Source organism: Aliiroseovarius sp. S253 (assembly GCF_049800855.1).
GTDB lineage: Bacteria > Pseudomonadota > Alphaproteobacteria > Rhodobacterales > Rhodobacteraceae > Aliiroseovarius.
The window spans coordinates 1,479,291-1,592,573 of sequence record NZ_JBNAFW010000001.1; the positions used below are offsets into that span (position 1 = coordinate 1,479,291).

General features: G+C 58.6%; 110 protein-coding genes and 1 tRNA gene (1 of these 111 cut by a window edge). 46 read left to right on the forward strand and 65 right to left on the reverse strand.

What is annotated here, in order from left to right:
- On the forward strand, nt 1-282 hold the final stretch of the coding sequence (locus ACP15F_RS07205; RefSeq protein ID WP_424940137.1) for an FAD-binding oxidoreductase. 1,095 nt of this gene lie to the left of the window's left edge; only the last 282 of its 1,377 coding nucleotides appear in the window; its start codon lies off the left edge, out of view; its stop codon occupies nt 280-282.
- 2 nt (nt 283-284) lie between these two features.
- On the opposite strand, the gene recN is transcribed toward ACP15F_RS07205, so the two are convergent.
- From recN to ACP15F_RS07280, 15 genes are all read right to left on the reverse strand, one after another.
- The gene (gene recN / locus ACP15F_RS07210; RefSeq protein ID WP_424940138.1) at nt 285-1,937 is read right to left on the reverse strand and encodes a DNA repair protein RecN; all 1,653 of its coding nucleotides are present in this window, start codon (nt 1,935-1,937) and stop codon (nt 285-287) included.
- Nucleotides 1,938-1,997: 60 nt separating this feature from the next.
- Nucleotides 1,998-2,906 (reverse strand): outer membrane protein assembly factor BamD, encoded by a 909-nt coding sequence (locus ACP15F_RS07215; RefSeq protein ID WP_424940956.1) that lies wholly within the window; start codon nt 2,904-2,906, stop codon nt 1,998-2,000.
- Between the two features lie 209 nt (nt 2,907-3,115).
- Nucleotides 3,116-4,036, reverse strand: a complete 921-nt coding sequence (lpxC, locus tag ACP15F_RS07220; RefSeq protein ID WP_424940139.1) for a UDP-3-O-acyl-N-acetylglucosamine deacetylase — start codon at nt 4,034-4,036, stop codon at nt 3,116-3,118.
- Between the two features lie 572 nt (nt 4,037-4,608).
- Complete coding sequence (gene ftsZ / locus ACP15F_RS07225) at nt 4,609-6,261, reverse strand: cell division protein FtsZ (RefSeq protein ID WP_424940140.1); 1,653 nt, start codon at nt 6,259-6,261, stop codon at nt 4,609-4,611.
- 230 nt (nt 6,262-6,491) lie between these two features.
- Nucleotides 6,492-7,826: a cell division protein FtsA gene (gene ftsA / locus ACP15F_RS07230; protein WP_424940141.1), complete on the reverse strand. Its 1,335-nt coding sequence runs from the start codon at nt 7,824-7,826 to the stop codon at nt 6,492-6,494.
- Nucleotides 7,823-8,716, reverse strand: a complete 894-nt coding sequence (locus ACP15F_RS07235; RefSeq protein WP_424940957.1) for a cell division protein FtsQ/DivIB — start codon at nt 8,714-8,716, stop codon at nt 7,823-7,825. The genes ftsA and ACP15F_RS07235 overlap by 4 nt, the downstream gene beginning before the upstream one ends.
- Nucleotides 8,713-9,627 carry a D-alanine--D-alanine ligase gene (locus ACP15F_RS07240; RefSeq protein ID WP_424940142.1) on the reverse strand — a complete coding sequence of 305 codons (915 nt, stop codon included), beginning with the start codon at nt 9,625-9,627 and terminating at the stop codon, nt 8,713-8,715. Before ACP15F_RS07240 ends, ACP15F_RS07235 begins: the two co-directional genes overlap by 4 nt.
- Before the next feature lie 189 nt (nt 9,628-9,816).
- Nucleotides 9,817-10,773, reverse strand: a complete 957-nt coding sequence (gene murB, locus ACP15F_RS07245; RefSeq protein ID WP_424940143.1) for a UDP-N-acetylmuramate dehydrogenase — start codon at nt 10,771-10,773, stop codon at nt 9,817-9,819.
- A gap of 3 nt (nt 10,774-10,776) precedes the next feature.
- The gene (locus ACP15F_RS07250; protein ID WP_424940144.1) at nt 10,777-11,016 is read right to left on the reverse strand and encodes a DUF2484 family protein; all 240 of its coding nucleotides are present in this window, start codon (nt 11,014-11,016) and stop codon (nt 10,777-10,779) included.
- Nucleotides 11,013-11,252 (reverse strand): DUF2484 family protein, encoded by a 240-nt coding sequence (locus ACP15F_RS07255; RefSeq protein WP_424940145.1) that lies wholly within the window; start codon nt 11,250-11,252, stop codon nt 11,013-11,015. The genes ACP15F_RS07250 and ACP15F_RS07255 overlap by 4 nt, the downstream gene beginning before the upstream one ends.
- Complete coding sequence (locus ACP15F_RS07260) at nt 11,249-12,445, reverse strand: APC family permease (protein ID WP_424940146.1); 1,197 nt, start codon at nt 12,443-12,445, stop codon at nt 11,249-11,251. The genes ACP15F_RS07255 and ACP15F_RS07260 overlap by 4 nt, the downstream gene beginning before the upstream one ends.
- Nucleotides 12,446-12,548: 103 nt before the next feature.
- Nucleotides 12,549-13,946 (reverse strand): UDP-N-acetylmuramate--L-alanine ligase, encoded by a 1,398-nt coding sequence (gene murC, locus ACP15F_RS07265; RefSeq protein ID WP_424940147.1) that lies wholly within the window; start codon nt 13,944-13,946, stop codon nt 12,549-12,551.
- Nucleotides 13,947-13,970: 24 nt separating this feature from the next.
- The gene (gene murG, locus ACP15F_RS07270) at nt 13,971-15,068 is read right to left on the reverse strand and encodes an undecaprenyldiphospho-muramoylpentapeptide beta-N-acetylglucosaminyltransferase (RefSeq protein ID WP_424940148.1); all 1,098 of its coding nucleotides are present in this window, start codon (nt 15,066-15,068) and stop codon (nt 13,971-13,973) included.
- A complete protein-coding gene (gene ftsW, locus ACP15F_RS07275; protein ID WP_424940149.1) occupies nt 15,065-16,234 on the reverse strand; it encodes a putative lipid II flippase FtsW in 1,170 nt (389 codons plus the stop codon). The genes murG and ftsW overlap by 4 nt, the downstream gene beginning before the upstream one ends.
- Nucleotides 16,235-16,405: 171 nt before the next feature.
- Complete coding sequence (locus ACP15F_RS07280) at nt 16,406-17,323, reverse strand: DMT family transporter (RefSeq protein WP_424940150.1); 918 nt, start codon at nt 17,321-17,323, stop codon at nt 16,406-16,408.
- Nucleotides 17,324-17,435: 112 nt separating this feature from the next.
- On the opposite strand from ACP15F_RS07280, the gene ACP15F_RS07285 reads away from it, so the two are divergent.
- Nucleotides 17,436-17,693, forward strand: coding sequence for a metal-sensing transcriptional repressor (locus ACP15F_RS07285; RefSeq protein WP_424940151.1), 258 nt, complete (start codon nt 17,436-17,438; stop codon nt 17,691-17,693).
- A 7-nt stretch (nt 17,694-17,700) separates the two neighbouring features.
- Nucleotides 17,701-19,020, forward strand: a complete 1,320-nt coding sequence (locus ACP15F_RS07290) for an MFS transporter (protein WP_424940152.1) — start codon at nt 17,701-17,703, stop codon at nt 19,018-19,020.
- A gap of 95 nt (nt 19,021-19,115) precedes the next feature.
- Here ACP15F_RS07290 and ACP15F_RS07295 read toward each other — a convergent pair whose 3' ends face one another.
- From ACP15F_RS07295 to ACP15F_RS07325, 7 genes are all read right to left on the reverse strand, one after another.
- A complete protein-coding gene (locus ACP15F_RS07295) occupies nt 19,116-20,561 on the reverse strand; it encodes an NAD(P)(+) transhydrogenase (Re/Si-specific) subunit beta (protein WP_424940153.1) in 1,446 nt (481 codons plus the stop codon).
- A 13-nt stretch (nt 20,562-20,574) separates the two neighbouring features.
- A complete protein-coding gene (locus ACP15F_RS07300) occupies nt 20,575-22,146 on the reverse strand; it encodes a Re/Si-specific NAD(P)(+) transhydrogenase subunit alpha (RefSeq protein ID WP_424940154.1) in 1,572 nt (523 codons plus the stop codon).
- A 177-nt stretch (nt 22,147-22,323) separates the two neighbouring features.
- Entirely contained in the window at nt 22,324-22,782 is a 459-nt protein-coding gene (locus tag ACP15F_RS07305; RefSeq protein ID WP_424940155.1) for a methyltransferase family protein, read from the reverse strand.
- 89 nt (nt 22,783-22,871) lie between these two features.
- Nucleotides 22,872-23,783, reverse strand: a complete 912-nt coding sequence (locus ACP15F_RS07310) for a pirin family protein (protein WP_424940156.1) — start codon at nt 23,781-23,783, stop codon at nt 22,872-22,874.
- Nucleotides 23,784-23,936: 153 nt separating this feature from the next.
- Nucleotides 23,937-24,611 carry a TadE/TadG family type IV pilus assembly protein gene (locus tag ACP15F_RS07315; RefSeq protein ID WP_424940157.1) on the reverse strand — a complete coding sequence of 225 codons (675 nt, stop codon included), beginning with the start codon at nt 24,609-24,611 and terminating at the stop codon, nt 23,937-23,939.
- Entirely contained in the window at nt 24,611-25,159 is a 549-nt protein-coding gene (locus tag ACP15F_RS07320; RefSeq protein WP_424940158.1) for a TadE/TadG family type IV pilus assembly protein, read from the reverse strand. The genes ACP15F_RS07315 and ACP15F_RS07320 overlap by 1 nt, the downstream gene beginning before the upstream one ends.
- A 67-nt stretch (nt 25,160-25,226) precedes the next feature.
- A complete protein-coding gene (locus ACP15F_RS07325) occupies nt 25,227-27,137 on the reverse strand; it encodes a Tad domain-containing protein (RefSeq protein WP_424940159.1) in 1,911 nt (636 codons plus the stop codon).
- Nucleotides 27,138-27,501: 364 nt separating this feature from the next.
- On the opposite strand from ACP15F_RS07325, the gene ACP15F_RS07330 reads away from it, so the two are divergent.
- Nucleotides 27,502-28,932: a Glu/Leu/Phe/Val family dehydrogenase gene (locus ACP15F_RS07330; protein WP_424940160.1), complete on the forward strand. Its 1,431-nt coding sequence runs from the start codon at nt 27,502-27,504 to the stop codon at nt 28,930-28,932.
- A 72-nt stretch (nt 28,933-29,004) separates the two neighbouring features.
- Here the strand turns inward: ACP15F_RS07330 and ACP15F_RS07335 are convergent, their stop codons facing one another.
- Together ACP15F_RS07335 and ACP15F_RS07340 are read right to left on the reverse strand one after the other, a co-directional pair.
- Nucleotides 29,005-30,405 carry an N-acetylmuramoyl-L-alanine amidase gene (locus ACP15F_RS07335; protein ID WP_424940161.1) on the reverse strand — a complete coding sequence of 467 codons (1,401 nt, stop codon included), beginning with the start codon at nt 30,403-30,405 and terminating at the stop codon, nt 29,005-29,007.
- Between the two features lie 41 nt (nt 30,406-30,446).
- Nucleotides 30,447-31,220 carry a DsbA family protein gene (locus ACP15F_RS07340; protein WP_424940162.1) on the reverse strand — a complete coding sequence of 258 codons (774 nt, stop codon included), beginning with the start codon at nt 31,218-31,220 and terminating at the stop codon, nt 30,447-30,449.
- 256 nt (nt 31,221-31,476) lie between these two features.
- On the opposite strand from ACP15F_RS07340, the gene ACP15F_RS07345 reads away from it, so the two are divergent.
- Nucleotides 31,477-32,616 (forward strand): pyridoxal phosphate-dependent aminotransferase, encoded by a 1,140-nt coding sequence (locus ACP15F_RS07345; RefSeq protein WP_424940163.1) that lies wholly within the window; start codon nt 31,477-31,479, stop codon nt 32,614-32,616.
- A 324-nt stretch (nt 32,617-32,940) separates the two neighbouring features.
- Entirely contained in the window at nt 32,941-36,150 is a 3,210-nt protein-coding gene (locus ACP15F_RS07350) for a Hint domain-containing protein (RefSeq protein WP_424940164.1), read from the forward strand.
- Between the two features lie 52 nt (nt 36,151-36,202).
- Here ACP15F_RS07350 and ACP15F_RS07355 read toward each other — a convergent pair whose 3' ends face one another.
- The 4 genes from ACP15F_RS07355 to ACP15F_RS07370 all read right to left on the reverse strand — a co-directional run bounded on the left by ACP15F_RS07355 (nt 36,203) and on the right by ACP15F_RS07370 (nt 40,190).
- Entirely contained in the window at nt 36,203-36,655 is a 453-nt protein-coding gene (locus ACP15F_RS07355) for a c-type cytochrome (protein WP_424940165.1), read from the reverse strand.
- Nucleotides 36,656-36,762: 107 nt separating this feature from the next.
- A complete protein-coding gene (locus tag ACP15F_RS07360) occupies nt 36,763-37,518 on the reverse strand; it encodes a gamma-glutamyl-gamma-aminobutyrate hydrolase family protein (protein WP_424940166.1) in 756 nt (251 codons plus the stop codon).
- A gap of 132 nt (nt 37,519-37,650) precedes the next feature.
- Entirely contained in the window at nt 37,651-38,079 is a 429-nt protein-coding gene (locus ACP15F_RS07365) for a GlcG/HbpS family heme-binding protein (protein WP_424940167.1), read from the reverse strand.
- 8 nt (nt 38,080-38,087) lie between these two features.
- Nucleotides 38,088-40,190 carry a malate synthase G gene (locus tag ACP15F_RS07370; RefSeq protein WP_424940168.1) on the reverse strand — a complete coding sequence of 701 codons (2,103 nt, stop codon included), beginning with the start codon at nt 40,188-40,190 and terminating at the stop codon, nt 38,088-38,090.
- Between the two features lie 192 nt (nt 40,191-40,382).
- Between ACP15F_RS07370 and pepN the strand changes: the two genes are divergently transcribed.
- Entirely contained in the window at nt 40,383-42,935 is a 2,553-nt protein-coding gene (pepN, locus tag ACP15F_RS07375) for an aminopeptidase N (RefSeq protein WP_424940169.1), read from the forward strand.
- Nucleotides 42,936-43,022: 87 nt separating this feature from the next.
- Here the strand turns inward: pepN and ACP15F_RS07380 are convergent, their stop codons facing one another.
- Nucleotides 43,023-43,619 carry a transglycosylase SLT domain-containing protein gene (locus ACP15F_RS07380; RefSeq protein ID WP_424940170.1) on the reverse strand — a complete coding sequence of 199 codons (597 nt, stop codon included), beginning with the start codon at nt 43,617-43,619 and terminating at the stop codon, nt 43,023-43,025.
- A 324-nt stretch (nt 43,620-43,943) separates the two neighbouring features.
- Here ACP15F_RS07380 and gatB point away from each other — a divergent pair, with 324 nt between their 5' ends.
- The 5 genes from gatB to ACP15F_RS07405 all read left to right on the forward strand — a co-directional run bounded on the left by gatB (nt 43,944) and on the right by ACP15F_RS07405 (nt 48,890).
- Complete coding sequence (gene gatB / locus ACP15F_RS07385; RefSeq protein WP_424940171.1) at nt 43,944-45,458, forward strand: Asp-tRNA(Asn)/Glu-tRNA(Gln) amidotransferase subunit GatB; 1,515 nt, start codon at nt 43,944-43,946, stop codon at nt 45,456-45,458.
- A 140-nt stretch (nt 45,459-45,598) separates the two neighbouring features.
- Nucleotides 45,599-46,483 carry a zinc-binding dehydrogenase gene (locus ACP15F_RS07390; protein ID WP_424940172.1) on the forward strand — a complete coding sequence of 295 codons (885 nt, stop codon included), beginning with the start codon at nt 45,599-45,601 and terminating at the stop codon, nt 46,481-46,483.
- 24 nt (nt 46,484-46,507) lie between these two features.
- Nucleotides 46,508-46,639 carry a zinc-binding dehydrogenase gene (locus ACP15F_RS07395; protein ID WP_424940958.1) on the forward strand — a complete coding sequence of 44 codons (132 nt, stop codon included), beginning with the start codon at nt 46,508-46,510 and terminating at the stop codon, nt 46,637-46,639.
- A gap of 72 nt (nt 46,640-46,711) precedes the next feature.
- Nucleotides 46,712-48,379 carry a U32 family peptidase C-terminal domain-containing protein gene (locus ACP15F_RS07400; protein WP_424940173.1) on the forward strand — a complete coding sequence of 556 codons (1,668 nt, stop codon included), beginning with the start codon at nt 46,712-46,714 and terminating at the stop codon, nt 48,377-48,379.
- A 100-nt stretch (nt 48,380-48,479) separates the two neighbouring features.
- A complete protein-coding gene (locus ACP15F_RS07405; protein WP_424940174.1) occupies nt 48,480-48,890 on the forward strand; it encodes a DUF4177 domain-containing protein in 411 nt (136 codons plus the stop codon).
- A 10-nt stretch (nt 48,891-48,900) separates the two neighbouring features.
- On the opposite strand, the gene ACP15F_RS07410 is transcribed toward ACP15F_RS07405, so the two are convergent.
- The gene (locus tag ACP15F_RS07410) at nt 48,901-49,158 is read right to left on the reverse strand and encodes a BolA family protein (RefSeq protein WP_424940175.1); all 258 of its coding nucleotides are present in this window, start codon (nt 49,156-49,158) and stop codon (nt 48,901-48,903) included.
- 76 nt (nt 49,159-49,234) lie between these two features.
- Between ACP15F_RS07410 and ACP15F_RS07415 the strand changes: the two genes are divergently transcribed.
- From ACP15F_RS07415 to ACP15F_RS07440, 6 genes are all read left to right on the forward strand, one after another.
- Entirely contained in the window at nt 49,235-49,861 is a 627-nt protein-coding gene (locus tag ACP15F_RS07415) for a DnaJ domain-containing protein (RefSeq protein ID WP_424940176.1), read from the forward strand.
- A gap of 239 nt (nt 49,862-50,100) precedes the next feature.
- Complete coding sequence (gene cobS / locus ACP15F_RS07420) at nt 50,101-51,087, forward strand: cobaltochelatase subunit CobS (protein WP_424940177.1); 987 nt, start codon at nt 50,101-50,103, stop codon at nt 51,085-51,087.
- A gap of 4 nt (nt 51,088-51,091) precedes the next feature.
- Nucleotides 51,092-51,577 (forward strand): DUF1877 family protein, encoded by a 486-nt coding sequence (locus ACP15F_RS07425; RefSeq protein WP_424940178.1) that lies wholly within the window; start codon nt 51,092-51,094, stop codon nt 51,575-51,577.
- Nucleotides 51,578-51,579: 2 nt separating this feature from the next.
- Nucleotides 51,580-53,454, forward strand: coding sequence for a cobaltochelatase subunit CobT (cobT, locus tag ACP15F_RS07430; RefSeq protein ID WP_424940179.1), 1,875 nt, complete (start codon nt 51,580-51,582; stop codon nt 53,452-53,454).
- 100 nt (nt 53,455-53,554) lie between these two features.
- Nucleotides 53,555-55,351 (forward strand): aminopeptidase P family protein, encoded by a 1,797-nt coding sequence (locus tag ACP15F_RS07435; RefSeq protein WP_424940180.1) that lies wholly within the window; start codon nt 53,555-53,557, stop codon nt 55,349-55,351.
- Nucleotides 55,352-55,413: 62 nt separating this feature from the next.
- Nucleotides 55,414-55,755 (forward strand): DUF427 domain-containing protein, encoded by a 342-nt coding sequence (locus ACP15F_RS07440; protein ID WP_424940181.1) that lies wholly within the window; start codon nt 55,414-55,416, stop codon nt 55,753-55,755.
- Nucleotides 55,756-55,778: 23 nt separating this feature from the next.
- Here ACP15F_RS07440 and ACP15F_RS07445 read toward each other — a convergent pair whose 3' ends face one another.
- Together ACP15F_RS07445 and ACP15F_RS07450 are read right to left on the reverse strand one after the other, a co-directional pair.
- On the reverse strand, nt 55,779-56,819 hold the full coding sequence (locus tag ACP15F_RS07445; protein WP_424940182.1) for a Rieske 2Fe-2S domain-containing protein: 1,041 nt from the start codon (nt 56,817-56,819) through the stop codon (nt 55,779-55,781).
- Between the two features lie 80 nt (nt 56,820-56,899).
- On the reverse strand, nt 56,900-58,024 hold the full coding sequence (locus ACP15F_RS07450; protein ID WP_424940183.1) for an anhydro-N-acetylmuramic acid kinase: 1,125 nt from the start codon (nt 58,022-58,024) through the stop codon (nt 56,900-56,902).
- Nucleotides 58,025-58,100: 76 nt separating this feature from the next.
- On the opposite strand from ACP15F_RS07450, the gene tyrS reads away from it, so the two are divergent.
- The 5 genes from tyrS (at nt 58,101) to ACP15F_RS07475 (ending at nt 65,044) form a co-directional block, all read left to right on the forward strand.
- Nucleotides 58,101-59,357, forward strand: coding sequence for a tyrosine--tRNA ligase (tyrS, locus tag ACP15F_RS07455; protein ID WP_424940184.1), 1,257 nt, complete (start codon nt 58,101-58,103; stop codon nt 59,355-59,357).
- 184 nt (nt 59,358-59,541) lie between these two features.
- A complete protein-coding gene (locus tag ACP15F_RS07460; RefSeq protein WP_424940185.1) occupies nt 59,542-60,720 on the forward strand; it encodes an aminotransferase in 1,179 nt (392 codons plus the stop codon).
- An 80-nt stretch (nt 60,721-60,800) separates the two neighbouring features.
- Nucleotides 60,801-62,642, forward strand: coding sequence for a SurA N-terminal domain-containing protein (locus ACP15F_RS07465; RefSeq protein ID WP_424940186.1), 1,842 nt, complete (start codon nt 60,801-60,803; stop codon nt 62,640-62,642).
- A gap of 21 nt (nt 62,643-62,663) precedes the next feature.
- Nucleotides 62,664-64,175, forward strand: a complete 1,512-nt coding sequence (gene trpE, locus ACP15F_RS07470) for an anthranilate synthase component I (protein WP_424940187.1) — start codon at nt 62,664-62,666, stop codon at nt 64,173-64,175.
- 74 nt (nt 64,176-64,249) lie between these two features.
- Complete coding sequence (locus tag ACP15F_RS07475) at nt 64,250-65,044, forward strand: pyrroline-5-carboxylate reductase family protein (RefSeq protein ID WP_424940188.1); 795 nt, start codon at nt 64,250-64,252, stop codon at nt 65,042-65,044.
- Here ACP15F_RS07475 and ACP15F_RS07480 read toward each other — a convergent pair.
- The 3 genes from ACP15F_RS07480 to ACP15F_RS07490 all read right to left on the reverse strand — a co-directional run bounded on the left by ACP15F_RS07480 (nt 65,037) and on the right by ACP15F_RS07490 (nt 67,242).
- Nucleotides 65,037-66,014: a DUF3179 domain-containing protein gene (locus ACP15F_RS07480; RefSeq protein WP_424940189.1), complete on the reverse strand. Its 978-nt coding sequence runs from the start codon at nt 66,012-66,014 to the stop codon at nt 65,037-65,039. The genes ACP15F_RS07475 and ACP15F_RS07480 overlap by 8 nt on opposite strands.
- 93 nt (nt 66,015-66,107) lie before the next feature.
- Nucleotides 66,108-66,749 (reverse strand): peptidylprolyl isomerase, encoded by a 642-nt coding sequence (locus tag ACP15F_RS07485; protein WP_424940190.1) that lies wholly within the window; start codon nt 66,747-66,749, stop codon nt 66,108-66,110.
- Nucleotides 66,742-67,242 carry a peptidylprolyl isomerase gene (locus ACP15F_RS07490; RefSeq protein WP_424940191.1) on the reverse strand — a complete coding sequence of 167 codons (501 nt, stop codon included), beginning with the start codon at nt 67,240-67,242 and terminating at the stop codon, nt 66,742-66,744. Before ACP15F_RS07490 ends, ACP15F_RS07485 begins: the two co-directional genes overlap by 8 nt.
- Before the next feature lie 152 nt (nt 67,243-67,394).
- Here ACP15F_RS07490 and ACP15F_RS07495 point away from each other — a divergent pair, with 152 nt between their 5' ends.
- From ACP15F_RS07495 to ACP15F_RS07535, 9 genes are all read left to right on the forward strand, one after another.
- Nucleotides 67,395-68,582 carry a phosphoglycerate kinase gene (locus tag ACP15F_RS07495; RefSeq protein ID WP_424940192.1) on the forward strand — a complete coding sequence of 396 codons (1,188 nt, stop codon included), beginning with the start codon at nt 67,395-67,397 and terminating at the stop codon, nt 68,580-68,582.
- Between the two features lie 191 nt (nt 68,583-68,773).
- Nucleotides 68,774-68,899 carry a hypothetical protein gene (locus ACP15F_RS07500; protein ID WP_424940193.1) on the forward strand — a complete coding sequence of 42 codons (126 nt, stop codon included), beginning with the start codon at nt 68,774-68,776 and terminating at the stop codon, nt 68,897-68,899.
- Nucleotides 68,896-69,066, forward strand: a complete 171-nt coding sequence (gene hemP / locus ACP15F_RS07505) for a hemin uptake protein HemP (protein ID WP_424940194.1) — start codon at nt 68,896-68,898, stop codon at nt 69,064-69,066. The genes ACP15F_RS07500 and hemP overlap by 4 nt, the downstream gene beginning before the upstream one ends.
- Before the next feature lie 223 nt (nt 69,067-69,289).
- The gene (locus ACP15F_RS07510; protein WP_424940195.1) at nt 69,290-70,183 is read left to right on the forward strand and encodes a fructose bisphosphate aldolase; all 894 of its coding nucleotides are present in this window, start codon (nt 69,290-69,292) and stop codon (nt 70,181-70,183) included.
- Between the two features lie 183 nt (nt 70,184-70,366).
- Nucleotides 70,367-70,669 carry an FtsB family cell division protein gene (locus ACP15F_RS07515; RefSeq protein ID WP_424940196.1) on the forward strand — a complete coding sequence of 101 codons (303 nt, stop codon included), beginning with the start codon at nt 70,367-70,369 and terminating at the stop codon, nt 70,667-70,669.
- 176 nt (nt 70,670-70,845) lie between these two features.
- Complete coding sequence (gene pdhA, locus ACP15F_RS07520) at nt 70,846-71,847, forward strand: pyruvate dehydrogenase (acetyl-transferring) E1 component subunit alpha (protein WP_424940197.1); 1,002 nt, start codon at nt 70,846-70,848, stop codon at nt 71,845-71,847.
- Between the two features lie 21 nt (nt 71,848-71,868).
- Nucleotides 71,869-73,233 carry a pyruvate dehydrogenase complex E1 component subunit beta gene (locus ACP15F_RS07525; protein ID WP_424940198.1) on the forward strand — a complete coding sequence of 455 codons (1,365 nt, stop codon included), beginning with the start codon at nt 71,869-71,871 and terminating at the stop codon, nt 73,231-73,233.
- 12 nt (nt 73,234-73,245) lie between these two features.
- The gene (locus ACP15F_RS07530; RefSeq protein WP_424940199.1) at nt 73,246-74,547 is read left to right on the forward strand and encodes a pyruvate dehydrogenase complex dihydrolipoamide acetyltransferase; all 1,302 of its coding nucleotides are present in this window, start codon (nt 73,246-73,248) and stop codon (nt 74,545-74,547) included.
- Nucleotides 74,548-74,642: 95 nt separating this feature from the next.
- Nucleotides 74,643-74,978, forward strand: coding sequence for a carboxymuconolactone decarboxylase family protein (locus tag ACP15F_RS07535; protein ID WP_424940200.1), 336 nt, complete (start codon nt 74,643-74,645; stop codon nt 74,976-74,978).
- Between the two features lie 327 nt (nt 74,979-75,305).
- Here ACP15F_RS07535 and cysE read toward each other — a convergent pair whose 3' ends face one another.
- The gene (gene cysE / locus ACP15F_RS07540) at nt 75,306-76,109 is read right to left on the reverse strand and encodes a serine O-acetyltransferase (RefSeq protein ID WP_424940201.1); all 804 of its coding nucleotides are present in this window, start codon (nt 76,107-76,109) and stop codon (nt 75,306-75,308) included.
- Between the two features lie 84 nt (nt 76,110-76,193).
- On the opposite strand from cysE, the gene ACP15F_RS07545 reads away from it, so the two are divergent.
- Nucleotides 76,194-76,532, forward strand: coding sequence for a TraR/DksA family transcriptional regulator (locus ACP15F_RS07545; RefSeq protein ID WP_424940202.1), 339 nt, complete (start codon nt 76,194-76,196; stop codon nt 76,530-76,532).
- Here ACP15F_RS07545 and ACP15F_RS07550 read toward each other — a convergent pair.
- The 24 genes from ACP15F_RS07550 to ACP15F_RS07665 form a co-directional block, all read right to left on the reverse strand.
- Nucleotides 76,513-76,815 (reverse strand): hypothetical protein, encoded by a 303-nt coding sequence (locus tag ACP15F_RS07550; RefSeq protein ID WP_424940203.1) that lies wholly within the window; start codon nt 76,813-76,815, stop codon nt 76,513-76,515. The two genes, ACP15F_RS07545 and ACP15F_RS07550, sit on opposite strands and share 20 nt — an antisense overlap.
- Nucleotides 76,816-80,742: a baseplate multidomain protein megatron gene (locus ACP15F_RS07555; protein ID WP_424940204.1), complete on the reverse strand. Its 3,927-nt coding sequence runs from the start codon at nt 80,740-80,742 to the stop codon at nt 76,816-76,818.
- Nucleotides 80,742-81,188 (reverse strand): NlpC/P60 family protein, encoded by a 447-nt coding sequence (locus ACP15F_RS07560; RefSeq protein WP_424940205.1) that lies wholly within the window; start codon nt 81,186-81,188, stop codon nt 80,742-80,744. Before ACP15F_RS07560 ends, ACP15F_RS07555 begins: the two co-directional genes overlap by 1 nt.
- A gap of 1 nt (nt 81,189) precedes the next feature.
- Entirely contained in the window at nt 81,190-82,149 is a 960-nt protein-coding gene (locus tag ACP15F_RS07565; protein ID WP_424940206.1) for a DUF2163 domain-containing protein, read from the reverse strand.
- The gene (locus ACP15F_RS07570; protein ID WP_424940207.1) at nt 82,149-82,781 is read right to left on the reverse strand and encodes a phage distal tail protein, Rcc01695 family; all 633 of its coding nucleotides are present in this window, start codon (nt 82,779-82,781) and stop codon (nt 82,149-82,151) included. The genes ACP15F_RS07565 and ACP15F_RS07570 overlap by 1 nt, the downstream gene beginning before the upstream one ends.
- Nucleotides 82,782-82,814: 33 nt before the next feature.
- Nucleotides 82,815-83,477, reverse strand: coding sequence for a phage tail tape measure protein (locus ACP15F_RS07575; protein WP_424940208.1), 663 nt, complete (start codon nt 83,475-83,477; stop codon nt 82,815-82,817).
- On the reverse strand, nt 83,477-83,695 hold the full coding sequence (locus tag ACP15F_RS07580) for a rcc01693 family protein (protein WP_424940209.1): 219 nt from the start codon (nt 83,693-83,695) through the stop codon (nt 83,477-83,479). The genes ACP15F_RS07575 and ACP15F_RS07580 overlap by 1 nt, the downstream gene beginning before the upstream one ends.
- Nucleotides 83,688-84,020 carry a gene transfer agent family protein gene (locus tag ACP15F_RS07585; protein WP_424940210.1) on the reverse strand — a complete coding sequence of 111 codons (333 nt, stop codon included), beginning with the start codon at nt 84,018-84,020 and terminating at the stop codon, nt 83,688-83,690. The genes ACP15F_RS07580 and ACP15F_RS07585 overlap by 8 nt, the downstream gene beginning before the upstream one ends.
- Nucleotides 84,021-84,022: 2 nt before the next feature.
- Complete coding sequence (locus ACP15F_RS07590; RefSeq protein ID WP_424940211.1) at nt 84,023-84,436, reverse strand: phage major tail protein, TP901-1 family; 414 nt, start codon at nt 84,434-84,436, stop codon at nt 84,023-84,025.
- A gap of 24 nt (nt 84,437-84,460) precedes the next feature.
- Nucleotides 84,461-84,871, reverse strand: coding sequence for a DUF3168 domain-containing protein (locus tag ACP15F_RS07595; RefSeq protein ID WP_424940212.1), 411 nt, complete (start codon nt 84,869-84,871; stop codon nt 84,461-84,463).
- Nucleotides 84,868-85,206 carry a head-tail adaptor protein gene (locus ACP15F_RS07600; protein WP_424940213.1) on the reverse strand — a complete coding sequence of 113 codons (339 nt, stop codon included), beginning with the start codon at nt 85,204-85,206 and terminating at the stop codon, nt 84,868-84,870. The genes ACP15F_RS07595 and ACP15F_RS07600 overlap by 4 nt, the downstream gene beginning before the upstream one ends.
- Nucleotides 85,203-85,808, reverse strand: a complete 606-nt coding sequence (locus tag ACP15F_RS07605; RefSeq protein ID WP_424940214.1) for a head-tail connector protein — start codon at nt 85,806-85,808, stop codon at nt 85,203-85,205. The genes ACP15F_RS07600 and ACP15F_RS07605 overlap by 4 nt, the downstream gene beginning before the upstream one ends.
- A 165-nt stretch (nt 85,809-85,973) precedes the next feature.
- The gene (locus tag ACP15F_RS07610; protein ID WP_424940215.1) at nt 85,974-87,191 is read right to left on the reverse strand and encodes a phage major capsid protein; all 1,218 of its coding nucleotides are present in this window, start codon (nt 87,189-87,191) and stop codon (nt 85,974-85,976) included.
- Between the two features lie 34 nt (nt 87,192-87,225).
- A complete protein-coding gene (locus tag ACP15F_RS07615) occupies nt 87,226-87,798 on the reverse strand; it encodes an HK97 family phage prohead protease (protein WP_424940216.1) in 573 nt (190 codons plus the stop codon).
- Between the two features lie 15 nt (nt 87,799-87,813).
- Nucleotides 87,814-89,004 carry a phage portal protein gene (locus tag ACP15F_RS07620; RefSeq protein ID WP_424940217.1) on the reverse strand — a complete coding sequence of 397 codons (1,191 nt, stop codon included), beginning with the start codon at nt 89,002-89,004 and terminating at the stop codon, nt 87,814-87,816.
- 196 nt (nt 89,005-89,200) lie between these two features.
- Nucleotides 89,201-90,466, reverse strand: a complete 1,266-nt coding sequence (locus ACP15F_RS07625) for a DNA-packaging protein (RefSeq protein WP_424940218.1) — start codon at nt 90,464-90,466, stop codon at nt 89,201-89,203.
- 10 nt (nt 90,467-90,476) lie between these two features.
- Nucleotides 90,477-90,827 (reverse strand): hypothetical protein, encoded by a 351-nt coding sequence (locus ACP15F_RS07630; RefSeq protein WP_424940219.1) that lies wholly within the window; start codon nt 90,825-90,827, stop codon nt 90,477-90,479.
- A 176-nt stretch (nt 90,828-91,003) separates the two neighbouring features.
- Complete coding sequence (gene mltG, locus ACP15F_RS07635; RefSeq protein ID WP_424940220.1) at nt 91,004-92,164, reverse strand: endolytic transglycosylase MltG; 1,161 nt, start codon at nt 92,162-92,164, stop codon at nt 91,004-91,006.
- On the reverse strand, nt 92,164-93,426 hold the full coding sequence (fabF, locus tag ACP15F_RS07640) for a beta-ketoacyl-ACP synthase II (RefSeq protein ID WP_424940221.1): 1,263 nt from the start codon (nt 93,424-93,426) through the stop codon (nt 92,164-92,166). The genes mltG and fabF overlap by 1 nt, the downstream gene beginning before the upstream one ends.
- A gap of 194 nt (nt 93,427-93,620) precedes the next feature.
- Nucleotides 93,621-94,364, reverse strand: coding sequence for a HisA/HisF-related TIM barrel protein (locus ACP15F_RS07645; RefSeq protein ID WP_424940222.1), 744 nt, complete (start codon nt 94,362-94,364; stop codon nt 93,621-93,623).
- A gap of 171 nt (nt 94,365-94,535) precedes the next feature.
- Nucleotides 94,536-94,769 (reverse strand): acyl carrier protein, encoded by a 234-nt coding sequence (locus ACP15F_RS07650; RefSeq protein ID WP_108856591.1) that lies wholly within the window; start codon nt 94,767-94,769, stop codon nt 94,536-94,538.
- Nucleotides 94,770-94,988: 219 nt separating this feature from the next.
- Complete coding sequence (fabG, locus tag ACP15F_RS07655; protein ID WP_424940223.1) at nt 94,989-95,726, reverse strand: 3-oxoacyl-[acyl-carrier-protein] reductase; 738 nt, start codon at nt 95,724-95,726, stop codon at nt 94,989-94,991.
- Between the two features lie 69 nt (nt 95,727-95,795).
- A complete protein-coding gene (gene fabD / locus ACP15F_RS07660; RefSeq protein WP_424940224.1) occupies nt 95,796-96,737 on the reverse strand; it encodes an ACP S-malonyltransferase in 942 nt (313 codons plus the stop codon).
- A 91-nt stretch (nt 96,738-96,828) separates the two neighbouring features.
- A complete protein-coding gene (locus ACP15F_RS07665) occupies nt 96,829-97,503 on the reverse strand; it encodes a hypothetical protein (RefSeq protein ID WP_424940225.1) in 675 nt (224 codons plus the stop codon).
- A gap of 346 nt (nt 97,504-97,849) precedes the next feature.
- Between ACP15F_RS07665 and rpsF the strand changes: the two genes are divergently transcribed.
- The 4 genes from rpsF (at nt 97,850) to ACP15F_RS07685 (ending at nt 99,753) form a co-directional block, all read left to right on the forward strand.
- Nucleotides 97,850-98,206 carry a 30S ribosomal protein S6 gene (gene rpsF / locus ACP15F_RS07670; protein ID WP_424940226.1) on the forward strand — a complete coding sequence of 119 codons (357 nt, stop codon included), beginning with the start codon at nt 97,850-97,852 and terminating at the stop codon, nt 98,204-98,206.
- A gap of 15 nt (nt 98,207-98,221) precedes the next feature.
- Nucleotides 98,222-98,449 carry a 30S ribosomal protein S18 gene (gene rpsR / locus ACP15F_RS07675; protein WP_005982441.1) on the forward strand — a complete coding sequence of 76 codons (228 nt, stop codon included), beginning with the start codon at nt 98,222-98,224 and terminating at the stop codon, nt 98,447-98,449.
- Between the two features lie 13 nt (nt 98,450-98,462).
- Entirely contained in the window at nt 98,463-99,089 is a 627-nt protein-coding gene (rplI, locus tag ACP15F_RS07680; protein WP_424940227.1) for a 50S ribosomal protein L9, read from the forward strand.
- A 169-nt stretch (nt 99,090-99,258) separates the two neighbouring features.
- Nucleotides 99,259-99,753 carry a lipoprotein gene (locus tag ACP15F_RS07685; protein WP_424940228.1) on the forward strand — a complete coding sequence of 165 codons (495 nt, stop codon included), beginning with the start codon at nt 99,259-99,261 and terminating at the stop codon, nt 99,751-99,753.
- A 167-nt stretch (nt 99,754-99,920) separates the two neighbouring features.
- On the opposite strand, the gene tig is transcribed toward ACP15F_RS07685, so the two are convergent.
- The 3 genes from tig to ACP15F_RS07700 form a co-directional block, all read right to left on the reverse strand.
- Entirely contained in the window at nt 99,921-101,252 is a 1,332-nt protein-coding gene (tig, locus tag ACP15F_RS07690; RefSeq protein WP_424940229.1) for a trigger factor, read from the reverse strand.
- Nucleotides 101,253-101,274: 22 nt separating this feature from the next.
- A tRNA-Leu gene (locus tag ACP15F_RS07695) sits at nt 101,275-101,359 on the reverse strand.
- A gap of 169 nt (nt 101,360-101,528) precedes the next feature.
- Nucleotides 101,529-103,109 (reverse strand): NAD(P)H-hydrate dehydratase, encoded by a 1,581-nt coding sequence (locus ACP15F_RS07700; RefSeq protein WP_424940230.1) that lies wholly within the window; start codon nt 103,107-103,109, stop codon nt 101,529-101,531.
- A 167-nt stretch (nt 103,110-103,276) separates the two neighbouring features.
- On the opposite strand from ACP15F_RS07700, the gene ACP15F_RS07705 reads away from it, so the two are divergent.
- Both ACP15F_RS07705 and glnA read left to right on the forward strand, forming a co-directional pair.
- Entirely contained in the window at nt 103,277-103,615 is a 339-nt protein-coding gene (locus tag ACP15F_RS07705) for a P-II family nitrogen regulator (protein ID WP_108856600.1), read from the forward strand.
- 35 nt (nt 103,616-103,650) lie between these two features.
- Nucleotides 103,651-105,057 carry a type I glutamate--ammonia ligase gene (glnA, locus tag ACP15F_RS07710; protein ID WP_424940231.1) on the forward strand — a complete coding sequence of 469 codons (1,407 nt, stop codon included), beginning with the start codon at nt 103,651-103,653 and terminating at the stop codon, nt 105,055-105,057.
- A gap of 158 nt (nt 105,058-105,215) precedes the next feature.
- Here the strand turns inward: glnA and ACP15F_RS07715 are convergent, their stop codons facing one another.
- Together ACP15F_RS07715 and ACP15F_RS07720 are read right to left on the reverse strand one after the other, a co-directional pair.
- The gene (locus ACP15F_RS07715) at nt 105,216-105,491 is read right to left on the reverse strand and encodes a hypothetical protein (protein ID WP_424940232.1); all 276 of its coding nucleotides are present in this window, start codon (nt 105,489-105,491) and stop codon (nt 105,216-105,218) included.
- A 125-nt stretch (nt 105,492-105,616) separates the two neighbouring features.
- On the reverse strand, nt 105,617-106,393 hold the full coding sequence (locus tag ACP15F_RS07720) for a heme-dependent oxidative N-demethylase family protein (protein WP_424940233.1): 777 nt from the start codon (nt 106,391-106,393) through the stop codon (nt 105,617-105,619).
- A 245-nt stretch (nt 106,394-106,638) separates the two neighbouring features.
- Between ACP15F_RS07720 and ACP15F_RS07725 the strand changes: the two genes are divergently transcribed.
- The 7 genes from ACP15F_RS07725 (at nt 106,639) to ACP15F_RS07755 (ending at nt 113,144) form a co-directional block, all read left to right on the forward strand.
- Entirely contained in the window at nt 106,639-107,853 is a 1,215-nt protein-coding gene (locus ACP15F_RS07725; RefSeq protein WP_424940234.1) for an alpha/beta fold hydrolase, read from the forward strand.
- A gap of 80 nt (nt 107,854-107,933) precedes the next feature.
- The gene (alr, locus tag ACP15F_RS07730) at nt 107,934-108,983 is read left to right on the forward strand and encodes an alanine racemase (protein WP_424940235.1); all 1,050 of its coding nucleotides are present in this window, start codon (nt 107,934-107,936) and stop codon (nt 108,981-108,983) included.
- The gene (locus ACP15F_RS07735; protein ID WP_424940236.1) at nt 108,980-109,765 is read left to right on the forward strand and encodes an MlaE family ABC transporter permease; all 786 of its coding nucleotides are present in this window, start codon (nt 108,980-108,982) and stop codon (nt 109,763-109,765) included. Before alr ends, ACP15F_RS07735 begins: the two co-directional genes overlap by 4 nt.
- On the forward strand, nt 109,762-110,508 hold the full coding sequence (locus ACP15F_RS07740) for an ABC transporter ATP-binding protein (protein WP_424940237.1): 747 nt from the start codon (nt 109,762-109,764) through the stop codon (nt 110,506-110,508). The genes ACP15F_RS07735 and ACP15F_RS07740 overlap by 4 nt, the downstream gene beginning before the upstream one ends.
- Nucleotides 110,509-110,647: 139 nt before the next feature.
- Entirely contained in the window at nt 110,648-111,085 is a 438-nt protein-coding gene (locus tag ACP15F_RS07745) for a paraquat-inducible protein A (protein ID WP_424940238.1), read from the forward strand.
- 55 nt (nt 111,086-111,140) lie between these two features.
- On the forward strand, nt 111,141-112,508 hold the full coding sequence (radA, locus tag ACP15F_RS07750) for a DNA repair protein RadA (RefSeq protein ID WP_424940239.1): 1,368 nt from the start codon (nt 111,141-111,143) through the stop codon (nt 112,506-112,508).
- Nucleotides 112,509-112,559: 51 nt separating this feature from the next.
- Nucleotides 112,560-113,144 (forward strand): CvpA family protein, encoded by a 585-nt coding sequence (locus ACP15F_RS07755; protein ID WP_424940240.1) that lies wholly within the window; start codon nt 112,560-112,562, stop codon nt 113,142-113,144.
- Nucleotides 113,145-113,283: the final 139 nt, after the last annotated feature.

Below are 113,283 nucleotides of genomic sequence, written 5' to 3' on the forward strand. Positions count from 1 at the left end.
ATTTTGGGACATGTCGGGGACGGAAACTTTCACGCCATCCTGCTGATCGACCCGGACAGCCTCGATGAAATGGCCGAGGCCAAGTCCCTTGCCGAACGGATGAGCCGCCGCGCGTTGGCGCATGGTGGAACCATCACCGGCGAACATGGGGTGGGCATGGGGAAGCTACACCTTATGGAAGAAGAGCACGGCATCGGCTGGGCGCTGATGGGGGACATCAAAACCGCGCTCGATCCTCGCAATATCCTGAACCCCGGCAAGCTGGTCCCGCAAGGCGGGTAAGATCAGCCTGCCAGAAGCTCTTTCGCGGCGGCTTTGGCGGCGTCCGTGATCGTGTCGCCCGAGATCATCCGCGCGATCTCGTCCACGCGCTGATCGGGCGACAGCGGGGAAACAGTGGACAGCGTCACGCCGTCCGCAACTGATTTGCTGACGCGCCAGTGATGCCCGCCAAGCGCGGCCACTTGCGGGCTATGCGTCACGACCAGCACCTGTCCCGCAGAAGCCAGATCCGCCAAACGCCGACCTACAGCATCAGCGGTGGCCCCTCCGACGCCCCGGTCAATTTCGTCGAAGATCATGGTCAGGCCGGTGGCGTCACGCGTCAGACAGACCTTAAGGGCCAACAGGAAACGGCTGAGCTCACCGCCCGAGGCGATCTTGTTCAACGGCCCCGAGGGTGCACCGGGGTTGGTCGCAACGGTAAACGTCACCGCGTCAACACCGTCCGGGCCGGGATCCGTGGGCGAGATTTCTGTTGTGAAGACAGCGCGCTCCATCTTCAGTGGGGCAAGCTCTGCACCCATCGCCTGATCCAGAAGCGACGCCGCATCCTGACGAGCTTTGGACAGCTCTTTCGCCGCCTTGTCGTATCGCGCTCGTGCGTCGGCCAAACCCGTTTCCAGCCCTGCAATCTCATCCGCGCCGGCATCCAATGCCGTCAACCGACCGCGCAAGTCTTCAGCAAACACGCCCAACTCGTCGGGAGTGGTATGGTGCTTGCGCGCCATTGCACGAATGGCAAACAGTCGCTCTTCCACTTGTTCCAGTTCGTGTGGATTGAATGACAGGCTGTCCATTGCGGCCTCAACGCCCGACACGGCGTCGCCCAACTCATCCATCGCACGGCTTAAGGCCGCGATTGGGGCATCCAGCACATCGCCAGCCTGCTCTGCTGCGCCGTCCAGCCAACGTAGAGCGTCCCCCAGACGTGCCTCGGCACCCTCGCCCGTACCAAGCGCCTGATGCGCACGCGAGATGTCTTCGCCAATCCGCTCGGCCCCCTGCATCAAGCGGCGGCGCGCGTCCAGTTCGGCGTCTTCTCCGGGTTGTGGGTCCAGCGTGTCCATCTCGTCGACCGCATGACGCAGAAATTCTTCTTCAGCTTTCGCGGCCTCGATCCGTGCCCGCGCTTCATCCAACGACTTGGATGCTTGTGCAACGGACCGCCACGCAGTTTTCACCGCATCGCCATGTGCGCCAAGCGCTGCAAATTCGTCCAAAAGCTGTCGGTGTACACGCGGGTTTAAAAGTCCCTTATCATCTTGCTGGCCGTGCAGCTCTACCAAGCTGTCTGACAAGGCGCGCAACACCTCTCCGCTTGCCCGGCGGTCATTGACCCACGCCGTCTTGCGCCCATCCAATCGATTCACCCGGCGCAGCACTAGTTCATCATCAACGGGGATTCCGGCCACATCCAGAACAGATCGGGCTGGGTGGTTGTCAGGCAGATCAAACACGGCGACGACCTCGCCCTGTTCGGCCCCGGTGCGCACCAGATCCGCGCGACCACGCCAACCCAGCACAAATCCCAGACTGTCCAGAAGGATCGACTTACCCGCGCCCGTTTCGCCGGTCAGCACGTTCAGTCCCGGCTGGAACTCAAGCTCCAACCGGTCAATGATCAACATATCTCGAATGTCCAGAGACCGCAGCATTCTACGCCTCGTCCCTCTTAGGCCCGAGAACCGTTCGGCGGGCCATGTGGCCCGACACGGTCAGAGCCATTCGCCCTTGATCATCTGACGGTGTACTTGACGCAGCCAGCTGTTGCCCTTGGCTTCCGGCTTCAATCCACGGCTGGTCAACAGACGATAGCTGTCCTGATACCATTCGGTCGACTGGAAGTTGTGACCAAGAATGGCAGCAGCGGTCTGGGCTTCGCTTTCCAGTCCGAGTGACAGATAAGATTCGACCAGACGATGCAGTGCCTCGGCCACGTGGGTGGTGGTTTGGAACTGTTCGACAACCACACGGAAACGGTTGATCGATGCTGAGTAATGCTTGCGTTTCAGATAGTAACGCCCGATTTCCATTTCCTTGGCCGCCAGATGGTCAAAGGCTAGGTCAAATTTCAGGATTGAGGATTTGGCGTATTCCGTGTCGGGATAACGCTCGATCACCGAACGCAATGCCTGAAGCGCTTGATAGGTCAGGCCTTGATCGCGTCCGATCAAATCAATCTGATCGTAGTAGCTGATGGCCAATAGATACTGCGCATAGGCGGCATCTTCGTCACCCGGATAGAAGTCGATATAGCGCTGCGCCGTGGCGCGGGCCAATTCGTATTCTTTGTCTTTGTGGTGCGAAAACGCCTGCATGATCAGCGCGCGCTTGGCCCATTCCGAATAGGGGTACAGGCGCTCGACTTCGCCAAACCATTTGGCCGCTTCCGAGGGGTCGCCACGTTCAAGATCATATTCGCCGCGCTTGAAGATTTCTTCAGCGCTCCATTGATCAATGGGGCGCTTTTCAACGCGAGTACCAAAAATGCTACCCCCGGTGCCATCGCCACCGAAGCCCAAGCTTCCGAATCCCAAGCTACCCGAGCCGCCGCCGCAGCCTGTCAAAGCCAAGCCGGATACCAGTGCAATGCTGATGGATTTGCCCAATTTCACGCGGATCATAACCCGTGTTACCCCAACTGTTTTCTGTCGATAGAATAATTCCGACATGTTCCTGCGAGTCCTAGCACAGAAATTTTCAGGGCAAAATGGTTTGCACGCCAAAATTCACCCATGTTGCAAGAGTTTATTGGAAACCTGCAGTGTCCAGCCGGTGATCTGAGTGAGCGATCAGATAATCCATCCACGACCGAGATCACCAGATGACTCGATCAAGCCGTCATCGGCAGGTCAGAACGGCGCACACCCACACCGGGCAGTTTACCCGCGTCTTGGCTGTCACATTCCACCAGTCGCCACGCTCCGGGCGTGTCAAACAAGGCGCGCAGCAGTTTGTTGGTCATCGCGTGGCCCGCGCGGTGGCCGGTATAGCGCGCGCGCAAAGGGGCACCCGCCAGCGCCAAATCGCCCAATGCATCCAGCATCTTATGGCGAACAGCTTCGTCTACACGGCGCAGTCCACCCGGCGACAACACCTGATCTCCGTCAACGACGACGGCGTTCTCATAAGTGCCGCCAAGGGCAAGCCCTGCTTCGTGCATCGCGTCCACATCCGCCCGGCGGCAGAATGTCCGGCAATCCGACAACTCGCGCACGAAATTGCCGTTGGACATGTCCAAGCTCATTTCCTGCGTACCGATGGCCTCATCCGGGAACGAGATATGAAAATCGATAAAGAAACCATCCGAGGGTTCCAGCCGCGCCCACGCATCACCATCGCGGTATTCCACGGGCTTAAGCACTTCGATCACGCGCACAGGAGCCGCCAGCTCTCGCTGTCCGGCTTTAATCAGCCCATCCACGAACCGGGCCGAGCTGCCATCCATGATCGGCACTTCAGGACCGTCAATCTCGATCAGCGCATTATGAATGCCACAGCCAGCAAGGGCGGCCATGATATGTTCGATGGTACGAACTTCGACCACGGCGTCGTTGCGGATCACAGTACACAGAGGCGACGGCACACCAGATTCCCAATGCACCGCGATCAAATTGTCGCGGTCATCGACGTCGATGCGTTTGAACCAGATGCCATATTCGGCCGAGGCAGGCTGAACCTTCATGCGAACCGGGCGCCCGGAATGCAATCCGGTGCCATTGAAACTGACTGTGCTGGCTACTGTGGTCTGCACGTGACGCCTCTTTCGTTGCCTCGGTTCGATCGCGATGCCCTGCCCTTTGGCAGTCCCGCATTATTGTCTAAGCGCATTTCCGCGTTGGGTCTGGCTGAGTCGTCCGCCCCCGTGTGGAGTATCACGGGGCCGGCCCAACCAATCCGTCTGTTCCACCAAGCTGGCGGGCATGGGCTCGGATCGTACTGCTCAGGCAGGTTTTCAACGATCTGACGCCCCAACGGGTGCGCACCAATCTCGTTCGACTGGTGATATTGTGGGTAATCGCCTCAGAGGTTAATCACAATTCAAACCTCTGTAACGGTTTGTAACATGACCTGACGGGTGCGCGAAAAACCGCGCGCGCATCGAGAATTCACCCACAAACCATTGGTTTCATGTCGTTTATTACCATCAGCGACTTGCAACCTATAGGCCGCACATCCACTCGGAATCCCGGCAATCCTTCGCTGATGCAACATAAGCGATGATTATCAATCCGTCCCTCAACCGAAACTTCAAGGTTTCAACAACGAAAAACCGCCGCGCATTTCTGCGCAGCGGCTTGTTTTTCAATCGGTTTTACCCAGGTATCAGTTGGCCTGACGGCGCAGGAACGCGGGGATTTCAACTTTTTCCTGTTCCGGATCAGCGGCAGGCGCTTGATGCTGAACGGGCTGATCGCTTTGCACCGGCGGCTGCGTGCGGGCAGCGCCTTCAGCGGCTCCCGAACCAGTCATCCGATTGATCAGCGAGTTGATGCCAAACCGGGCTTTCTCGTGCTGAGCCGGAGCTTCTGCTTGCGGTGCAGGTGCTGCCGGTTGACCAGAGCGCGGCTGGTTCTGAACTGCCGCTTGCAGACGGGCCATCGCCTCGGGCGACGGGGTGCCGGGGGCTGGAGCCTTTGGCGCCACGAACTGAGCAACCGCGGGTTCTTCATGGAACCGTGCATCTGCAGCCGGAGCGGCCTGATATGCCTCTTCTTCGCGAGGTTGATAGACCGGCGGCGGCACATCACCACCTGCGGTTTCAGCAGGGAAGCTGTTCTGCATCGCGGGCTCTTCCACGACTGGCGCGCTTTCCATTTCTTCGAAAAGCGACGGCTCTGCCGGGGCTTCTGCCACGGTTTCGGCAGCGCTTTCTACGGGAGCTGCGTCAATCTCGGCTGCGGCAGCAATTGCTGCGGGCGCTTCGGCTTCCAGTTTCTGCTCGACCTCGATCGGCGATTGCAGAGGCTGCGCCAGCGAACGGCGCGGTACTGGAATGTCCATCGGAACTTCTGCAGCGTCGATACCAGTAGCCACAACGGACACGCGCATCCCGCCTTCAAGGCTGTCATCCAGCGTAGAACCAACGATGATGTTGGCGTCCGGATCGACCTCTTCACGGATACGGTTTGCAGCTTCGTCCAGTTCGAACAGGGTCAGGTCGTAGCCGCCGGTGATGTTGATCAACACACCTTTCGCGCCACGCAGGCTGATTTCGTCCAGAAGCGGGTTGGCGATGGCTTTCTCGGCCGCTTGAACCGCGCGATCTTCACCGGTGCTTTCGCCCGTACCCATCATGGCTTTGCCCATCTCGTCCATTACGGCGCGGACATCAGCAAAGTCGAGGTTGATCAGGCCGGGGCGAACCATCAGGTCCGTTACACCCTTAACACCTTGATACAGAACGTCATCTGCCATCGAGAACGCCTCGGTGAAGGTCGTCTTTTCGTTGGCCAGACGGAACAGGTTCTGGTTGGGAATAATGATCAGCGTGTCGACCATTTTCTGCAGGGCTTCGACACCGTCTTCCGCCTGCTGCATGCGCTTGGCACCTTCAAACTGGAAGGGCTTGGTGACGACACCAACGGTCAGAACACCAAGTTCACGTGCGGCCTGCGCAATGATCGGTGCAGCACCTGTCCCGGTGCCACCGCCCATACCAGCGGTGATGAAGCACATATGTGCGCCCGCCAGGTGGTCTACGATCTGTTCAATGCTTTCTTCTGCAGCCGCAGCGCCAACCGTTGCTCGGGCACCCGCGCCCAGACCTTCGGTGACTTTCACACCCATCTGGATGCGATCTTTGGCGCGCGAGTGCTGAAGCGCTTGCGCGTCCGTGTTGGCTACGACAAATTCGACGCCCTCGAGTTCCTTCTCGATCATGTTGTTGACAGCGTTGCCACCAGCACCGCCTACGCCAAACACCGTGATACGAGGTTTCAACTCTTCCTGACCGGGCATGGTAAGGTTCAAAGTCATGATTTTTCCGCCTGTATAGGTCTGTGCCGCTTCGATGTGCCCCGAAGGCGGCTGATATGTTGTTATTCCGACTGAATCGCCGGTAACTGCCTCTTTTTTTCCATGTTACCTCACAAATGCACGGTCCGTCACGCCCAAAAGGGGCGCTAAACCGCAAAATATTGAGGAAATACTGGGAATTTAAGCAGGATTTCGCCGAAGACACAGCATGTTGCGGTGCAGCGTGAGACTCACCAATTGTCCTTGAACCACCGAAAGGCTCGACGGAAGCTGCGCGCCGGATAGCTTTCCGCTGGCATTTCGAAGTCCCACCACTCGTCCTGTGGGTGCGCGGCAAACAGGCACAGCCCCACAGCCGAGGCAAACCCTGCCCCCGTCGCTGCCTGTGGCAAGCCCTGCACCCGAAGCGGGCGTCCGATGCGCACATTCTGTCCAAGGATTTTCGGGGCAAGCCCGTCTAGTCCCGGGATCTGGCTGCCTCCACCGGTCAACACGATGGACTGACTGGGCAGATGGTCAAACCCGGCCGCATCAAGGCGCATCCGCACTTCTTCCAGAATTTCTTCTACGCGCGGACGCATGATGCCGATCAGTTCGGCGCGGCTGACCGTGCGACGGTCATGTTCCCAATCGCCTGTGTCTCCGCCGATCTCGATCATCTCGCGATCATCCATGCCGGTGGCAATGACGCCGCCATAGAAGGTCTTGATCCGCTCGGCCGTCGACAATGGCACTTGCAGACCTTTCGAGATGTCCGAGGTCACATGATCCCCACCCAGACGTACGCTGTCGGCAAAAATCATGTGCTTTTTCATAAAGATCGAGATGCCAGTTGAACCACCACCTAAATCAATACAGGCCGCGCCAAGTTCCTGTTCGTCTTCGACCAGAGCTGAAATGCCGGACACATAAGCCGAGCTTGCCAGCCCCGCGACCTCAAGATCGCAGCGCTTAATACAATAAAGCAGGTTCTGAATGACCGCTGAGTCCACGCTAAGAACATGCATATCCACGGCCAGACGGTTGCCGATCTGCCCCCGAGGATCGCCAAGACCCGAACGGTGATCCAGCGCGAAGTTCACCGGCTGCGCGTGCAGCACTTCACGACCGTCTCCGATGTCAGGCATGTCGCAGGCCGCCAGCACGCGGGCCACGTCGTCTTCGGTAACGGCACGACCGTCCAGTTCAACTGCGCCATCCAGCCCATAGCTGCGCGGGTTCGCGCCCGAGAAACAGGCGATCACGTGATCCACGCGGATGTTGGCCATTTTCTGAGCGGCCTGCACGGCGGTGCGAATGGCACGCTCTGTCTCGGCCATCGCGTCGATCTCGCCAAAACGAACCCCACGCGAGCGTGTCGTTGCGGCGCCAATCACGCGGAAGGCACTTTGCCCTGCCAAGGACCCTACCCCGTCGCTGTCGCGGAACTGATCTGGTCCGTCAAAACGCAGGATCAGACATCCCACCTTGGCACTGCCGATATCCAGAATGGCAATCACGCCGCGCTGCATGGCGGCTTCGCGCATGGCCCGCATGGCACGTTGCTGGCTGTAAATATCGGTCATTGGGAAACCTCTTCAATCTCGACCCCATTAATGCGGCGCAGCTCGTCCATGGCGGTTTCGCCAAGACGCAGCGTGGGACGCTGGGGGTTTCTCATATCAATCACACTTAAATCGCGACCCAGCAGATCTTGCGCCTGATGCAGTGCAATCACCTGCTCGAATGCGGCCACGGGGTTCTCGGCGGGCAGCTGAATACGCTGATCGCTTTTCAAAACAACATCCCAGCGGCGTTCACCAATGCGGATCAAACCGCGCAACTGGCCTGCCAATGGGCCTACCGTGTCAAGGATGGCGCGCGCTTCTGGCACAGCGTCAGCCGCCCCCTCGCCCGTGATCAGGGGCAAATCGGATCTGGCCGAGCGATCCAGCAGACTGGCCACACGATGGCCGCCCGCATCCAGCATGTCGATGACACCGCTGTGGCGCCACAGGATCACTGGCTGGCGTTCGGTCAAGGCCACTTCCAGCACGCCGCCCGGACGGATACGAAGATCGGCATCCTCGATCACGTCGAGTTTCATAATCTCGGTCCGCATCCGTTCCAGATCCAGATCAAAGCTGGAGATCGGGAAGTCGATGGGAAGGATCTGCCGCACAGCGTTGTCGACCACCGGGGTCGCGCCTTCGACGGCCATCAGCTTGACCAAGAACTCGGGCCGTTCCTGTACCGAGCGCTTAACATTGGTCAGCTTCTCGCCAATCGCATAGCGGTTGGTCGGGTTGGCCAGATACCAGCCTGTCGCCATCAGGATCGCAAAGACCGGCAGGCCTACACGTAGGAAGGCACGAAATACCGGGGTCAGCCACAGACGGTGGGCTTTATAGGCAAGCCGCGAAGGGGCCGGATCACGGCGCTGCGCTTCTGCTTTGTCGTTCTGAGTAGAGGTCATCGGTTGCACGATGCGTCCTCCACCATCCACGCGCAGAACTTGCCAAAGCTCATCCCCTGATGCGCACCCTGTTCGGGCGCAAGCGAGGTCGGCGTCATGCCAGGCTGCGTGTTGGTTTCAAGAATGATCAGACCATCCAGCCCACGGGATTCGTCCCAGCGGTAGTCGGTGCGGCTGACACCACGACAGCCAAGGGCGGTGTGCGCCCGCACCGCAAAGTCCAGACAGGCGGCTTCAATTTCGGCGGGGATGTTGGCGGGAATTTCGTGGCGCGATCCGCCATCAGCATATTTCGCGTCATAGTCATACCAGCCATCGGTGATGATATCGGTGACGCCAAGCGCACGATCTCCCATAACCGTCGTCGTAAGCTCGCGCCCCGGTGCGTAGGTTTCGACCATCACCGTGTCGGGCATGGTTTCAGCCAGTTTAGGAGGCGTATTTGCGCCCTCTTGCACAATGTAAATTCCGACCGAGCTGCCTTCGTTGAAAGGCTTCACCACGTAAGGCGGTTCCATCACATGACGGGCCTGCACTTCGCCCTTGTCGGCCAGAACACTGGCGACCACGGGAAGCCCCGCGGCACGGAAGGTTTCCTTGGCACGTTCCTTGTCCATCGCAAGCGAGGAGGCTAAAACGCCCGAATGGGTGTAAGGGATTTGCAGCCATTCAAGTAGACCTTGAACGCAGCCATCTTCGCCCCAGCGGCCATGCAGCGCGTTGAACACAACATCAGGGGCCTCGGCTTTCAGGCGCTCGGCCAGATCGGGGCCTGCGTCGATCTTCACGACCTCGTACCCTTCATCTGCCAAAGCTTTGGCGCATTCCTCGCCCGAGCTTAGCGAAACTTCGCGCTCGGCCGATGGACCACCCATCAAAACTACAACTTTGCTGACGGAAGAACCCGACATAGCCTGTAATGCCTCGTACTCGGCCGCAATGCGGCCAAAATGCCCTGCCGTTTCCGGCGTTAATCCCGTGCAACCACGGTGTCTGTCATGAGGCGTACCGCCCCGAACCGAGATATCGCGCAGTTTTCTGCGTCTGTTTTTCGGCTTTCAGGGCCTGCCCGACCCCTCAATTTTTGGCCTTTTCGACCTTCATTTTCGCATCTTGCGCCCGGTTTGTTCTGCCGCCGGATCACCTACGCGCTTAATTTCCCATTCTAGCTTTATGCCGCTGTGTTCGTAAACCTTTTTTCTGACCTCTTCGCCCAATCCTTCAAGGTCGGCAGCGGTGGCATCACCGATGTTGGTCAGAAAGTTCGAATGCATCTGGTTCATCTGCGCCCCGCCCCGGATCGCGCCGCGCATTCCGGCCTCGTCAATCACCTTCCACGCCTTCAATTCGTGGCTGTCACCCGCCTGCCCGGTCGAGCTGAAGCCCGCCGGATTGCGAAACGTAGATCCAGCTGTACGGTCTTTCGTGGGCTGCGTTTCGTCGCGCTTGGCGAGCTGAGCATCCATGCGCGCAGCCAATTCGTCGGGATCTCCCACGGGGCCCTTCAGGACAGCACGGGTTAGCACCCAACCCTCTGGCAGTTCGCTTTGCCGATACTGGAATTGTAGATCATCTGCAGTCAGCGTTACGCGTTCGCCAGCCCGCGTAAGGGCCGTCGCAGTTTGAAAAACGTCAGCAATATAAGAGCCATAGCAGCCGGCGTTCATGCGAACCGCGCCACCAATTGCGCCCGGAATTGTGCGTAGGAAGGTCAGGTCCACGCCGTCAGCGGCGGCCTTCTTGGCAACCTGTGCGTCCAGCGCCGCGACGCCGGCAGTTACTGTCTGGCCATCGATCTCGATCCCGTTGAACCCGCGCCCCATGCGGATCACGACGCCTCGGATTCCACCATCGCGCACGATCAGGTTCGAACCAACGCCCATCGGAAAGACTGGTACATCCACGTCCAGTTCAGACAGGAAATGCGCCAGATCATCTTCATCGGCAGGCATGAACAGCCAGTCCGCAGGGCCACCCACACGCAGCCATGTCAGCCCGGCCAGCTCTTTGTCGGCCATCAGATTGCCACGAATGTTGATCTGGTCAGGACGGGCCATGTGCTACCTCTTCTTCAACCAACGCGTCAGGTAGATCACCGGCCAGCGCAGGATCGACATCGCGCCCAGCAAAACCAGCAGCCCCACCCACGGGCCGTTCTCGTAAATCACGTACCCCAATAGCGGAATGCCCACGGCAATCAAGACGTAAGCCACGCGCCAATGATGGTCCCGTGAGGGCGTCAGGGCGATCACCTGCGTCGTGACAGCCCAAAGGCAGGCCAAGATTAACGACAGCGTCATGCGCGCCCTACCGCCTTACGGGCCAGATACCACAATGGGCGGCGGAACATCGACAAGAACGCGGCCAGTCCCAGCGCGGCCCACACCCAACCGTGGGTGGCCCCGATCCAGATGATCAGCAATGGCGCTGAGATCAGCAAGAAAATCCCCGGAGGGAACTGCATCCGCATGGGCAACAGCGCGACAATCGTGGCCGCAATTGCCCAGAAGGCACCGACGATCAGAGATGGGCTCAATGTGTGGCTCCTGTCAGGAAAGACGCGGCCAGCGCCGTCAGGGCGCTGATTAGCCCCAGCCATGGCACCCAGACGGCTGTCTGGAACGGGGCTTTAGGCTCTTTTCGTTTCAACGCAATCAGCGCGACGTTCACAACTGCGAACACGATCAGCAGCACGGTCGAGGTCACAGCTGCAAGTTCGGACACAGGCAAGGCCAATGCTGCCCCGATCACCCCCGCCCCCAGCAGGACGGTCGCCAGTACCGGCGTGCCAAACCGGGGATGGGCGCGATAGAAGAATGACAAAAGCTTCTCGCGACGACCAAGGCCAAACAAAACGCGAGCCGCCATCACGATCTGGGCCAACACGCCATTCAACGCGGCGACCACCGCGATGGCACCCAGAACGGCAGGCGAGGCTGTAAAGCTGCTTTCCCACACCAGAACCAAAGGTCGGCCGGAACTTGCCAGAGCGTCCACCGGCACAGCGCGCACCGCTGCGTAAGACACCAGTGCATAGAGCAAAGTGGTAACAACCAGAGCGATCAGTATGGCGCGGGGGACAGTGTGCGTGGGGTCTTTTGCCTCTTCCGCCATGTTCACCATGTCTTCGAACCCGATGAAGGCAAAGAAGGCCAAAGCAGCGGCACCTGCCACACCGGGCCAATAGATATCAGGCAGGTCGGTCAACACGGCAACAGGCGGCGCTGTAAATCCGGCATAGACCACGGCGATCAGGCCTAGCACCTCGACCACTGTGAAAATGGCGGCCAGAGACAGGCTTTCCAACACACCCACAAGCGCCACAAGGGTCAGGGCAATACCAATCCCGATGATGGCCCATTCGCTTGGGATATCGACCAAAGCTGTCAGATACCCAACGCCACCACGCAAAACCGCTGCAGCGGACACGGTGCCTGCAAGAACAATCGCCAGACCGATCAACACCGCCAAAAGGTGGCTATTCAGCCCCTTTTCGACATAGGCGGCCTCGCCCGAGGCTTCCGGGATGCGCGAGCTAAGCTCTGCGTAACTTAGCGCAGACGGGGCTGCGATCAGGCCCGCCAGCAGAAACGCCAAGGGTGCCCAAATCCCGGCCTCTGCGGCCACTGCACCAACCAGCACGTAAATGCCGGCACCAACCATGACGCCAACGCCATACATGGTCAGAAGTCCAAGTCCGAGATTTCGTTTAAGAGGGGCGGGTTTCATGGAGTCACCTGTTGGGGAATAGGAATATCTCGAGGTGTCGCGCGGCTTTCAAACCATCACGAAACGAGGCCCCGTTCAAGAGATCCCTTGCGTAAGGAGAGGTTTACCCTAGCCGTCCCGGCAAGTTGTTCGCCCAAGCGCTGATCGTACCTGCGCCCAGACAAACCACCATGTCACCCGGTTCGGCATGTTCCTTGACCAATGCAGTCAAGGCATCTTCGTCGGTTACGGCGATGGCATGGCGGTGGCCGTGGCGGACGAGCCCAGCAACCAGATCATCGCGGGATGCACCTTCGATCGGATCTTCTCCGGCGGCGAAAACCTCTGCAATACCAACGACATCAGCTTCGTTGAAACAAGCGCAGAATTCTTCAAACAGGTCATGTAGCCGGCTATAGCGGTGGGGTTGGTGTACAGCGATCACGCGGCCTTCGGTCGCTTGACGGGCGGCTTTCAAAACGGCGGCAATTTCGACCGGGTGGTGGCCGTAGTCGTCGATGATTGTGACGCCGTTCACTTCTCCGACCTTGGTGAAGCGTCGGTTCACACCCCCAAAGCTGGCAAGCGCCGTTCGGATCTCGTCGCGCTTCATGCCCAGATGGCGGGACACTGCGACGGCGGACAAAGCGTTCGAGACGTTGTGATCCCCCGGCATCGGCAGCGTACAGCCTTCGATCTTGGTGCCTTCGTGGTTCAGCTCGATATCGAAATGCGCCACACCGCCTTTGTAAGTCAGGTTCACAGCACGAACATCGGCCTGTGCGTTAAAGCCATAGGTTACGACGCGGCGGTCGGTAACTTTGCCGACCAAGGCCTGCACTTCAGGGTGGTCGGTGCAGCAGACGGCAAGCCCGTAGAACGGGATGTTCGACACGAAATCAAGGAAGCCTTGGCGCAGCGTATCGAAATCGCCCCAATGCTCCATATGCTCGGGATCGATATTGGTGACGATGGCGATGGTCGCGGGCAAACGATTGAAGGTGCCGTCGCTTTCATCAGCTTCCACAACCATCCATTCGCCCTGCCCCATCCGCGCATTCGAACCATAGGCGTGAATGATGCCGCCATTGATCACGGTCGGGTCGATATGCCCATGCACCAGCAGCTCGGCCACCATGGTAGTGGTGGTGGTTTTGCCGTGCGTACCCGCGACAGCGATGTTCGATTTCAGGCGCATCAGCTCGGCCAGCATTTCGGCCCGGCGAACCACTGGAAGACCACGAGCGCGGGCTGTGTCCAGCTCGGGGTTGCCCGGTTTGATTGCCGAGGAAATCACGACAACCTCAGCATTCTCGAGGTTCTCGGCACGCTGGCCAACGAAAATTTCGGCCCCCAGTTTTTTTAGACGGTCGGTGATTTTCGAGGCCTTAAGGTCCGACCCCTGCACTTGATATCCGTGGTTCAGCAGAACCTCGGCGATGCCCGACATACCAATCCCGCCGATGCCCACAAAGTGGATCTTACCCATTTCGGTGGGAAGCTTGGTGGCTGCTGCGTTCATCTATTTACCTTTCGAATTCATTACTTAGGCCTGAGCGGCCAAATCCTCGACCAGCGCGACCAGCGCGTCGGTTGCATCCGGGCGGCCATGGGAAAGTGCAGCCCGGGACATTTGTTCGGCCCCTTCTGGGGTTCCCAAAACCAGCGCGACCTGCTCGGCCAAGCTTTCCGGCGTCAGCATGCTTTCCGGCAGCAAGATCGCGGCGCCCGCATCCACCAACCCACGTGCGTTGGCGGTCTGGTGATCATCCGTGGCCGTGGGCAACGGGATCAAGATCGACGGGCGACCGATAACCGAGATGTCCGCCACGGACGACGCCCCTGCCCGGCTGATCACCAGCTGGGCTTCGGACATGCGACGGGGGATGTCATTAAAGAAGCTTTGCACATCGGCGCGGATACCATTGGCATCGTAGTACGCGCTGACCCGCTCCATATCCTCATCACGCGCCTGATGGCTGACCGAGATATGGCGGCGTAGATGATCTGGTAAGGCGGCCAATGCTGCTGGGACATGGTCGGACAGCGCACGCGCGCCCTGCGAGCCGCCGATCACTAGGACCGACATCGGATAGTCGCCCGGCGCGATATAGCCCGCGCCCTGGCGGGCCATGACAGCGCCGCGCACGGGGTTTCCGGTATAGACGCCCTCGACGCCCTCGGGCAGATCAGTGGGCCACGTACCGCACGCAACGCGGTTCACGCGGGTTGAGAAGATCGTATTCACACGCCCCAGCACGCCGTTCTGTTCATGGATCATGCGGGGAAGGTTTAGCAGTTTGGCCGCGCCCAAGGCAGGGATCGACGGATAGCCCCCAAAGCCCACAACGGCTTTCGGACGGTCCCGACGCATTTTCATAACAGCGCCTAGAACGCCCGCGCCGATGCGGAACGGCACCAACGCTTTCGCTACGATGCCTCCACGTTGGAAGGTGGCGGAACTGACTTGCTCGATCTCGACGACATGGGGAAAGCCGCCAGTATAGCGCGCGCCGCGCGCATCGGTCGACAGTTTCACCCGCCACCCTTTGCGTAGCATCGCTTCAGCCAGCGCTTGCGCGGGAAACATGTGGCCGCCGGTCCCACCGGCAGCAATCACAAGAAGCGGTTGGTCTGTTGTCATCTGCCCTGCCTGTTTGCAAATACGTCCTGCATCCGGCCCTGAGGCCGCGTGCGGGTAAAGGCCAAAAGCATGCCAAGTGCAATACCCCCGGCGATCAAAGATGAACCCCCATAGCTGACGAATGGCAACGTCATGCCCTTCGCGGGCAGAAGACGTACTGCCACACCCATGTTGATCAAAGCCTGCACGCCGAACATGGCGGCCAGGCCAGACCCAGCCAGACGGATAAAGGTGTTCCGCTCACGGATCAGACGCAGGAAGCTGCGCACGACGATGGTGGCGTACAGCGCGATGATGATCAGGACCAGAAGCAGGCCATATTCCTCGGCCGCGACGGCGATGATGAAATCCGTATGCGCATCGGGCAGAGACCACTTCACCTGCCCTTCGCCTACTCCAACACCGAAGAAACCGCCTTCGCGGATGGCGTTGGTGGCATAGCCAAGTTGGGTGGTGGGATCGACCTCGGGGTTCAGGAACCCGTCAATCCGGCGCGCGAAGTGTTGCGAGTTGTGATAGGCAAAGGTGCCGCCCAGAACGACCAGTCCAGCGGCGCCCACTAGCAAAAGGATCGGCGCGCCCGCAAGGAAGTACATCACGCCCCAGCCAAACAGGATCAGAGCCGACTGGCCAAAGTCCGGCTGCATCGCCAGAAACATCACGATCACCGTGACCAGGCCTGCGGACATGGCGCGACCGGGTGGGCCGTTAATTTCTTGGCTTGCAGCCATCAGCCACGCGGCGACGACCACAAAACCCGGTTTCAGGAATTCAGACGGCTGGAGCGAGGCAAAGCCCAGCGAATACCAGCGCGTTGCGCCCTTACCGAAATCAGTGCCCAAAACCGGAAGCAGCATCACGGCGACCATTGCCACGATGAACCCAAGCACGCCGAGACGGCGCACCATCTGCGGGGTCATCATGGTGAAGGCGAACATGGTGATCAGGGCAGCAACGCCGAAGATCAACTGGCGCTCAACATAGTGGAAATAGCCCAGCCCGTTGCGTTCAGCCAAGGGTGGCGACGCCGCCAGCCCCAGAAGAATGCCAATGCCGAATAGGATCAGGATGCACGAGACCGACCACTTGTCGATCGTGCGCCACCAACGGGGAAGAATGGGGTCGCCGCTTTGTGCGGGGACCGCGCCATAAACCATTTCAGTCATGAATAACCGCCTGCAATTTGCCTGTACCGCTCATAATATCCAGCCCATCCCTTTGCGGGTTATTGGTGCCGGTGCCTGTGGCCCCGTCTTGCGCGAGGTCTTGCCGCAAGAATAGTTGGGTTTCTGCAATATTTCCAGTGATTTTACGCAAACAGCGGCACCAATCGGCAATCACCCGCTTGGCGCACCGGCGGCTCGGGATTTCGAGCGGTCGTTGCCCAATCTCCTCTCTCGCCAAATGATCACCAGACCGGCGGATATCACGATAGCCGAGCCAAACACGGTTTGTGGTGTCGGCAGGTCTCCAAAAATCAGAAACCCAAAGGCAAGCGCGAAGATCATCGAGGAATAGTCGAACGGTGCAATCGTGGATGCCTCGGCATGGGTGTAAGCAGTTGTCAGCATCAACTGCCCGACGCCGCCCGCAAGCCCCGCTGCCAAAAGCAATGCGAATTCTGTCCCGGTGGGCCAGACCCAGCCGAACGGTAGCGTCAGAAGCGACAAGACGATCGCCGTAAACGAGGCATAGATCACCACGGTCGAGGGTGGATCCACCCCCACCAACTTGCGCACGAGGATCTTGGCCACTGCGATGAAGCAAGCGGCGGTTAAAGCCAGCATGGCACCGAAAGCGCGCAGATCGTCACCATCGCCATGACCCTGAAGCTGTGGCCAAAGGATAACCAAAACACCCACAAGGCCTGCCAACACCGCCCCGATCCGAACCGCGCGAACTTGCTCACCCAGAAAGACTGCGGCCAGGATGACCGTGATGATGGGCGACGCATAGAGGATCGCAGTGATGTCTGGCAGCGTCAGATAGGCCACGGCGGTGAAGTTCAACCCCATCGCCATTACACCCACGGTTCCCCTGCTGACATGCCCCCAAAGTTGGGTGGTGCGCAGGGCTGAATGCAACCGCCCCTCATAGGCCAACCACGCGGCGATTACCGGAAGGGCAAAGACCGAGCGGAAAAAGACGATCTCTCCGGGGGGAAGATTGCCTGATGCAGCCTTGATCATGGCCTGCATGGACATGAAAAACGCAACCGATCCGAGCTTCAGAAGTATTCCGCGATTAGGGGTCATATCCCCGCATACGCCGTTGGCTAGCATGTGGAAAGCGAAACCGACGTCCGTTTCAGGCTGTCGTGTTTCGCACTCCCTTGTCGCATCCTCCCCCGGGGGATAAGCTCGAAGTATGACTCAGAAACATACACATGCCAGCCACCCGAAAATCTCTGCCCGATTGAAACGCGCCGATGGACATCTTCGGTCCGTCATCGAGATGATCGACCAAGGCCGCCCCTGCGTCGAGCTTGCCCAGCAATTACAAGCGGTTGAGAGCGCTATTCGGAACGCCAAACAGGCGTTGATCCACGACCATCTGGACCATTGCCTCGGGGATGAAACCTCCTCGGCCGTGGCCGAACTTAAAGCCATCACCCGGTACTTGTGAGGCGCATATGTTCGACGTTCTCAGCAACCGGACGTATCGTAACCTATTTCTGGCGCAGGTCGTGGCCCTTATGGGCACTGGGCTCGCCACCGTCGCGCTGGGACTTCTGGCATACGATTTGGCGGGTGAAAACGCCGCGCTGGTTCTGGGCACGATTTTCACGATCAAGATGATCGCCTATGTGGGGCTGGCACCAATTGCCAGCGCCATGGCCGACAGGGTGAACCGGCGCGCCCTTCTGGTCGTGTTGGACCTGATCCGCGCATCCGTCGTGCTGTGTCTGCCCTTCGCCACGACGCTGTGGCAGGTCTATGGGCTGATCTTCGTGCTACAAGCGGCCTCGGCAGCGTTCACACCCACCTTTCAAGCCACCATCCCAGACGTATTGCCGGATGAAGAGCGCTATACCAAGGCGCTGTCGCTGTCCCGTCTGGCGTTTGACCTTGAGAACATCCTGTCCCCGACCCTCGCCGCATTGCTTCTGACCATCGCGAGCTATAGCAGCCTGTTTCTAGGCACCACGCTGGGCTTCCTGATCTCGGCGTTGATGGTGATGGCAGTGCGCCTGCCCGATCCCAAACCCGCTGCCCCGCGCGGCTTCTATGAGCGCACGACTTTGGGCATTCGCATCTATTTAGCCACCCCACGCCTGCGCGGATTGCTAGGTTTGAATCTTGCAGTCTCCAGCGCGGGCGCGATGGTGCTGGTAAACTCGGTGGTCTTGGTTCGCAGTCAATTAGGGCTGGCGGAAAGCGCGCTGGCTTGGACCATGTTTGCCTTTGGGTTAGGCAGCATGATGGCCGCGATCGCCCTGCCCCGTATACTCCACGTCACCCCCGAACGCCCTCTGATGATAGGTGGCGCAGGTCTGATGGCGACCACTCTTTTAGGCTTAAGCTTCGTGATCGCAACCTGGGGACTGAGTTGGACTGCCCTACTGATCGGATGGGCGATGATCGGGCTGGGGTACTCGTCGGTTCTGACGCCCTCGGGTCGCTTGCTGGCCCGGTCTGCCCATGCCGAAGACCGCCCCGCAATCTTTGCGGCCCAGTTTGCCTTGTCCCACGCGTGCTGGCTTTTGACTTATCCTCTGTCAGGATGGCTTTTGACCATGTTCGGAACAGGCACTGCCTTGATGATCCTTGCCGTCCTCGCCCTTATAGGGATCCTAGCAGCCGTTCGGGTTTGGCCAGCCGACGACCCGATCGAGGTCGCTCACACCCATGAAAACCTGCCCTTGGATCACCCGCACTTGAAAGGACACCGCCGCCACACCCACGCGTTGGTGATTGATGATGCCCACCCGCAATGGGGATCTCATTTCTAATCGCAGCATGGTGGTCGTTCGGGGTTGAGGACATCGCCCCCCAAACGCAAAACGCCCCCACAAGGGGGGGCGCTTCACAAGATTATCAGTGAGTCTTACTGGATCAGCGTCAGCAGCGTATCCAGCGACTGCTTGGCGTCGCCATAGAACATGCGCGTGTTCTCTTTGAAGAACAGCGGGTTCTCGATGCCCGAGTAACCGGCACCCTGACCACGTTTCGACACGAAGACTTGCTTGGCCTTCCAGCACTCCAGAACCGGCATGCCGGCGATGGGGCTGTTCGGGTCGTCCTGTGCAGCGGGGTTCACGATGTCGTTCGAGCCGATGACGATAGCGACATCCGTTTCCGGGAAGTCGTCATTGATCTCGTCCATTTCCAGCACGATATCGTAAGGCACCTTGGCTTCTGCCAGCAGCACGTTCATGTGACCGGGCAGACGACCTGCGACCGGGTGGATCGCAAAGCGGACATTCTTGCCTTTGGCGCGCAGACGGCGGGTCAGCTCGGCCACGTTCTGCTGGGCTTGCGCCACAGCCATACCGTAACCGGGAATGATGACCACACTGTCAGCATCTTCCAAGGCAGCAGCCACACCATCGGCGTCGATGGCGATTTGCTCGCCTTCGATTTCCATGGCCGGGCCGTCCGAGCCGCCGCCAAAGCCGCCAAGGATAACGCTGACGAACGAACGGTTCATCGCCTTACACATGATGTAGGACAGGATCGCACCAGACGAGCCTACCAGCGCGCCCACAACGATCAGAAGGTCGTTGCCCAGCGAGAAGCCGATCGCAGCCGCGGCCCAGCCCGAGTAGCTGTTCAGCATCGACACAACCACCGGCATGTCGGCGCCGCCGATGCCCATGATCAGGTGATAGCCGATGAACAGCGCAGCGATGGTCAGGATGATCAGCGGCAGGAAGGATGCAGTGTTCAGGTACCAGATCAGGCAGATCACCGAGAGCGCCGCAGCACCCGCGTTCAGCATGTGACCACCGGGCAGCTTTTCAGCCGACGAGGTCACTTTGCCCGACAGTTTGCCATATGCGATGACCGAACCGGTGAAGGTTACGGCACCGATCCAGACACCCAGCGACAGTTCGACCAACAGAATGTTGATCTCGACCGAGGACTTCTTGGCGATCAGCTGACCGAAGGCACCCAGCTCTTTGACGGCATCTTTGCCCATGGCTACGGCCTCTGCCGCGTTGCCAATCTCGAAATGTGCGTTGAAGCCTACGAAGACTGCTGCCAGACCGACCAGCGCGTGCATCCCGGCGACCAGTTCCGGCATCTGGGTCATCTCGACCTTGGATGCCAGCTGGTAACCGATCACGCCGCCCGCAGCGATCAGCGGGATCGACAGCCACCACAAACCGGCACCGGGGCCAATCAGGGTCGCAGCCACCGCCAGACCCATGCCGACAATGCCATACCATACCGCGCGTTTCGCGCTTTCCTGTCCCGACAAACCGCCAAGAGAGAGGATGAAAAGAACTGCTGCAACAACATATGCAGCCGTGGTGAAACCAAATTCCATGATCCCTACCCCCTTAAGATTTCTGGAACATGGCAAGCATGCGCCGTGTCACGAGGAAGCCGCCGAAAATGTTGATCCCAGCCATGAAGACCGAGGCAGCAGCCAGCAAGATAACCAGGAAGCTTCCCGATCCGATCTGCATGAGCGCGCCTAGAATGATGATCGACGAAATGGCGTTGGTGACAGCCATCAGCGGTGTGTGCAGCGAGTGGCTTACGTTCCAGATCACCTGGAAGCCAACGAACACGGCCAGAACGAACACGATGAAGTGCTGCATGAAGCTGGCAGGCGCATAAAGACCCAAGAGCAACAGCAGCGCACCGCCAACCGCCAGCAAGGTCACTTGCTGTTTGGTCTGCGCTTTGAACGCGGCTGCTTCCTGCGCTTTGATTTCCTCGGGCGTCAGTTCCGGCACCACTTCCTTGGGCTTGGCAGCAATGGCCTGCACCTTCGGCGGGGGCGGCGGGAAGGTGATCTCGCCTTGATGGGTCACGGTCGCGCCGCGGATCACATCGTCTTCCATGTCGTGATTGACCTTGCCGTCCTTTTCAGGCGTCAGGTCAGTCATCATGTGACGGATGTTGTTGGCGTAGAGGCTCGACGATTGCGAGGCCATGCGCGACGGGAAGTCGGTATAGCCGATGATGGTCACGCCGTTTTCGGTCACGACCTTCTCATCCATCACGGTGCCTTCAGCGTTACCGCCTTTTTCAGCCGCAAGGTCAACGATGACCGAGCCAGGCTTCATCGCGTCGATCATATCCTTCAGCCAAAGCTTGGGGGCTTCGCGGTTGGGGATCAGCGCGGTGGTGATAACGATGTCGACCTCAGGGGCCAGTTCGCGGAACTTGGCCAGCTGAGCTTCGCGGAACTCGGGCGAGGATACAGCGGCGTAACCACCTGTAGCGGCCCCGTCCTGTTGTTCTTCCTCGAAGTCCAGATAGACGAACTCGGCGCCCATCGATTCAACCTGCTCGGCCACTTCCGGACGTACGTCGAACGCGTAAGTGATCGCACCCAGCGAGGTCGAAGTACCGATTGCAGCCAGACCAGCAACACCAGCACCGACGACCAGAACCTTGGCGGGCGGAACCTTACCAGCGGCGGTCACTTGACCGGTGAAGAAACGACCGAAGTTGTTACCGGCTTCGATAACGGCACGATAGCCCGCGATGTTGGCCATCGAGGACAGGGCGTCCATTTTCTGCGCGCGCGAGATACGCGGCACCATTTCCATCGCGATGACGTTTGCACCAGACTTCTTGGCCTTCTCAAGCCCGTCTTCGTTGCCGCCGGGATTGAAGAAGCTGATCAGCGTTTTATCCGCCGACAGACGCTTCAGCTCGGTATCGTTTGGCTGACGCACTTTCGCAATGATGTCTGCAGCTTTCCAAAGCGCGGCTGCGGTCTTAACGACCTCAACTCCAGCTTCTTTATAAACCGCATCCGAGAAACCCGCAGCTTCACCAGCCTTGGTCTCGATCACGCAGTCATAGCCCAGCTTTTGCAGCATCTTGGCGCTTTCCGGCGTCATTGCGACCCGGTTTTCGCCCTCAAATACTTCCTTGGGTACACCGATTTTCACAGTCTCTTCCTTCTCCCGTCGTGTGCCGAACGAGGGGTCTGTCCCTCGGCCCCGGCGGTTTCATGGCGCATTCTATACGCATCCCCTGCGCAAGAAGCTATCGTTTCAGCATGCAATGCGACAATTTTATTTCAATACGCGACAGCACGTCGCGGCGCAATGCCGCTTTGCAGCAATTTACAGCCAGCGACGCACCGTCGCAGCCCAGTTTTTGAACTCATCGCCGAACAAGTCGGTCAGTCCGGCCTCTTCCCCGAGTATGAAGCGTGTTGTGATGATTCTTGTGAAGATTGGAACCAGGATCAGGGCTGGCAACACATCCCAACGCAAAATCAGCCCGCCCAGAACGAGCGCATCACCCAGATAGATCGGATTGCGGGTCAGGCGATATATGCCCGATTGAAGAAAAGCAGTGGGGCGCTGACGCGGGATGATCGTCGTGCGTGCGCGTAGGAATTCCCACACGGCCAGCGCCATCACTCCGGCCCCTGCCCCGACCAAGCCAGTCCCCAGCCATCGCGTCCAATCCAACCCAAAACCAAGACCCGGAACAAACCGGTCCAGCCCGAAGGCAGCTGCGGCCATCGCTATCAGCCAAAGCGGAGGCAAATCAACAAGGCGAAGCAGTCGGGACATGACACCATTTAGAAAGGGCAGCGTTCCTGCCCTTGTAACAATTCGTCAGGTTTATGCAACGCCAGATGAATTAGACCTTCGTCGCAGTCTTAGTGAGCCGGCCGGATAAACGTCCCGTTGCGCAGGTCGCTCATGGCTTGGCGCAACTCGTCCTTGGTGTTCATGACAATCGGGCCGTGCCAGGCGACTGGCTCGCGGATGGGGGCGCCTGCCACCAGCAAAAAGCGCACGCCATCGGGCCCCGCCTGCACACGCACCTCATCCCCTGCACCAAAGCGGATTACGGTGCGGTTGCCTGACAGGTCGCGGATGTTGACCTCTTGCCCCATCACCTCCTTTTCAAGCAACACACCCTCAGGCGCAGCCGCGTCCGCAAATGCCCCTGCCCCCTCGAATACATAGGCGAACGCCTGACGTCGTGTGTCCACAGGCAAAGTCTTCGTGACCCCCGCAGGAATACTGACATCCAGATAAAGCGGATCAGCCGCGATCCCATCTACGGGTCCAGACCGACCCCAGAACTTGCCAACGATCACACGCACCTTGGTGCCATCGTCTTCCTCGATCATCGGGATCTCGACCGAGGGCACGTCCTGATAATTGGGCGCAGTCATCTTCAGATCCCGCGGGAGGTTCGCCCACAACTGGAATCCGTGCATCTGCCCCTTGGTGTTCGCAACGGGCATTTCCTGATGCATGATGCCCGAGCCGGCAGTCATCCACTGGATGTCTCCTGCGCCCAACCGCCCTTTGTTGCCAAGGCTGTCCTCATGCTCGACCTCGCCGGCCAGAACATATGTGATGGTTTCGATCCCGCGATGGGGATGCCACGGGAACCCCTTTTCGGACAGGCGGGGATCATCGTTACGGAAATCATCAAATAGCAGGAAAGGGTCATAAGCCTTGGGGTCGTGGAACCCAAAGGCGCGGTGCAAATGCACTCCCGCTCCTTCCAGTGTCGGCTTGGATAGATCAGCGGATAGAACAGGGCGAATGGACATGGCAACCTCGCTTCCTTGGCGTTGTGACTGCCAGAAAGCTAAAGTTCACCGCTCAATTGCGCAATTTGCGAGACTGAACAGTGTTAAGTTGAGAAATGCACAGAAGCGCCGCCCATACGCCCGATTTCAGCACCGGGCTTGTACGTCAGCTGCTTACGTCCCTGCGCAAGTGGCCTCGTCCGGCCAACACAACGTATCGTGTTCACGCGGGCTGGTGACAGAGATATGCGTAAACTCACGTCGATAGATCCCGGTCCACCGACCCGCAAATGTCGGGCGGAACTGTGCCGAGGTTTCAACTACGATGAGATCCTCTCCACGATACATCAACGGGATGTGATGCGCCAACTTGGTGCGCAATGAGGTATTGTTGTGCCGAAGCTTGCCATTGCTCCCGTGAGAGTTCCAAACAAGGTCAGCCCCCAGGCGGGCAACGCGGATGCGACGGGGGTCATAGGTGTTACATCTTTCGGCCGAAGCACGGCACTCCACAACGGTCACGCGCACCCAGCTTTCGTCCGAACTGCGTGTCATGTATTCGAACAACTCGTCTAATCCATCCACCATGGTCTGGTCATAGGACGGAATACGGGACAGATAGTCGGCGATCGCATAATTGGCCTTCAACGCCAGGCTTTGGTGACGATAGCTTTCGAAATAGGCATACATGGCCTGAAGCCCGAACAGAAGAAGCGGCAAGATAATGACGCTTTCAACGGTAACCGTGCCAGATTCTTTACGTGCGAATTGAGTGGCCCGGCTGCGGAACCGGCGCCAAATCCCCTGCTCGTTCGTGTTGTGATCCAAGGCCATCTTCCTGCTTCCCATCACGGTTCGTTTACATAGGTCGACACGGCCGACAACGCGATTTCACCATTCACATCCCGCGGCAGCCCCATCACCAGTGGGGTCGTGGCAAAGAATGGGCGCTTCAGCCAGCAAACCCGCAACAACATCAAGTCGCCACTACCACCGCCGCCAAAAGCGGGAAGAGGTTGCATCGGGTCGTTCCGGTCAATGCAGCTTATGCTTCCTGTCGGCAGGCTCCATGTTGATTGGTCAACCAAGATAAGCTCGACCATTAGATCTTCTTCACACGCGCCCTCAAGCAAGGTCTTCTCGCAAACCTGGGTCTTGAACTCGCCAGTGTTCTGAGGACGGCTGATGCCCAGACGCATTTCGCGTACAGTCATGTCCACGGCGCGCTCTAGAAACACCGAGCGCAAGCCGTAATAGCTGAGCTCGAACGACGTCAGGAACAGCGTCATAAACAGCGGGAACCAGATGACGAACTCGACCGTTGAGCTGCCGCTCTGATCACGCCACCACATCAATCGAGACGCCCGCGCCCTAAATGTGTTTTTGTTCCGTGTCACTATCTGTGTCTCCATACCCGGAAAACTTTGGCTAACCGACAAACCATCTGTCGCTCGACCGAACTTGTTAATGCGTCAGACGCAAACGATTGATATCTTCTGCAATGCGGCCGAACACCGTGGAAAGATCAAGATTTTCATCAACCTTATAGTACAGGAGATTACCCTCCTTGGTCGATGCACACGCACTCATTACGTCAGTCGACGTGTCAGGGGTTTCCATCTCGATCGTGTAAATGGTCATCCCTGCCAGCTTCGCAGCATCACATTGGTCGATCAAAAGCTTATCGACATTCATATAGGTCTCGCCCGGCTGTTTGTTCGGGAAACCTGATGATAGATACGCGTTGCTTGTCGAGTTAGACAGGAAGATCCCTCCGGTCGAGCGCCCGGGTGTATCAACCTCATTCCCAATATGTGGGAAGCTGTCGAAGATACGAAGCGTGTATCCTTTCTGCCAATAGTCCTTCCAATCCAACCTTTCGGTCAGTGTGTTCTCTGGAGTTCTGCCCGGAGTACAAAGCGTTCCAACCCCATAGTCATAGAAACAATCATTGGCGCCTTCGTGTCCAAAGGGATGATCACGCCATTCGCCATACGGCAAATCACGGCCTCGGTTGCGCGTATTTTCTGGATTAAACCAGTACCAGCGGTCATCGCTGTCATCTTCTGGAGTGTCACGATCGTCTAGCACCGACAATACACGCTCGTCCGAGTTGTACCAAATCGGAGACAGTCCAGTGCGGAACCCGTCTTTCAATGTCGTATTGCTGGAATTGATCCCATCCGTCATAAGAACGATGATCTTGGACGACGAAGTCGTCGCAGGATTGAACGGACGACCACGAAAATCTGAATGAACCGCCGAATTATCATCGATAAGAGATGTAATCGCGGGCGCGGCATCGTGGTGCAACAACGCAGCACCCCACTTCATACCGACATGGATCGCGGTACCGCCAAGGCCTTTCAGCTTACTGATCTCAAGCGCCATGTCCTGCGGTGAATTCTCAAACGGATGGACTTCACGCCAGTCAGCGTTGAAGCAGCTCCAATAGGTCTCGTACCACTGCGGACTAGATTCCGGTTCAACCCAGCCGCTCGTGCTGAGCTTGTAGTAGTTGTTGAGATAACGTTGACCGCCACCTACGTACTGAGCAGTCTGATGGATGGTATCAGTGGTCGATACACTGACATCGTCAAAATCGTCCGCCGCAAAGGTCACGCATGAAGACTTATCGTGCGTATCAGCAACCGTAAACTTCCCAAGCAAAGTCGATCCGAGCGAAACTTGCGACGAGTAAGGGACAAGCGTCAAAGATGTCTTGTTGCCGTTAATCGGACACGTGGTCCAGTCTGCAGGGGATGCAGGATTGTTGGGATCACACAGCAGCAAATTCGAGAACTCGGTCGCAGCATCTCGCAACTCTTTGATCTTCGAAACACCGTTGACAGAGTTGTTCTCCATCGAACCAGAGACGTCCACGACCAACGAAATCTCGGTCAGCACATTCGCTTTGGCGGCGCCACCTCCGGCAGGGGCCCGCAAGCTGCTGACACCGGCAAATTTCATGAAAGGCGTGTGGATCCTGCTATCCGCTGTCGCGGACACGCTGGTTCCATCCCAAGCGACCTGAACTTTGATGTCGTCGCGCTTGACGATCCCATCAAGGCCAGCACGCTTAAAATAGTCCAGAACGACGTTTTTACGATTGGTTTGCTGATCTGGGTGTGCAGCAGCAAGAAGCGCGCGGTCCATGGTTGCCTGGATACGTGTGCGGTGAAGCTCGTGGCGCATCAAGTCGATGGCCAACCCCGCGAAGATAAACATCGCCAAGAACACAAGAAGCGAGAAGCCAATCATGGCTCCGTCTTCCTGCTTCGAGAAGTCTCTTACAAGCGACGACGGCCGGCCAGCGGCCTGCCGGGTCTTAGATCCAGTTACAATCATACTCTTACGCTCCGAAATATGAGCCATCATACTACCCTTCCCGCAAACGCCAATGCGCCCACCAGAATTCCTACACCCACTCTCAGCATGGCATTAACCAATAGATTTCCTGTGTCAAAATTAAGGCGAGCCTGTGGAGATTGGAACTGGAAACTGCTTTCCGTAGGGTGAGGTGTTGATTTTGTTCACTCAATACGCCGCAAATAGCACCTTAAACCCCCATTTAATTCACTCAGGAAACAATCATCGCCATATAGTGACCATACGGTCGGGTTTGTTATGGGGTGGTACTTTGATCATTTCTTCATAACCTCTGTGTCGTAATGACGCAGATTAAAACGATTCTGCGGCAATGCAGCAAACCAATGCAAAACCTGTACAGAGGTACAAAATGTCCCTTACGAATGAGCCGAGTTTTCGAGAATCCGTTGAACTGATGTTCAATCGGGCGGCGTCCCTGATGAACCTGCCTTCCGGCCTGGAAGAAAAAATCCGCGTCTGCAATGCGACTTATACGGTCCGTTTTGGCGTGCGCCTGCGGGGCGAGATCAAGACGTTTACCGGCTATCGCTCTGTCCATTCAGAGCATATGGAACCTGTGAAAGGTGGCATTCGCTATGCCATCTCTGTGGATCAGGACGAGGTCGAAGCGCTGGCCTCTCTCATGACCTTCAAGTGTGCGCTGGTGGAAACACCATTCGGTGGCTCGAAAGGCGGGTTGTGCATCGACCCGCGCGAATATGAAGAGCATGAACTGGAACTGATCACCCGTCGTTTCGCCTATGAGCTGGCCAAACGTGACCTGATCAACCCGTCGCAAAACGTCCCTGCCCCCGACATGGGCACCGGCGAACGCGAGATGGCGTGGATCGCGGACCAGTATGCCCGTATGAACACCACGGACATCAACGCGCGGGCCTGTGTGACCGGGAAACCGCCTCATGCCGGCGGGATCGCAGGCCGGGTCGAGGCAACGGGACGCGGTGTGCAATATGCCTTGCGTGAGTTCTTCCGCCATCCCGAAGACATCAAACTTGCCAACCTGACGGGCAAGCTGAAAGACAAGCGCATCATCGTGCAGGGGCTGGGAAATGTGGGCTATCACGCCGCTAAGTTCCTGTCGCACGAAGACGGGTCTCGGATTATCGGGATTATCGAACGCGATGGCGCTTTGTACGATGCCAAAGGGCTGGACGTCGAAGCGGTTCACCAATGGATCGCGGGCCATGGAGGTGTGAAAGGCTTTGCGGACGCGCAGTATATCGAGAACGGTGCGGAGCTTCTGGAAGTCGAATGTGACATCCTGATCCCCGCCGCGCTTGAAGGTGTGATCAACCTGACCAACGCCGAGCGCGTAAAGGCCCCACTGATCATCGAAGCTGCAAATGGTCCGATCACATCGGGCGCCGACAAGGTGTTGCGCGACAAAGGTACGGTGATCATTCCCGATCTTTATGCCAATGCAGGCGGTGTGACCGTGTCCTATTTCGAGTGGGTCAAGAACCTCAGCCACATCCGCTTTGGCCGCATGCAACGCCGTCAGGAAGAAGCCCGTCACCAACTTGTCGTGGACGAGCTGGAGCGTCTGGATCGCTACCTAGGGGACGCATGGTCGATGTCGCCCGAGTTCAAGGATAAATACTTACGCGGTGCGGATGAGCTTGAACTGGTACGCTCGGGCTTGGATGACACGATGCGCGTGGCATACCAGGCCATGCGCGAGATTTGGCATGCGCGTGAGGACGTTGATGACCTGCGGATGGCGGCCTTTATCGTGGCGATTGATCGCATCGCAGCGAGCTATCGCGCCAAGGGCCTGTAGGACCAGACAACTTAGAAGAAACGGCCACCTTTTGGTGGCCGTTTTTCTTTTTTATCAAATTTTTACGCGAACCTATTGACGTAAAAGATCAGCTTTACCTGCATCCTCCAACACCCAATATTGCAGCGCTTCACGAATCCCCCGCGCCGCATCGGCCCGCCATTCTCGCGAGGTAAGCAACTTGCGATCCCGCTCGGAAGACAAAAACCCAAGCTCGATCAGAACCGAGGGAATATCGGCAGCTTTCAGAACCGAGAACCCGGCCTGAAGGCGCGGGGTCTTATAGGTCGATCCGGTTGCGCTGTGGATGCCTTCGACAAGGCTGTCGGCCAGTGCCTCGGACCGGGGGGCTGTATCGGTACGCGCCAGATCCATTAAGACTAACGCCACAGCATCACCCTGCTGCGACAGGTCAACACCTGCCAGAATATCACTGCGATCATGACGTTCGGCTAGCTTACGGGACGCTTCGTCCGAGGCCTCTTGCGACAGAGTGTAAACGCTGGCCCCAGTAGCCCGCCCCTGCGCCAAAGCATCTGCATGCAGCGACAAAAACACGTCCGCGCCTGCACGTCTTGCAATGGTCACACGCTCTTCCAACGGAACGAACGCATCGCCATCACGGGTCAGGACCACATTAAAGCCTCCGGCGCGTAGCAACTCTTCCTTCAGTTCTCGGGCAAAGCTCATCATCAATTGGGCCTCGACCACGCCACCGCGCTCAGCCCCCGGATCGATGCCGCCATGTCCGGGGTCCAGTACCACGGTCACGTCCCCAAATCCGCGCTGGCGCGTTTTGGGGGAAGGCATCGGGCGGGCGGGTCGATCAAACAGTGCATCCTTGGGCGCACCTGCAGCCGCAGCGAAGTCGGCGTCCGAGCCCGTTGTCAATTCGATCCGAAGGCGCGCGGCCTCTACCCGTTGGGAAACAGCCACAGGGTTTTCTTGTGTAGAAAGTCCAGCAGACACGACCTGATAGGGAGCATTCAGGTCAAATACAATCCGCGTCCAGCCTGGTCTATACAGGCCCGCGCGAATGTCCGTGAACCAGTCACCCTTTTCAAGAAGGTTCGGAATATCAATACCTTGCCAATCCAGCTCTGAGAAATCCAGCACCAGGCGTTTGGGGTTATCCAACGTGAAGACCCGCCACGGCACCGCCTGCGTCATCGGCACTTCAATGGCAACGCCGCGCCAACGGTCTGACAGCGTAACCCCATCGCCCGCCAGATAGGCCAAACCGCTAAGTGCGCCGGGGGATTTCGCTGAACGAGGCACAACGGGGGCTTCGTCGCCCCCTGCCCCTGCGGACGGTACATCTGGCACCGCAACGGTCGGGCGCGCTTTCGGCTGGATGGAGGTTTCGGGAGCAAGATCGCTGCTTGCGACGGCTACCATCGGGCACAGCGCTGCCAGAACCACCGCAGACGCCAGCCAATTCCTGCCCCTGCCCCCAAGCATTTTTACCGTCATCCGCACCGACTTCTTGTTGTTTGCAACATCTTTGGCGCAGCTTACTGCGCAGCGCGGCCCTGCGATACAATATATTCCATCTGTTCCAGTTCCATGAACCCGCGGGCCATGGTGTCTTTCATCACAAAGGCCGGCGTGCCGGTGATCCCAAGGCGCTTGCCCAGCTCACGGTTCTCTTTCAGGACGCGATCCACCTCGGGCGAGCTCATCCCAGCAGCGATGGCGGCCCCGTCCAGACCAAGATCATCCGCAAGCTCGATCAACCGCTCTTCGGTGACAGCACCGCGAACCGCGATCAGCTCGTCATGCAGTTGCACATAGACCTCTTCCCCGAATTGCTGCTGGGCCGAGATGGCGAACTGCGCCGACATAAGGCTGGCTTCGCTGAGGATCGGAAATTCCTTCAGAATCAAACGGATATTGCCGTCTTTTTCCAAAAGATCGTGCAACACTTCATAAGCTTTTCGGCAGTACCCACACTGATAATCGACGAATTCCACAATGGTGTAATCCCCGTCTGGATTGCCGGCCACATGGGAAAAACCGTCATTGAAGATGGCGTCTGCGTTGACCGTGACCAGATCCTTGTCCTGTTGGACCTGCGCCTCGGCCTGACGTTGCTCGAGGACACCAATGGCCTCCATCAGAACTTCCGGGTTTTCCAGAAGATAGGCCCGTACCTCATCACGGAAAGCATTGCGTTCATCATCCGTCAGGGCATCTAGATCCAAGGCCGAAACCGGAAGGGCTGTGGCCAGACCAATGGCTGCGGTCAAAGTGGCAAGGCGAAGGGCGCGTGGCAAAGCAAATGTCATCGGGGATCGGTGTCCTGTCTGGGCGCCCGGTGGGGCGCGATGAAAATCGGTTGTTTCGGATGTAAGCCAAGATGGCCGCACTGCCAACCGCCGCAAAGCGCCGCACCGGCCAGTCGGTGCAATCTGGCGCATTGACTTCCCCGACAACCGCGGGCAGGCAACGCGGGAAACAATCGGGGCTGCGCCGGTCATTCCTTGGGTCATCCAAACCGGAGGCACGCGTCAGGCATAACGGCAACACCAGAAAGGGCGCAAGATGAAAACATCGGACCGGGGCAATGTTGATCCATTCATCGTGATGGATGTTATGGAAGCCGCCCGTGCGGCCGAAGCATCGGGTCGCCACATCATCCATATGGAGGTCGGTCAGCCTTCGACCCCAGCCCCAGAAAAGGCCCGCGAAGCCCTGACGCAAGCAATGGCGAATGACGCGCTGGGATACACCGTCGCCCTTGGTCTTCCTGCACTTCGTGAAGGCATCGCAAAGCTTTATAAAGATTGGTATAATCTTGACCTGAACCCAGAGCGCGTCGTGGTTACTCCGGGCAGTTCAGGCGCGTTCATTCTGGCCTTCACAGCCCTGTTTAATGCAGGCGACAAAGTCGGTTTGGGCGAACCCGGATATCCGTCCTATCGCCAGATTCTGAAAGCGCTCGATCTGACCCCGGTGGGGCTGTCCACCAAGCCTGAGAACCGACTGCAACCGGTGCCTGCCGATATCCCCGACGGGCTGGCGGGACTGATCACCGCCTCGCCTGCGAACCCCTCTGGCACCATGCTGGATCACGCAGCCCTTCGGGGTCTAATCGACACCTGCAACGCCAAGGGAACCAGCTTTATCGCGGACGAGATCTATCACGGTCTACAATATGATGGGCGTGCGATTTCGGCGCTGGAAGTGTCCGATGACATCTACGTGATCAACAGCTTTTCCAAGTATTTTTCGATGACCGGGTGGCGTGTGGGCTGGATGGTTGTACCCGAGGATCATATCCGCACCATCGAACGGTTAGCCCAGAACATGTTCATCTGCCCGCCCCATGCCAGCCAGATCGCTGCGCTGGCCGCGCTGGACTCTCGTGATGAGCTTGACGCCAACCTGGCCACCTACCGCGCCAATCGACAGTTAATGTTGGACGAACTCCCAAAGGCCGGATTTGACAAGATCGCACCGCCCGACGGTGCCTTCTATATCTATGCCGATGTCAGCGAACACACCGATGACAGCCGTGCCTTCGCCGCCGAGATCCTTGCGAAGGCCGATGTCGCCGTCACTCCCGGCATGGATTTCGATCCGATCCGAGGGCACCAGACCCTACGCTTTTCCTATGCCCGTTCAACCAAGGATATACGCGAGGGCTTAGCCCGTCTGAGTCGCTTCATGTCGCGGCGATAATTCGGAATATCGCGCAAAAATCGATGCGGCACCGCAGGACTTCCACCCTCAGTTTACACCCCTTCAACTATGTGTGAATTTTCGCGCCTTTTTCCCCGTAAACACATAGTTTCCCTTGCCAAATAGCCTTGAAATTGACGCATTTAGATTGTCTTTACCATCTAAGGCTATACGGGGTAGCTGAGGTGTCGAAAGCGAACCGCTTGCAAACGGAAACACGCGCTTTCAGCCAACTTAAAGATGTACGAGTGAGTATCGAGTGTCGGATGGCCATGTTGCCGATTTCAGGCGCTTAACGAGTGAAAAGATCTGGGGTGACTTGAAATGGCAACATTGGACAATGCTGTTTGGCTGACCGGTACAGGTGGAACGGCACAAAACGGCAGCACAACCATCAACGACGGCAGCCTGAGCACTGACGTAACAGCGACCTTCACCGGGAACTGGGATGCGTCTCAGAATGGATATAACAGTTCCGAGTTCGGCGCGGGCTTTATCAGCTCACCCATAACAGCCAGCTACGATTTCTCGCAGCCGGTAGAAAACCTGTCGTTTGACATCAACCACCTAAACAGTAGCGCCGACTACGATGATATGTGGACAATCTACGCCTATGATGAAAACGGCGACTTGATTGACAGCGCGGACATCATTGCATCGCTTAGCGGTATGGACGGTGATGTAGTCTATGCGAACCCCGACGGCTCGGTCACGGTTGAGGGTGAGAACTCGTCCATCAACGATGTAACCTTCAGTTATGGTGGCCAGATATCACAGATCGACCTGGTTTATGCGCCGGGTCCAGATGCTGCGGCGGGTCAGACCGGTACCAGCGGTATTAGCGATTTCACATTTGACATTACCCCTGCACCAGACACTGACACTGATGGTGATGGCGTTCTGGATTCTGTTGATCTTGATATCGACGGCGACGGTATCCTGAACGTTGACGAACAAGTTGAAACAACCTTCAACACCACTTCGGATCAGGTGGACATCAACACATCCGGTGGCTCTTCAACTGACACAATTGACCTGAGTTCATATGGCGTCAGCATCGGAGACACCGTTGATATCTCGAACATTCTTGCGGATGGTGATCTGAACAGCAGTTCAGAAACCTTCGCGCTGAATTTCAACAATGGTGAATACAGTACTGGCAATGTTCAGACCGGCATTCAAAACAACGGTTCGCTCACTGATTTGACCTCTCCTCAGTCGTTCACCGTGACTGTGGTGGATATTGGCGGCGGCGTTCCCGGCTTGATCGTGACTGCCACCACCGACAGCTCGGTTGACCCGCTGAACGGCAACCCTGCCCTGTCCTATACGTTTGACATCGAAGGCACGCAGCTTAGCCACGTTGATTCTGATGGCGACGGCATTCTGGATTACTTAGATCTGGACAGCGACAATGACGGCATCACTGACAATGTCGAAGCTCAGACCTCGGCCGGTTATGTTGCGCCCACCGGCATCGACAGCGATGGCGATGGTGTGGATGATGCATATGACGCCACCCCCACAACAGGCGCTGCTGGGTCGAACGGCCTAAGCCCGGTCGACACAGACAACGACGGCACTGCCGATTATCTGGACACAGACAGTGACAATGACGGCCTCAGCGATGCCTACGAAGCCGGACACGGCGTAGACCAAGCAACCATTGACGCGTCTGGTGACTCGGATGGCGATGGTATTATGGATGCCGTGGACGACGTTGTTGGCTGGGACGTGAATGACGCGGATGTAGACGGGTCCGGCAATCTGACGCTGGCTGATACCGATGGAGACGCGGGCACAGGTGGCGACTTTGACTACCGTGATGATACCGGCAACGACTTTATTGTTGAAGGCACTGCCGGTGACGACGTAATCAATGCGTCCTACTCGGGTGACCCGGATGGCGACTTTGTCGACAACAATGACGCGGCTGATGGTTCACATGATGATGTTATTCTGGCAGGCGCTGGCGATGACCACGTTTATGGTGGGTCGGGCAACGACACCATTGACGGCGGAACTGGCAACGACACGATTTACGGGGACGGCCATGCGTCGACCGGCACAGGTGGGACCACCACGGTCGGTCTAAACTATACGGTCATCAATCTTGGCACGTTCGCTGACCTTGACCCGAACGAGGGCGATGGCGGCCAGACTGACAACGCCTCTGATTTGTTGGGCACCTATGGCGGACCAGGCGAGGAGCTTTATAACGAGCTTCAGTCCATGACCGCAGCCGATCCGAATGGTGACGGTATTCTTGATGACAACGACGGTGGCAACACGGCCGAAGCGTTTACCATCGATGGCGTTACTTACTATTTGGACTCGACCTCGGTTTATAACGCTACGGTCACATTTACCGACGGTACCACTGGTACATTTACGGCAGTCGTCTTCCAGACCCAGACTGGCGAAGTGTTCATGGCACCCGAATTCTCGGACAACGCTGACAACACATTGCTGACCAGCAAGTCGATTGAATCGATTTCGTTGGATTCTATTTTTGAAAGCAATGCTGGCCTCTTTGCCGAGCGTGTGGACGCCGATTATCAGGTGCCGGACGACACAGTTGGCGGTGACGATGTCATCGATGGCGGTGCTGGCGACGACACCATCTATGGCGGCGCAGGAAGTGACACCCTGACCGGTGGCGAAGGCGCGGACGAGCTGTACGGTGGCGAAGGCGACGATACGATTAATTTCGGCGTCAACGATACCGCCGAAGGTGGTCTTGGCTCAGACACCTTTATTCTTGATCCCGCCGAGGCGACAGGCGGTCCAGGTGTCGTCATCAACATTGATGGCAACGAAGACCCGGACGACTCGGATATCGACACGCTGTATCTGAACGGTTTGGCGACGCATGACGACATTGTGTATGATCCCAACGACCCGGAAAGTGGCACAGTTACGCTGTCCGACGGCACGGTCATCAACTTCACAAACATCGAAAATGTCATCATCTGCTTCACGACCGGCAGCCTGATCCTGACCGATCGCGGTGAACGCCCTGTTGAAGACCTGAAAGTAGGCGACATGGTGGTGACGCGCGACCACGGGCTTCAACCCATTCGTTGGATCGGCGAGAAAGCCACCAAAGGACACGGGAAACTTGCACCCGTTCGGGTCAAGAAGGGTACGTTTGGCAATCACAGCGACCTGATCGTCTCTCCGCAACACCGCATGGTGTACGAGGGTCCTCAGGCCAATCTGCTGTTTGCCCAGCCAGAGGTAATGATCCCGGCTGTTCACCTGCTAAAAAGTGGCTGTGCGACTCAAACCAAAGCGGATCAGGTCACCTATTTCCACATCATGTTTGACCAGCACGAAGTCATCTTCGCCAACGGCGCCGCGACCGAAAGCTTCCACCCAGGTCATCAGGGCCTGAGCGCCATTGATGACGGGGCACGTACGGAGCTGTTCTCTTTGTTCCCAGAACTGCGCAGCGGTCCGCGCCAGTACGGCGATACGGCACGAATGGTTCTGAAAGGCTATGAAGCCCGCGTGTTGGATCTGACACGCTAAATTCAGCCAATTTATCATTACAAGGGCCCCACAGGTTGGGGCCCTTTTGCATTCAGAGGATCCCGTTCGCGCGTTGAACCGCGCGCAGGTATTTCACAATTTCACCGATCTCTGCGCGGGTTATACCCTCGACCGGGGGCATATTTCCGAATGTCCAATGGTGTGCACGTACACCCAGTTCAGCGGCTCGGAAGAATGCAGCATCCCCATGATGCGACGGTTCATAGATCTTGTGGATAAGCGGCGGGCCCGAGCCCTCCAGTCCACCAGCTGACGGCCCATGGCAGGCCGCACATTTCGCTTCGAATGCGCGGGCGCCGAGTGCAAGGTCATTTTCCAGCTCAGGAATTGTCACCTGAACCATTTCTGTTGGCTTACCGTTCAGCTGTGCCCCTCCAACTATCAGAGGAGCGTCCGGTACATTGTCTGAAGAGCCAAAGCTCAACCACCCCGCCACTGCGATTCCCGCAAGCGCCGCCACGCCAAAGAAATATGCTGGCTTCATCGCGCGCCCTTCCCTTTCCAATTGTCCTGTGGATCAGCGATACGGGTTCCAGCAGGGGGAAGGTCAACGCCGAACAGGCACAAACCTGTTGGGTCACATGGATGTGATCACGTGGGGGAGCGCGCCGCCCAAGTCCGCACCGCATCCCCAAATGCCGTGAACAACACGCGCGACACCGGATCTTCGGCAGCGCGGTATTCCGGGTGCCATTGTACTGACAGTGTAAAGCCCGGCGCGTCCTTGATCACGATGGCCTCGGGCGTGCCGTCATCGGCGTGACCTTCAATAATCACGCGTGGGCCAGAGGTCTTGATCCCCTGCCCGTGCAGCGTGTTTGTCCGCACCGTTTCGCCCAGAAGACCGCTGAACACACCGCCCTTGTCGAAATGCACATCGTGGCGGATCGCGAACTTCTCTTCAATCGTCCCATCCGGCGGCATTCGGTGGTTCATCCGGCCCGGCAGTTCTCGGATTTCGGGGTAAAGCGAGCCGCCCATTGCGACGTTCACCTCTTGAAAGCCCCGACATATCCCGAAAAAGGGCTGCCCACGATCGACGCAAGCGCGGATCAGAGGAAGAGTGATGGCGTCGCGGCAACGATCAAACTCACCATGCGCTTCGGTTTCATCCTCGCCGTATTCTTCGGGGTGCACATTTGGCCGACCGCCGGTGAACAGGAACCCATCACAGGTTTCCAGTAGCTCGTCGACCGTGACAAAACGCGGATCGGTCGGAACGATCAGGGGCAGACAGCCCGAAACCTGAGACACGGCCTCGGAGTTCATCGTGCCGCCCGCATGGGTCGGATAATTGTCATTCAACAGATAGGAATTGCCGATGATGCCAACGATTGGGCGTCTCATGTCTGCTCCGAACTATGGGGCGCACTTGGCACGATCCAAATGCACAAAACTACGTTCCCCATGACGTAAAGCAGCGCAAGGAGAAGTTCAAACCCCTTGCGCTGCGTCTGGACTGACTGTGATCTCAAGTGATCAGCCGTCGGCGGACAGCCCGACGGCTTTGATCCCAGCTGACCCGGCTTCAAGATCGTTCTCTGACGTGTCGCCGGTAACGCCTACGGCCCCGATCACGTCGCCCGAGTCATTGCGCACCAAAATGCCTCCCGGCACCGGCACCAGCTTGCCGTCATAGGCAGCCCCGGCCGCAGCAATGAAATAGGCCTGCGCCTCGGCGCGGTCGCGTTGTGCGGTGCCGCCGATCCCCAGCATGACCGAGCCATAGGCCTTGCCGCGCGCAATGTCGAACCGGCCGGGAGGCGCCCCGTCCGCACGCTCGAACGCCAGCACATGCCCGCCAGCGTCAACGACGACCACAGACAACGGCTTCATGCCGTTTTCGCGCCCATAGGCCATCGTGTCGTGAATGATGACGCGGGCGGCATCCAAAGTGATACGGTTCATATCTTCCCTCAAGCCTTTGATTTCTTTTCCAGACGGCGTGCATGCAGCACAGGTTCAGTATAGCCTGACGGCTGCACACGTCCCTTGAACACAAGGTCGCAGGCGGCTTGAAAGGCTACACCATCATAGCCGGGCGCCATCGGCTGATAGCTGGGGTCATCCGCATTCTGCCCGTCAACTTTCACGGCCATCTTGCGCAGAGCAGCCATGACCTCGTCCTCCGAGACCACACCGTGATGCAGCCAGTTCGCCAGCGCTTGCGAGGATATCCGGCAGGTCGCGCGGTCCTCCATCAGGCCAACGTCGTGAATGTCAGGCACCTTCGAACAGCCAACGCCAGCATCGACCCAGCGCACGACATACCCAAGGATGCCTTGGGCGTTGTTTTCAATCTCTTCACGGATCTCATCTTCGGACCAGTTAACGCCTGCGGCGACCGGGATCGTCAGAAGATCTTCAAGCGTGCCACGCGCGCCGCCCTCAAGCAGTTCGTCCTGACGAGCCAGCACATCCACTTGGTGATAATGCGTCGCATGCAGGGTCGCCGCTGTGGGGCTAGGCACCCATGCGCAGGTCGCACCGGACATGGGGTGGCCGATTTTCTGATCCAGCATATCTGCCATCCGATCAGGCGCGGCCCACATGCCTTTACCAATTTGCGCCCGGCCCTTCAGGCCACAGACCAGACCGATATCCACGTTGCGATCCTCGTATGAGGCAATCCACGCGGCGTTTTTCATCTCGCCCTTGCGGATCATTGGCCCCGCTTCCATCGAGGTGTGGATTTCATCCCCTGTGCGGTCAAGGAAACCTGTATTGATGAACGCCACGCGGTGTTTCGCGGCGCGGATGCATTCCTTCAGGTTCACCGAGGTGCGGCGTTCTTCATCCATGATGCCCAGCTTCACGGTGTGACGCGGCAGGCCCAACAGCTCTTCGACCCGGCCAAAGATTTCATCTGCAAAGGCGACCTCTTCCGGTCCGTGCATCTTGGGCTTCACAACGTAAACCGATCCGGTGACCGAGTTTCCGCTCTCACGTTTCAGATCGTGCATGGCACAGAGCGTCGTAACCACGGCATCCATCAGCCCTTCGGGCACTTCCGAGCCATCGGGTAGCAGGATCGCCGGGTTGGTCATCAGATGCCCCACATTGCGCACCAGCATCAGGGCGCGGCCTTTCAACGTGACCTCGCCTTCCGGACCGTCAAATGTCAGGTCGTCGTTCAGTGCACGGGTGTGGGTTTTGCCGCCCTTCGTGACGTCTTCGGTGAGCGACCCGTTCATCAGCCCCAGCCAGTTGCTATAAGCCAACACCTTGTCGTCAGCATCCACGGCAGCGACACTGTCTTCGCAATCCATGATGGCCGACATCGCGCTTTCCAGCCGAACGTCTGACAGTCCCAATGGATCCGAAGCACCGATTTCGGTCGTGTCATCAAACTCAAGAACGACCTTCAAGCCATTGTTTTCATAATAGAACAGATTCTCACGGCTACCCAAAAACTGACCGGGATTTGCCAAGGCAGGCGGCGTGTTCCCGATGCGAATAGCTTCGGCCCAGCTGCCATCTGCCAACGGCAGAACGCCATCCAAGAAGCTTTTCGCCGCTGCGATCACGCGGGCACCGCGAGCCGGGTTATAGCCCTTCCCTTCGGGCAGATCGCCCAAAGCATCGGTGCCATAAAGAGCGTCATAAAGGCTGCCCCAACGGGCATTGGCCGCGTTCAGCGCGTAGCGCGCATTCATAATCGGCACCACAAGCTGCGGACCAGGGATCAGGGCAATCTCGGGGTCGGTGTTTTCGGTCTCGATCGCGAAGTCCGGCCCCTCGGGTACCAAGTAGCCGATCTCTTCCAGAAAGGCGCGATAAGCAGCGGCGTCGTGGGGCTGGCCCGCACGGGCTTTGTGCCAGTCGTCCAGCTGGCGCTGGAGCTGCGTGCGTTTCTCAAGCAGAGCGCGGTTCCTTGGGGCCAGATCGTTCAGGATCTGCGCAAAGCCCTTCCAGAAATCGTCATAACGCAGCGCCGTTCCTGCCAGCGCGCGTGTTTCCAGAAAGCGGCCCAGTTCGCGATGAACCTGAAGCCCTGACCGTTCGATATAGTCGCTCATGTCGAAACCCTTCGTATACCTCTGCATGCACCTAAGAGTTTCCGATACGAAACCGATGCGCAAGTGGGTTTATTTTGACCTCGGTTAAGAATGACTTATCTGAAACACGAAGGGCTGACGCGTAGACGGGCTTGCAGCTCTGCTACCGCGCGCCTAGGTTTCGGGTCTGGACTCATGCCTGAAGGATTTCTTATGAAAGACGCAGCCCCCCAACCGATCTATCTGGCCGATTATACGCCCCCTGCTTATCTGATCGACGGGGTCGAGCTGGACTTTCAACTACACCCCACCGCCACGCGGGTGATCTCAAGAATCCGGTTCACCCCGAACGCGGCCGCCACCTGCAAAGATTTTTTCTTGCACGGCGAGGGACTTACCCTAATCCGCGCATCTGTTGACGGACGCGACATCACCCCCGAACTTGTCGATGGCGGCCTGAAAGCGGATGTGCCCGACGCGCCCTTCCTGTGGGAGGCCGAGGTCGAAATCAGCCCAGAAGCCAACACCGCCTTGGAAGGGCTTTATATGTCGAACGGCATGTACTGCACCCAGTGCGAGGCCGAGGGCTTCCGCCGCATCACCTATTACCCGGACCGGCCCGACGTGATGGCCCCCTTCAAGGTGCGCATCGACGGGGACGAGCCTGTGATGCTGTCTAACGGCAACCCGGTCGCCTCGGGCGATGGTTGGGCCGAATGGGACGATCCGTGGCCCAAACCCGCCTATCTGTTTGCACTGGTCGCAGGCGATCTTGTGGCCCGCGACGACAGCTTCACCACCATGTCCGGCAAGGAGGTGGACCTGAAACTGTGGGTCCGCCCGGGTGACGAGGGCAAGACGGCGTTTGGGATGCAGGCGCTGAAGGACTCGATGAAGTGGGACGAAGAGGTCTATGGCCGCGAGTATGATCTGGACATCTTCCAGATCGTCGCCGTGTCCGATTTCAACATGGGCGCGATGGAGAACAAGGGGCTGAACATCTTCAACACCTCGGCTGTTCTGGCATCGCCCGAAACCTCGACGGATGCGAATTTCGAACGGATCGAGGCGATCATTGCCCACGAATACTTCCACAACTGGACCGGCAACCGCATCACCTGTCGCGACTGGTTCCAGCTGAGCTTGAAGGAAGGTCTGACCGTGTTCCGCGACCAGCAGTTCTCGGGCGATATGCGGTCGGAAGCCGTGTGTCGGATCAATGATGTGTCCGCTTTGCGCGGGCGCCAGTTCCGCGAAGACAACGGCCCGCTGGCTCACCAAGTACAGCCCGACAGCTTTGTCGAAATCAACAATTTCTACACGGCCACGATCTATGAAAAAGGGGCCGAGCTAATCCGCATGATGAAGGTGCTGGTCGGCGATACGGCTTACGACGAAGCGCTGGACCTCTATTTCAAACGCCACGATGGCGAGGCCGCGACGATTGAAGATTGGGTTAAAGTCTTTGAAGACAGCACCGGACGCGATCTGACGCAGTTCCGCCGCTGGTACAAACAGGCGGGCACGCCGCGCGTTGCCGTATCGGAAGATTGGACCGATGGCACCTATACGTTGACGTTCAAACAGTCGACGCCCCCCACCCCCGGTCAGGACGAGAAACTGCCGCAGCACATCCCGCTGGCCGTGGGGCTTCTGGGCCCCAATGGCGACGAGGTACAGCCGACTCAGATCCTTGAAATGACCGAGGCAGAGCAGAGCTTCACCTTCGAAGGGCTGGCGGCGAAACCCGTACCCTCGATCCTGCGCCATTTCTCGGCCCCGGTGATCCTGGAACGGGACAGCACCGCGCAGGAACGTGCCTTCCTGTTGGCCCATGACACGGACCCGTTCAACAAATGGGAAGCCGGCCGGACGCTGGCAAAGGACGTGCTGGTGGCCCTAATCACCGGCGAAGACGCGCCGTTGGAGGATTACCTGCAAGCCATCGCCGTGATGCTGCGTGACGACAGTCTGGACCCGGCCTTCCGCGCGCTGACGTTGGGACTGCCCAGTCAGGACGATCTGGCGCAGACCTTGTTTGACGCGGGCGTCACCCCGGATCCGATGAAAATCTATCGCGCCCAACAGACGCTGTGGCAGGCGATGGCAGAACATCTGCAAGACTTGCTGCCCCGCCTGATGGCCGAGATGGAGGTGACTGAACCGTTCGAACCCAATGCCGAACAAGCGGGCAAACGGGCGCTGGGGCTTGGCTTGTTGAACCTTTTGAACCGTCTTGATGGCGGTGCGGCGGCACAGGCGCTTTACGATCGGGCCGACAACATGACCTTACAGCTCGGAGCCCTAGGGTATCTGCTACAAGCGCAAAAGGGGGAGGCCGCGCTAGACGATTTCCGCAAGCGCTTTGAAGGTGACGAACTGGTGATGGACAAATGGTTCTCGATGCAGATCTATCATGCCGCGCCGGAAGACGTCGTATCCGTGACCGAAAAACTGACCAAAGACAGCGCGTTCAATTGGAAGAATCCCAATCGCTTCCGTGCGGTTTTTGGGGCGTTGATGACAAATCCGGCTGGGTTCCATATCGCTTCGGGCGAAGGATATAAGCTGTTTGCGGACTGGCTGATCAAACTGGACCCGGTGAACCCGCAAATTGCAGCCCGGTTGTCATCTGGCTTTGAAACTTGGCGGCGCTATGACGTCGACCGACAAGCGATGATGAAAGCCCAGATCGAACGGATACTGGCGAGTGAGGGCCTTAGCCGCGACAGTCAGGAAATGCTGGGACGCATTTTGAACGGGTAGACGAATAAGAAAAGGGCGGGAAAGCATTCCCGCCCTTTCTATTTCGATCGGCCCCCAGGACCCGTCTTTGGAGTATTCGATCCGGGTTTAGCCGGTGGTGCAATAGTTCTGCTCGCGCACCCATTCGCGCATTTGCTCGCGTTTGCGTTTGGAATGGAACGGGCCCCAATCGGCAGCCACGCCCTTCATCCCGCGCGAGACGACGTTGTCACGCGGCACGGTCACCGACATGATACGCACGGCACAGCTGAGGTTCAGCTCTCCGTTTTTCAGCGCTTCGCCCGAGCGTGCTTCGCAGCCATAGCCGCGGGCCGTGGCGGGCAGGATCTGAACCAACCCGTACCATTTGCCGCCACCGCCCACTGCGGTCTGGCGCCAGGTGCTTTCATAGAAAGACAGGGATGACAAAAGGCCTGCCCAGAAGGCATTGCGTCCTGCAGTGTCCTGATTTTCATAGTTCGGGCACCAATCGGCAATGTCTGCCGGTACGCTTTGAGACAAAGCGGTGCCGTGATTTTCCAACGCAGCGATGGTTGCATCGGTCCAGGCTTTCGCCTGCGGCTTCTCATCCCACTGCATGGTCAGTACTGGCTGACGCGCAGCGCGCGTCCCAAAAAAGTCCTCGGCCAGAGCAGCGTCCGACAGCATCACCGTCGCCACAAGGCCCATCATTATCCGTTTCATTTTCCCACCTACATCGGTTTTAAACGATCCTTAGCGTTCGATCCGAGGGCAAATAAGACTGTTGCTTGCGTATTGCAACCCCTTAATTGCGGCACTGCAGCATTAAGCCGATATTTGCTGACATTCCTTATTTGCAAGGCTGATATGCATTCGCGAAAACTCTAGCACAAAATTTCAACCCTGAAGTTAGCCAAGCAGTTGCTGCATCGCAGCATTTTCTGAAGGCTGCGCAAAGATGGTGTTCAGCTTGGCGGCCTGCCCTCTTGCCCCTTCCCGTCACCTCAACTAGAACCTCGACAAGTTTTGATACTTGGGAAAACACACATGCTTGATCATCTCGCCTATGAAAGCCCGCAGCCGAAAGTGATTGCAGGGGCGAAGGACGACTGGGAACTGGTCATTGGGATGGAAATCCACGCTCAGGTCAGCTCGAACGCGAAGCTGTTTTCGGGCGCGTCGACCAAGTTCGGGGCCGAGCCGAATTCGAACGTGGCCTTCGTGGACAGCGCCATGCCGGGCATGCTGCCTGTGATCAATGAATTCTGCGTAGAGCAAGCCGTACGCACAGGGCTGGGCCTGAACGCCGAAATCAACCTGTTCTCGGCTTTCGACCGCAAGAACTATTTCTACCCGGATCTGCCGCAGGGCTATCAGATTTCGCAGCTCTATCACCCCATTGTGGGCGAAGGCGAAGTGATTGTGGATATGGGCCCAGGTATCGCCCGCAAGGTGCGCATTGAGCGTATTCACCTTGAACAGGATGCTGGCAAGTCCGTGCATGACATGGATCCGAACATGTCCTTCGTGGACCTGAACCGCACCGGCGTCGCACTGATGGAAATCGTGTCACGCCCTGACATTCGTGGCCCTGAGGAAGCCGCCGCCTATGTCACCAAGATGCGCCAGTTGCTCCGCTATCTGGGTACTTGTGACGGCAACATGCAGAACGGCAATATGCGCGCAGACGTGAACGTCTCGGTTTGTCGTCCGGGCCAGTACGAGAAGTACATGGAAACACAAGATTTCGGCCATCTGGGCACGCGATGCGAGATCAAGAACATGAACTCGATGCGCTTCATTCAAGCCGCGATTGACTATGAGGCAAAGCGCCAGATCGCCATTCTGGAAGACGGTGGCGAAGTCGTGCAGGAAACCCGCCTGTATGATGCGGATAAGAACGAGACACGCTCGATGCGGTCTAAGGAAGAAGCGCATGACTATCGTTACTTCCCCTGCCCCGATCTGCTGCCACTGGAGATCGAACAAAGCTGGGTCGACGACATCGCCAAGACTCTGCCCGAGCTGCCAGACCAGAAAAAAGCGCGCTTCGTGACCGAATTCGGTCTGTCCGAATATGACGCCGATGTTCTGACCGCCGAAGCCGAAAACGCCGCTTTCTTCGAGGAAGTGGCCGACGGCAATGACGGCAAGCTGGCCGCCAACTGGGTGATCAACGAGCTGTTTGGTCGTCTGAAGAAAGAAGACCACTCGATCAAAGAAAGCCCGGTCAGCCCCGCGCAGCTGGGCGGCATTATCGGCCTGATCGCCAAAGGAGACATCTCGGGCAAGATCGCCAAGGATCTGTTTGAAATCGTCTACACCGAGGGCGGCGACCCGGCCGAGATCGTGGAAGCGCGCGGCATGAAACAGGTCACCGACACTGGCGCCATCGAAGCCGCTGTGGACGAAGTGATCGCGGCCAACCCTGCACAGGTCGAAAAAGCCAAAGAGAACCCGAAACTGGTCGGGTTCTTCGTTGGTCAGGTAATGAAAGCCACGGGTGGCAAGGCCAACCCGAAGGCAGTGAACGAGCTGGTGACGGCCAAGCTGGGTCTCTAACCCACATCACATGTAGAATTGGAAGCCGGGCCGCATCGTGGTCCGGCTTTTTTCGTGCGCGACACGTGCAGGTCGCATTCGCACTAGTGCACGTCTGTCAGACCGGACACTCTTAACCAGAATCAAAAGCGGAGCGTGATATGGCGAACGATGCAATGACGGGCGTGATCCTGACCGGACATGGCGACTATGACCAACTGTCCTATCGGACCGATCTGCCCATTCCGACCCCCAGCCCCGGCGAAGTGCAAATCCGCGTCGGCGCGGCGGGGGTAAACAACACCGATGTGAACACGCGACTGGCGTGGTACTCCAAGGGCGACAGCGATGCTGAAGACGCCAGTTGGAGCGGCAAAGCCCTGTCCCTGCCCCTGATCCAGGGGGCGGATGTCTGTGGTCATATTACAGCCGTTGGGGAAGGCGTCGACCCCGCGCGGATCGGGGAACGCGTCTTGATCGAGCCCTGCCTGCGCGCGCCGGAAGCCCCGTTCAGCGATGCCATGTATTTCGGGTCCGAATGCAATGGCGGGTTCGCGCAATACGCCACAGTCGCGGCACGCCACGCCCATGCCATTGACAGTCCGCTAACCGATCTCGAACTTGCATCCTTCCCCTGTTCGTACTCGACCTCGGAGAACATGCTGACCCGCGCCCGTGTTGGCGAAGGAGACCGTGTGCTGGTCACGGGGGCATCTGGCGGGGTCGGATCCGCCACCGTTCAGCTGGCACGGGCCCGTGGGGCCGAGGTAGTTGCCCTGACCAGCCCGGCCAAGATCCCCTTGCTGGAAGAGCTCGGCGCGGCGAAAGCTTTGGACCGCAGTGCCGATCTGGTAGCTGAGCTTGGCCGTGACAGCATCGACGTTGTGATCGACCTTGTCGCCGGTCCCGGCTGGCCCGCTCTGCTAGACGTGATGCGCCGCGGTGGACGCTATGCCGTAGCCGGTGCCATCGGCGGGGCGGAAGTTCCGCTGGATGTGCGCACGCTCTATCTGAAGGACCTGAGCTTCTTCGGCTGTACTGTGTAGGAGCCGGACGTCTTCCCAAACCTGATCAAGCGCATCGAAAGCGGCGCGATCCGCCCTCTGGTCGCCGAGACTTATCCGCTGGACCAGATCGTTGACGCGCAGAAGAGCTTTGTCAGCAAGGGTCATATGGGCAAGATTGTTCTGGATATCCCCTGATCTTGGGCACTGGAAATGTGCGCGCGTGACTGTTAGAAGCGCGCCACATCCACAAAACGCGAACGGATCAACATGTCACAGCGACGCTCGGAACTTTTGATGCCTGCGGGCAATCTGCGGAAATTGAAAATGGCCGTGCTTTACGGCGCGGACGCGGTCTATCTGGGTACGCCCGATATGTCTTTGCGCACCAAGTCTCAGTTTTCTTTGGAAGACGTGATCGAGGGGGTAGAGTTCTGCCACGCCCATGGTCGTCGCGCCTATCTGACACTGAATTTATTCAGCCATAACAAAGACATCCCAAAGCTGGCCGAGTACATTGAAACTGTGCGCAAAGTGAAGCCAGACGGGTTGATCATCGCCGATCCCGGCGTGTTTCAGTACGTTCGCACCCACGCGCCTGAACTTCCGTTGCACATCTCGACACAGGCCAATGTTTGCTCGTGGTTGTCGGTGAAATTCTGGGAAGATCAAGGCGCGGAACTGGTCGTTCTGGCACGCGAAGTCTCGTACCCCGAACTGGTCGAAATCCGCGAGCATTGCCCTGATGTTAAGCTTGAGGCCTTCGTACACGGTGCCATGTGCATGACCTATTCCGGTCGCTGCCTGCTGTCCAATTTCATGGCCGAGCGCGGCGCGAACCAAGGCAACTGCGCGAACTCTTGCCGCTGGAATTATGGCGTGCGGATGCGCCTGAAGGATGGGACGATCGAAGATCTGAACATCACCGAAGACAATGCGGACATGTTTGAGTTTCTGCTGGAAGAAGGCTGCCGCCCCGGTGAGTTCATGCCGATCGAGGAAGACGGTCGTGGATCCTACATCCTGAACTCGCGCGATCTGTGCATCATGCCGAAGCTGGATGAATACCTGAAAATCGGCGTCGACAGTCTGAAGGTCGAAGGCCGCGGCAAGTCTGAATACTACTGTGCCATCGTCGCCCGCGCCTATCGGATGGCCATCGACGACTACTACGAAGATCCCGAAAACTGGGATCCGAAGCCCTATATGCGCGAGCTTGAGGCCGTCGGGAACCGGGGCTACACGCTGGCATTCCACGAGGGTCGCCTGACCAACTATGCGCATGACTATGAACACACCGCCTCGCTGGCCCAGTGGGAATATGCGGGCGTTGTAACCGATGTGACCGAGGATGCATTCCTGGTCGAGGTCAAGAACAAGCTGGAAGCTGGTGAGGTGCTTGAATTCATCTCGCCCATCGCGCGCGAGACGGTTCTTCTGCGGATGTACGAGTTCGAGGACTTCCATAAAGGTGACATCAAAGAGGTCGTCCATGGCAGCACCAAGACCACGATCCGCGTGCCCTTCGCGCTGTTCGATCACGAAGATCTGGACGATCTGAAAGCCCGCTTCCCGGCATTCACCGTATTGCGCAAGGAAAAGGCGCTGACGGACGAACAATGGAAACGCATCCGCTTTGACAAGCTGACGCAAGGTCTTGAAATGTCGGGGAAAGAGAACACCAAGGCCTATGAGAAGCGCCGTGACGATCTGGCGGATGCCATTGCTGAAGACGGACGCGAAACCCGCTTGAAAACCAACCGCGTTGGTACCGATGGCTGCTGTGGCAAGGGCTGTAACGGTTGCCTAATCTTCTGGCAGGGTGATGAATATGCCCGCGCTCGTGAGGTGCTGTTGAAGCGTAAGCAAGGCGAGCAATTAACGCGCGCCGAGGCTGCGGCCTTGAAGCAAGACACGCCCCCACGCTTGGTGGGCTAATCCACCGGGGCAATCCGCCAACGGCGCCAACTCCCTCTTGGCCCACAGGTCGAAAACCGTCTATACGGCGATGAGCCGGAGAAATTGAAAAGGTCAGCCCATGTCGAGTTACGAATACCAGGTGATCCCTGCCCCGCGCAAAGGCAAGAAATCCCGAGGCGTAAAAGGGTCCGAAGCCCGCTTTGCCCTTGCGATGCAGGAAGCGTTGAACGAAGCTGGCGCTGAAGGCTGGGAGTATCTGCGCACCGACACGCTGCCCAGTGAAGAGCGTTCCGGTCTAACCGGCCGCACCACCGTCTATCAAAACATGCTGGTATTTCGCAGGCAGATCGCTGACCTATCGGACGAACAGACAGCGGATGCTGATTTCGCGGCCGTGACGGCTTTGGCCGACGCGACCCCCTCCGACGCTGATGCCGCCGAGGAACATTTTGCGCCCAGCCTGCCTTCAGCCACGGATGCAAACGAAGCCGGCGACGCGGCCCCCAGCATCGAACGCGACGAGCGTTAAGCCAGGCAGATTACCCGGAAATATCAAGCGCTAGGGCGTGGATCTCGGACACCAGATCCGCGCCCAGTGCTTTGTGCACAGCGCGATGACGCGCGATCCGGGACATGTCGGCGAAACTTGGCGCACGGATAATTACGCGGAAATGGCTTTCCCCGCCCTCTTGAAAGCCAGCATGGCCGCGATGCTGTTCACTTTCGTCAATGACTTCAAGATATTCCGGAGAAAACGTGTCGGACAGCGCCTGATGAATTCGTGTCGATCTGTTCATTTCTTCGCAGTTCCCTCTTCAATCCCGGTGAAAAAGCACTAAACTCTCGGGTCCGAGTCGAAAAGAGAAGATTACGATGCCCAACGACGATCCTTTTGGTTTTGACATGTCGGTCTCTGCGGCCAAGAAACGCAATCCGCGCGGTAAACGCGGGATGTCAGGTGCGTTCGAGACCTCGAAACGTGTATGTGAACATGACGGCTGTAACGAGGCCGGTCAGTACCGCGCGCCCCGCTCGCCCGATCACTTGGACGAGTTCAAGTGGTTCTGTAAGGACCACGTGCGCGAGTATAACCTGAAGTGGAATTTCTTCGACGGATCAACCGAAGAAGAAATGAACGAGCAGATGGACAAGGACCGCGTCTGGGAACGCGAGACCAAGCCGATGGGCACCAAGGACGAACAGCGCGCTTGGGCGCGTCTGGGCGTGGACGACCCGCATCAGGTTCTGGGCGCCAACGCGACCCAAAACCCCGGCAAGTCAATCACCGGCACTCGCAAACTGCCCCCCACGGAACGTCGCGCCATCGACATTCTGGAAGCCAAGGATCACTGGACCAAGGCCGAGATCCGCAAGTCTTACAAGAAGCTGATCAAGGTGCTGCACCCGGACATGAATGGTGGGGATCGTTCGCAGGAAGATCAGCTGCAAGAAGTTCGCTGGGCTTGGGACCAGATCAAGGAAAGCCGCAGCTTTAAATAAGGCCAAAAGGGCGTTGCCAGTCACGTCTCGCACACCGCAGGGGCGACCAAAGTCTAGCTTGCGCGGGATCTTTTTTGACCAAATGGTCAGACCAGACACGCAACGTCATTAGGGCCAGCTTTGCCCGGCGTCACCTTTTCCCCGTGCTTCCCCTTGCACGCGTGAACTTCATGGGGCATCACGGACCAAACAACGTGCAATACGCGCGCAATGTGGCGCGTGATAGAAGGATCCTCCTCATGGCAGATGGCAACCTGGATTTGAACGCGAAACCGACCGAGGACATCTCGGTTCGTGAGGTTTTCGGCATCGACAGCGACATGATGGTCAAAGGCTTTGCCGAGCGCACCAGCCGCGTGCCCGAAGTCGACAGCACCTATAAGTTTGATCCGGACACCACACTGGCCATTTTGGCGGGCTTCTCGCACAACCGCCGGGTGATGGTTCAGGGCTATCACGGCACGGGAAAATCGACTCATATCGAACAGGTTGCGGCCCGTCTGAACTGGCCCGCCGTGCGTGTGAACCTCGACAGTCACATCAGCCGGATTGACCTGATCGGTAAGGACGCGATCAAGCTGAAAGACGGCATGCAGGTCACCGAGTTCCAGGAAGGCATCCTACCGTGGGCGCTGCGCAATCCGACCGCGATTGTGTTCGATGAATACGATGCAGGCCGTGCTGACGTGATGTTCGTCATCCAGCGTGTGTTGGAGCATGACGGCAAGCTGACCCTGCTGGACCAGAACGAGGTTATCACCCCTCACCCGTCCTTCCGCCTGTTTGCCACCGCGAACACCGTGGGTCTGGGCGACACGACGGGGCTGTATCACGGCGTGCAGCAGATCAACCAAGCGCAGATGGACCGCTGGTCGCTGGTCGCCACGCTGAACTATCTAAGCCACGATGCGGAAACCAACATTGTGCTGGCGAAAAACCCGTTCTTGAACACCGAAAGCGGTCGCCAAACCGTCAGCCAGATGGTCACCGTCGCGGACTTGACCCGCACGGCGTTTATGAATGGCGATCTGTCCACGGTGATGAGCCCGCGGACCGTGATCAACTGGGCGCAAAACGCGTCGATCTTCCGCTCGGTCGGCTATGCCTTCCGCCTGTCCTTCCTGAACAAATGCGACGAGCTGGAGCGCCAGATCGTGGCCGAGTTCTATCAGCGCTGCTTCGACGAGGAACTGCCGGAGAGCGCGGTGAGCATGAGCTTGGGGTAAGCTAATGAGCATGTCTCTGACAATGCGCCGATTTGACCCCGATCTTGTGACGGGGCTCTCAAATGATGACGCGGTTAGGTTTGCACTGAATTTGCCAACTGAGAACGCTCCGATGGCAGAAGAAAGCATAGACTTTTTTCAGGCCTGGCACGTTGTGCATTTTTTAGCTTCTGGCTCCGATTGGGATGACACACTTCCTGCAGGGTTTATGATAGGCGGAGACTATTGGGCGCAGGCTCATCCAGAAGAGGAACCGTTTCGGTTGCTAGATGCGGGTAACGTTAAACTTGCAAACCAACATTTACACGATCTCTCTGATGAACTTGTAAATGAGCGACTTGCTCAACTGGCCTCGGATGAATCTGAAATTTATGGAAGCCCGATCCCGGCAGAGGCACATGATTTGGTGATAAGTGCTTTTGAAGAGATCCGTGCGTTTTTCAGCAAAGCCGCTGCAAATGGCCAAGCTGTATCTAAAGCTATGTGTTGACCATGAAAAAACCCACCGACAACCCTGCTGATCCGTTCAAGAAAGCGCTGGCTGAGGCGACGAAGACGCTTGCCGACGAGCCAGAGCTGTCGGTCAGCTTTACGGTGGACCCCTCGGGCGTCAGCCGCGACGCGATGCGCCTGCCTCAGGTCACGCGCCGGATGACCAAGGACGAAGTCTTGTTGGCCCGTGGTACGGCGGATGCCTATGCCATGAAGCTGCGCTATCACGACGATGCCATGCACGCGAAGTACGCCCCTGCCGGCAACATGGCGCGTGACATCTATGAAGCGATGGAGACCGCGCGGTGCGAGGCGCTGGGGGCCCGCGACATGCCGGGTACGGCGGGCAATATCGATGCCAAAATCGAGCACGAAGCTGACCGCGCGGGCTATGACCAGATCACCGCCGCCGCCGACGCCCCCCTGCCCGTTGCGGCCGGATATCTGATGCGTCATCTGGCAACTGGCCGCGATCTTCCACCGGGCGCTGACAACGTGATGGGCCTGTGGCGTGACTTCATCGAAGCGCAATGTGGCGAACATCTGGACGACCTGACAGGCGCGCTGGAAGACCAGCAACAGTTCTCGCGGTTTGCACGGCAGATCATCGAAGATCTGGGCTATGGCGACCAACTGGGCGATGACCCGGATGGCGAAGACGACGAAAACGAAGACGAAGCGCAGCCCGAAGACGACGAGGCGCAGGACGATCCGAACTCGGAACAATCCCCGGATGACGAGGAAGCCGAGGCTGATCCCGAACGCGCGCAAGACGAGCAGATGGACCCCTCTGAGGCACAGGTCACCATTGATGACATGGCCGAGGATGAGGTGGGCGAAGAGGCCGAGATGCCCGATGCGGATGCGCCGCTTGAGCCACCGACGCCTCAGCCCGCATCGGATGCGGACCCGGACTATTTGGTTTTCCACAACGAGCATGACGAAGAGGTCATGGCCGAAGATTTGGCGGAACCCGCCGAGCTGGAACGACTGCGCGCCTATCTGGACCAGCAGCTTGAGCCCCTGAAGGGCGCCGTGTCACGTCTGGCCAACAAGTTGCAGCGGCGTCTGCAGGCGCAGCAAAACCGCTCGTGGTTGTTTGATCTGGAAGAAGGCATTCTGGACGCTGGCCGTCTGGCACGTGTGATTGCAAACCCGACCACCCCCCTGTCCTTCAAGCAGGAAAAAGACACCGAATTCCGCGATACGGTTGTGACGCTTTTGCTCGACAACTCGGGCTCCATGCGTGGACGTCCGATCTCGATCGCCGCGATCTGTGCCGACGTGCTGTCGCGCACACTGGAACGCTGTCAGGTAAAGGTCGAGGTGTTGGGCTTCACCACCCGCGCATGGAAAGGCGGGCTTGCACGTGAGAAGTGGCTGGCCGACGGCCGTCCGCAACAGCCCGGTCGTCTGAACGATCTGCGCCACATCATCTATAAACAGGCCGATGCCCCCATGCGCCGCACGCGGGATAATCTGGGCCTGATGATGAAAGAGGGGCTGCTGAAGGAAAACATCGACGGCGAGGCGTTGGAATGGGCGCACCGCCGGATCGTGGCCCGTCCGGAACAGCGCAAAATCCTGATGGTGATTTCGGACGGAGCGCCTGTGGACGATTCAACTTTGTCCGTTAACCCCGCGAACTATCTGGAAAAACACCTGCGTGATGTGATCGACATGGTCGAGAAACGCAAGCAGGTCGAGCTTCTGGCAATCGGGATTGGCCATGACGTGACGCGCTATTACGACCGCGCCGTAACAATCACGGATGTGGAACAGTTGGCCGGTGCCATGACCGAACAGCTGGCCGCACTCTTTGACAATGATCCGCGTGCCCGTGCGCGCGTGATGGGGATCAAGAAAGCCATCTAACCCCCTTTTCACCGCGCCCGTTTCGCGGCATGTTGCGCCCAACACGCGCCCGCCTTTCGCGGGCGTGTCTTGTTTTCGCCACCCGACTTCGGAGACAGAAATGTTCCAAACCTTCACCACCACCGCCGATCCCAGCAAAGGGGCTGCCCGATTGGAGCGTCTGCGTCGCGCTATGGGAATGAAGGGGCTGGACGGTTTCTTTGTGCCGCGCGCGGATGCACATCAGGGCGAATATGTTGCCGCCTGCGACGCGCGGCTTGCGTGGCTGACAGGGTTCACGGGCTCGGCCGGGTTCTGCATTGCGTTGAAGGATGTGGCCGGGATTTTCGTCGACGGGCGCTATCGCGTGCAGGTGCGCGAACAGGCAGATATGGCCGCGTACACCCCTGTCGATTGGCCCGAGGTGCAGCCGGGCGACTGGCTGAAGGAACAGATATCAGGCAAGGCGCGTATCGGATTTGACCCGTGGCTGCACACAAAGTCCGAGATCGAGAAGATCGAGAAAGCGCTGGAAGGCACAGGGGTAACGCTGGTACCCACAGACAATCTGGTCGACCAGATTTGGGATGACCGCCCCGCCGCGCCGAATGGAAAGATCGTCGAGCAGCCCCTTGATTTTGCGGGACAATCCAGCACTGCGAAACGTGGAGAACTGGCGGACGAACTGCTGGCCAAAGGTCAAAAAGCCTGCGCCATCACCTTGTCTGACAGCATCGCGTGGCTTTTGAACATCCGTGGCGATGACATCCCCTGCATTCCGGTGGTGCAAGGCTTTGCGATCCTTGGCGACGATGCCTCGGTCCAGTTTTTTGCCACCGAAGGCCGCACGGTTGAGGCCCGCTTTGACGTCGATGTGTCCCTGCATCCGATCCGTGACTTTCAAAAGGCTTTGACCCGGCTGGATGGACCAGTGCGTGTCGACCGTGCCTCGGCACCCTTTGCAGTCTGGCAGATCCTGACCGAGGCCGGGATCAAGATCGATTGGGCAGACGACCCCGCAATCCTGCCCAAGGCTCAGAAAAACCCGACCGAGCTGAAAGGCGCACGCGCCGCGCATTTGCGCGATGCCGCCGCCGTGGTGGAGTTCTTGGCGTGGTTTGATGCCGCTGACAAAACCAGCCTGACCGAGATTGATCTGGTCAAACAACTAGAGGAGAAACGGCGCGCCACCAATGCGCTGATGGATATCTCGTTCGAGACTATCGCGGGCGCCGGTCCCAATGGCGCGATTATGCATTACCGCGTGACCGAAGATACTAACCGCCCTTTGGAAGATGGCAATCTGGTGGTTCTGGACAGTGGTGGGCAGTATCGCGATGGCACCACCGACATTACGCGCGTCCTGCGTGTGGGTGAGATCGGTGAAGACGAAAAACGCTGCTTTACCCGTGTGTTGCAGGGAATGATCGCCCTATCGCGCACCTATTTCCCGAAGGGACGCACGGGGCGTGATCTGGACCCAATCGCACGATATCCGCTTTGGGCTGCGCATCAGGATTTTAATCACGGCACTGGGCATGGCGTTGGGGCCTACCTTTCTGTGCATGAAGGGCCGCAGCGGTTCTCGCCCATCTCGGAAATCGAGCTTCTGCCCGGAATGATCCTGTCTAACGAGCCGGGCTACTATCGCAACGGAGCCTTCGGCATTCGGTTGGAAAACCTCGTGGTCGTGCAGAAAGCGCCCGTGCCGGCGGGTGGTGACAGTGATCGCGAGATGCTGAACCTAGAAACGCTCACCTATGTGCCTCTCGACACTTCGCTGATCGTGCTCGAGATGCTGTCGGGCGAAGAACGCACATGGCTGAACGCCTATCACGCCAAAACGCTGGACCTGTTGTCCGATCAAGTGTCTGACGCTGCGTTGATCTGGCTCAGCAAAGCATGCGCGCCAATTTGACACGCGATTTTTACACGAGATCTGTTAGTGTGCCGCAAAATCTAACCAGAAAAAGAAGAACCATGGCTGACAACACCATCATTCGCGCCGCTGAAGGCAAATGGACCGTTCGCGCCGGCGGGGCCGTGATCGGGGAAAGCCGTGATGCGCTTGAGGTCCGTGAAGGTGATCTGCCGCCGGTGATCTATTTCCCGCGCGCCGATATTGCGATGGCGTTTCTAGACAACAGCGCCACCGTCACAACCTGCCCTTACAAGGGCGAAGCAAAGCACTTCTCGATCCAGACGAAATCGACCGTGATCGAGGATGCGGCGTGGTCCTATGACGCCCCGGTCGAAGATCTTGAACAGATCAAGGGCCATGTGGCGTTCTATGCCGACAAGGCCACCGTCGCGCGCACCTGAGCCGCCCTGACAAAGGGCTGGGGTTAGCCCTCCAGCTCTTTGTCGACCGCAGCTTCTTCATTGATCATCGCTTGCAGCTGACGGCGGAACCTAAGCGGCCCTCCGTCAATCGGCAGATCAATATGGGGCGAGGTTTTCTGGTCCATGCCGATTTGCACCTCGTGCAGTACCGCCCGGTCTTCCTCAAAGGCTTTGCGGACATCTTCGCTCATCATCTTGCTTAGCTCTGCGTCATTCGGGCGAATATTGCGCAGTTGGAACCAGTAATACCGCGTGGTCTTTTCGGTCGTGGGTGTCATGAAGTTGAAGCTGTCCATGATGAACATATCGTCATGCAACGGCCCTTCGACGCCCCCCGTACCTGCCGGTGTAAACACCGCGCGAATAATCGCGTGACTGGGATAGCGCACCTCGTAATGCTGCAGCCGGTCGCAGTTGCCCTCGAAGGGTACGATCTTGGCATAGAACGGCGCAGGCTCTACATCCATCATCCAGCGATGCACGATGACACCATCATCCGTTTTCGTCACCCGCAAAGGCGTGTCCTTGGTGGCAGCCTGCGCGAACGATCCTTCATGCACCCACGCCACATGGGTCGGGTCCAGAAGGTTGTCGGTCATATAGAGATAGTTGCACCCCAGCTCCATCGCGGCGCCGCGGTTGATGCCCCAATCGGGGTTGCCATAGTTCTCGATCTCGAAGATCTCGTCGGGGTCCGCAATGGCTGGATTGCCCATCCAGACCCAAACCAGCCCGTATTTCTCGTGTACGGGATAGGCGCGCAGCTTGGCAGCAGACGGAATGCGGCCCGTACCCGGAGCCCAGACACATTGCCCGGCACAATCGAAGGTCAGCCCGTGATAGCCACATTCAATATTGTCGCCTTTCACGCGCCCTTTTGACAGAGGCAGCTTGCGGTGCGGACAGGCATCTTCAAGCGCAATCACCTCGCCATCCTGAGTTCGATAGAGGCAAATCTTTTCACTCAGGACAACAACTTGACTGGGGTCGCGGGTCACTTCGTGATCCCATGCCGCCACGTACCATGCATTTTTCAGAAACATGTCGTCCCCCTGCCCTTGTGCCTGTGTTCCGTCCATCCTCTATGCCGTCTAATCTGACAACACGCCAGTGCAACCTGACGTTACGACAATGGGTAAGACACCTTCCCACCGCCAACCGGGAATGCAACGCCTGTCGTGCTGGGGGCCGAGGTCGGAAGCCCGCGCGCCACGCGCACCGCCAGATAAGCAAAGGCCTGCGCTTCCAGCATGTCGCCGTCCAATCCGGTATCGTCAATATCCTGAACCGGCACAGACAGACGCGCAGACAGTTCCTGCATCAAAGCGGCGTTCTTGCGCCCCCCGCCTGTGACCAACAGCGCGGTCGGGGGGCTTGGGCAGTGGCGCATACCCTGAGCGACGGCTTCGGCCGCACAGGCGGCCAGCGTGCGCACCGCGTCAGTATCCGGCAGATCCGCTACGGATGTCAGCAGATCAGGAAACGCATCACGGTCGAGCGACTTGGGCGGCTGGCGGGTAAAATAGGGATGCTCAAGAAACGCCTGCACAATCCCGGCATCCACAGTGCCGGACAGCGCCAGCGCTCCACCCAGATCCAACGCGAGCCCACGGCGCACCTGCATCAAATCATTGATCGGTGCGTTCGCAGGGCCGGTGTCGAAGGCAAGACAAGCGTCTGGGGCTTCAGGCGCGTCGATGCGCGGGTCGACCCATGTGACATTTCCCACGCCCCCAAGGTTCAGAAAGGCGATCGGGGCATCTGCCCCAATGAAGCGCGCGCAGGCGTGGTGGAAGAACGGCGCCAGTGGGGCGCCCTCTCCCCCTTGGGCCACGTCTTCGCTGCGAAAATCCCAGACGACGGGAACCGCCAGCACATCTGCCAGCACTTGTCCGTCCCCCGCTTGGTGCGTGCGGGCATTGGCCGGGTCATGGGCCAGCGTTTGCCCGTGATACCCAAGAAGATCTGCGGCATTGTCCGCCAGCAGCGTCTGAGCCAACGCAATATGCGCAGCCTCACCCACTCGGGCGGCATTCTTCACATCCGGCCCGTCCGGCCACTGTCCGAGCGCCGCGCGCAATTCTGCGCGGTGACCGTCAGAGTAGTCCTTATAGGCGCTTGGCCCGAAGGCATAAACACGTGTTCCATCCGTCTGGACCAGCGCCGCATCCACGCCGTCAAGCGAGGTGCCGGACATCATCCCGATCGCCCAAATCGCCTTGTTCTCTGATCCAATCACATCAGCCATCGCCAACACGCTCTTTCCCTTTTCGCGGCCCCCGTCTATACGGAAGGCCAATGCAGACAGGATGGACCGAAATACGATGACCTACCACCCAAAATCCGACTTCATGCGTGTGATGATCGAGCGCGGCTTTCTGGCCGATTGCACCGATTATCAGGGGCTGGACGAAGCTTTGGTTGAAGGTGTCGTTCCGGCCTATATTGGCTTTGACGCCACGGCGAAATCGCTGCACGTTGGCTCGCTGATCCAGATCATGATGCTGCGCTGGTTGCAGAAAACCGGCCACCAGCCGATCACCCTGATGGGCGGCGGCACGACCAAAGTGGGCGATCCGTCCTTCCGCGCCGATGAACGCCCCCTGCTGACGCCCGATCAGATCGATGACAACATCGCAGGCATCAAGAAGGTGTTTGCAAGCTACATCGATTATGACAGCGACGGCTCGAACAAAGCGCTGATGCTGAACAATGCCGAGTGGCTGGACGACCTGAATTACCTCGATTTCCTGCGTGACATCGGGCGGCATTTCTCGGTCAACCGGATGCTGTCCTTTGAAAGCGTGAAATCGCGGCTGGACCGCGAGCAGAGCCTGAGCTTCCTCGAATTCAACTACATGATCCTTCAGGCCTATGACTTCCTTGAGCTGAACCGTCGCTATGGCTGTTTGCTTCAAATGGGCGGCTCGGACCAGTGGGGCAACATCGTAAACGGGATCGACCTGACCCGCCGCGTGTTGGACAGCCAGATTTTCGGGCTGACCTCGCCGCTTCTGACGACTTCGGACGGCAAGAAGATGGGCAAGTCGCTGAACGGAGCGATTTGGCTGAACGCCGACATGCTGTCGCCTTACGAGTTTTGGCAGTTCTGGCGCAACACCACCGACGCGGATGTGGGGCGGTTCCTGAAGCTTTACACCGAGCTTCCGGTTGAGGAATGTGACCGGTTGGGTGCGCTGGAAGGTCAGGCGATCAATGACGCGAAAATCGTGTTGGCCAATGAAGTGACCAAGCTGGCCCATGGGGCCGAGGCCGCAGCCGCTGCCGAAGCCACTGCGCGTGAAGTGTTTGAAAAGGGCGGCACGGGCGACGACCTGCCCACTGTGACACTGTCGGCCGCAGATCTGGGCGACGGGATCTCGATCATTCAGCTGTTCGTGAAGGCAGGTCTGGTGAAATCGGGCAAGGAAGCCAAACGCCTGATCGCTGAGAACGGTGCCAAGGTGAATGACGAAGCCTTGACTGAAACTGGCCGGATGATCAGCGCGGATGAATTGGCTGAACCGATGAAGCTGTCGGCAGGCAAGAAGCGTCACGCGCTGGTGGTATTGGAAGGCTGATCTAGCTCTTCGGCTGTTGGTGGCTCACTTCGGGAGCCTGAGGGGCTTTGCCCCTCGGCCCCTCGAAATCGAGTGACCTCACCCCAGGATATTTCCGGCAAGAAAATGAGGGGCGCTGACACGGATTGTCGCGCCCCTTTGTCGTTGATAGGGTCCGTTAGAGATATTGCGCACGAGGCCTGACATGCTGCTTAACCCCAACCTTGCCAACACGTTTTCGCCCCCGGTGATGGAGGCGCGGCGCTGGTTGGAAGGCAAGAGCTTTTCGCCCGAACAGCCATTGATCAATGTCAGTCAGGCCGCTCCTGTTGATCCGCCCCCAGAAGCCATGCGCGAGGCGATGGCGGATGCAGTTTTGCGCCTACCTGAAACCCATCTTTATGGGCCGGTACTTGGTCTGCCTGCGCTGCGGGATGAGCTGGCTTATAACATTAACCGTCACTATGACGCGAATGTCTCGTCTCAGAATGTGGCAATCACCTCGGGCTGCAATCAGGCGTTTGCGGCGTCGGTCGCCACTTTGGCCGTGCCGGGAGATGAGGTTATTCTGCCAACCCCATGGTATTTCAACCATAAAATGTGGCTCGATATGGGTGGGATCACTGCTGTGCCGCTGGCCACAGGGGACGACTTGTTGCCTGATCCCGGAAAAGCAGCGGCATTGATCACGCCGCGCACACGCGCGATTGCGCTGGTGACGCCGAACAACCCAACCGGGGTGGAGTACCCAGCCGAACTGGTGGCGGCGTTCCGCGACCTTGCGCGCAAGCATGGCATTGCGTTGATCATTGACGAAACCTATCGCGATTTTCACAGCCAGGACGGGGCGCCGCATGACCTGTTCTCTGATCCCGACTGGGACGACACAGTCATTCAGCTTTACAGTTTCTCGAAATCCTACCGTCTGACTGGCCACCGGGTCGGGTCGGTGCTGACCTCGCCTGACCGCTTGGCCGAGATCGAGAAGTTCTTGGATACTGTGACCATCTGCCCTGCGCAATTGGGACAGCACGCGGCCCTTTGGGGGCTGCGCAACTTGGATGAATGGTTGGCCGGAGAACGCCGTGAAATTCTGGCGCGTGCGCAGGCCATGCGCGATGGATTTGCACCACTGAATGAGCGCGGTTGGAAACTAATGGGTTGTGGCGCGTATTTTGCGTACCTGCAGCACCCTTTCGAGATGCGATCAGACCAACTGGCACAGGCTTTGGTCGATCAGGCCAGTCTTCTGGCCCTGCCCGGCACGATGTTCACACCTGAGGGTGACAAAAGCGGAGCACAGCAGATGCGCGTGGCCTTTGCCAACATCGATGCGGCGGGCATTCAGACCGCTCTGAACCGGCTGGCAGCATTTCAACCTTAATCACGCGTGCAGGGCGGCTTGGCATTCCGCCATGAACCGCCTACAAACCCGATAACAGTCTGATGAAAAGGAAAGCGTCCATGGCGACTGGCAAGGCTTCTCGTACCTTCGGTTGGATCCTGATGGGTCTGGTGATGGTGGGACTCGTAGGGTTCGGATCAACGAATTTCGGCGGCTCGGCCCGGTCGATTGGGACGGTGGGTGACACCGAGATCGACGCGCGTCGTTACTCGCGCGAGCTTCAATCCGAACTGAATGCGTTCGAGGCGCAAACCGGTCAACGCCTGACCATGCAGCAAGCACAGGCTTTCGGTGTGGATCAGCAGGTGCTGGCGCGGGTTATTGCCGCCGTCGCTTTGGAAGATGAAACAGCGCGCCTTGGAATTTCGGTCGGTGATGATCAGCTGCGCGCGCGCATCGTCGACATCCCTGCCTTTGCTGGCGTGGATGGAAAATTCAACCGCGAGAGCTATCGCTTTGCTTTAGAGCAGTCGGGGCTGAGCGCATCCGAATTCGAGCAGACCCTGCGCGCTGAAGTGAGCCGCCAAATCCTGCAAGCCGCAGTGAGGAACGGTATTACCGCGGACGATACCTATGTAGATACGCTTTACAGCTTTGCGCGCGAGGCGCGGAACTTCACATGGGCCAAATTACCATTGTCGCGGCTGACCACCGCCCTGCCCGAGCCAACCGAGGGTGATCTGACAGCATATTACGATGCGAACCCAGCGGCTTTCACTCTGGCCGAGACCAAGAAGATTACCTATGCGTGGCTGGACCCGCAGTCTCTTGTCAGCGAAATCGCGGTGGACGAGGCGCAAATCAAGGCGCTGTATGACGAGCGCGCCGAACAATACAACCAGCCTGAACGCCGTTTGGTCGAACGTCTGGTTCTTGGGACCGAAGAAGAGGCGCAGGCCACTTTCGATGCGATTGCTGCCGGCGAGACCAGCTTTGAAGACATGGTTGGTGAACGCCAGTTGGAGCTGTCCGATATTGACTTAGGCGACGTCAGCAAGACCGAGCTTGGGGCTGCAGGGGATGCGGTCTTTGCACTGCAAGAGCCGGGAATTGTTGGCCCGCTTCCGACGGACCTGGGCCCGGCCCTTTTCCGCGTAAATGCCATCCTTTCGGCACAGAACACTCCGTTCGAAGACGTACGTGATGACCTGAATGCCGAGTTGGCCTCGGACACTGCCCGCCGCCGTGTAGGCGACATGGTTGCTGAACTAGATGACCTGATGGCCGGTGGGGCAACATTGGAAGAGATCAGCGAAAGCCACAATATGGCACTGGCACAGATCAACTGGACCGCCGATACCTCGGACGGGATTGCCGCCTATGAAGCCTTCCGCGACGCCGCCGCAACCGCTGTTGACGGGGACTTCCCGGAAATCACACTGATGTCGGATGGCGGTGTTTTTGCCCTGCGCGTGGATGCGCTGGAGCCGTCGCGCGTAAAGGAACAAAGCGAGGTTACGGAGGCTGTTCTGGTCGGTTGGCAGGCCGAGAAGCGACTGGAATTGCTGGCTGAAGAGGCACGCGGGTTGATCCCGTCGCTAGAAGGCGGTGAAAGCCTTGCTTCCCTGGGACTGACCGAAGTGGTCGAAGAAGGCCAAGAGCGTGATGCTTTTGTAGAGGGTACGCCGCCCGCTTTCTTGACCGAAGTGTTCTTGATGGAAGCTGGCGATTGGCAGGTTGTGCCATCGGTTGACGGTGTGATCCTTGTGCGCCTGGACGCTATTGAGGCTGTAGACCAAGACAGCGATGAAGCCTCTGCCATCAAGGCCAACTTCGCCGCACAAACCGCACAGGAAATCGCCATCGACATCGAAAGCGCCTTTTCGCGTGCAGTTGAAAACAAAGCGGGGATCGAGCTGAACCGCCCGATGATCAACGCCGTGAACGCGCAGTTCCAGTAACCTCCGACCGGGAAAACATCCATGGCCCTTACGCCCTCGTTTGAAGAGTTCGAAGCCGGCTGGAATGCTGGCAAAAACCAAGTGGTCTATACGCGGTTGGCCGCTGACTTGGACACGCCGGTCAGCCTGATGCTGAAACTGACAGAAGCGCGGCGTGACAGCTTCATGTTGGAAAGCGTTACCGGCGGTGAAGTGCGAGGACGCTATTCGATCGTTGGCATGAAGCCTGACCTGATCTGGCAATGTCGAGGCGAGCGCGCGCGCGTGAACCGCATGGCGCGTTTTGATGCCGACGCATTCGAGGATATGCCGGGCAACCCGCTGGACGCATTCCGCTCTGTTCTGGCTGAAAGCGAAATTGATCTGCCCGACGACCTGCCTCAGGCCTCTGCCGGTCTGTTTGGCTATCTGGGCTATGACATGATCCGGCTGGTCGAACATCTGCCCGATGTGAACCCTGACCCACTGGGCGTACCTGATGCGGTGATGATGCGCCCATCCGTCGTGGCGGTTCTGGACGGGGTGAAGGGCGATGTGACGCTGGTGTCACCTGCTTTCGTCAGCTCGGGCCTGACCGCCAAGGCGGCCTATGCACAGGCGGCCGAACGGGTGATGGATGCCCTACGTGATCTGGATCGCGGCACTGCCGGCGAGACACGCGATCTGGGCGAAGCACAAGAGCTTGGCCCGTTGGTGTCCAATTTCTCCAAGCCCGATTATCTGGCCGCGGTCGAGAAAGCCAAGGAATACATCCGCGCGGGCGACATTTTTCAGGTAGTTCCTAGCCAGCGCTGGACCCAAAACTTCCCGCTGCCGCCCTTTGCACTTTACCGCAGCCTGCGGCGCACCAACCCCTCGCCTTTCATGTTCTATTTCAACTTCGGCGGCTTCCAGGTTGTGGGCGCGAGCCCCGAAATCCTGGTCCGGGTCTTTGATGGCGAGGTCACGATCCGCCCCATCGCCGGCACCCGTCCGCGTGGCAAAACACCTGAGGAAGACAAGGCGCTGGAGGCCGATCTTCTGGCCGACCAGAAAGAGCTGGCCGAGCATCTGATGCTTCTGGATCTGGGACGCAACGATACGGGTAAGGTCTCGAAAATCGGAACGGTGCGTCCGACCGAAGAGTTCATCATCGAACGCTACAGCCATGTGATGCATATCGTGTCGAACGTGGTGGGTGAGCTGGCCGATGATCAGGACGCGCTGTCCGCCTTCATGGCGGGTATGCCTGCCGGTACGGTATCCGGCGCACCGAAGGTCCGCGCGATGGAAATCATCGACGAGTTGGAGCCGGAAAAACGCGGAGTCTATGGCGGCGGCTTGGGCTATTTCAGCGCGGGCGGCGACATGGATATGTGTATCGCGCTTCGCACTGCCGTGGTGAAGGACGAGAAGCTTTATATTCAGGCCGGTGGCGGGGTCGTTTACGACAGCGATGCTGAAGCAGAGTATGAGGAAACCGTGAACAAGTCCAAAGCCATCCGGCGTGCGGCTGAAGATGCGGCCATGTTCACCCGGCGCGGCAATCGGTAAGGGGTCAGGGGCTTTGCCCCTCGGCCTTCGGCCTCACCCCAGGATATTTTTGGTAAGAAAATAAAGGGGCGGCGATGCTTGGCGACATGGTTTTAGGCGTGATCGGTGGCAGCGGGCAATTGGGCTGCGCGATCATTCAAGGTCTGGTGGCCGCAAAGGCGGTTCCGGCCTCGCAAATACTAATATCGAACCGAAGCGGTGTTCGAAGTGATCTTCCCGATGCAGTGCGTTTGGTGGCAGATCTCGATGAGATGGTCGCAAGCTGCGACGTTATCCTGCTGTCCATCCCTCCTGCCAACGCGTCTAAGCTGCGCATGAAGACCGACGGCAAGCCTGTACTGTCGGTCATGGCTGGAGTGACATTGCAGCAGTTAACTGAGATCGCAGGACATAACCGTGTGATCCGCGCAATGTCGAGCCCGGCAGCGGCAGGGCGGCTGGCCTATACCCCTTACATGCTTGGGAACGGAGCGCAGGACGACGACGCGCTTGCTGAAGGATTATTCGGATCGGTTGGGAAAACAGAACGACTAAACGAGGAAGCACAGTTGGATGTGTTCACCGCGATTACAGGCCCAGTGCCCGGATTCGTGGCGCTATTTGCAGATGCGATGGTCCGATTTGCCAAAGACCAGGGTGTGGACAGAGACGTGGCTGTGCGTGCAGTGCGCCAGCTTTTCTTGGCGGCAGGGCATGAGATGGGTGACAATGGTGTGTCCCCTGCTCAGCAGGTTCAGGAAATGATCGATTATGCTGGCACCACAGCGGCAGGGCTGGAAGCGATGAAGGCTGCAGGGATCGAGGGTGTGGTTGCGGAAGGGCTGCTTGCTGCGGTCGAAAAAGCGCAGCGGATTTCCAAGGTCACCTAGCCCCCTGCATCCATTCTCCATCCGGCCAGAATGCATGGAAGGCGAAGGCAAAGAGCACATCGTGGGGCACATCCCTGCCCTGTGCGTCCCGTACGCGGATCGTGCCAACGTCGCGCCCTTTTGAGATCTGCGCCGTGTCCAGTGCCGACGCCTGCCCCGAGGTCCAACTGATGGTCACGCCTGCCTCGCAGATCTCGCCTTCTTTCGACAGGCGTGCGACGGGCCATGCACGGTCACCCACGCGCACGACGCGGGCCAAGGCGGGAACGCCGTGGGGTGGTTGTTCCCCGGTGAAGAACCCATAGGGCCGGTTGCGGCTGTCATAACCCGCATAGGGGTTGCGACCATAGGATCGGTTGGCGCGGGGTTGGTCCATGACCAGACCGTCAGGGTTGCGGCGGGCGAACTCGGCCCAGCTTTCCATCCACGCGGGCAGTTGTTTCAACTGGGTGCCCGTGTGCTTGCCAACGATCCCCTGCCCCAACGCCTGTTGCCACCAGCTTTCCGTCTGGTGATCATACATCACCATGTCAGAGTTGCGCAGCTTACCCGTCACACCGAAGCTCAGCTCTTTCCCACCGACCCGGCGGTCAAACACCATGCCGGAATTGCAGAGCGGGCAGAAGGTGACAGCAACGGGCACGCCGCCGACGGTGTCATTCACGATCTCATGCCACGTCAGATAGCGCAGCGGGTAGGCGCGCGGGGTGGCGCCCTTGATCTCGACCGTCAGGACGGGTTCGCGGGGGCCGATGCGGGTCTCGCTGCTGACTTTGCGAAAGGCGGGATCACTGAGTGCTGGGATACCATCGCGCCCCGGACCGCCTGACAGGATCTCACTCCACCCGCCAATGTCAGATCGCGAGAAGTCGGTTTTCGGAAACTCGCGTTCCCACTGGGTCGGGTTGGCGCGCACATCCTGCGCCCAAAGCCCAACGATGATCGCAAGCATGGTCATCAGAATACGCATAAGGCCGCTCCTTTTCCTGTCGGACCCAGCCTGACAGAGAAAGAAGCGGCCCCATAGCCCCCCTCACGAGGGTTTGAGCATTCGTGCGCGGGGTTATTCCACCACGCGCATCGAGGTCATGACGTCGGGCTTGCCCAGAACAGCGCCGTTCGGACCCTTGCCAAGTTTGATCGCCTGAACGACATCAAAACCATCCGTCACATGGCCCACCACGGTGTATTTTCCATTCAGGAAATCGCCGGGTGCGAACATAATGAAGAACTGGCTATTGGCCGAGTTCGGGCTTTGCGAACGCGCCATGCCCACGGTGCCAGCCAAATAGGGCTCGTCCGTGAACTCGGCCTTCAGGTCTGGATAGGACGATCCGCCCATGCCAGCGCGACCGCCATTGCCGTTGGCTTTGCCGAACTCGACATCGCCGGTCTGCGCCATGAAGCCATCGATGACACGGTGGAAGACCACGTTGTCATAGGTGCCTTCATTGGCCAGCGTGATGATCCGCTCGACATGCTCGGGGGCCAAATCGGGACGCAAGGTGATCTCGATCACGCCATTGGCTTCGCCCGCGACGGTGATTTCCACCTTCGGGGCGTCGCCGATCACGACCGGATCAAGCTCGGGCGGGGTCGAGGGCCAGAACGTGTAGATCGCATAGCCCACAACCAAGGCCACCCCGGCCAGAAACGCCACGATGAATGTGCGTCTGTCCCGAGATGTGTAGTTGTCGTCAGACATCTGCAGCAACCTTAACCGAAACCATCATGTCCGGATCCGCAGGCGGCTCGCCACGGGTGATGGCATCGACATGTTCCATGCCCGAGGTCACACGGCCATAAACCGTGTACTGACCGTTCAGGAAGTGGTTGTCGCTGAAGTTGATGAAGAACTGGCTATTAGCCGAATTCGGGTTCTGCGAACGGGCAGCGCCCAGCGTACCGCGGTCATGCGGCAGTTTCGAGAATTCAGCCGGCAGATCCGGCAGAGACGATCCGCCGGTACCAGCGCGACGCAGGCTCATCGGGTCTTTGCCGTTGGCCACGTCGCCGGTCTGCGCCATGAAGCCGTCGATGACACGGTGGAAGACCACACCGTCATATTCGCCCGAGCGAGCCAGTTCTTTCATGCGCTCGGCATGTTTGGGGGCAACGTCAGGCAGCAGCTCGATCACCACAGTGCCGTTCTTCAGCTCCATCAAGATGGTGTTTTCGGGATCTTTATATTCGGCCATCGGGGCCTCCTTCTAAGATTATGTGTTTCGTTGGCGCCAAACTAAGCACGTGAGGGAAAAGATGGAAGGGCAAGCGGGCTCTTTTCACCCGCGCCTGTTGACCCGCGCACGCTTTTGGTGTGCAACACGCCCAACACCTGAAGGAGAGACCGATGGCCTGGAAAACACTCGACGAGATGGACCTGAACGGCAAAACCGTTTTGACCCGTGTAGACATCAACGTGCCGGTGAAAGATGGCGTGGTCACGGACGACACCCGCATCCAGCGCATCCTGCCCACCATTCGCGATATTCTAGCCGCTGGCGGCAAGCCGGTTTTGCTGGCGCATTTCGGCCGCCCCAAGGGCGAACGTGTGCCTGAGATGAGCCTGTCTGTCGTGCGCCCTGCCCTTGAGGCGGCCTTGGGAAGCCCGGTGAAGTTCGCAGAGGACTGCATCGGTGGCCCCGCGAAACAAGCGGTTGTTGCGCTTGAGGCGGGCGAGGTTCTGCTTTTGGAAAACACCCGCTATCACGCGGCTGAAACCAAAAACGATCCAGCCTTTGCGGCTGCGCTGGCCGCATTGGGCGATATCTATTGCAACGACGCGTTTTCGGCGGCGCACCGCGCGCATGGCTCGACTGAAGGGGTTGCGCGCCTTCTGCCGTCCTGCGCGGGGCGTCTGATGCAGGCCGAGCTGTCTGCACTGGAAGCAGCCCTTGGCGAGCCAGTTCGTCCGGTTGTTGCCGTTGTCGGCGGCGCCAAAGTGTCCACCAAGCTGGACCTGCTGGGCAATTTGGTCGCAAAGGTGGATCATCTGGTGATTGGTGGCGGCATGGCCAATACATTCCTTGCCGCACAAGGCATCGACGTAGGCAAGTCGTTGGCTGAGCACGACATGACCGACACCGCATCCGAGATCCTGACCAAAGCGCAGGCCGCAGGGTGCGAGATCATCTTGCCTTCGGATGTGGTTGTGGCCCGCGAATTTGCGGCGAATGCAGCCAATGACACAGTGGCCGCTGATGCCTGCCCGTCTGATGCGATGATCCTGGATGCTGGACCAGATTCGGTTGCGAAAATCGCTGATGTATTCGAGCAAGCCAACACGCTGATCTGGAACGGCCCCCTTGGCGCGTTCGAAATCGAACCCTTTGACACGGCCACCAACGCAGCGGCTCTGAAAGCCGCCGAACTGTCGGACGCTGGCGAATTGACCTCGGTTGCGGGTGGTGGTGATACGGTGGCGGCGTTGAACAAAGCCGGCGCTGCCGAACGCTTCACCTACATCTCGACTGCAGGCGGCGCATTCTTGGAGTGGATGGAAGGAAAAACCCTGCCGGGCGTTGCTGCTCTGGGCTAATCCACATCGCAAAAATCACTATATTTCAACGCCCTGCGCAGAAATGCGCGGGGCGTTTTTTCTTTCCGTGATTCCTGCTTGACTAATACCTGACTATTTTTATAGGTATTGCCTATCAGCCAGTCGCACCCGTTGCGATCAGCCGGAGACCTGAGGGGCACCCCAGCCCCACGCCATCAGGAGCGCGACACATGACTGATTTCAAATGCGGGTACGTACCCGCCCGCACCGACATTCCAAGCCCCCTCCCCTTCATCCCCGGCCTGAAAGCTTTGGCCGCTTGGATCGAGGCCGCCATAGAAGGAGACCGCCCATGACTGCCCCATTCACGAACGCCGTATTTGAAACCGCCCTGCGGTCGTCTCCGCCCGAGCATGATGCGTTGGATCTGACCCAAAGTGGCAAGACCGCTCGCATTGTTCTGAACGACATGGTCTATACCCTGACCATCACACGCGCCGGAAAACTCATCCTGACCAAGTAACCCGCACAATTGCGAACGCACCGGCGCGTGACGGCAGAGTTCCCCTTTGCCGTCCGAATTCCCTTCGCGCCCGTTGCCGAGGGGCAAGGCCCATATCCGTTTCATCCAACCTTGCCCCTCACCCGTTCTTCCCGCACATCTGTTAGCGCCAGCAGAATTGCATGCCGCCGTCCCCTCGCCTATGACGGGGTAATTCAGACCTTTATTCACACGTGGGATCGACATGCCGAACCAAGCACAAATGGACAAGATCAAAGCCGGTCAGGGCTTCATCGCAGCACTGGACCAGTCGGGCGGATCGACCCCGAAAGCTTTGCGCCTTTATGGCATCGAAGAAGACGCTTACTCGGGCGATGCCGAGATGTATGACCTGATCCATGCCATGCGCTCGCGGATTGCGCAGGCGCCTGCCTTCACCGGCGAAAAAGTCATCGGCGCGATTCTGTTCGAGATGACGATGGACCGCGAAATCGACGGCAAGCCAACCGCCACATATATGTGGGACGAACGCGGCGTGGTGCCCTTCTTGAAGGTAGACAAGGGCCTTGCAGATGAAGAGAACGGCGTGCAGGTGATGAAGCCGATGCCAGAACTGGATGCCCTGTGTGAGCGCGCTGTGAAAGCTGGCGTCTTCGGCACCAAGATGCGTTCAGTCATCAATGCAGCGAACGCCGACGGCATCAAAGCCGTCGTGGCGCAGCAGTTTGAAGTGGGCAAACAGATCATCGGGCACGGCCTAGTGCCGATCATCGAGCCCGAAGTGACGATCTCGATCGCAGACAAAGCTGCCGCGGAAGATATCCTGCTGGCGGAACTGTCAGCTGCGCTGGATGCCTTATCGGACGATCAGACCGTCATGCTGAAGCTGACCCTGCCGGAAACCGCCAACCACTACAAATCGCTGGTGGATCACCCGCGTGTGGCATCAGTCGTGGCCTTGTCAGGTGGTTATTCCCGCGAGGAAGCCAACACCCGCCTGTCGCAGAACTCCGGCATGATCGCCAGCTTCTCGCGTGCGCTGACAGAAGGCCTGTCGGCGAGCCAATCGGACGACGTGTTCAACGGCACCATCGCAGACACGATCGACAGCATCTATCAGGCCTCCATCGCTGGATAAGCCCCTGCTTTGATTGCAATTTGAAACGGCTCGCAGTTTTGCGGGCCGTTTTTCTTTAACGCCCGAAAAAACTTTCCAACCGATTCGTTTTTGGGATTCACAAGCCGAATCACCTATGGCATAGTTCCCTTGCACCACCCAAAAAGAGGTGGGCAAGAGGCAGTACATACAGGCGGGAAACCTATGGGCGCACCTCGCGCACAAACTGGAATTGGTGGAGCGATCTACTTTGTCGGGGCCGTTGGTCTTGGCTTGTACTTCACGTTTGCCAGTGTGCAGGGCGACTATGGATTATTCCGGCGCGTACAGATCGAGGCCGAGACGCAAACGCTTTTAAAAGAGCGTGATGCGCTCTCGGCTCAGATCGCTGACCTGCGTAACAGAACCAAACGTCTGTCAGACGACTTCCTTGATCTTGACCTGCTGGACGAACAAGCACGCAACGTGCTGGGTGTCGTTCGCGCGGACGAGGTCGTTTTGCGCTGATTGGCGCGAACGCTCCCCTTTAGATCCCTCAAAATCTCAAGCCTTGTGTCTAGCGCAACCCTGCCTCGCGCAAGGTTTTGCAAGTTTTTGTCGACCCATGATGGTGAAGTCTGTATAAGATAGTTTAACACTAAACTACCTTATGTAGCCAGATGACGCCAGGAGGAGGACGCCACATGGCAGCTCGGAAAAGCGCTCCGAAAAAGACCGCAAAATCAAATACATCCAAAGAAGAGCTTCTCAAATACTACCGCGAGATGCTGTTGATCCGTCGATTCGAAGAAAAGTCAGGCCAACTGTACGGCATGGGCCTGATCGGCGGGTTCTGCCACCTTTACATCGGTCAGGAAGCCGTTGTCGTTGGGCTGGAAGCCGCCGCGAAAGAAGGTGACAAGCGCCTGACCTCGTATCGCGATCACGGCCACATGCTGGCCTGTGGGATGGACCCCAAAGGCGTCATGGCCGAGCTGACGGGCCGCGAAGGCGGTTACTCGCGCGGCAAAGGCGGCTCGATGCACATGTTCTCGAAAGAGAAGCACTTCTATGGCGGGCACGGCATCGTTGGTGCTCAGGTGCCGATCGGCACTGGTCTAGCCTTCGCCGACAAGTACTTGGAAAATGGCGGCGTAACCTTCGCCTATTTTGGTGACGGTGCAGCCAACCAAGGTCAGGTCTACGAAAGCTTCAACATGGCGTCGCTGTGGCAGCTTCCGGTGATCTATGTGATCGAAAACAACCAATACGCCATGGGCACCTCGCTGCAGCGTGCCAGCTCGACCCCTGACATCTACACTCGCGGCGAAGCCTTTGGCATTCCCGGTGAAGCGGTGGATGGAATGGACGTGATGGCCGTCAAGGAAGCGGGCGAACGCGCGACCGAGCACTGCCGTTCAGGCAAAGGCCCCTACATTCTGGAAATGAAGACCTATCGCTACCGTGGTCACTCGATGTCCGATCCGGCCAAGTACCGCACCCGCGAAGAGGTTCAGAAAGTCCGCGAAGAACGTGATGCCATCGAACATGTACGCGAGCTTCTGTTGCAGGGCAAACATGCGTCCGAAGATGACCTGAAAGCCATCGATAAAGAGATCAAGGCCGTGGTGAATGACGCCGCCGAGTTCTCGAAAACCAGCCCCGAGCCTGCGCTCGAGGAGCTGTGGACCGACATTTACGCCTGATCCGGACAGAGGAGAGAAAAAATGGCTACTGAAGTATTGATGCCCGCCCTGTCCCCGACGATGGAGGAAGGCACGCTGGCCAAATGGCTGGTTAAAGAAGGTGACGAGGTCGCATCGGGCGACATCCTTGCTGAGATTGAAACCGATAAAGCGACGATGGAGTTCGAAGCCGTTGATGAGGGCATCATCGGCAAGATCCTTGTGGCTGAGGGCACGGAAGCGGTGAAGGTAAATACCCCCATCGCCGTGCTGATCGAAGAAGGCGAAAGCGCGGATGATGTGGCTTCGGCCCCTGCCCCGGCGGCTGAAGCCCCTGCCGCGGCAGCGCCGGCAGCCGCTCCGGTCGCAGCGCAGCCCGTCGTTTCGGAAGATCTGTCCGACCCGGAAATTCCGGAAGGCACCGAAATGCGCTCGACCACCGTGCGCGAAGCATTGCGCGACGCGATGGCCGAGGAAATGCGTTCGGACGACACTGTTTTCCTGATGGGGGAAGAGGTCGCGGAATACCAAGGCGCCTATAAGGTCAGCCAAGGTCTGCTGGACGAATTTGGCGCCAAGCGCGTGATCGACACGCCCATCACCGAACACGGCTTTGCCGGTTTGGCGACAGGTGCGGCTTTTGGCGGTCTGAAACCGATTGTCGAATTCATGACCTTCAACTTCGCCATGCAGGCGATTGACCACATCATCAACACCGCTGCCAAGACCCGCTATATGTCGGGTGGCCAGATGTCCTGCCCCATCGTTTTCCGCGGCCCGAACGGTGCAGCGGCCCGCGTAGGCGCGCAACACTCGCAGGACTACGCCGCCTGGTATGCACAGATCCCCGGTCTTTATGTGGCGATGCCGTACTCGGCAGCCGACGCAAAAGGCCTGATGAAGACAGCGATCCGCGAACAGAACCCCGTAGTGTTCCTGGAAAACGAGCTGCTCTACGGTCAAAGCTTCGAAGTACCTGTGATGGACGACTATGCCATTCCCTTCGGCAAGGCGCGCATCTGGCGTGAAGGCTCAGACGTGACCATCGTCAGTTTCGGCATCGGCATGAAATACGCTTTGGAAGCCGCGGATAAGCTGGCCGAAGACGGTATCTCGGCCGAGGTGATCGACCTGCGCACCCTGCGCCCCATCGACTATGACACGGTGATCCGCTCGGTCCAGAAGACCAACCGTTGCATCACGGTGGAAGAAGGCTGGCCGGTGGCGTCTATCGGCAACCACATCACCGCCCAGATCATGGAACGCGCCTTCGATTACCTCGACGCGCCAGTGATCAACCTGACGGGCAAGGATGTTCCGATGCCCTATGCGGCGAACCTTGAAAAGCTGGCGCTTGTGACCACCGCCGAGGTGGTTGAGGCCGCCAAAGCTGTGACCTATCGTTAAGGAGAGAGAGACATGGCAACCGAAATTCTCATGCCCGCCCTGTCCCCCACGATGGAGGAAGGCACGCTGGCAAAATGGCTGGTCAAAGAAGGTGACGAGGTCGCATCGGGCGATCTGCTCGCTGAAATCGAAACGGACAAGGCGACGATGGAGTTCGAAGCCGTTGATGAAGGTATCATCGGCAAGATCCTTGTGGCTGAAGGCACCGAGGCGGTGAAGGTAAACACCGCCATCGCGATCTTGTTGGAAGAGGGCGAAAGCGCTGACGACATCGCCGCCAGCGCACCCGCAGCGCCTGCTGCTGCCGCAGCCGAGGCCGCCCCTGCGGCGGTTGAGGCAACGGCACCTGCCGCTGCTGCACCGGCGGCCGCTGCGCCGCAAGCTGCTGATGGCACACGCATTTTCGCCTCGCCCCTCGCCCGTCGTATCGCAGCGGATAAGGGTCTGGATCTGACGCAGATCTCTGGGTCGGGCCCGAAAGGTCGGATCGTGAAGGCGGATGTAGAGAATGCCACCGCGGCTCCGAAAGCGGCCCCTGCGGCGGCTTCTGCTGCGGCCCCTGCGGCGGCTGCAGCACCCACTGGCCCGTCGGCCGATATGGTGGCTGCGATGTATCAGGACCGCGAGTACGAGGAAATCACCCTCGACGGGATGCGCAAGACGATTGCGGCGCGTCTGTCCGAAGCTAAGCAAACCATCCCGCATTTCTATTTGCGGCGTGACATCAAGTTGGACGCTCTTCTGGCCTTCCGTAGCCAGTTGAACAAACAGCTGGAAGCCCGTGGTGTGAAACTGTCGGTCAATGACTTCATCATCAAAGCTGTCGCCAACGCGCTGCAAGCCGTGCCGGAAGCCAACGCCGTCTGGGCGGGCGACCGTGTGCTGCAGATGAAGGCCTCGGACGTGGCGGTTGCCGTCGCGATCGAGGGCGGTCTGTTTACTCCTGTCCTGCAGGATGCCGATCAGAAGTCTCTGTCGAGCCTGTCGGCCCAGATGAAAGATCTGGCGTCGCGTGCACGCGAGCGCAAGCTGGCCCCGACCGAGTATCAGGGCGGCAGCTTTGCGATCTCGAACTTGGGCATGTTTGGCATCGACAATTTCGACGCCATCGTGAACCCGCCGCATGCGGGCATCTTGGCGGTCGGCGCAGGTGTGAAAAAGCCTGTTGTGGGCGAAAACGGTGAACTGACCACCGCCACAGTGATGAGCGTCACCATGTCGGTCGATCACCGCGTGATTGACGGCGCCGTGGGGGCGAACCTGCTGCAGGCAATTGTCGACAATCTGGAAAACCCGCTGACAATGCTGGCATAAGAATTCGCAATTCTGAATTTATTGACATGGCTCAAGGCGGGACACCTCGCCTTGGGCCATTTGCTTTTCCGAACAGTCAATTTCGGAGAGACAAGATGGACTTCAAAGCCCTGTTGGACGACACCACAGAGAACACCAAATCCTTTGCCGCGGCACACCCTGACGGCGCCAATGGGTTTCGCGCTATGCACAAGGCTGCGTTGGTGGACGGCGCGCTGTCGGTGAAAGACAAAGAGCTGCAGTGTATCGCCATCGGCATTGCCAAACAGTGCAACGACTGCATCGGGTTCCACGTCCGCGCAGCCATCAAAGCAGGTGTTACCCGCGAAGAAATGGCCGAGACCGTGGCCGTCGCGATCCTGATGGGCGGTGGACCCGGCTACATGTACGGCGCGCGTGCCATGGAAGCATTTGACCAGCTTTCGGCCTGAGTTCCACGCCTCAGACACACAAAAGGGCGGCGCAGATGCGTCGCCCTTTTTGTCTTTAGACCATCTGTGCGGTCTTTTTGCTGCCTCTGTTCGGTGTGTTGATTGGACCCGTGGTTCAGGTCATCAACTCAACGATTAACCGGCCACTGCTACAAGAAACACTGCAGAAAACGCCACCACGGTGGCAAGCCAGATCTGTTTCATCTTTGGGGTCTCCCAGGTTATTACCCGGTCCCTATAGATGAAATTTCTGCGGTATCACATTGATTTAGCGCAAATTTGCGGAAATCCGCCGATGGCAGCAGGGCCAACGGCAGGAAGTTCAACTTATTGGATAAGGGTCTGATCCATTTCGACCGACGGGCAGTCACAACCAGCTTCACCGACAATCTTAGCAGGCACGCCAGCCACGGTGACGTTGCAGGGAATCTCTTCCAATACGACGGACCCCGCCGCAATGCGCGAGCAATCCCCGACCTTAATGTTGCCAAGAACCTTTGCCCCGGCCCCAATCAAGACGCCATCGCCAATCTTAGGGTGACGATCTTCGTCTTCCTTACCGGTGCCGCCCAGCGTCACCGAGTGCAGCATCGAAACATTGTCGCCAACCACGGCCGTTTCACCAATCACAATGGAATGCGCATGGTCAATCATGATGCCACGCCCGATCCGTGCACCGGGGTGAATGTCGATGCCGTAGACCTCGGAACAACGCATCTGGATGAAATAGGACAGATCCTTGCGCCCTTCCTTCCACAAGTAATGCGCCAGACGATAGGCTTGCATCGCTTGGAAGCCTTTGAAGAACAGCACCGGCTGCAACATGCGGTGGCAAGCCGGGTCGCGGTCCAGAACGGCGGTGATGTCGGCACGCGCGGCCTCGGCCAGTTCGGCACAGCTGTCATAGGCCTCGTCCGCGATCTCGCGCAGAAGCACCATGCTCATCTCGTTCGAGCTGAGCTTGGCGGCAAAGCGATAGGACAGAGCCTTTTCCAAGGTCTTGTGGTGAAGCACACAGGCGCCGATCAACCCACCCAAAAGGGGTTCTTCGGCGATGGCCAGCTTGGCTTCGTCGGTGATCCGGTCCCAGACGGGATCAATGCGGGTGATGACTGCGCGTTTCTCGGCCATGATGTCTCCTGCGTTGAACAGCTAGAATACACCAGATAGGCTTGAATTTCAAAAATGCAAAGCAGGAATAGATCGGAATTTGCGGTGACCCCGAATGACGTGCAGCAATTCAAGGACCGCCTGCTGGCCGAGTTGGCCGAGTTGGACCTTGATGATGCGCGCGGGGCGGAAGGGCAGAAGGTTGTGACGCTGGACCAACAGGCGGTCGGGCGGTTGTCGCGAATGGATGCGCTGCAAAATCAGGCGATGGCAAAAGCCACCCAGAATCGTCGCACTGCCCAGCGCCAAAGGATCATCGCTGCCTTGGTGCGGATAGACGAAGACGAGTTTGGCTATTGCGAGGATTGCGGTGAAGAGATCGCAATGGGGCGGTTGGAGTTGGACCCCACCGCCCCAAAATGTGTCAGCTGCGCTGCCGGGTAAGCCGCGCATGCCGCGCTTTCAGGGCGGCATAGACGGTCAGCAAACAGTCCAGAAAATCCGGATCGTCATGCAGCGGCTCGGCCTGTCTTGGCAGAGACATCGCAACCGATCCAAGGCTTCCATTGCCCCAGCGCGGATGCACCCGGCCCAGCGCCCGACGGTAACGATCCGCCGCGTCGGCCCGGTGCAACATGGCAAGCATCGCGCCGGGCCGTCTGCGCGGCCCAAGCGCCAGAAGCGCACAGGCCGCTGCCATGGCATCACCAGGCAAGACTGGCCGCATTTAGAGCGTCACCTGAAGCTGGGTATATACCCCCGGACCAAAGCGTTCCGAGATTTGGGCAATCTCGACCGTATACGGCCCCGTTACCAGATCGGCGGCACGCAGAGCAGAGGAGTAGCTCCAAGTGGGGCCGGCTACATCCAGTTCACGTTTCACGCTTCCCCCGTCAATGATCCGAACGCGGTAACGCTCGTCCACCTCGCCCAACGGAACCTCGGTGTCACCCCAATGATCGCCGTCGATCCGGGTGCGGCGAACCCAGCTTATCTGATGGTCCCCGCCTTGTTCTAGCACGGTCAAATGCGCAGGTGCATAAGGGCGCAGCCCGTTGCCTTTGAACTCAAGAACCTGATGCAGGTAGGACGCGTCCGTATATGCCTTACGTGCCGGACCGATGCGATAATGCCTGATCAACCCTCGGGCGGACGACGCCAGCGGGATCTGCTCCTGCGACCCATCCAGCATCACCACATAGCTGCCTGCTGGCCAAGTGGATGGCATGGTAGCATCCGTTCCCAACTGTCCGCGCAAACGCAGGCTAAGATCATAGGTCTGTGCGTCCACCAGATCGGCAGTGGCGAATTGCAGGATCTCCCAATTGTCCGGGCTGCCATCCCCGATGGCAATCACGTTGGCCCCGTTCAGCAGGTCATCGACCGATACTGACGACAAGGTCGCCGCCGAAGACAGTTTAACCCGCAAGGCTGCGCCCCGGTCCAGCACGCCCGAAGGCGCAGTGACCAGATCAGTTTCCGTCACCCCAATAATCGAGCGCGCCTTGACGGTTTCGATCCGGTTGTACCCATTGTCACTGGCGGACCGATAGATCGCGACATTGCCCGGCCAAGGATCAGCCGTGATAGCGATATGCGGCGCGTGGGGCACTTCGTCCCCGGTCAGTAAGGGCAGATCCATGAACAAGGGGAACACGGGGGCCGGCGGGATATAGGGCTTCACCGCAGGCGCAGGTTCAATACTGTCTGAAGGCAGAAACAGCCCCGGTTCGACCCTTACGGCCCGGATATTCTGAACGCCTGCGTGTTCCACATGATCCACACGAAAATGCTCGGTCCCGGCGTCGGTTTCCAGCTTCAACACATCCCCTGCCCCTTTGGGCAGTTCAGAAGGGGGAAGCGCAAAGCTTGCCGTATCGCGCGCCACACGAGCTTCGGACAACCAGCGTTCGGTGATCGCGCGGGCCTCGGACCGCGTCAAGATCAACGGGATCTCGGATGTGGACACTGAATAGCTGGTTTCATCCGGGAAGATGGCCTCGACCGCGCGGATGTCATAATCCCCGCCGCTTTCGATATAGTTCAGGCGAACACGCCCTGCCAATTCGGCTTCGGGCGCGCGGATGCGTTCAAGCGTAGTGTCTCGTTCGGTCGACAGTGCCATCTTCTCGGGATCAAGAACATAATCCGGCCGCCCCGTGCGGGAAGCAAAGATCAAAACGCCTTCACGTTCGGACACTTCAAACCCATAGGCCAGCATGAGCGGCTGAAGCGCGGCCCGCGCGCCGCCTATCTGGTCCACCACATAGCCTCGCACCAAGCCATAAAGTTTGGACACGTCATAGCGCGTCACACCCGAACGATCACAGATCTCGCTGACCACTGATGCCAGAGACCGCGACGACGCGCGCCCATTCAGCCAATGCCCGCGATCGTAATTCGCCCCGTCGCTCCACAATCCTTTGCGGTTCGGGAACTGCGGGAAGGGTCGCGTATCCCACGCCCAAACATGGGCACGGCTCATATCCAGCATCTGGACACCCGTGGCGCTGTGAAGCGGGTTGTGCGTGCTGTCCCCCCAATAGTCATACATCGCTCGCAGGTACTGCGCCTGCATCAGGTCATCACGACGACCGCTGGAATAGCGTGGCAATGCACTTTCCGAGCTTTTGGGGTCAAGAAACTTGTTGGGCTGGTTGGCGCCCTTGTCGATGGCCGCGCATCCTAGTTCGGTGAACCAGAAAGGTTTCGATCCGGGCAGCCAGTCGGTTGGGGTCACATCGCGCACGCCATCGATACGGTTGTGGTGCGAATTCTCCCACCAGCCGCGCAAATCTTTATATCGATACACCCAATCCTCGCCATGAGCTCCATCGGTAATCGGCGTGCGGATCTGCAATTCTCGTGCGTCTGGGGTCTTGTAATACCAATCAAATCCTTCGCCGCCTTCGATATTGGCCTTGAGATACTCGAGGTTATAGATCGCGCCATGTGTTGCATCCGCATGATCGAACCCATCACGCCAATCGGACAGAGGCATGTAGTTGTCGATACCGACAAAGTCGATCTCGTCATGGCTCCACAGGGGATCGAGGTGAAAAAATACGTCCCCCGACCCATCCTGCGGCTGATAGCCGGAATACTCGGACCAATCCGCTGCATAGGAAATCTTGGTACCTGCACCCAGAATGCCGCGCACGTCATCGGCCAGCTGTCGCAGCTGATCGACCACCGGGAAGCTGTTGCCCGGACCACGGATCTGGGTCAGGCTGCGCAACTCGGACCCGATCAGGAAGGCATCCACGCCGCCCGCAGATTTACACAAATGTGCGTAATGCAGGATGAATCGCCGGTACGAGAACTCGCTCGGGCCAGTATAGTTCACACCCCGCCCCGTAACTGTGAAGTCCGATGGCTGCGCGTTACCAAAAAACGCGTTGACCTGTGACACCGCCCCAGCGGTCCCGTCCGGGGTTCCAGTGTGATGCGGAGCCAGTGTGGTGGTGATCCGACCACGCCATGGCAATTCGGGCTGCCCGATTTGACCAGACCAGGGATCGAACAACGTATTGCCTTCCATCTGCTCCATAAGGATGAAGGGATAGAAGGTGGCCTTGCGGTTATATTTTGATGCAAATGCGATCGCCTCTTTCACCGCCTGATCCGATGGCGTCCCGCCATAGACCGGACGGTCGTTCTCGTCCCGCGGTACCAGCCCGGCTTGGCCGCGCGACACGCCGCTAACTGTCCACGGCATGGATCTGCCATCCATTTGCTTTTGCTCGACGCGCGGGCGGATCTGACAAGAACCGCAACGCAGATCATCCCCGAACCAAGACACGACAAGCGCCGTGTTTTCGCAGTTGGGCATCTCTTGGCGCATCTGGCGATAGGACGTCACGAAGTCCGTTTTGCCCGACGGGTTGTTCAGGTTTGACCCGCCACTGACACCCGGCCCGCCATCATAGTGAACGGCTGAAGTCGCCATCGCGTATTCCCCCGTCCCAGGGATCAGTGCCACGGCCTGAGTACCGCGTGCGACCTCTTTGTCCTGATATGGCTGCTCGGGTCGGAAGACCTCGAAACTGAATTGCGGCACACGGTTGCCGAACTGCGTGACATCCAGATCCTCGATCACCACATAGGCGATGCCGCGATAGGTAGGCGCCTTCCCGGCGCCTTTGACGGCTTCGATCTTGGGATCAGGCAGTTGGCTTTCGGTGCCTTTGTAGACACGGATGTTCAGATCGCTCTTCTCGACCTGGTTTCCATCCGCCCAGATACGACCAACTCGCGTAACTTCACCTTCGCACAGAGCAACGGCCAGACTGATCGTATAGCTATAGGTCGTGATCTCGGGCTCAGGGGGTTTGGGCGGACCTTTGCCGCCATCGCCACCTGTGGTCGTTGTATTCTCTTTAAAACGGGTGGACCAGATCACCTGCCCGCCCAGACGTGCGCGCCCATAGATCATGGGGATTGCAGTGCCTTCTGATGCACCGCTTAGGCGCAGCCGATCGACACGCCCGGTCTCGATCGGTTCGGACCCTTCGCCCAGAATACGACTGTCGATTGCCTGACCAAGAGTGGCCCCGATGGCCTTGCCGATCACGACCGATGACAGGCCCAGAACCCCGCCACCAATCGAGGCGCCGGCCGCAGCACCTACGGCAGAAAGAAGTATCGTCGCCATCAGCTTGTCCTTTCAGGAAATTCAAAGCACGCCACGACGCGGCGCGCCCAAGGTGTCGAAAGCGGGCTTTCGACGACCCCGTGCCCGCCATAGGCGTGGATAAAGGAAGGGGTCGGACCCACGTTGGTGACAAAGCCAAGATGCTTGGCCACCGCATCCGAGCGCATCCGAAACAGCAGAATGTCCCCTGGCTGCCGATCCTCTGGGGGTTTCGCCACCAGATAGGATTGCGCTGCTTGCCACAGGGCCTCTTGCCCGTCGGTCTCGGACCAATCCGAGGTATAGGGGGGCACCTCAACAGGCTCCTGCCCTAGCACAGCCCGCCAGACGCCACGCACCAAGCCTAGACAGTCACACCCTGCCCCCTTCTGCGAGGCCTGATGCACATAGGGCGTCCCCAACCACTCCTGCAGCTCTTGCAGTATAAATGCCTGTGTCTGCGCCATATTAGCCCCCCGAGATCGGATTGAACGGATTGACGTCACCATCACCAGAGATCAGATCCTGAAGATCCAACGTATCGCGACCATCGCCACCATCGTTGCGACCAGAGGGGATTGGATAGGACATCAACCAGTCTTCGCCAGGAATGTCTGGAAACCCGCGGAAATTCAAAAAATTGTTAAACTTCACGCGACAGGTGCGGGGCAGCTTGTCACAGCCCGCTTCCAGGCGCACCCGATCCCCGGGCTGCATCACGGCGCGCAATGCTTCCCACAGCTCGATGGTTCGTGTGCCGTCTTCAGCCTTGGTGTCGTTCTTGATGATCCCGCTCAAGCCCTCCGCCTCGCCACTGAGCACCATAAGGCGTCCACGAACGAACCAATCCGCCGGGTAAAGCGCCATACCTTCGAACCGGAACACGGTCTCTTCATCATTGCCGACCAGATCCAGCTCGATCGAATACCCGGTCTGATCCAGATCGAACCGGCATCTTTCGTCGCCCAGAACCGCCGAGCATGGCGACTGATAGGCCCGACCTTGCGGCTGGTTCATGGCTTCGCTCAACCCGTTCAGCTCGGCTCGGAATCCACCTGCTTCGCGCGACAGTTCGCCAACCTTTCCGCGAAAACGCAGATAACGCTGCGAGACGTCTCGCCAGTTGACCAACCAGGCCTCGACTTCGGCTCCGTCATAGCGTCCGGCGCGAATGTCTTTTTCGCTGATCGCATCCGTGGACAGGACGCCCAAGGCTTCGGTGTTGTCGACCGATAGACCGGTGGTCTGGCTTAGCGCATGGGCAGTCATGCCGGTATCGGCCTTGTAGATGACCTCATCCATATGGACGTCCAGATCATGGTCGGTAAAGCCATACACCGCACCATCACGCCGCGTGACTTTCCACAACCGTGCAACCGTTGTGACCCCTTTGCCCAGATGGGCCTGAAACTCGGCTGAGATCGCCATCAGACACGCACCTCGACCACGGGAACGTTGGGGGCTTCACCGGCCTGAAAGGACGCGACCGACGTATGCACCCGATCGGTATCAAACCGCACCGGCACATCAAATTCATAGCCCGCCGTGACCTCTGCTCCATCCTCTGGGGCAGTGATGAAGGTGACCACCCCGGTGGTCAGATCCACGCTATACTGCGTGCCTTCGATCTGTGGATCGCCCTTCAATCCCAGTTTCACCGTGCCATCCACAGGTTTTTGGATTGGACGGTCATATGTATCCGTGCCCGACCGGTAGGTCTTGATCAGCTGAAACTCGGTCTTGGCCCCATCCCCCCAGCCGATGATCTGATCCGTAAATGCGGGATCAGCCGAGGGCAGACCGCTTTTGAAATCCGACCAGTCCTTCCAGCGAAACGCGTGCAACTGCCCGCGCCGCGCCTCGAAAAACGCAATCAGAAGCTCGACATCGTCAAGCGAGCGCATGCCGATCCCCGCGTCATAGCGACGGCGGGAGTGCTCCCACGGGGTGTTGCGTTCTTCAAACCCGTTGGCCAGCGTCACCACTTCGGTGCGTCGTTCAGGACCGCCAACCGAGCCGAAGCTCAGATTGGCCGGGAAGCGAATTTCGTGAAAGGACATGGCGAACCCTCCTAAGGTCGTAAAATCAGGGGATCAGCGGTGACGTTGCCCACGCGCAATGGCGCGCTGGACATTGACCGCGATCTGGCTTTGCGACCGGCGGAAGCTTTCCACATCCGGGGTCGAGATATTCATGGTGATGTTGACGGGCTGCCCGCCGCCCTGAGTGCGCACACCCAGACGCCCATCCGCCCCGCGGCTTAGCGGCATGATGGCTTCCGGCCCGGCCTCGCCCATCAGACCCGTGCCGCCCCGCATCGGGAAGGTCGTCGCTTGAGACACGACGCCACCCTTGGCAAAGGGCATTACACGGCCCTGGCTGAAGGCCCCTCCGTTGGCGAAAGGCAGAAACGCGTTCATAACCGCGCCTGCGCCCTGCCCCAGAATGTCTCCGAAATGGTTCGTCACCGGGTTGATCGCCGCGTTGAACGCCGCGTCGGTCATCGACCGCGCGACCTCTTTCAAGGCGTCCGACAGCTTCATGCCGTCAAAGGCCAAGCCTTCGAAGGCGCGCCGCAACCCGGACGAAATGCCCGACGACAACGTGCTGACATCCGCACTTAGATCCGAGATCGTCGAATGCATCCCTTTGAGTTCAAAAATGAACCCGGTCGTCATCTGTTGCGCGCCGCCAAGCGCGGCTTCCAGTGCGTCAATCTGGTCTTCGAAACCGTCGATACTGTCCAGTCCAGCCATCACATGCCCTTTCCATTGGGATCGCACGGTTCATCTGGGAACGCGCGCGCAAGCTCTTCCAGCCGGGATCGCAGGCAGGTGGCAGGTTGCCCTTCCAGCCCGGCCATCACAGCCAATTCGATGGGGGTCAGCGCCCAGAACTGATCCGGGCGCAGCCCCAGTTTTCCAAGGCCAAGGCGCATCAGGCCCGGCCAATCGAACCCGCCGGGCTCAGACACCGGTGACCTCACTCGGGATCAGGGCGAAGGCACGGGTCAGAAGCTGTCCTGCTGCCTTGGCCGCTTCCACCGGACCGCCCTGAATTTCGGCGGCCAGCAGATCGGTTGCCGACCCTTGCCAGCCCCCGCCGCGCAGCCCGGCCACGATCAGCGCCAGCACATCACGGCTGGAAAACTGCCCGCTTTCGAACCGCTCGACCAAGGACACGATGGATGCCTCGCCCAGCTGCTCTTCCAGCTCGGCCAGCGCCCCCAGCGTCAGCTTCAGCACATGAGATGTGCCATCGATCACCAGCGCCACTTCGCCCGTCCACGGGTTCGCCATGATCACAGCGCCGTAAAGGTCAGTTCGCCGGCCGAGGCCATCGACAGCTCATACGTTGCCTCGCCGTTATGCGATCCCGCATACTCGATCGAGGTGATCATGAACGGGCCTTCGACCACGCCGAATTCAGGGACAATCACCTGAAAGCTCGGCACTTCGTTGTCGAAAAAAATCTGTCGCGCCCGTTCGTCGGTCGAGGCGTCCTTGAACACGCCCGAGCCCGAGATCGAGGCCGATTTCACACCCGCCCCACCCAGCAGTTCGCGCCAACCGCCCGTGCTTTCCAGGCTGGTCACATCAACGCTTTCTGCGTTGAAACTCAGGCGCGTGGCCCGAAGGCCCGCAATGGTCTCGAACACACCGGTGTCGGTCATGTCGAGCTTGATCAGAAGGTCTTTGCCGTTTTGCGCAGCCATAGGATCACTCCGTATTGAAAAGGGTTAATTGTCTTCGACACGCGCGCGGAAGATCAGGTCGATGCGACGCACATCCGCGTCTTCAACCCGCCGCGCCCGCGCACGATGAAAGTTCAGGTAAACAAGGCTGCCGCGTGCCAAAGACAGGCTAGCATCCACCAATGCGTCACTGACCGCCGCCGCGACTTCTTTCGCGGCCTGAAAGCCCGCCGCATCTGTGACCACGCTGATCGTGACCTCATGCAGCGCGCCCTGCCCCGTCATGTCCGAGCGCTCACGCACGTCTTCAGGCCCGAGGCTGACATAGGTGCCAGTGATGATACCCGCAGGCACCGCGTCATAGATTGCGCCGGCAACCAAATTGGACAGGTCCGTATCTGCCGCGAGGTGTTGATAGATGGCCTGTTGCAGGGCCGCAGATACACCATAGCTCATGCCGATACCTCCTCTTGCGAGAAACAGGTCAGGTATTGCGCACCAGCATACGCTTCGGTCACTGCAAGGATGCGGAAGATCCGCGAGCCGTCGCGAAAGCGCTGATCCGGCTTCGGGCGAGACGGCGCACCGTCAGGAGCTGCCCGTACCGTGATCCGAAAGGCAATCGACGAGACGGTGGCAAAACCCGCGGCACGTTCTCGGCCGGAGCCATGTTTGACCTCGGCCCACAGCTCTCCAAGCGTTTGCCAGCTTTGGGTGAAGCCACCCGCGCCATCCGCGACGCGAACAGGCTCTTCCAGCGACAGTTTGCGGTTCAGGTTGGGACGTGTCATGCCGCCCCCCCACCGCCAAACAGGCGCACAGTGCGATAGCGTTGCAGCAGGGCAGTGATTGCAGCAGGCAGATCACCTTGCCCCATCACAGCCCCATCGGCGCGGTTCTCGTAATAGGTTGCGGCCAACATCATCACCGCTTGCGCCAGATCGGCCGGAAGATCAGCCCACGTGGTGCCAAAGCCGGCTTCGAATCCGATCACGGCCTGACCGCCCACGGGAATGGCGGGCAAACACAGCCCGGTCGACACAAGACGGGGGCGATGCATATCCGGCTCCAGCCCATAGCGGGTTGGGTCGATCACCTCGGTCCCGCCCAAGCGGTCATGGATCTCAAGGCTTAAAACCTGGGTCACAGGTGCCACCGGCAAGGCTTGCGACGCCAGATCGCGCCAAGCGGTCAAGGTCCAGGTAAACGCACGCGACAGAAGGATCTTTCCGGTGCGGGCCTCGATCGCGGCCATGGCGGCCCGAAGGTAGGTTTCCAGCACCTGATCCTGCACCCCGTCATCGGCAAACCCGGTTCCCAGCCGCAGGTGGTCCTTGAATTGGGCGACCGGAAGGGCCGTGCCCGGCACTGTGGTCTGCTCGACTAACATCATGGATCATCTCCGAAATTCGGGCCCCTCACGTCATTGGGGAAAGGGTGGGCGCGCACCGTCCGTATTGCTCGGACGGAGGGGGAGCAGCTAGACAACACGGGGGGTGGTCGGTGCGCGCCCTGCCCCGTGACAGCCCAAAAGCCATCACGGGATCAGGTCTGGCTCTTACGAAGCCGAGAACTTCAGAAGCTTGATCGCTGCAAAGTCGCTGACATCACCGCCTACGCGCTTGGTGGCATAGAACAGGACATGCGGCTTGGCCGAGAACGGGTCACGCAGGATGCGCGTGTCGGGACGTTCCGCGATGGTATAGCCGTTGGCGAAGTCACCAAATGCGATCGACATGCTGTCGGCACCGATGTCGGGCATGTCCTCGACGATCAGAACCGGATATCCGATCAGACGGGCCGGTTCGCCAGCCACGGTCGCATCCGACCACAGGAAGCGGCCATCTGCGTCCTTCAGCTTGCGCACAGCGCCCACAGTTTTCGAGTTCATTACGAAGACCGCGTTGGCACGATAATCTGCACCCAAAGCATAGATCAGGTCGAAGATCGCATCGCCTGGGTTGGCGGCATTAAAATCACCGGCCTCGCCGGTGGCGACGTAACCCAGGTTGCCCCAAGCCCAGCTGCCGTTGTCGACAGCGGTATGGTTCAGAATGCCCACAGGCTTCTCGACGCCGTCACCGTTGATGAACGCACCGCTTTCTGCACGCGAGAACTTGTCGGCAATGCGACCAGCCAGCCAGCTTTCGATATCAAATGCGCTGTCATCCAACAGGCGCTGCGACACTTTCGGCAGGGCCGACAGCTCGTGCAGAGGGATCGAGATACGGTCGATCTGCGGGGTGCCGGTTTCAGTGGACGAACCGGTTTCCGATGCCCAGCCGGTGATCAGATCACCCTGATCGATCAGAACGTCATAGGCAGTGCCTTCGACATTCACCACATTGGCAACCGAACGCAGCGAGGCGGCGCCGTTCAGGACCCCTTTGATGGTGTCAGCAGTCACCGGGTCGACCAGATAACCACCGTCCGCTGCCACAGCCGACGACATGGCTTTGCCTTCCAGATCAATACCACGCAGCGCATCATCATCGCCCGAACGGACATAGGCTTCGAAGGCTTTTTGGTGCGGCGCTTCCAGATCGGCAGCGGCGGCAAGATGCGGGCGGCCCGCGGTGGTGTTAGATTTGCGATCCAGCATGGTCAGTCGCTCTTCCTGTTGTTTAAGTTTAGTGGAAATGTCTTCGTGAAACTGATTGATATCACTCACGAAACCAGCCAGCGCGGTCTTCACCTCGGCAGCCGGAGTGGGGCCTGAAACCTGGCCAGCAGGCATCGCCGACTGGCCCAGAGCCTTCGTCTCTTTGTTGCTCATCTTTGGGTCCTTTTCAGGGGTTCAGATCGCTGGCTCAGGCATTGCGGGCCAGCATCAGGCGCGCGTCCACAAGGGTCGCGGCCAGTTCACGCAAGGTGGTGTCATCGGCATCAAGCGCATCGCCCTTTGCCCCCACCCGCGCTGTCGGAAGCATGGGGAACGTGACAAGCGACACCTCCCACAGCTCCAATTCCGTCAAAAGTCGTCCGCCCGTCTGGGTCTTTGTCGACTTCTTGGTGCGATATCCGATGGACAGACCGTCAATGGCGCCCACCTCGATCAGGGCGGCAGCCTCGCGGCCTTTTTCGACATCGCTCAGAATACGACCCTTCACATAAAGGCCCTTGGTATCCTCGCGAACCTCATCCCAAATCCCGATGGGTTGGGCCGGGTCGTGCTGCCAGAGCATTTTCACGCCGCGCCCTTTGGCTTTCAGCTCGTCCAGCGATTTGCCATAGGCCCCACGGGCCACGACATCGCCGCCATTGTCGACCTGATCGAAAAAGCTGGCATAACCGTCGATCTGAATGCCCTCGGCGGTCAGGACTGTCTCGCCCAGCTTGACGAACTTGTGCTCAAGCTCGAAATCGGTGTGGTAATCACCCATAGTATGCGCCCTTTCTTATTGGTCTTGTGCCAGTGGCGGCAGGCCCAGCAGGCTGCGCTTTTCGGCATCTGTCAGAAAGCTCGCTTCGGCCACGCGCGCCCATTGCTGGTCACGTTCAGCAGCCAATGCAGGCACCTGATCCAGATCCGGTTTCAGCTTCACCGCCTCGTCCGAGAACCCTGCCAGCCAATGGCCAACGCTGGCCGCAACGCGCGACACCAACGGCACCACCGTCAGGCGATAGAAGGCACGGCTGGCCTCTTGGTAATTGGCATAGGTGGCATCTCCCGGAATGCCGATCAGCATCGGCGGCACCCCGAAGGCCTGCGCAATCTCGCGCGCGGCGGCTTCCTTGGTTTTCTGGAATTCCATGTCCGAGGGGCTGAACCCCATCGGCTTCCAATCCAACCCGCCTTCTAGCAGCATCGGCCGTCCGGCATTGCGTGCACCCACGTGATGGCTCTCCATCTCGGACAGCAGGCGATCATATTGATCCGCACTCAGCTGCGCCTGCCCATCTGCCCCCTTGAAAACAATCGCGCCCGAAGGTCGCGCCGCATTGTCCAGCAGCGCCTTGGACCAACGACTTGCCGCATTGTGCACGTCAATCGCCGTGGCCGCGGCCTGAAGCGGAGACAGCCCGTAATGGTCATCCTGCGGGTGGAACGCCTTCACATGACAGATCGGCGAGGTGCCTTCCCCCACATGAAAGCGGTGTTTGCGCGACCCGACCGTATAGTCATAGGCCACCGGCCAACCATCCGTGCCAGGCACCAAAGCCATCCGGTCCGAGCGCAGCACGTGCAGCTCGCGCGGTTGGCCATCTTCGCCCAACACGGCTTCCAGATAGCCGTTCCCGGTCAGCAGAAGCTGCCCGAAAAAGGCCTCGAACAGCTCAGCCCGGCACTGCGCCGCATTCGGACGCGACAGCAGGTCCAGAAGCGGGTGCATATCAAAGCGCTGCTGGTCGTCCTGCAGTACCAAAGGCAACGCGCTGGCGGCCTCGGCGATCAGCTTGACCGACCGAAAGCCGACAGGGTTTGCCGAAAACCCGGTGCGGGTCAAGCTGACCGTGTCGCGCGGGCTCCAGGCAACGCGGCCTGCATTTCCATAAGCGATGACCGGCCCGGTGGCCGATGCTTTTACCTCGCCCGGCATCTCGGCCTTTGCGTCATCCGCGCCTCGCTTCAGAAAATCAAATACCATGCGCCTTGGCTCCTTGGTTTCGGTTTCCGGTCCCCCGGCATCCCCCGGGCAAACCTGTCCTGTCCGGGCAAAACGCATGCGCGCGGCCCAGCGGTCATTCTTGTCATTTCGTGATCAGGCGGGGCTTAGGACCCATCGGGCTTTTTGCCCCGCCTTTCGATGTTTGGCACTTTGCCAGTGAGGGTTAAAAAACTCTTTAACCCAGCGAACGCACCTGAGGTCTGCGGTACGATGCAACGGGCTCGATGATCAGCTCATGCAGGGCCCAGACCAGCGCATCCACGCGGTCAGGGCTGCCTTTGCCTTCATACCCTTGACCGGTCATACGGCACATCTGATCCTCAAGCTGGGCCATATTTCCGGCATGGGACACGCGCCCCTGTTCATAGAGCGCCGCCACAGGCTCGGCCCGCGTGGCTTTGCCCCGCGTCGCGCGCACGGCCTTATACGGCACCGTCGCATCAATCTGACGGATCACGCTTTCCACAAGGTCACCACCTTGGTTGACCTCGGCCACCAGACGATCCGCCTGATGGCGCTCCATCGCGTTCAGCGCGGCCTCGGCCCATTCTGATGGGCTGGCCGCCGTCACAGTCGCATCTTCCAGCACCACGGCCTTCCAGTCGCCGGGTGGTCCTTTCGCAAAGACACCCGCCACCACGATCCCGCATTCGTCCGAGCCTTTATGGCCCGTAACCGGCGGATCCACCGCGACCACGATCCGGTCCAGCACAGGCGTCTCAGACCCCAAACGATGCTTGTCCAGCATCGCCATGGTCCATAGCGCGCCTTCCGTGTCTTCCAAAAGCACACCATCCAGCTCTTGCCGCCCCAATCGCGTGTCCGCGTAGCGTGTACGCACTTCGTCCAGAAAGCTTTTCGCCAGATAAGCGCGATTGGCTTCCGTCGGAGCGTGCGTGGTCACGGTCGAGGGATTCTTTAGGATCTGTTTCAGCACCCCAACATTGCGCGGGGTGGTCGTGACGCATTGGCGGGGATGTGTGCCAAGGCGCAGCCCGAATTGCAGCATATCCCACGTGTCCTCGGCCTTCTTCCACTTGGCCAACTCGTCCACCCATGCCGCATCGAACTGCGGTCCACGCAGACTTTCCGGCTCATGGGCCGAGAACACCTGCGCAATCGCCTCATTGGGCCAAACCAGCCTGCGTCGCCCGGCCTCCCATACCGGGCGACGATCCGGGGGCGAGCACGCCAGAATGCCGCTTTCCCCAAACACCATGACTTCGCGCACCTGATCGATGGTTTCGCCGACCAAGGCCACGCGGCGCGAGCGGCCGGGGTCCAACGGCCCCGCCCCCTCAACCTCGGCCCGCACCCATTCGGACCCAGCGCGAGTTTTCCCCGCGCCACGCCCACCCATGATCACCCATGTCCGCCAATCCCCCTCGGGCGGCAGTTGGTGATCTAAAGCCCAGAATTCAAACAGATAGGGCAGCGCCATCAGCGCCCCATCACTCAGATCGTTCAGAAAGCTCTCGCGCTCGTCTTGCGTCGCGCAGGCAAGCCAGTCTGCGCCCGATTTCGTCTCGGGCCTGAGCAAGGTTAAGCTCTGCTGCCCCTCCGCCGCCAAATCCGGCTTTACCACTTTGTTCAAGACGTTTCCTTTCTTCGAATACCGTTTGCATGGCGCGGCGCACCTCGGTCATGGCCTTCGCCAATTCCGGAGTGGTTTCGCACCCATCCGTTTCCGCCGCCGACAACTGGCGGTCCAACTCTTTCAAAACACGCAGAAAAAACGAGTCCGCGATCTTCAGGTAATCTTCCGAAGCTGCGTCCTTCCCCAAGGGCGTGATAATTGTCATTCTTTTCTTGTTGCCTCTCATGCTCTTGCCCGCACAAGCGACATGAAAAAACGGCCCCGGGCGGATGCCCAAGGCCGTTGAATTCACGTCTTCTAGCGTATGTCAGAGACTACACGGGACCGAACGTTCGGTCAAAAAGCAACGGGCGGAGGCCGCCCGCTACGGTAAGAAACGCTTTACTGATTGGCGCGTTCGGCTTCGATCTTGCGCCATTCCGCCACGTTGGCGTTGTGCTCGGCCAAGGTTTCCGCAAAGGCGTGACCGCCGGTGCCATCTGCCACGAAGAAGATAAAGGGCGTGCTGTCCGGGTTCAATGCAGCCTCGATGGCAGCCCGTCCCGGATTGGCAATCGGGGTCGGCGGCAGCGCATCAATCACATAGGTATTGTAAGGCGTTTCCCGGCGCAGCTCGCTTTGGCGCAGACCGCGCCCAAGGCTGCCCTGCCCCTTGGTGATGCCATAGATGACCGTCGGGTCCGTCTGCAGACGCATCCCTTGGTTCAGGCGGTTCACAAAGACGCTGGCGACCTGACGACGTTCCTCGGCCAGACCGGTTTCCTTCTCGACGATGGACGCCATCACCAGCGCCTCATCGGCACTTGCATAAGGCAGATCAGCCGCGCGGTTGTTCCACGCTTCGGCCAGAATTTCGACCTGAGCGTCCTGCATCGACGCAATCAGCCCTGCGCGATCTGCACCGACTTTCACTTCATAGCTGTCGGGCGCAAGGCTGCCTTCGGCGGGAATTCCGGCAATCTCACCCACCAGAAAATCTGCGTTGTTCAGGCTGTCGACAACCTGCCAGCTGGTCACACCTTCTGCGACAGCGATCCGGAACCGGGTGTCACTTTCATCGCGCTTCTCAAGATAGGTCGCGGGGGCGTCGCCCTCTAACTCAGCCGGTTTAAACTCAGCCGTAATCTTGTAACCCTGCGTGGCCGGGTCCAACTCGCGCACCTGCACTTCCGCCGACAGAACGCCAACGCGATACAGAATTTCCGTTCCGCAAGTCGAGGCCCCGCCCCGCGTCACGATGTCCACGATCTCTTCCATCGAGGCACCATCCTGCACAAGGAACGATCCCGCCTTCAGCGCGCTCGCCTTGTCGGAGTACTCAACGCCAATTCGGAATATGGACGCGTTTGAAATCGCCCCTTGCGCTTCCAGGTTATCAGCCAAGCGCGAGAATGAACTGCCGCGTTCGACCCGCAAGCAGATGGTTTCTGCCAAGGGGCCTTCAGCCGTGTATTGCCTTTGTCCCCATGCCACCACGCCGACCGCGACGATCAGAATGACAATGAACAGGCTCAGCGCGTTAGACGCGATATTGCGCCACATCAGTCAGCAACCTTCCCCATGACAAGGCTGGCATTGGTGCCGCCAAAGCCAAAGCTGTTGGACAGAGCGATATTGATCTCGCGTTTTTCAGCCTTGTTGGCGGCCAACGACAGGCGCGGCGCGATGGCCGGGTTGTCCAAGTTGATAGTAGGCGGCGCGATCTGGTCACGGATGGCCAAGATGCAGAAAATGGCTTCTACCGCGCCCGCAGCGCCCAGCAGGTGACCAATCGACGACTTGGTCGAGGACATCGTGGCCGTATCCGCCGCATCGCCCAGCAGACGCTCAACTGCACCCAGCTCTACCGTATCCGCCATGGTCGAGGTGCCGTGTGCGTTGATGTAGTCAATTGCAGCAGGCTCAAGCCCAGCTTTTCCAAGGGCTGCTTGCATCGCACGGAAACCGCCGTCGCCATCTTCGGCGGGTGCGGTGATGTGGTAGGCATCGCCCGACAGGCCATAGCCCAGCACTTCGGCATAAATCTTCGCGCCACGCGCCTTGGCGTGTTCGTATTCTTCCAGAACCACGATACCAGCGCCCTCGCCCATGACAAAGCCGTCGCGGTCTTCGTCATAGGGGCGGCTTGCAGACTGCGGATCATCCCCGCGTTTGGTCGACAACGCTTTACAGGCGTTGAAGCCTGCAATGCCCAGCTCGCAAATCGCGGCCTCGGCACCACCGGCAACCATCACGTCCGCATCACCCGACTGGATCAGTCGGCTGGCGTCACCAATGGCGTGTGCACCGGTCGAACAGGCCGTCACAACCGAGTGGTTCGGCCCCTTGAAGCCAAACTTGATCGAGACCTGGCCCGAAATCAGGTTGATCAGCGAACCGGGAATAAAGAAGGGCGACACACGGCGCGGGCCGCGTTCGTTCAGCAGGATCGAGGTGTCGGCAATCGTCGACAGGCCGCCAATGCCTGATCCGATGATCACGCCAGTGCGCAGCAGGCTTTCCTCGTCCTCGGGCAACCAATCGGCGTCTTTCACAGCCATTTCAGCTGCTGCCAGACCATAAAGGATGAAATCATCGACCTTGCGGCGCTCTTTCGGCTCCATCCAGTCGTCCGGGTTGAAGGTGCCGTCGGTGCCATCACCCAGCGGTACTTCGCAGGCATATTTCGTGGTCACGCGCGAGGCGTCAAATTTCGTGATCGGGCCTGCGCCGGACTGTCCGTCCAGAATACGCTCCCATGTTTCCTCGACGCCGCTTGCCAGCGGAGAAATCATGCCCAATCCTGTTACAACCACTCGACGCATTTTGGTGCCCTTTCCCAGGTTTTCAAATGTCCCGGCGGTGATAGCGCGCCTAGGCATGATGGGGCAAGCCGAATCCGATCACAGGTGGAAGCTCGCCGATCAAGGCGAAGCGCGAACACTCCAGAAAAACACCGGCCAAAGACAAACATGCCTCTGTTTTTGGTCTTCGGCCAGATGATTGGTTTCGCCCGGGTTCAGATAAACTCGGCTTTCGGTTCAGGAGTGGGCCGCGCAACTTCCAAAGCGTCGTTCAGATCCACGTTCTTCGAAAACAAAGCCCGTCCGATCAGAGTGCCCGCGATATTGGGCACATATTTCAACCGCGCGACATCATCCAGCTCGTGGATGGTACCAGCTGCAATCACCTGATGTTTGGTTTTGCCTGCTAACGCGCTTAGAAGACCCAATTGCGCATCAGGTTGCTCGATATCGCTGTCGATATCCGTAATCAGCACACTGGCCAGCGGTACATCCGCATAGGACGCCAGGAAGCTTTCCGGGGATATCGCAACCGGATTGCGCCAGCCATCCGTCATCAAATTCCCCTGCCAGACATCGGCAGCCAAAACAATCTGATCCGGGTGCCGGTTCGCAAGCTCTTTCACCATGGCCGGATCGCGTGCAGCCACGGTTCCCAGCACAACACGTCCCGCGCCCTTTTCAATCCAAGCCTCAGCCATGTCACGGGTGCGGATGCCACCTGCGACCTGCACCGAGCACCCGGCCGAATTGATAATGGTTTCGATCAGCTCGGCATTGTCGCCTTCACCTGCAACAGCATCGAAATCGGTTACTTGGATCCAATCAGCCCCGGCCTCGGCAAACCCCTGTGCTGTTTCCACGGGATCCACATGCCAGATCGACGGCTCTTCAAGACGACCGCGATGCAATGTAACGCAGCGTCCGTTCTGCAGCTCAAGTGTCGGATAAATGATCATGGAGCATCTCCTTCGCCAAACCATTGATGGTTTAGTGAAGTTTAGCACAGACGGATATGAGCGCCTAAATTCGGCTCAATCCACACTGAAAGCGGCGACAAAAGGAGTTTTCGCACAAAAAAACGGCCCATCCGAAGATAGGCCGTCTTTGAAACTCTAAGTCCTGAAAGATCAGGCAGCTTCTGTGATGAATTTCACAGCGTCGCCGAAGGTCTGAATGGTTTCAGCAGCGTCGTCCGGGATTTCAATGCCGAACTCTTCTTCGAAAGCCATTACCAGCTCTACGGTGTCCAGGCTGTCAGCGCCCAGGTCGTCGATGAACGAGGCAGTCTCGGTGACTTTGTCCTCTTCAACACCCAGGTGCTCAACTACGATTTTCTTCACACGATCTGCGACGTCGCTCATGATCAATCCTCACGTTAGTTCAGGGCTTGGCCCTTTTCGTTTGACCCGTTTGGGCCGCTAAGTTTCCCGCGCGTAACGCCGAGACCCCCAGCCCATATGGACTGCCCTCTTCGGGCTAATGGGGTAAACCTGCGCCGCCTATAGCACATCGGTGAAGATAGGCAAACGCTTTCGCGGTACAAGGGCACAGTCAAATTTTTCCTGACCGCGCCCACCGCCTTAAAGCATAGCCATGCCACCGTTTACATGAAGCGTCGTGCCGGTGGTATAGCCTGCCTCGTTTGAGGCCAGATACAGAACAGCCGCCGCAATTTCGTCCGGCGATCCCATGCGGCCAGCAGGAATCTGCGCCAATGTGCCCGACTTCTGATCATCGGTCAGCTTTTCGGTCATAGCGGTGCCGATAAAGCCCGGCGCAATGCAGTTTGCGGTGATGCCTCGGCTGGCAACCTCATAGGCGATGGATTTGGTCAGACCGACCATACCTGCTTTGGATGCCGCATAGTTCACCTGCCCCGGATTGCCGGTCGACCCGACGATCGAACCGATATTGATGATCCGGCCCCAACGCGACTTCATCATCGGACGCATTACGCCCCGGCACAGACGCATGGTCGATGTCAGGTTCACGTTGATCACGTCATCCCAATCCTGATCAGACAGGCGCATGAACAGTTGGTCGCGGGTGATCCCGGCGTTATTCACCAGAATATCGACGCCGCCCATAGCTTCCACAGCCTGTTTGGGCAGCGCGTCTACCGCTTCGCCATCCGAAAGGTTGCAGGGCAGCACATGGGCGCGTTCTCCCAACTCAGCAGCCAGAGCTTCAAGGGGCTCTACGCGGGTGCCCGACAGCGCCACGGTGGCACCAGCGGCGTGCAACGCTTTGGCAATCGCCCCACCAATACCGCCGGATGCGCCCGTAACAAGGGCATTTTTTCCAGTCAGATCAAACATCTGCTTATCCTTCTTCACGTTACCAGTCACCCCGCATTCGGGATCCATAGACCGGCTGAATTGTTGTGATTATCCGTTCAGCGCTTCCACAGCGGCCTTCACATCGTCAGGCGTGCCAATCGCGCGGGTGGCCACCGATTTGTCGATCCGCTTGATCATACCAGACAGGGCTTTGCCTGCACCGATCTCCCAAATCTCATTCACACCATGCTCGGCCATCCACGCCACGCTTTCACGCCAGCGCACTGAGCCGGTCACCTGCTCAACAAGAAGCGAGCGGATCAGCGCCGGGTCCGCAACTTCGGCAGCGCGTACGTTTGCCACCAGAGGCACAGCTGGGGCGTTCATTTCCACGTGTACCAGGGCCTCGGCCATCACTTCGGCCGCGGGCTGCATCAATGCGCAGTGGAACGGAGCACTTACCGGCAGAAGAACCGCACGGCGGGCACCCTTGCCTTTGGCAATCTCGACCGCGCGTTCGACGGCTTCCTTGTGGCCGGACACAACCACCTGTGCAGGGTCATTGTCGTTGGCCGCCTGACAGATCTGCTCATGAGCCGCTTCAGAAGCAACCTCGGCGGCAGTGTCGAAATCCAATCCCAGAAGGGCCGCCATTGCGCCAACGCCGACCGGCACAGCTTCCTGCATGGCCTTGCCACGTGTGCGCAGTAGACGTGCAGTATCTGCAATCGTCAAAGCGCCCGCAGCTGCCAGGGCCGAGTATTCGCCCAGCGAGTGTCCAGCAACGTAAGACGCAGCATCAATCGAAACGCCTTCGGCTTCCAGCGCACGCATGGTGGCCAGCGACGTGGCCATCAAAGCTGGTTGTGCATTTTGGGTAAGTGTCAGTTCGTCCTGCTCGCCTTCCCAGATCAAAGAGGACAGTTTTTCACCAAGCGCCTCGTCGACCTCGTCGAACACTGCTTTTGCGGTGGGATAGGCATCTGCAAGGGCCTTGCCCATACCAATGCTTTGGGCACCCTGCCCGGGGAATACGAATGCGCGGGTCATGGCCCCTCCTCTTCATGCCAATGGCTTTAGCAAAGGGGATACCCCGCGTGGCCGCGGGGTGCAAATGGTTTGGGGGAATTGGGACGTGCGATCAGGCAGCGTGGAAGGCCAGACCATTCGTGCTTGGCGCCATTCCGGCAGACCGGCGGCTTTCAAAGCTGGGGACAGCCAGCCCACCACGGTCGTCTTTCAGATCACGCAGCAGGCGTTCACGAATGGGACGCAAAAGCTGTTCGGGGCCCGACAGGATCTCGATCGCAGTCATATTGTCCTCACCGTCATCAAGACGCAGATACAAACTCGCATGAGATGCCTTCCCTGCAGCCTCTTTCGACGACAAGAGCAGCCCTTTAACATCTTCAAAGGGAACCGACGCTTGTGCCTCGAACTCATTCTTGGAATTGATACGGCCACGGCGCACAGTTCGGTTGTAAATATCAACTTGCGTCGTTGCGATCCCGTTATCACGGCCGAACATATATAGAAGTCCGCCCAAGCCAATGAATAGGCAGGTCAAACCCAGTTTCATCGTCAGCAGAACGGCATCATCCTGAACCGGGGCATTCGGCAAAACCCACAACCCGACCGATGAAATAACAAGTGCGCCACCCAGAAAACGGCAGAACGCCCGCAGCATCGAACCGCCACTTTCAACCCCCACCTGATCCGTCAGCGAATATCCCCACTGTGCGGGGCTAAGCAGTACCGGTTGCGCCGAATGAGACGTTTCCGAGCCAGGCTGAGGAAGTTGTGAGACCATCGTCATAGCGCAAGACCTTCTTGTTTCAGAGTGCGGCTTGAACTTATGGCAGCATGTTCAAGCTCGAATTACGCGCCCAAGTTAAGGACGTTGGAGTATTGATCCACCTGAAGTGTGACAGCATTTGGGCAGCCAATAGGTTAAAGCGAGGCCATAGTTTGTGCAGACTGGTTCCAACATGGCTTTCCTAGCCCTATAAACCTGACGCAAACGCCTTGCGCGACTTGGTCAGACGTGTATAAGGCACCGTCCTTTCCGTAAGTGAATGAACCGCGTTGCCTCTCGTGGATGGGTCGCGGAAAGGTTTTGGCCCATTCTTTGAAGCGCGCTTGAAAATAGAACTGGAGTTCACATGCCCCTTTACGAGCATGTCTTCATCTCGCGTCAGGATCTGTCCAACGCGCAGGCTGAGAACCTCATCGAACATTTTGGCACCGTACTGGGTGACAACGGCGGTAAAGTCGTTGACAGCGAATACTGGGGCGTCAAGACGATGGCTTACAAGATCAACAAGAACCGCAAAGGCCACTATGCCTTCCTGAAGACCGACGCTCCGTCGACGGCCATTCAGGAAATGGAACGCCTGATGCGCCTGCATGACGATGTTATGCGCGTTCTGACCATCAAGGTCGACGATCACGCCGAAGGCCCGTCTGTTCAAATGCAAAAACGTGACGAACGCGGCGACCGCCGTGGCCGTGACCGTTAATCGGAGGTCTAACTCATGGCAGCTAAACCGTTTTTCCGTCGCCGCAAGGTATGTCCCTTCTCGGGCGACAACGCACCGAAGATCGATTACAAAGACACCCGTCTTCTGCAGCGCTACATCTCTGAGCGTGGCAAAATCGTTCCTTCGCGTATCACCGCCGTTTCGGCAAAGAAGCAGCGTGAACTGGCCCGTGCTATCAAGCGTGCCCGTTTCCTTGCTCTGCTTCCCTACGCCGTTAAGTAAGGGGACCTGATCAATGCAAGTTATCCTTCTGGAACGTGTGGCCAAGCTGGGCCAAATGGGCGACGTCGTTGACGTAAAGCCCGGTTACGCACGCAACTTCCTGCTGCCTCAGGGCAAAGCTCTGTCGGCTTCGGACGCAAATATCGCGTCGTTTGAAGCTCAGAAAGCTCAGCTGGAAGCCAACAACCTTGAAACCAAGAAAGAAGCAGACGCTCTGGCTGAAAAGCTGGGCGGCGAGCAGTTCATCGTGATTCGCTCGGCTTCGGATGCTGGTGCACTTTACGGCTCGGTCACCCCGCGTGACGCCGCAGATGTTGCCACTGAAGCTGGTTTCACCGTCGACAAGAAGCAGATCATTCTGACTGCTCCGATCAAATATCTGGGCCTGCACACCGTCACCGTACGTCTGCACCCGGAAGTCGAAACCGAGATTGGCCTGAACGTGGCTCGCTCGGAAGAAGAAGCCGAATTGCAGGCTTCGGGCAAGTCGATCCAAGAACTGGCCGCTGAAGCAGAAGCTGAAGCCGAGTTCGAGATCGCCGAGCTGTTCGACGACATCGGCGCAGCCGCATCGGACGACGAAGATCTGGCCCCGGCAGGCGACGACGCCCCCGCCGCAGAGGCTTCGGAAGAAGAGTAATCTTCTTTCCACACAAGATCAGAAAGGCCGCTCAATCGAGCGGCCTTTTTCTTTGGGGCAGCAGCTGTTCGAGATCGCCTGCATTATTGAGCTCCAGCCAATTGGCCAAATCTGGCCATATCACTTCACCGTGCTTTCGTGTGATCTGCAGCCCGTCTATGCTGCCTGCATGATCCATTGCACCCGCCGAACCGCCCTCGCCTCGTTCGCTGCCCTTGCTTTGACCGCCTGCGGTCGTCGCGGGCCCCGCGACGTCCCGGTTACAGTCGCATCGGATGGCTTTAACCCGCCGCTCTATCCCAATGAGACTCCAGAATTGCGCGCCTTAATCAACAAATGGGCCGACCATTACGAGATCCCGCGCGAGCTGGTGCACCGTCAAGCCGTTCGCGAAAGCACGCACCGTCCATGGGCACGTAACGGGCCCTATTGGGGCCTTCTGCAGATCTTGCCGCAGACCGCTCGCACCATGGGCCATCGAGGCCCTGCTGAAGAGCTATTGGACCCGAATATTAACCTGAAGTACGCGGGTAAGTACCTGCGCGGGGCGTATATGGTGTCAGGTGGTAATATCGAAGGTGCGATGAAGTGGTATGCCCGTGGCTATTACTACGAGACCAAGAGGCTCGGCTTGCTCGTCGAGACGGGGTTGAAACCGAACTGAATGCAATCGGCGGCTCATCCAGATGGATGAGCCTGGGGGCTTTGCCCCCATGTGCCGCCCTTCTGGCGTCCCATTCCCCCAGGATACTTAAGGTAAGAAAATGTACAGCTAGAACGAAAAAAGGCCGCCCCAGATGGAGCGGCCTTTCGGATGTCTGTTGGTAAGACTTATTCGTCTTCCAGAGCCTCAACGGCTTTCTGCAGATCGTCTTTCGAGACTTCTTTTTCCGAAACCTCGGCCAATTCGATCACGTAGTCCACAACCTTGTCTTCGAAGATCGGTGCCTGCAGCTGCTGACGCATCTGCGGGTTTTGCTGAACGAATTCAAAGAACTGGCGTTCCTGACCCGGGTACTGACGGGCTTGGTTCATCACGGCTTGGGTCATCTCGGCGTCGGTGACTTCGATCTCGGCTTTCTGGCCCAGTTCGGCGAGCAGCAGACCAAGGCGCACGCGGCGACCGGCGAGTTTCTTATGCTCGTCAGTGGCTTCGATTTCCGGGTGATCGTGGCCCTGCACGTCCGGATTTTCCTCGTGCCACAGCTGGTGCGCAATCTGACCAGCTTCGGCGTCCAGAAGCGACGGCGGCAGGTCGAAGGAAACCAGCTTGTCCAGCTCGTCCAGCAGGCCACGCTTCATAACGGCACGGGCAGCACCCGCGAATTCTGCTTCCAGACGTTCACCGATCTGCTCTTTCAGAGCATTCAGGTCTTCGGCACCAAACTTAGTGGCCAGTTCGTCGTTCACTTCGGCGGCAACAGGCTCTTTGACCTCTTTCACGGTGCATTCAAACACAGCGTCTTTGCCGGCCAGATTTTCCGCACCGTATTCAGCAGGGAAAGCCACTTTGACTTCAACTTCTTCACCAGCTTTGGCGCCAACCAACTGCTCTTCGAAACCCGGAATGAACGAGTTCGAACCCAGAACCAGCGGGTAATCTTCAGCAGCGCCACCGTCGAAGGCTTCGCCGTCAACTTTGCCCAGGAAGTCGATGACTACCTGGTCGCCGTCTTTCGACTTGGTGCCTTTTTTGCGATCTTTGAAGTCCTGAGCGGTCTCAGCCAGGTTGGCCAGCGCTTCGTCAACTTCGCCTTCACCGGCTTTGACAACCAGCTTTTCCAGCTTGATGCCTTTCAGGTCGACCTCGGGGATCTCGGGCAGAGCTTCGTACGACATTTCGATCTCAACGTCGTCGCCTTCTTTCCAGTCCTCGTTGGTCATCTTCACGTCGGGCTGCATGGCCGGACGGTCACCCGATTCTTCGAAATGCTTGTTCATAGCGCCATCAACAGCTTCCTGCATGGCTTCGCCCATCAGGCGCTGACCAAACTGCTTTTTCAGCAGAGCCATCGGCACTTTGCCTTTGCGGAAGCCCTTCATTTCGACTTCGGGCTGCGCTTCGACCAGCTTTTCGTTGACTTTGGCGTCCAGATCAGCGGCCGGAACCACGATCTTGTAGCCGCGTTTCAGACCTTCGTTCAGGGTCTCGGTGACCTGCATGATCTCGTCCTTCTTTCAATTTTGGTGCGGGTGGAGGGACTTGAACCCCCACGCCTTGCGGCGCCAGAACCTAAATCTGGTGCGTCTACCAATTTCGCCACACCCGCTAAAACCGAGGACGGCCCACGTTTTCAGGACGGGGCCGTCCAAATTCGCGCCCTTCTAGCACCAGTGCGCAGCGGATGCGAGAGGAAAAGCGCCCTTATCCAGCGGGAGTTTGTGCAATTTTTTGCTCTTTCGGCGGGGACGCGCAGTGGAAGACCCAGAATCAGGCGGTCACACCCCCAATTTGCGGAACACAGAGGGCAGTTGTTCCGGCAGATCCTCGGCGATCAGACCGGGCCCAAACTCCAGCGCGCATTCCACATGCAGCCACGCCCCGGTTTCTGCCGCCTGCAACGGCGCGACCCCCCGCGCGAGCAATCCGGTGATGAAGCCCGCCAGAACGTCGCCGGATCCAGCTGTGGCCAGCCACGGGGCGGACCGCTCATAGGCGGCAGAGTTGATCGAGCACGCGCCATCCGGGGCGGCAATCACCGTGTCCGGCCCTTTGAACAGCACAACGCACCCTGCCCGCGCCGCAGCCTCGCGTGTGGCATCCACTTTGGAGTAGGCTGGGCCTTTGGTGGCAGGCGCGTTCAGCTTCTCGGCAATGTCGGGGAACAGGCGCGCGAACTCGCCCGCATGAGGGGTCAGCACGCAGTTCTCGTGCAGCATGTCGAACAGCGCAGATGGATCATCTTTGAACGCCGTCAGAGCATCCGCATCCAGCACCGTCGCGCGTTTCACAGCCAAGGCCACCGGAACCAAATCCCGCGCACGATCTACGCCCAAACCGGGACCGAGGCACAGCGCGTTGAGCCGTTCATCCGCCAGCACAGCCTGCAACGTCTGCGCATCGCCGACTGGCGACAACATGATCGCATCCAACCGCGCCGCATTTTCCTGAAGCGCACCGGGCGTTGGAGCGACGGTGACAAGCCCTGCCCCGATGCGAAGTGCCCCACGGGCCGAGAGCCGCGCTGCTCCGCCTTTGCCGGACGGACCCGAGAGGATAAGGGCGTGACCGTGGGTGTATTTATGATGCCATGTTTCCTTTTCATGCACTGCACCAGACGCGTTGTTCACGTCCCGAACAGCTTCACGGCGAGAAATAAGCCTGTTTGTTAGGCCTATTGATTTAACTACTAGCTTTCCCGAAAGCTCCGGACCAAAATTCAGATGATGTCCCAGTTTCGCGCAGTGGAATGAAACTGTTAAATCTGCTCGAAAATGAGCTAGAGGCCCCATGGCCCCCTCAAGAACTTCGCCACTGTCAGAACATAAGGCAGTCGGTATATCGATCGACACAAATCGCTCAGTTGGGCGCAAAGAGCGTTCGTACGGCCAAATCGCCAACCTGATTTGTCTCAAGACCTTTGCCGCATCCGCCTCAATCGGGCGCACCAATCCCGTTCCGAAAAGTGCATCACAAACTAGATCAAAGTGAACTTCCGACAAGTGTGGAAAAGTTTCAGCTATTAAGTCTTGGACCTCCCCCAACGCCATCCAACGCTCATAATTCACCCGCGCATCCGGTGGCAGCTTATCGGCGTCTCCATACAGGAACACCTCGACCTCCCAACCCCACTCTTTCAGCAGCCGCGCGACCACAAATCCGTCGCCGCCGTTGTTCCCCGGTCCGCACAGCACCACCGCTATGTGAGAGGTCTTCGCCAGCTCGGGCCATTCCTCGAAAATGGCGTCGACCACGCCCCGGCCTGCGCGCTCCATCAGCTCAAGCCCTGTGACTTCGCCCGACTCAATCGCGGCAGTCTCAATGGCGCGCATTTGGGCAGCTGTCAGCAATTCGGTCATCTCAATCTTCTCACTCTGCTCAATCTTCGCGCGCACTGCCTAATTTTTAGGCACATGCCCGGTTTTTCACACCACCGCGTGCGCTACCACCACCCTAGCCAATTGCCCATCCCCAAGGAAAGTGGTCAGTGATGCCCAACACGATGTTTCGAACCGGGGGGCTATCCATGAAAAAGATCGAAGCCATCATCAAGCCGTTCAAGCTGGATGAAGTAAAAGAAGCGCTGCAAGACATTGGCGTGCAGGGCTTGTCGGTGATCGAAGTGAAGGGCTTTGGCCGTCAAAAAGGCCATACCGAGCTGTATCGCGGCGCCGAATATGTGGTCGATTTCCTGCCCAAGGTGAAGATCGAGATCGTTCTGGCCGATGATCAGGTCGATGAAGCCGTCGAGGCCATCATCGACGCCGCCAAAACCGACAAGATCGGCGACGGCAAGATCTTCGTCAGCCCCGTTGAACAAGCCATTCGCATCCGCACCGGTGAATCCGGCGACGATGCTCTGTAAATCACACGAACATACACGAACCAAAGGAACCTGATATGAGCGCTCAAGACGTACTCAAGCAGATCAAAGATGAAGACATCGCCTATGTCGACATCCGTTTCACCGATGTGCGCGGCAAGCTGCAGCACGTGACCGTGGACTGCGACCTTGTCGATGAAGACTTCCTGGAAGAAGGCTTCATGTTTGACGGCTCGTCGATTGCCGGCTGGAAATCGATCGAAAGCTCGGACATGAAACTGATGCCCGACACAACCAGCACTTATGTTGATCCCTTCTATGCCGAGAAAACGCTCTGCATTCACTGCTCGGTTGTCGAGCCTGACACCGGCGAGAAATACGCCCGTGACCCGCGCGGCACCGCCGAGAAAGCCGAAGCTTACCTGAAGTCTTCGGGCATCGGTGATGTGGCTTACATGGGCCCGGAAGCGGAATTCTTCCTGTTCGACGACGTTCGTTTCTCGAACACCATGAACAAAGTATCGTTCGAAGTGGATGCTGTTGACGCGGCTTGGAACTCGGATGCCGAATACGAGATGGGCAACACTGGCCACCGTCCGGGCGTCAAAGGCGGTTACTTCCCCGTGAACCCGATTGACGACGCACAAGACCTGCGTTCGGAAATGCTGACCACGATGAAGAACATCGGCATGAAAACCGATAAGCACCACCACGAAGTGGCTTCGTGCCAGCACGAGCTTGGCCTGATCTTCGACAGCCTGACCAAACAGGCCGACGAGCTGCAGAAATACAAGTACATCATCCACAACGTGGCCCATGCTTACGGCAAGACGGCAACCTTCATGCCCAAGCCGATCGCAGGCGACAACGGCACCGGCATGCACGTAAACATGTCGATCTGGAAAGACGGCAAGCCGCTCTTTGCTGGCGACAAATACGCTGACCTGTCGCAGGAAGCCCTGTGGTTCATCGGCGGCATCCTGAAGCACGCCAAGACCCTGAACGCTTTCACCAACCCGTCGACCAACAGCTACAAGCGTCTGATCCCGGGCTTTGAAGCCCCCGTTCTGCGCGCCTATTCGGCGTCGAACCGTTCGGGTTGTGTCCGCATTCCGTGGACCGAAAGCCCGAAAGCCAAGCGCGTTGAGGCTCGTTTCCCCGATCCGGCCGCGAACCCCTATCTGTGCTTCGCAGCCCTGCTGATGGCCGGCCTTGACGGCATCAAGAACAAGATCGATCCGGGCCCCGCACAGGACAAGAACCTGTACGACCTGCCGCCGGAAGAGCTGGAAGGCATCCCGACCGTTTGTGCAAGCTTGCGTGAAGCCCTGGAAAGCCTGGAAGCCGACAACGACTTCCTGACCGCTGGCGACGTGTTCACCAAAGACCAGATCCAAGGTTACATCGACCTGAAATGGGAAGAGGTCTATGCCTACGAGCACACCCCGCACCCGGTAGAATACCAGCTGTACTACAGCTGCTAATTCTGACACCAAGTATACGAAAGGGCACCGTTTTCGGTGCCCTTTTTCGTTGCTAGAACCTCTGATCCAATGCCCGGCGTCTGCCGGGTCAAAACAAAAAAGGCGCCCGAACAGGCGCCTTCTTCAAATATGGTCAGTTTGCAAGCAGCTTAAGGGTCTCAGGACCCGCTGATAGTCCGTACGTTGCTATGCGCAGAACGGTACTGACGATGGCCTTCCTGAATGCAATAGGCGTCGCCCTCGGCTTTCGTCATACCTGCTGGGACTGCAATCGATTCATCCCACTGAACACGATCGCGCGTGTACAGCTGGCACGTAACAGTGCCTTTCGGCGTTTCGATTTGCACAGGGTTGCTTTCATATGCCGTTTTACTGACACACCCGGCCATGACACCGGTGGCTGCAATCGCCATCACCAAAGTAAGTTTCTTCATGTTTTTCCCGCTCCACTTTCACTCATGATCTGCCCGTAGGACATAACTTGTTGTAGGTCACTAATATTGGCGAACATATTTCATTTCAAGCATTCACGTCTGAACCAATACCAAAGCAACATTAATCATTCGTCTTCAGGTTGCGAGATTCCCAGCTCCTCCAACCTTTCCTTGGACAGCACATATGTATGAATGGAAAAAACCACGGCACCAGTTTTCGGCAACCGTTTCATGGTCTGGCGTTCGACACGCAACCAATTCGTCGTTCTAGTGTCATTGGTGCGACGGTCCTCTTCCCGACGCGGTTGGAACAACTCGGGATCATTGTAGGACAGATAGTTCGCCCGCCACATCGGACGACCAACTTGAATACCGTCGAACAACCTTTGCACGCGTCTGGCAATATCTGGTGTATACTCATCGACCGGAACGTGGATTTTCACCAGTGATTTCATGAACTTCTGATCAAGAGACCAGCTTGCCGGAAAGCAGAGGATCGCGCCCGTCATTACATGTTCGTCGCCCAGCTTCTGCATTATGACGAAGTCTTCCTGCACCAGCGCGCCCAGCGTCAGCAGCGGATGTAAGTGGTCCAATTGGACAAGCCGGCCATCGGGGCAACGAACGGAATCGCGCTGGACATCAAATCCGTCCTTATCCGAGATCTCAGCAAGCACGTCCTCAAGCAGCTCGCTCGCCGCGGCACGGGCACCACCAGACAACCTATGGACGAATTCCTCCTGTTCATTCATCAGAAACAGTCTGTGTGCCATTTGGGCACGATAAGCATCGTCAATCAGCAGCCATTGCCCCGGCTCGATGGGATTAAGCCCTGGAAGCCGTGCTGTTTTCGGGTCTGCCCACGGCAGAATCGGTAGATCTCTTTGACAAATCTCGACCATTTGCCCCCCAACAGTCTGATACGCCGGACAGTGCGCAGCATAGATCGACCGCGCAACCCTTTTCTGGACCGTCGGATCACTGGAACATACGTTTCATCACCCTTCCGTGAATTCATCCCGGCTGCTCTTGCCCGGACAGACCCTCTGCTCCACCTTCTTCGGACCAACCCTCATCGTCAGACGGGCTTTTCCGGGAGTTACGACCCCGGTGCTTCGTCGACATTCGGATTACGACAGGAGCCACCATGCCGACCGAAAAGTTCACGTTTCCCGGACATTCCGGTCACGATCTGGCTGCGCGCCTAGATCTTCCAGACGGACCGCACTTGGCAACGGCCCTATTTGCGCACTGCTTCACCTGCGGCAAAGACATCGCCGCCGCGCGCCGGATCTCGGCCCGGCTGGCTGCTTTGGGCATCGCCGTCCTGCGCTTTGACTTTACCGGCCTTGGCCACTCGGATGGAGATTTCGAGAACACCAGCTTCACATCGAACGTGCGGGATCTGGAAAAAGCAGCCGAAGCTTTGCGCGACCGTGGTTATCCGCCCGCGCTTCTGATTGGACACTCACTGGGAGGAGCTGCCGTTATCAAGGCAGCCTCCCATCTTTCCGGTGTTCAGGCTGTCGTCACCATCGGTGCCCCGGCGGATCCGTCTCATGTGATCGAGAATTTCGCAGACGCCCTGCCCGGCATCAAAGCCAATGGTGCAGCCGAAGTCAGTCTGGGCGGGCGCCCCTTCCGCATCGGTGCGGACTTCGTCGAAGACGTCGAGCAGACCCAACTGGAAGAAGCTTTGAAAACAATGCACGCAGCCCTTCTGGTCCTGCATGCGCCCCGCGATCAGATCGTATCCATCGACAACGCGGCGAAGCTTTTCATGGGCGCCAAACATCCAAAAAGTTTCATTACGTTGGATGACGCCGATCACCTGATCAGCCGTGCCAGTGAAGCTGACTATGTTGCAGACGTCATCGCGACATGGGCAGCGAAATACGTGAACCTTGCACCACCCGCCCCGCCCCCCGGCGCGCCCGAGGGCATCGTGCGCGTGTCCGAGGCCGACCCCCGTGGCTTCCTGCAAGACATTCAATCCGGCCCGAAACATCACGCCGTTGCAGACGAGCCTCTTGCTTATGGCGGCACCAACAAAGGCATGTCACCCTATGGGTTCCTGTCGGCGGGTCTTGGGGCCTGCACCTCGATGACAATCCGCATGTATGCCCGCCGCAAAGGGTGGCCGCTTGATCATGTCCGGGTCGAAGTCAACCACGACAAGGTCCACGCTCAAGATGCTGACACGGGGGCGAAGAACCGGATCGACACGTTCCGGCGCGAGATCCACCTGACCGGCAAGCTGGACGCAGATCAGCGCCAAAGGTTGCTGGAAATCGCAGATCGCTGTCCGGTGCATCGCACGCTTGAAAGCTCCAGTTTGATCAAGACCGTATTGGCCGACTAGCGGCGGGGAAAACCGCGTGCGGGCACGCTGGTTCTGCTTTTTACCTTGACCCGAGCCACCGCACCGTCAAAAACGCCTTTATGAGTACGGGCAGACTGACAATTGATCTGGATGCAGTGGTCGCAAACTGGCGGGCGCTGGATGCAAAAAGCGGGGCAGAGGTTCAGACCGCTGCCGTGGTAAAAGCCGACGCCTATGGGCTGGGTGTGGGCAAAGTGGGTCGTGCATTGGCCGCCGCCGGCACGCGGCGCTTCTTTGTGGCCGCCGCCGAAGAAGGTGCCGATCTGCGTGAAGCGCTTGGCCCCGGCCCTGAAATCAGCGTCTTTTCTGGCCACATGTCCGGCGACACAGACATGATCCATGATTTGGGCCTGGTGCCGATGCTGAACTCGGTCGAACAAGTCACCCGCCAACTGGAAGCCCTGCCCGGCCACCCGTTCGGAATTCAACTGGACACCGGCATGAACCGACTGGGGATGGAGCCCGCCGAATGGGCAGCCTTGCGCGACATCCTTCTGCCGCAAAATCCGCGCCTGATCATGAGCCATCTCGCCTGCGCCGATGAGCCCGATCACCCGATGAACCACCAGCAGCTCTCCGCGTTCCACGACATGACCGATGGGATCGACGTGCCGCGCAGCCTTGCGGCCACCGGCGGCATTCTTCTGGGACCGGACTATCACTTTGACCTGACGCGACCCGGCATTGGCCTTTATGGCGGCTTCCCCTTCGAGGACGCCGAGACCGTCGTCCAGCTGGATCTGCCTGTCATCCAAATTCGCGATGTCGCGGAAGGCGAGACTGTGGGCTATTCCAACACGTGGCAGGCCGAAACTCCGTCGCGTGTCGCGACCGTGGCTGCAGGCTATGCCGACGGCCTAAACCGTCACCTGTCCAACCACGCGGTACTCTTTCATGAAGACACGCCCTGCCCCATTCTGGGCCGCGTCTCGATGGATATGATTGGTGTGGATGTGACGCATCTGCGCGAAACGCCGAAAACCCTGACCATGCTCTCGGATCAGCAAACCGTTGATGATCTGGCAGCTGTCGCGGGCACCATCGGCTATGAGTTTCTGACCCAGCTGGGCCACCGCTATCACCGCCATTACGCACGGGGCCGCACATGATCGCCTTAACCAAACCGCTGGCCACCATTGGCCGCGTCACGCTGGGCTTTTTGGCCCTTGTCGGGCGCGTGGCGATCTTTGCGGGTCAATCCATCGCCCATATCGTCCGCCCACCGTTCTATCCGCGCGAGTTTCTGACCGCAGTCCTGAACATCGGCTATTTCAGCCTGCCCGTGGTGGGGCTGACAGCCATCTTCACTGGCGCAGCGTTGGCACTTCAAATTTACTCCGGTGGGCAACGGTTCTCGGCCGAGGCCGTGGTCCCTCAGATCGTTGCCATCGGCATGGTGCGCGAGCTTGGCCCCGTTCTGGTCGGCCTGATGATTGCCGCGCGCGTGACCTCGTCCATTGCCGCTGAAATCGCCACCATGAAAGTGACCGAGCAGATTGACGCACTGGTCACTCTATCCACCCACCCGATGAAATACCTGACCGCCCCGCGCGTCTTGGCCGCCACGCTGGTGGTGCCAATTCTGGTGGGCATTGGAGACATCATCGGCATCATGGGCGGCTTCATCGTCGGCACGCAGCAGCTTGGTTTTGCCACCGGGCCTTACTTGAACAACACATGGAATTTCCTTGAAACGCCTGACATCGTGACCTCGCTGATCAAAGGTGCGGCGTTCGGCTTTATCGCCGCCGTCATGGGCTGTTATCACGGGATGCGTTCGGGTCGCGGCGCACAGGGCGTGGGCCGCGCCACCAAAACCTCGGTCGAGGCCGCAGCCGTCCTGATCCTTGCCGCCAACTTCCTTCTCACCAGCTTCTTCTTTGCCACATGATTGAATTAACAAACGTCCACAAAGCCTTTGGCCCGAAACGCGTTCTGGACGGGGTAAACCTGACCATCAATCGCGGTGAAAGCATGGTGATTATCGGAGGCTCCGGCACCGGTAAGTCCGTGTTGTTGAAATGTGTTCTGGGCCTGATGGTGCAGGATGAAGGGATGATCACGCTGGATGGCGAAGACACCTCGAAGGTCGAGCGTGACGCGTTTCTGGCCCGCTTTGGCATGCTCTTCCAAGGTGGTGCTTTGTTTGACAGCCTGCCTGTCTGGCAAAACGTCGCCTTCCGCCTGTTACGCGGGTCGCTGGCCAAACCCAAGGAAGAAGCCCGCGAAATCGCGATCGAGAAACTGCGCCGCGTGGGCCTGACGCCCGACGTGGCCGACCTGTTCCCGGCCGAACTGTCGGGCGGTATGCAAAAACGTGTGGGCCTTGCCCGCGCCATCGCCGCCGAGCCCGAGATTATCTTCTTCGACGAACCCACTACTGGCCTTGATCCCATCATGTCCGGCGTCATCAACGACTTGATCCGCGAGATCGTCGTCGAAATGGGTGCCACCGCCATGACCATCACCCACGACATGTCATCCGTCCGTGTGATCGCCGACAAAGTGGCGATGCTGCACGGGGGCAATATCCAGTGGACCGGGCCGGTGGAAGACATGGACAATTCGGGCGACCCTTATGTGACGCAGTTTATTTCAGGGAGCGCCGAGGGACCGATTGAGGCGGTTCGATAAGCTCTCGCCCGGCGGCACCGCCGGGCAGCGCCCGACCGCCCCCATGGGCGGGCGCTTCGCTTCCACCCGCGGTCAGACTCTGCCTTCGCAAATCTATTTCAGCTATTGCATTCAGCTATTTAGCCCCTAGCTTTCCCTCATGCTCAAGTACCTCAACCTCACCCTCCTCATAGCCTTCCCCATCGCGTGGTTCGCGCCCCTTATGCATGCGGGCATCAACCTGCCGCTTTTCGGTTTGAAAGAAGTTAGCGTCGTCTCGGGCCTGCAAGCGCTGTGGGAGACGGACATCTTCCTCGCCCTGCTCGTCACCTTCTTTGCGGTCTTCGCCCCGATCATGAAAGTGCTGGGACTGGCGTTGATCCAATTCGGCATGATGCGCCGCCGGATGCTGCCAGTCTTCAACATCTTGGGCAAACTCGCGATGGCCGACGTGTTCCTGATCGCGCTCTATATCGTGATCGTGAAAGGCGTGGGACTGGCGAAGATCGAGACCGGCTGGGGCCTTTATCTGTTCACCGCCTGCATCCTGACGTCGATCGCACTCAGCTTTGCGACTGCGAAACGCCAAAAAGCCTGACGCGACAGCCGCCTACCCCCTTGCGCAGCCCGCCCCAACCGGGCAGAAATTCCGAATGGCAAAAGCACAAAAATCCTTCACTTGTTCGGCCTGCGGGGCCAGCTCCTCGAAATGGTCCGGGCGTTGCGAGGCGTGTGGCGAGTGGAACTCCATCGTTGAAGAAGCGCCGCTCAGCGCGGGCCCGTCCCCGAAATCCTTGGGCGGCAAACGGGGCGCATCGATTGCCCTGACGGACCTGTCCACGGAAGAGGCCCCGCCCCCGCGCACCGAATGCGGCATGGGCGAGCTGGACCGCGTCTTGGGCGGAGGTCTGGTACCCGGCTCGGCCATCCTTGTGGGCGGCGATCCCGGCATCGGCAAATCCACCCTGCTTCTGCAAGCTGCCGCACATTTCGCGCAGGCCGGCCTGCCCACGATCTATGTCTCGGGCGAGGAAGCCTCGGCCCAAGTCCGAATGCGCGCCCAGCGGTTGGGGCTGACGGACGCGCCCGTCCGATTGGCCGCGGAAACCAACCTGCGCGACATCATGACAACGCTGGACGCCGAACGTCCGGCCCTTGCCATCATCGACTCAATACAGACCATGTGGGCCGACAATGTGGACAGCGCGCCGGGATCAGTCAGTCAGGTCCGTGCCGCCGCGCATGAGCTGACAACTTTCGCCAAAAAGCGCGGGATCTCCGTCGTACTTGTGGGCCACGTCACCAAAGAGGGCCAGATCGCTGGACCGCGTGTGGTCGAGCATATGGTCGACACGGTGCTCTATTTCGAAGGCGAACGTGGCCACCAATTTCGCATACTGCGCGCCGTGAAGAACCGTTTTGGCCCGGCCGACGAAATTGGCGTTTTTGAGATGACAGGCGCGGGCCTGTCCGAAGTCGTAAATCCATCCGCCCTATTCCTGTCTGATCGCGAAGATCCGGCCCCTGGATCAGTTGTATTCGCTGGTATCGAGGGCACCCGCCCGGTACTGGTCGAACTTCAAGCCCTTGTAGCGCCGTCGCCTCACAGTCAGCCCCGCCGGTCAGTGCTGGGTTGGGACAGTGGCCGCTTGGCGATGATCCTGGCGGTACTGGAAGCGCGCTGCGGCATCCCGTTTACTGGGCTCGACGTCTATCTAAACGTGGCTGGCGGCATGAAAATCTCGGAACCTGCGGCGGATCTGGCTGTGGCGGCAGCGCTACTTTCCGCACGCGAGGACGCCTCGATCCCCAAAGATACTGTGGTTTTTGGCGAAATCAGTCTATCAGGGGCATTGCGGCCTGTCGGTCAGACGGAAAACAGGTTGAAAGAAGCGCAAAAACTTGGTTTCACATCTGCGATAGCGCCAACGCGCAGCAAAACCGGCTCGGGTTCCGGGCTGAGCATTCAGAAAATGTCGGACCTGACGGGGTTCGTCGGAGATATATTCGGGGCCGGATAGGCCCGATAATAGGGACGGTATCGGGCCAAGACCTGAACCGAAGTGACGAAGATGGAAGGTTTCACTCTAATCGACGGGATCGTGGCTGCGGTCATTCTTGTCTCGGCCATTCTGGCCTATTCGCGCGGCTTCGTGCGCGAAGGCATGTCGATCCTTGGCTGGGTCGCCGCTGCGGTTCTGGCCTATATTTTTGCGCCCCGCGCCTTGCCACTGGTCAAAGAAATTCCGGTTCTGAAAGATTTCATCTCGGACAGTTGTGAATTGTCGATGATCGCGGCCTTTGCAGGCGTATTCGCCTTGGCGCTGGTGATCGTGTCGATCTTCACTCCGCTCTTTTCCTCAGCCGTGCAGCGCTCGGCCCTTGGAGGACTGGATCAGGCGCTTGGCTTCATCTTTGGTGTGCTACGCGGCCTTGTACTGGTGGCGATCGCACTGGTTGTCTATGACCGTATTGTGACGACAGACACCATCCCGATGGTGGATGACAGTCGCACCGCAAAAATCTTTGCCCGCACGCAGGATCGCATCAACGAACAGATCCCCGAGGACGCCCCCGGCTGGATCGTCGGTAAATATGAAGAACTTGTCGGCGCATGCTCTGGTGGGTTGCGAACCACCGACGATAGCGGCAGCTAATCAAATCACAACGCGCCCCCGGGGCGCGTTGTTTCGTTTCGGGCAAGTGAATTAATCGCCCAAGCAATGTGATAGTTTGATGACACGGCGCAACCTGTCCAGTAAGAGAAGCCCAACGCCACGGAATCGGAGACCGCTG

Excerpts from the sequence above, each read along its gene's own strand:
- recN (WP_424940138.1), bottom strand. The coding sequence starts at position 1,937 with ATGCTGCGGTCTCTGGACATTCGAGATATGTTGATCATTGACCGGTTG.
- ACP15F_RS07215 (WP_424940956.1), bottom strand. The coding sequence starts at position 2,906 with ATGATCCGCGTGAAATTGGGCAAATCCATCAGCATTGCACTGGTATCC.
- ftsZ (WP_424940140.1), bottom strand. The coding sequence starts at position 6,261 with ATGACTTTGAACCTTACCATGCCCGGTCAGGAAGAGTTGAAACCTCGT.
- ftsA (WP_424940141.1), bottom strand. The coding sequence starts at position 7,826 with ATGACCGATATTTACAGCCAGCAACGTGCCATGCGGGCCATGCGCGAA.
- ACP15F_RS07235 (WP_424940957.1), bottom strand. The coding sequence starts at position 8,716 with ATGACCTCTACTCAGAACGACAAAGCAGAAGCGCAGCGCCGTGATCCG.
- ACP15F_RS07240 (WP_424940142.1), bottom strand. The coding sequence starts at position 9,627 with ATGTCGGGTTCTTCCGTCAGCAAAGTTGTAGTTTTGATGGGTGGTCCA.
- murB (WP_424940143.1), bottom strand. The coding sequence starts at position 10,773 with ATGGCCCGTCCTGACCAGATCAACATTCGTGGCAATCTGATGGCCGAC.
- ACP15F_RS07250 (WP_424940144.1), bottom strand. The coding sequence starts at position 11,016 with ATGACGCTGTCGTTAATCTTGGCCTGCCTTTGGGCTGTCACGACGCAG.
- ACP15F_RS07260 (WP_424940146.1), bottom strand. The coding sequence starts at position 12,445 with ATGAAACCCGCCCCTCTTAAACGAAATCTCGGACTTGGACTTCTGACC.
- murC (WP_424940147.1), bottom strand. The coding sequence starts at position 13,946 with ATGAACGCAGCAGCCACCAAGCTTCCCACCGAAATGGGTAAGATCCAC.
- murG (WP_424940148.1), bottom strand. The coding sequence starts at position 15,068 with ATGACAACAGACCAACCGCTTCTTGTGATTGCTGCCGGTGGGACCGGC.
- ftsW (WP_424940149.1), bottom strand. The coding sequence starts at position 16,234 with ATGACTGAAATGGTTTATGGCGCGGTCCCCGCACAAAGCGGCGACCCC.
- ACP15F_RS07280 (WP_424940150.1), bottom strand. The coding sequence starts at position 17,323 with ATGACCCCTAATCGCGGAATACTTCTGAAGCTCGGATCGGTTGCGTTT.
- ACP15F_RS07285 (WP_424940151.1), top strand. The coding sequence starts at position 17,436 with ATGACTCAGAAACATACACATGCCAGCCACCCGAAAATCTCTGCCCGA.
- ACP15F_RS07290 (WP_424940152.1), top strand. The coding sequence starts at position 17,701 with ATGTTCGACGTTCTCAGCAACCGGACGTATCGTAACCTATTTCTGGCG.
- ACP15F_RS07295 (WP_424940153.1), bottom strand. The coding sequence starts at position 20,561 with ATGGAATTTGGTTTCACCACGGCTGCATATGTTGTTGCAGCAGTTCTT.
- ACP15F_RS07305 (WP_424940155.1), bottom strand. The coding sequence starts at position 22,782 with ATGTCCCGACTGCTTCGCCTTGTTGATTTGCCTCCGCTTTGGCTGATA.
- ACP15F_RS07310 (WP_424940156.1), bottom strand. The coding sequence starts at position 23,783 with ATGTCCATTCGCCCTGTTCTATCCGCTGATCTATCCAAGCCGACACTG.
- ACP15F_RS07315 (WP_424940157.1), bottom strand. The coding sequence starts at position 24,611 with ATGGGAAGCAGGAAGATGGCCTTGGATCACAACACGAACGAGCAGGGG.
- ACP15F_RS07325 (WP_424940159.1), bottom strand. The coding sequence starts at position 27,137 with ATGGCTCATATTTCGGAGCGTAAGAGTATGATTGTAACTGGATCTAAG.
- ACP15F_RS07330 (WP_424940160.1), top strand. The coding sequence starts at position 27,502 with ATGTCCCTTACGAATGAGCCGAGTTTTCGAGAATCCGTTGAACTGATG.
- ACP15F_RS07335 (WP_424940161.1), bottom strand. The coding sequence starts at position 30,405 with ATGACGGTAAAAATGCTTGGGGGCAGGGGCAGGAATTGGCTGGCGTCT.
- ACP15F_RS07340 (WP_424940162.1), bottom strand. The coding sequence starts at position 31,220 with ATGACATTTGCTTTGCCACGCGCCCTTCGCCTTGCCACTTTGACCGCA.
- ACP15F_RS07345 (WP_424940163.1), top strand. The coding sequence starts at position 31,477 with ATGAAAACATCGGACCGGGGCAATGTTGATCCATTCATCGTGATGGAT.
- ACP15F_RS07350 (WP_424940164.1), top strand. The coding sequence starts at position 32,941 with ATGGCAACATTGGACAATGCTGTTTGGCTGACCGGTACAGGTGGAACG.
- ACP15F_RS07355 (WP_424940165.1), bottom strand. The coding sequence starts at position 36,655 with ATGAAGCCAGCATATTTCTTTGGCGTGGCGGCGCTTGCGGGAATCGCA.
- ACP15F_RS07360 (WP_424940166.1), bottom strand. The coding sequence starts at position 37,518 with ATGAGACGCCCAATCGTTGGCATCATCGGCAATTCCTATCTGTTGAAT.
- ACP15F_RS07365 (WP_424940167.1), bottom strand. The coding sequence starts at position 38,079 with ATGAACCGTATCACTTTGGATGCCGCCCGCGTCATCATTCACGACACG.
- ACP15F_RS07370 (WP_424940168.1), bottom strand. The coding sequence starts at position 40,190 with ATGAGCGACTATATCGAACGGTCAGGGCTTCAGGTTCATCGCGAACTG.
- pepN (WP_424940169.1), top strand. The coding sequence starts at position 40,383 with ATGAAAGACGCAGCCCCCCAACCGATCTATCTGGCCGATTATACGCCC.
- ACP15F_RS07380 (WP_424940170.1), bottom strand. The coding sequence starts at position 43,619 with ATGAAACGGATAATGATGGGCCTTGTGGCGACGGTGATGCTGTCGGAC.
- gatB (WP_424940171.1), top strand. The coding sequence starts at position 43,944 with ATGCTTGATCATCTCGCCTATGAAAGCCCGCAGCCGAAAGTGATTGCA.
- ACP15F_RS07390 (WP_424940172.1), top strand. The coding sequence starts at position 45,599 with ATGGCGAACGATGCAATGACGGGCGTGATCCTGACCGGACATGGCGAC.
- ACP15F_RS07400 (WP_424940173.1), top strand. The coding sequence starts at position 46,712 with ATGTCACAGCGACGCTCGGAACTTTTGATGCCTGCGGGCAATCTGCGG.
- ACP15F_RS07405 (WP_424940174.1), top strand. The coding sequence starts at position 48,480 with ATGTCGAGTTACGAATACCAGGTGATCCCTGCCCCGCGCAAAGGCAAG.
- ACP15F_RS07410 (WP_424940175.1), bottom strand. The coding sequence starts at position 49,158 with ATGAACAGATCGACACGAATTCATCAGGCGCTGTCCGACACGTTTTCT.
- ACP15F_RS07415 (WP_424940176.1), top strand. The coding sequence starts at position 49,235 with ATGCCCAACGACGATCCTTTTGGTTTTGACATGTCGGTCTCTGCGGCC.
- cobS (WP_424940177.1), top strand. The coding sequence starts at position 50,101 with ATGGCAGATGGCAACCTGGATTTGAACGCGAAACCGACCGAGGACATC.
- ACP15F_RS07425 (WP_424940178.1), top strand. The coding sequence starts at position 51,092 with ATGAGCATGTCTCTGACAATGCGCCGATTTGACCCCGATCTTGTGACG.
- cobT (WP_424940179.1), top strand. The coding sequence starts at position 51,580 with ATGAAAAAACCCACCGACAACCCTGCTGATCCGTTCAAGAAAGCGCTG.
- ACP15F_RS07435 (WP_424940180.1), top strand. The coding sequence starts at position 53,555 with ATGTTCCAAACCTTCACCACCACCGCCGATCCCAGCAAAGGGGCTGCC.
- ACP15F_RS07440 (WP_424940181.1), top strand. The coding sequence starts at position 55,414 with ATGGCTGACAACACCATCATTCGCGCCGCTGAAGGCAAATGGACCGTT.
- ACP15F_RS07445 (WP_424940182.1), bottom strand. The coding sequence starts at position 56,819 with ATGTTTCTGAAAAATGCATGGTACGTGGCGGCATGGGATCACGAAGTG.
- ACP15F_RS07450 (WP_424940183.1), bottom strand. The coding sequence starts at position 58,024 with ATGGCTGATGTGATTGGATCAGAGAACAAGGCGATTTGGGCGATCGGG.
- tyrS (WP_424940184.1), top strand. The coding sequence starts at position 58,101 with ATGACCTACCACCCAAAATCCGACTTCATGCGTGTGATGATCGAGCGC.
- ACP15F_RS07460 (WP_424940185.1), top strand. The coding sequence starts at position 59,542 with ATGCTGCTTAACCCCAACCTTGCCAACACGTTTTCGCCCCCGGTGATG.
- ACP15F_RS07465 (WP_424940186.1), top strand. The coding sequence starts at position 60,801 with ATGGCGACTGGCAAGGCTTCTCGTACCTTCGGTTGGATCCTGATGGGT.
- trpE (WP_424940187.1), top strand. The coding sequence starts at position 62,664 with ATGGCCCTTACGCCCTCGTTTGAAGAGTTCGAAGCCGGCTGGAATGCT.
- ACP15F_RS07475 (WP_424940188.1), top strand. The coding sequence starts at position 64,250 with ATGCTTGGCGACATGGTTTTAGGCGTGATCGGTGGCAGCGGGCAATTG.
- ACP15F_RS07480 (WP_424940189.1), bottom strand. The coding sequence starts at position 66,014 with ATGCGTATTCTGATGACCATGCTTGCGATCATCGTTGGGCTTTGGGCG.
- ACP15F_RS07485 (WP_424940190.1), bottom strand. The coding sequence starts at position 66,749 with ATGTCTGACGACAACTACACATCTCGGGACAGACGCACATTCATCGTG.
- ACP15F_RS07490 (WP_424940191.1), bottom strand. The coding sequence starts at position 67,242 with ATGGCCGAATATAAAGATCCCGAAAACACCATCTTGATGGAGCTGAAG.
- ACP15F_RS07495 (WP_424940192.1), top strand. The coding sequence starts at position 67,395 with ATGGCCTGGAAAACACTCGACGAGATGGACCTGAACGGCAAAACCGTT.
- ACP15F_RS07500 (WP_424940193.1), top strand. The coding sequence starts at position 68,774 with ATGACTGATTTCAAATGCGGGTACGTACCCGCCCGCACCGACATTCCA.
- hemP (WP_424940194.1), top strand. The coding sequence starts at position 68,896 with ATGACTGCCCCATTCACGAACGCCGTATTTGAAACCGCCCTGCGGTCG.
- ACP15F_RS07510 (WP_424940195.1), top strand. The coding sequence starts at position 69,290 with ATGCCGAACCAAGCACAAATGGACAAGATCAAAGCCGGTCAGGGCTTC.
- ACP15F_RS07515 (WP_424940196.1), top strand. The coding sequence starts at position 70,367 with ATGGGCGCACCTCGCGCACAAACTGGAATTGGTGGAGCGATCTACTTT.
- pdhA (WP_424940197.1), top strand. The coding sequence starts at position 70,846 with ATGGCAGCTCGGAAAAGCGCTCCGAAAAAGACCGCAAAATCAAATACA.
- ACP15F_RS07525 (WP_424940198.1), top strand. The coding sequence starts at position 71,869 with ATGGCTACTGAAGTATTGATGCCCGCCCTGTCCCCGACGATGGAGGAA.
- ACP15F_RS07530 (WP_424940199.1), top strand. The coding sequence starts at position 73,246 with ATGGCAACCGAAATTCTCATGCCCGCCCTGTCCCCCACGATGGAGGAA.
- ACP15F_RS07535 (WP_424940200.1), top strand. The coding sequence starts at position 74,643 with ATGGACTTCAAAGCCCTGTTGGACGACACCACAGAGAACACCAAATCC.
- cysE (WP_424940201.1), bottom strand. The coding sequence starts at position 76,109 with ATGGCCGAGAAACGCGCAGTCATCACCCGCATTGATCCCGTCTGGGAC.
- ACP15F_RS07550 (WP_424940203.1), bottom strand. The coding sequence starts at position 76,815 with ATGCGGCCAGTCTTGCCTGGTGATGCCATGGCAGCGGCCTGTGCGCTT.
- ACP15F_RS07555 (WP_424940204.1), bottom strand. The coding sequence starts at position 80,742 with ATGGCGACGATACTTCTTTCTGCCGTAGGTGCTGCGGCCGGCGCCTCG.
- ACP15F_RS07560 (WP_424940205.1), bottom strand. The coding sequence starts at position 81,188 with ATGGCGCAGACACAGGCATTTATACTGCAAGAGCTGCAGGAGTGGTTG.
- ACP15F_RS07565 (WP_424940206.1), bottom strand. The coding sequence starts at position 82,149 with ATGGCGATCTCAGCCGAGTTTCAGGCCCATCTGGGCAAAGGGGTCACA.
- ACP15F_RS07570 (WP_424940207.1), bottom strand. The coding sequence starts at position 82,781 with ATGTCCTTTCACGAAATTCGCTTCCCGGCCAATCTGAGCTTCGGCTCG.
- ACP15F_RS07575 (WP_424940208.1), bottom strand. The coding sequence starts at position 83,477 with ATGGCTGGACTGGACAGTATCGACGGTTTCGAAGACCAGATTGACGCA.
- ACP15F_RS07585 (WP_424940210.1), bottom strand. The coding sequence starts at position 84,020 with ATGGCGAACCCGTGGACGGGCGAAGTGGCGCTGGTGATCGATGGCACA.
- ACP15F_RS07590 (WP_424940211.1), bottom strand. The coding sequence starts at position 84,436 with ATGGCTGCGCAAAACGGCAAAGACCTTCTGATCAAGCTCGACATGACC.
- ACP15F_RS07595 (WP_424940212.1), bottom strand. The coding sequence starts at position 84,871 with ATGAGCTATGGTGTATCTGCGGCCCTGCAACAGGCCATCTATCAACAC.
- ACP15F_RS07600 (WP_424940213.1), bottom strand. The coding sequence starts at position 85,206 with ATGACACGTCCCAACCTGAACCGCAAACTGTCGCTGGAAGAGCCTGTT.
- ACP15F_RS07605 (WP_424940214.1), bottom strand. The coding sequence starts at position 85,808 with ATGATGTTAGTCGAGCAGACCACAGTGCCGGGCACGGCCCTTCCGGTC.
- ACP15F_RS07610 (WP_424940215.1), bottom strand. The coding sequence starts at position 87,191 with ATGAGCAACAAAGAGACGAAGGCTCTGGGCCAGTCGGCGATGCCTGCT.
- ACP15F_RS07615 (WP_424940216.1), bottom strand. The coding sequence starts at position 87,798 with ATGGGTGATTACCACACCGATTTCGAGCTTGAGCACAAGTTCGTCAAG.
- ACP15F_RS07620 (WP_424940217.1), bottom strand. The coding sequence starts at position 89,004 with ATGGTATTTGATTTTCTGAAGCGAGGCGCGGATGACGCAAAGGCCGAG.
- ACP15F_RS07625 (WP_424940218.1), bottom strand. The coding sequence starts at position 90,466 with ATGGCGCTGCCCTATCTGTTTGAATTCTGGGCTTTAGATCACCAACTG.
- ACP15F_RS07630 (WP_424940219.1), bottom strand. The coding sequence starts at position 90,827 with ATGACAATTATCACGCCCTTGGGGAAGGACGCAGCTTCGGAAGATTAC.
- mltG (WP_424940220.1), bottom strand. The coding sequence starts at position 92,164 with ATGTGGCGCAATATCGCGTCTAACGCGCTGAGCCTGTTCATTGTCATT.
- fabF (WP_424940221.1), bottom strand. The coding sequence starts at position 93,426 with ATGCGTCGAGTGGTTGTAACAGGATTGGGCATGATTTCTCCGCTGGCA.
- ACP15F_RS07645 (WP_424940222.1), bottom strand. The coding sequence starts at position 94,364 with ATGATCATTTATCCGACACTTGAGCTGCAGAACGGACGCTGCGTTACA.
- ACP15F_RS07650 (WP_108856591.1), bottom strand. The coding sequence starts at position 94,769 with ATGAGCGACGTCGCAGATCGTGTGAAGAAAATCGTAGTTGAGCACCTG.
- fabG (WP_424940223.1), bottom strand. The coding sequence starts at position 95,726 with ATGTTTGATCTGACTGGAAAAAATGCCCTTGTTACGGGCGCATCCGGC.
- fabD (WP_424940224.1), bottom strand. The coding sequence starts at position 96,737 with ATGACCCGCGCATTCGTATTCCCCGGGCAGGGTGCCCAAAGCATTGGT.
- ACP15F_RS07665 (WP_424940225.1), bottom strand. The coding sequence starts at position 97,503 with ATGACGATGGTCTCACAACTTCCTCAGCCTGGCTCGGAAACGTCTCAT.
- rpsF (WP_424940226.1), top strand. The coding sequence starts at position 97,850 with ATGCCCCTTTACGAGCATGTCTTCATCTCGCGTCAGGATCTGTCCAAC.
- rpsR (WP_005982441.1), top strand. The coding sequence starts at position 98,222 with ATGGCAGCTAAACCGTTTTTCCGTCGCCGCAAGGTATGTCCCTTCTCG.
- rplI (WP_424940227.1), top strand. The coding sequence starts at position 98,463 with ATGCAAGTTATCCTTCTGGAACGTGTGGCCAAGCTGGGCCAAATGGGC.
- ACP15F_RS07685 (WP_424940228.1), top strand. The coding sequence starts at position 99,259 with ATGATCCATTGCACCCGCCGAACCGCCCTCGCCTCGTTCGCTGCCCTT.
- tig (WP_424940229.1), bottom strand. The coding sequence starts at position 101,252 with ATGCAGGTCACCGAGACCCTGAACGAAGGTCTGAAACGCGGCTACAAG.
- ACP15F_RS07700 (WP_424940230.1), bottom strand. The coding sequence starts at position 103,109 with ATGACCGAATTGCTGACAGCTGCCCAAATGCGCGCCATTGAGACTGCC.
- ACP15F_RS07705 (WP_108856600.1), top strand. The coding sequence starts at position 103,277 with ATGAAAAAGATCGAAGCCATCATCAAGCCGTTCAAGCTGGATGAAGTA.
- glnA (WP_424940231.1), top strand. The coding sequence starts at position 103,651 with ATGAGCGCTCAAGACGTACTCAAGCAGATCAAAGATGAAGACATCGCC.
- ACP15F_RS07715 (WP_424940232.1), bottom strand. The coding sequence starts at position 105,491 with ATGAAGAAACTTACTTTGGTGATGGCGATTGCAGCCACCGGTGTCATG.
- ACP15F_RS07720 (WP_424940233.1), bottom strand. The coding sequence starts at position 106,393 with ATGGTCGAGATTTGTCAAAGAGATCTACCGATTCTGCCGTGGGCAGAC.
- ACP15F_RS07725 (WP_424940234.1), top strand. The coding sequence starts at position 106,639 with ATGCCGACCGAAAAGTTCACGTTTCCCGGACATTCCGGTCACGATCTG.
- alr (WP_424940235.1), top strand. The coding sequence starts at position 107,934 with ATGAGTACGGGCAGACTGACAATTGATCTGGATGCAGTGGTCGCAAAC.
- ACP15F_RS07735 (WP_424940236.1), top strand. The coding sequence starts at position 108,980 with ATGATCGCCTTAACCAAACCGCTGGCCACCATTGGCCGCGTCACGCTG.
- ACP15F_RS07740 (WP_424940237.1), top strand. The coding sequence starts at position 109,762 with ATGATTGAATTAACAAACGTCCACAAAGCCTTTGGCCCGAAACGCGTT.
- ACP15F_RS07745 (WP_424940238.1), top strand. The coding sequence starts at position 110,648 with ATGCTCAAGTACCTCAACCTCACCCTCCTCATAGCCTTCCCCATCGCG.
- radA (WP_424940239.1), top strand. The coding sequence starts at position 111,141 with ATGGCAAAAGCACAAAAATCCTTCACTTGTTCGGCCTGCGGGGCCAGC.
- ACP15F_RS07755 (WP_424940240.1), top strand. The coding sequence starts at position 112,560 with ATGGAAGGTTTCACTCTAATCGACGGGATCGTGGCTGCGGTCATTCTT.